This window comes from Chryseobacterium sp. FR054 (genome assembly GCF_056844565.1).
In genome coordinates this window covers 1,231,726-1,347,068 of sequence record NZ_JBXDSA010000001.1, presented here as the reverse complement: position 1 = coordinate 1,347,068, position 115,343 = coordinate 1,231,726, and the positions used below count along the sequence as shown (strand labels likewise).

Genomic DNA, 115,343 nt, shown 5'->3' with positions numbered 1-115,343 from the left:
AATATGAAGGATATCCTGGAAAAGCTCCCTGAAAACCGTTTTATGAGGATTCACAGATCGTATATTATTGCTACGGATAAGATTAAAATAATTGAAGGGAACCGCGTTCAGATGCAGAATCTGGATTTTGTGACCGTAGGAGAGACCTACCGGAAATCTTTTTCTGACTGGATTGAAAGTAATGGAACGTGATCGTTACCCGGATGATTTACAGATGTGTTTACCCACAACCTTATAGGTTTCCAAAACCTATAAGGTTTGAATTTCCAGAAGAACTTTTGTAAACCATACAAGACACAAAATTTTCTAACACTTTTTGATTTTTAAGTTTAAAAAACTTTGCATAAGAGTTTATATAAGTTATTGAAAATCTATGGTTTTTATCAGTTATCGAATGAAAAATCTGCGTAATCGGCAAGATCAGCGAGCGATTAAAAATAAAATGTGTATTGATGATATGTTTTTTTACCACGCAAAAATGAAAACGTTGTATTAGCTTTTACAAACAAATTCAGCAGGACAGAAAATCATAATCAGCAGACATGATCTGTAATCTGCAGAATTTATTCAATAGAGGTGGACTTTGGTCCGCCTGAATAATAAAACATCCGATCCTCTGGCTTTAGCCAGAATTTCTGCAATAAATACGTTATTTGCTCAGTACTAGAGCCTGGAAACTACAAATATTTCAGAAACCATTCATCAATCTCCTGAAAAACTTCTTCTTTGATCTCTTCATTCAGGATTTCATGACGCATTTCCGGGTAAAGTTTGTAGCTGATATGGGTAAATCCGTCCTGCTTCAGATCGTCAACTGTTTTCATGACTCCTTTTCCGAAATCTCCGATCGGATCATTCTGTCCGCTGATCAGCAGAATAGGAAAGGATTTGGAAATGGAATCTGCCCAATGTCTTGCCGTAGCTTTTTGGTAAATGCTGAATAATGCATAGAATGCATTATTGGTAAAAGGAATTCCGCATAGCTTGTCCTCTGTAAAAGCTTTTCTGTTGACCGGATTCAGACTGAGCCAGCTGGTATCGCTGAAATCCCGGTCTTTCTTAAAATGGCTGTTATTAACCTTACTGAAAAGGGTATTGAGATAAGTTGGATGATGCGGGGCTATTTTGTTGGCTAGCGACAGATAGCCCTTTATTAAACTGATTCCCGCCAAAGGGCCGCCGGTTCCGGTGATCACTGCTCCGGTAAATCTGCTGCTTATTCTCTGAAGAAGGCATCTTGTTATAAATGAACCCATAGAATGCCCCAAAACAAAATGCGCAACATCCGGATATTGCCGGTGAAGATAGTCTGCCATTGTTTGTGCATCATCAATCAGTCTTTTATCCGGCCTGTTAAGCTGGAAAAATCCAATATCCTTTTTATCCTTTACCGATCTGCCGTGTCCCAGATGGTCATAGGTGAGAACTGCAAATCCGCGGTCTGCAAAATAGGCTGCTATTTCAGCATATCTTCCGCTGTGTTCCTGCATACCGTGGATGATGAGAAGGGTGGCTTTGGGAGGAATGGCTTCCGGGGTGAAGAGAGTGTGGAAGAGTTGGGGTTCGCTTTGAGTGCTGCCAGATAAATATCCCGTTTTTTGTAATGATTTCATCTGATAAATCTTTTTGTAATGAGTAGTAATAGGAAAATTAGAATTAATTATTCATCTAATCCGGCAGAAATATCCATTTGCTGATGAAGAATTCTTATGATTTCAATTTCTTCGTCTTTCAGATTGATTCTATAAAATATAAAATGTGATTTTACTCTTGAGCGGAAATATCCTTTTCTTACTTTGTTATAATCTTTTCCTAATGTCGGATTACGAGTGAGATATTCAATTTCATTCATTATTAAATTGAAATAATAATCTGCCTGTTCCATTGACCAGTTTTCAAAAGTATAAAACCATATTTTTTCTAAATCATAGAGTGCTTCTTTGCTGATTTTATAATTCATGAATCAGAGCTGTGTTTTTCATGGAGGCTTTTCAGAAAGGCATTTCTGTCAAAATCATCTACAAAACCTGATTCTTCTCCCTTTTTTAATTCGTTAATAAGCTCTGTTTTTTTAGATTCTTCATATTCAAATAATCTAAGAGCGTTGCGTATTATTTCACTTGCAGACGAATATTTTCCGGACTTTATTTGTTCATTAATAAAATTATCAAAATAATCTCCCAATAATATGGATGTATTTTTTGCCATAATATTTTAATTTTAATCAAATATACCAATTTTTGGTATGTTTTCAAAATGATCCGGATATTATCAGAAGGTATTATTAAATCCTTATGGATGAAACCTGTAACCATCATATTTTCCACCCCGCTCAAAAATAAATTTCCCTCATAATTTGCTCACCCTATTTTTTCAGAGTAATTTTGCATGAATCTAAAAACAAAAGTAAAATATGTCAACTTACGTAGTTGTAGGTCTTCAGTACGGAGATGAAGGTAAAGGAAAAATCACGGATGTTTTATCGGCTAAATCGGATTACGTTGTACGTTTCCAGGGCGGTGACAATGCCGGCCACACAGTTTATGTAGGCGATGAAAAATTCGTACTTCACCTTCTTCCTTCAGGGGTACTGCAGTGCAAAGGGAAGTGTATCATTGCGAACGGAGTAGTGGTAAACCCTAAATCTTTTATTAAGGAAGTTAGCCAGATCGAGAGCAAAGGCCTGAGAACTGACCACATTTTTATCAGCAGAAGAGCGCATGTGATCATGCCTTACCACATTCTTTTGGATACGTACCGTGAAGAAGAACATGGCGGAACTCAGATCGGAACTACGAAAAAAGGAATCGGCCCTTGCTATGAAGATAAAATAGCAAGAGTAGGAATCAGAATGGTTGACCTTTTGAATCCAGAGATTTTAAGAGAAAAAATTGAGAAAAACTTAAAAGTTAAGAACTCTCTTTTTGAAAAATATTACGGAAAACCTGTACTGGATGTTGAAGAAATCTACAACGAGTTTCTGGAGATCGGAAAACAGCTTCAGGACAGAATCGTTGATACGGAACTGGAACTGAATGAAGCCATCCACGAAGGAAAGAACGTATTGTTTGAAGGAGCTCAGGCATTAATGCTTGACATTGATTTCGGAACGTATCCGTATGTAACTTCATCTTCTCCGTCTACCGGAGGAGTGTGTACAGGAGCAGGAGTTCCTCCTACATCGCTTCAGAACCTGATCGGGGTAGCTAAAGCATACTGTACAAGAGTAGGAAACGGACCTTTCCCTACTGAATTAGACAATGAACTGGGTGAAAAAATCAGACAGATCGGAGGTGAATTCGGGGCGACAACCGGAAGACCGAGAAGAACAGGATGGCTAGACCTTGTTTCTTTAAAGCATGCCTGTATGATTAACGGAATTAACAATCTTGTGATCACTAAACTTGATGTTCTTACCGGAATTGAAACACTGAAAATCGCTACACATTATAAAACCGAAGACGGAAAAATCATCGATTATTTCACGTCCTCTACTACAAAGCTATACGATTACGAAGCAATTTATGAAGAGCTTCCGGGCTGGAACGAAGATATTACAAAAGCAAGAAGCTATGATGAACTTCCTGATAATGCCCAGAAATATATCGAATTTATAGAAAAGTATTTGGGAATCAACGTATACCTTGTTTCAGTAGGCCCTGAAAGAAGTCAGAATATCATCAGAAAAGAATTATTCTAAAAAGAATATGATCCTATAAATAAAATGCCGTTTCACAACAGTGGAACGGTTTTTTATTTTAAACCTAACAGATCTTTTGAGACCATCCCCTCCATTCCAGATAAAACGAACTTACGTGAACTTTTATGCATGGAGTATTCAGCTTAAAACATAAGGTATCAAAAGCTTTTACTAGCCCATAGATTTTGTTGAAAAAACGAAAGAATGCAAAGGATTAATGTTTTAAAAATTAGTTTTCTTTCTGCTTTTCATATACAGCATCATCAAATAATTTATCAATTTTCACAACCAGGATCTTATCAGCAGAATCTTTAGGGTTGATTTTATAAAACAGATACTGATCATTGTAATACACCATTTTGGCATCTTTATATTCCATTTTCAGATTGTTGGATAAAGTGTCGATATTATCAATATGATTGGCCGAGGATACAGGCATAGGAATAAATACCAGAAATACAAAGATCATAGAATATCCGGTACCTTTATAAGGACTGTCTTTTAATGAGATGACAAGGTTAATAGACAGAAGAATTAGCAGCAGAAATACTGAAAACTGAAAAACAGGCGCATAGGGAAGGTTTCCGGTTACCGTTTTGAAATAAATAACAGTTCCGACGATTCCGGCGAATAAACAGCCTAAGATTATACTGTACTGTTTCAGGGCTTTCATTTCACCGGCATTGGTTTTCTTATCCAGAAAAGATTTGTAAAGCTGTACATAAGACAATAAAACGACCATTTTAAGCACCGTAATGATTCCGTCTATTAAAAGCTGGGTAAAAGAGAAGAAAATAATCAGATCAAACGAAATGGTAAGAAGCCTGAACAGCTGGCGCAGACCTCCGATAATATAAGGAATGGCAATGATGAGGGTAGAGTGGTCTTTGGCGAATTCTACAAAAGCATTTGATTTTAAATTTTCAATCAGATTCATATGTCGGCTATTAATTTCAGTACGATGATACAAAAATTATTCATGATATATGGTATCCGAAGAAATATTCTGTATTTTTTGTCAGAATGATAAATCAGTCTTCTGTTACCACTTCATCGCGGTTTCCGTCTTCTTTTTTTCCTTCCTGTATCATTTCTTCCGCTTCTGCTTTTTCTTCGGAAGTAGCTTCTTCTACAAGTTCCTCCTGTTCATTATTATGATGATCGATGAAAAATTCGCAGTACACCGGAAGATGATCCGAGCCGAAGTTTTCCAGAGTTTTCAATTCTTTGATAAAAATATCTTCGCTATGGAACATCAGGTCTATCGGAAATCTCAGCATACGGTACCGGGCATGAAAAGTAGAAACAAAGGAATGCCCGATTCGCGGATCGATTAAACCGCTGGTTTTTCTGAAAAGAATAGAAGATTTAGACCAGGCTACATTATTGAAATCTCCAACAACAATAACGGGTTGATGGAGGTCTTTCACCCGTTTTGCCGTACTGAGAAGATCTCCGTCCCTTTCTTTTGAGGTTTCTTCTTCCGTAGGGCTTGGCGGCGGCGGATGAACTCCGAAAAATACAAATGAAAACCCATCTCCGGTTTTTAAATGTGCTTCAATGCTAGGAATGTCGTCCGCAACAAAATAATGGGTCTGTGCACTTTGAATTTCAATTTTAGAATAGAAATGCATTCCGTATGTATTTTCAAGGGTTACTTTGTGCTGATACGGATAATCTTTTTCAAGAACTCTCATTGCTTTTTCCCAGTCACCGTTACTTTCCATTGTAAGAAAAACATCCGGGCGGTATTTTTCAATAAGGCTGATAAAACGGTCATATTCTTTATTGAACTGATAAACATTGGCAGACACAAAATGAAGCTTTTCCGAAGACCGGCTGCGCTGTCTGTGTTTTTTTACCGGGTAAAGCGGAGTATATTTGATAAGGGTAACCCCATGATGTACAAACATCAGGATCAGAAGCCCCTGTGAATATAAAAAATACTGTGGCTCCTCCAGCCCGAAACCTAATATAAACGTAAGAACTACAATATAGGTAATCTGAATTTTACCAAATTCCGGAACCCTGAACATCCAGTGTGAATTCTGAATTTTAGGAAGAACCGTAAGCACCGCCAACAGTACGGTTAAAAATAAATAAATACCCCACATATCGATAAATAACAGATAAAAATAAATTATTTCATCTTAAATACCATCTATTTATATTTTAAACTTTGTTAATTTTAATAATTTCTAATATTTTTTTTACTTTTATTGATCAGATTAAACCGACATGAATAAACTGGCCGCCGCAGCATTAGTATTAAGTACGTTCTGTTCTGCACAGAATCAGAACCAGGAGATAGAAAAACCGATCCGGAATCTGTTTCTGGGGATGAAAAATGCAGATGCAGACCTTATACAGTCCGCTTTTACGGAAAATGCTGTTCTTCAGACCATCACCAAAGACGGAACCGTAAAAAATGAAGAAATCAAAGATTTTATCTCATCTGTGGCAAAGCTCCCGAAAGGAAGTATCGATGAACGAATTGAAATTGAGGCTATCCATTCAGATGGCATACTGGCCAGCGTATTTACCCCGTATTCTTTTTATTACAGAGAAAAATTTTCCCATTGCGGGGCCAACAGTTTTCAGCTCGTAAAGCAGAAAGACAACAGCTGGAAAATCCAGTACCTTATTGATACAAGAAGAAAAGATAACTGTAAGGAAATAAAATAATGCGGAATAAAAACCTGATCTTCAATTATGTCTTTTTAGGATGCCTGGCTATCTTATTCCTCAATGACCATTTCTTCAAATACCATTACACCAGCTGGTTTACAGGAAAACTTTCGGATATTGTCGGAATCATCCTGCTGCCGATGCTTTTAACGTACTTATTCCCAAAGCTGAAACAGTATTCCGTATACCCGGCCGGGGTTTTATTTGCCTTTTGGAAATCTCCGTTTTCAGAAAGCTGTATCGGGCTGTACAATAGTTTTTCCTTTATTCCATTGTACAGAGTCGTGGATTATACGGATCTCATCGTACTGTTATTGCTTCCGGTTCCTTATCTGCTGATTAAGAACAGTTCTGCTATTGACCGTTTCAGTCTGAAAAAACTGAGCCCGTCTTTGGTGTTATTGCCAACAATATTAACTCTCATGTCAACTTCTCCCGGAAACCGTTACTTTGATTATGTTCCGTACACCGGGAATCTTTATTTTAATGACTACTCTTTTGATGTTAATCAGTCCAGAGATGAAATACTCTCCGAACTTAAAAAACGGAATATAAGAGTGCAGAAAGACACTGCGAGAATTATTGCAGGAAGCAGAAGCAGACTTCTGAGTACCGGAACTTTTGAGCAGAAGAATCTTTATAACGGTAAAAAAGTTTATCAGGTCTCCGATGATTCTTTAAAAGCGTCGATTTTCAGAATGGTACGCTCAAGCAATGAATATAAAATAGACAGCATTCAGCTGGATGATCAGACGGTCTGGGATATACAGTTTGATATGCACATAATTGGAGAAGAGAAAGGAACCAGAATCTTTGTAAAATCCGCAAGAATAGGAGAAACCATGAAGGCGCAGGAAGTCGACCGGAAACTGAGAAAACTCTACGGAAAGCTCCTGAAAGAAAAATTTAAAACATTCTAATGAATATGAAGATTCACCACATTGCCATAATCTGTTCGGATTATGAAAATTCTAAAAAATTCTATACTGAAGTCTTAGGATTAAACATCATCCGGGAAGTATACCGTGAAGAGAGACGGTCCTATAAACTGGATCTGGCAATAGAAGATCATTATGTGATCGAATTGTTTTCATTTCCGGATCCTCCTCAGAGACCTTCCCGTCCTGAAGCCTGTGGGCTGAGACATCTGGCTTTCTCAGTAGAAAATGTAGCAAACAAAAGACAGGAACTTATGTCAAAAGGCCTTATCTGTGAAGAAATCCGTATTGATGAATATACCGGAAAAGAATTTTTCTTTACCCAGGATCCGGATCTGCTTCCGCTGGAGTTCTATGAAATTTAAAGATCAGTGAGCGTATCCGGTAAAGAAACTCACCGCCATAATGGCCAGTACAATAGAAGAAATGACTACATACACGTAGTCTTTTTCTTTTAAATATCCTATCAGCGCAAAGACGATCCTCATGAGAGGAGTAAAGATCAGCAAAAGGATTCCCAGCTGGATGATGGCCATTCCTTCCCCCTTGCACAGAGAGTTCCAGAAATGTCCCCATACTTTTTCAGATGAGGTTCCTATATCCAGGCAGGTGTATTTTTTCGGCATTTTGAAGCCTTCCAGAAATAATTTGATGAAACCTGCCAGTGAAGTAATCACAGACAGAATAACACCCAGCCTCAGGAGATTTCCTACCGAACGGTTCAGATCCACATCTGTAAAATTCTTTTTCATTATCTGAAGCTTTTATTGATCCCGTTATACATCATATATACTGAAAGCACCGTGATCACGATGGCAAAAAATACTTTTAATTTCTTGGTCTTGGAAACCATCAGGGTTTTTGAACCGATGAAGCTTCCTACCACCACACCTATCAGAACCGGAGCAACAATCACCGGGATGATCTCTCCTCTCTGGAAGTAGATCAGGGCACTGGCAACTGCTGTTACACCGATCATAAAATTACTGGTTGTTGTAGAAACCTTAAACGGCAGTTTCATCATATTGTCCATAGCAAGAACCTTCAGGGCACCGGAACCGATTCCCAGAAGACCGGACATGGCGCCGGCAAACATCATCATCAGAAATCCGGGAACTGTATTTCTTGCAGAGTAGCTTTTCAATACCCCTTTATCAGGAAAAGTTCCGTACAGTTTCAGTTTATCCTCCAGGCTTCCTTTGATTAAAGGTTCCTGATGATCCGGTTTACCTTTTAAATTTAAAATAACCGTTAAAAGAAGAATGCTGGCAAAAATAATCCCAATGGTATTCGGATTAAGCATTCCCGAAACCAGGGCTCCGATAATGGCCCCTGCTGTGGTGGCAATCTCCAGAAACATACCGATCCGCATATTGGTAAAACCTTCTTTCACAAAAGCTACCGCAGCACCGGAAGAGGTTCCGATCACGGAAATCAAAGAAGCACCGATGGCATAGTGCATAGGAACGCCGAAACCCAGCGTCAGTAAAGGGATGATGATAACTCCTCCTCCCAAACCTGTAAGCGAACCTAAAAGCCCCGCAGAAATGGCTCCGAGGAAGAGAATGATGATTTCTGACATGCTACAAATATAAAACTATTGCTGTACTCTGCCAAACGTTTAAAAAAGATAAATTTGACGTATTTTTGTAACCATGAAAACTGAAATGAAATTATTCTATATCATCCTCGGTGCAACGCCTAAAGGCCGGAATATTGAGCAGCATGATGTTTTTTTCGGAATCGCGGAAAACCTTAAGGATCTTGTGCCTGATATGAAAGAATTCTGGAAAGAAGCAGAGGGAAAGATCCACCTGGACTGTTATCAGGAGGTGAAATTTGCAGACGGATATGAAGTGAAAATCGTTGAAAAAAGAGAGAGAACAGCAGAAGACCAGTTGTACTTCCTTAATCTGGGCGGGTATAAAAAAGGTTTCTTCGAAGAATTTCATGAACAGCATCTGATGGTAGGAAAATCAATGGGAGAGATCGTGAAAAGAGCAAAAGCGACGGAATTCTATGCTACGATGGGCTTTGAAGGCGCGGTAAGCCATATTGATGATAAGCACGGCGTTGATATTGATGATATTTTCAATGTCAGTGACATCCTGCCTGAGAAAATGAAAGAAAAATATTCTATTGTCCTTACAAAATCTGAAGCTGAAAATCAGGAAAATCCAATGGGGCTAGGCTATCTTAAAATTGATAAGATCCAATAAGCCGGAAGAAATTTAAATCTAACAGAAAAAATAAAAGTAAAATGAAAATAGGAATTTTAGGAGGCGGCCAACTGGGAAGAATGCTTATCCAGAGCGCATTGAAATATGATGATGAATTTTATACGCTTGATCCGGCTTCTGATGCCCCGTGCCATAATATCTCATATTTTACCCAGGGAAATTTCAATGATTATGAAACGGTACTGAACTTCGGGAAAGATAAAGAGATCGTGACCATCGAAATAGAGCATGTAAACGCTGAAGCCCTTGCAGAACTTGAAAAACAGGGCGTAAAAGTAGTTCCGAATGCCGCCATTATCAAAACCATACAGCAAAAAATCCTTCAGAAGGAATTTTATAAAAACCACGATATTCCAAGCCCTGAATTCCAGACGGTGTGGAACAGTGATGAAAAAATCGTAATGCCCCTGCCGTTTGTTCAGAAGATGAATACCGGTGGCTACGACGGAAAAGGCGTACAAGTCATTAAAACGGAAAATGATCTTCAGAATCTGTGGAAAGAACCTTCCGTGATTGAAAACCTGGTAGATATCGATAAAGAACTTTCTGTAATTGTTGCCCGAAACGAAAGCGGAGAAACCAATATTTTCCCGGTAACGGAAATGGTGGCTGATCCTAAATTAAACCTGCTGGACTTCAACGTCTGTCCGGTGCTCCTGACCGAAGATGTTGTGAACCAGATCGAGGGAATTACAGAAAAATTCCTGAATGCTGTAAATTCACCGGGGCTTTTTGCCATTGAACTGTTCCTGGATAAAGAAGGAAAAGTATGGGTAAATGAAACAGCTCCAAGATTACATAATTCAGGACATCAGAGCCAGGAAGGAAATACAAATTCCCAGTTTGAGCAGATGTACAGAGTGGTGAAAAACCTGCCTTTAGCGGATACTGATGCTATTACTTACAGCGGAATGCTGAACCTGGTAGGAGCAGAAGGACATGCCGGAAAAGCAGTATATCAGGGAATGGAGGATGTTCTCAGACTGCCTGAAACCTACGTTCATCTATACGGCAAAACAGAAACCAAACCGGGCCGGAAAATGGGCCACATCAATGTTCTTGCAGATTCCAGAGAAGAACTGATGGAAAAACTGGTAAAAGTAAAAGGAATGGTAAAAGTAATTGCTGAATAACAATTCATATCAAAAATAAAAGAGCTGTAATGAATCATTGCAGCTCTTTCTATTTTAACGGTTTTTCTTTTTAAAAAGTTTGGGAAAATCAATGCTCCATTCCTTTTCATTGGAATTCCAGATCAGATAAGGCCCGTCAAAACTATCCGGATAAGTAATTTCATAGTCTGTTCCATCAGTATAATAATCCGGCTGAGTTCCCAGGTCAGTAGGTTTGAATCCCAGTTTTTCCAGCGTATTCCAATCGCTGTTGTCTGGCAGTTTGTGATGTGTTTTCCTATAATCTTCTACATTTTTGATCAGGCTGTTTCCGTATTCAATATCAGAATGTCTGGTGACGGATATCGGCAGATTCCAGTAAATGGTAAAGGAAATCACGATCAGTACAATGATGGAGATAAAAATAAGTATGGCCTTCTTCATTGAATTTTATAATGAGCAGTTTGGATAAATAGAATTCGTTTTTAAAGATCAAATTTAAGGTTCCTTCGTTTTCTCCAGAGAATCTTTTTTATAATTATAGGTCATATAGGTGCCCAGTGCAGGTGAATAGACAGAAAACTCCTCCATCTTTGTCAGTGGTGCATACAGCTTAAATGTACAGATATCAGTAGCCGAAATAAACGGACTGGTCCTTAAATGGCTGTGGGTAGCTTTGACAGAAGTAGCTCCGTTTTTCAATTGGGTAATTGCAGGAATTAATCTTGAGTGAAACCTTTGGTGTGAAAGAATTTTACCCTCCCGGTCTGTAATGAATAAATAATCATTTCCAAATGGAATAATCCCATTCTGAGAGGTTCCGGGAATTAAATATACCTTATACTTATCATTCTGCGGAAGAATAATAACATTCAGATTATAACCTTCAGGAACACCTACCTCATATTTGGGATCGGATAGCTGTGGAATGACCGTGTTTCGTACTTTATTGATACCTGCTTCCGTTTCATTAAGATTTCTCTGCCGGAAATTCTCTTTTACAGGTTTTGTTCCATTGTTTTTAAAAGAATATTCCGCAATAACAAGACTTTGATCTCTGTTCAGAAAAACCGATTTTACTGTGTCATGAACTTTATACGTGAGATAAGCGCCCACAGACCCGTGTACTGATCTGTTTTGGCTGATGAGATCCCCGGAATGCCATGATGCATTTTCAAGAGAAAATAAAAGGTTTCCTTCTGTTTTGATGGAATCCAGTTTCTGTTTCATTTCCTGATCAGAATATTTTTTTTCCTGAGCAGAAATAAGTACCGACATTATGATCAGAAGAATTCCGGCGATCTGTTTCATAGGTTATTTTTTGTGGACTAAAATACAAAAATTGATGATAAAAGATAAATTTTCTATGGTAGGGAAGATTCAATGATGGGTGCGTTTAAATGTATTGTTTTATCAATGGTACTTAAATCCCTGCGTGTTGCGGATACAGATTAAATTTTTCAAAGGATCTCAGATTACACAGATTTTCTTGTTGGATTAAAGCTAAAGGCTGCAAGGATTTTAATTATTCTGATGTTTTTAGGGCGCAAGAAAATCGAAGATTTTCAGCAATTTTTTAGAACTGTGATCAATTATTTTAAAAATTAAAACAGCCGAAAGCTAATCCACCGCTTCATCGAATCAACGGAGTTGATTCTGTTCTCTGCCTTCTAAAATCTATGGCATTCATCATCAGACTTTGCGTTTCAAAAATTAAACACAAAGTTTTATGTAAGAGATTTTTTGATTTTGAGAGAGTAAAGAAAGGCGACTTTGTCGCTGATGAAGCTTTTGGCTAAAACGCGCACTTCATCAAATCAACGGAGTTGATTCTGTTCTCTGCCCTCTAAAATCTACGGCATTCATCATCAGACTTTGCGTTTCAAAAATTAAACACAAAGTTTTATGTAAGAGATTTTTTGATTTTGAGAGAGTAAAGAAAGGCGACTTTGTCGTTGATGAAGTTTGTGGCTAAACGTGCGCTTCATCGAATCAACGGAGTTGATTCTGTTCTCTGCCCTCTAAAATCTACGGCATTCATCATCAGACTTTGCGTTTCAAAAAATTAAACACAAAGAATATAAGGTTTTGCGTTTCCAAAAAACAGCAATATTTTAATCCTGGAAACATTCTGTTGATGAAATTTATTTTATTACCCAGCCTGCGGACCCAGCCTATTTAAAATCTTTTTCATCCACCTTTTCAAAAATCTTCTTCTGTTCATTCCATACAAAAGCATGGTAATAGACGCTTTCGGCTTCAGGAGATTCCCGGCAGATACCGGCAATAAAAAGCCTGCTGTCTGCATCAAAAACAGCCCTGTCATCCGCAAACAGGCATGAGGTTTCTTCTCCAAGCGGAAGCCCGTAAATTTTTCCGTCGCGCACATCCATCATCATTCCCATAATACAGCTCGTTCCGCACCCGAAAATAACCGTGATATAATAGCTGGCAAAATCGGGGGTTCCCGCTGCATAAGCTTCCCTGATCCTTGTTCTGAAATTATAAAAACCTTCATCTTCAGAGAAATCCAGTTTTGCTTTTTTGGTGAATTTATAATTAGCTGAAGGGAATTTCTCAAAATGAAAACCAGCAGTTAACGTATCAGCCTCCATTTTCGATTCCTGAAAAGATTTACTTTCAATTTTCTTTATATTGGCCGTATCTGGCATTTCTGCGGGCTGTTCTGTCGCTAAAGTATCTGTTACAGAAGATACGGGACTCCCGTTTTTAACAGGTTCTTTTTTCTCTTTACACGAAAATAAAATAAAAGCGAACAGCGGGATTAATAATTTGATGATTTTCATGGTTTATTTTTTAGAATGGCATAATCACTGTTTTTCCTTTATATTTCCCTTTTTCTATCCGGAAAAGCACCACATATCCTCCGGCTCCGTCCGAATTGACCATGCTGATATACAGCGTTTCATTTTCTGCATCAAAATAGCATTCGGCAAATTCCGTATTGATGTTGAAGAGGTTTTCTGTCTCTGTTGACGGAATTTCAACCGTATGGTTTCCGATTCTGGCGGTAACAGATCGATAACGGGTCTGAGGAATGGTTCCATCGGTACCCCAGGCCGGTTTTCCTTTGTACAGGTCTTCTGTCTGAATTTCCCGGCTGCTCGAAGAAAAATACTTTTTATTCTCCTTATACTTGAAAGGTTCGGCAGTAATCTCCACTTTAATGTTCTCTGATGCAAAAACAGCTTTATGCTGATTCGCGGAAACGCGGGGTACCGGTGTAAAAGATTCTATATACCTTACCCTGGAATGGTAAACATATCCGGAAAGCAGATTTCCGGTTTTATCGGGATAATCTGCCATCAGCCAGTTTTTACTGCTTTCATCGCGGTCATAGACGTAAATAATTTCTCCCGAATTAACCTTTCCCGCAATAGCACTCTTGGCATCTGCACTTTTTCTGATGTTCACATAACCGTCCCGGTCTGCTATTTTAGCGAACTGTGCCAAAGAATACTGAAAGCTTAAAACGGCTGCCAGAAGTATTGTTTTCTTTGTTTTCAATGATTAAATTTAAAATGAAGTATAACTATTTAAAAATTTTCTGAATCACATTTCCTATTTCCACAAAATCACCATGATTTCCTACTGAACGGATTTCCGGGCTGTTTTTGTCAAATTCCGAGAACGGAAAGATCAGAAGATAATTGTTATCATTCAAATACCGGTTCAATAATTCAGGAATAAGTCTCATCTGAGGAATATAAGATTGCATACCTCTTTTTGCCATGAACAGAATCAGGGCTTCATCATCTTTCAGCCGGGTGGCTGTTCTCTCACCGTCCTGCCATGTATTCATAATGATAAATTCGGCTTCTATATTGGCTTTTTTAATGATCTTCTGCAGAATATCCAGGATGTTTTCAGGGGCATAGAAGATCATAGTGGCTCCGGAATTTCTGGCAATATTCCACACCCTCAAAAGAGCATGGAAGAATCCGGCTTCTTTGTGGGCATTTTCAGGGATCATCACGGCATATTTCCTGATGGTGGAAAGAGGCTGGGCTGCATGGTATACCAGAACATTCACATCATCATTCTGAAGATACCCGTTATACAGATTATAAACGAAAGAAGGCGAAAATCCTTTTTCATCTTCCAGCCCGATGATCAGGTCGGTAATATCCTGCTCTTTGATCACATTATTCACACCGTTGATAACGTCATTGTCATAACGTTTTAAAGTCTGCATTTTAACGTCAGCCGCGGCCGCAGCATCAGCGGCCTGGTGGAGTAGTTTTTCGGCATTTTTCACCGAAGATTCATTTTTGTCTTCATTGATGACATTCAGAGCAAAGAGATCTTCCGTATTGGAGTGGGCCTTGATCAGGATTCCCAGATTCACCATTCTATCCACGGTATTTTCATGGTTAACGGCCAGAAGTATATTTTCTTCTTCGTGGGTATTGCCGGAAACCGTATCTTCATTATCGCTTTCTGCTATTTTCTGGGCACTTGCCAGTGAGATAAAGGATGAAATGGTACATGAAACGAGGATCAGAAGAATGCTGCCGTTCAGGACGTGCTCATTCAGCAGTCTTACCGGTTCTCCGGCTTCGGTTTCGGAAAGGATAATATTATAACCCACCATTACAGAGGCCAGCGTTGCCGCAGCAGAGGCGGAACTCAATCCGAAGATCAGTTTTCCCTCTTCTTTGGAAAGCCTGAATGTTTTCTGGGTAGCTACTGCCGAAAGGTATTTCCCCCCGATAGAGGCAACAAGCATGATTCCTGCTGCTTCAAGGGTTTCCCAGCTTTTAAAAAATACTTTAAAATCGATCAGCATTCCCACGCTGATCAGGAAAAACGGGATAAAAATTGCATTTCCTACAAATTCCACCCGGTTCATCAGCGATGAGGTATGAGGAATAAGCCTGTTTAAAGCCAGTCCTGCGAAAAATGCCCCGATAATGGCTTCCACTCCGGCCAGTTCAGCCAGCATGGCGGCCAGATAGATCATCACAAGTACAAAGATATACTGGGAGATCTTGTCGTCCACTTTTTTGAAGAACCACCGTCCGATAATGGGAAATATGATCAGAACAATTAATGCAAATACGATAAAGGAGACAGACAGTCTGAGCCAGAATTCCGTTCCTACGTCTCCCTGTGACATTCCTACAATTACGGCGAGTACCAGAAGCGCAAGAATATCTGTGATCATTGTTCCGCCAACCGTAATATTAACGGCTTTATTCTTTGCAATTCCCAGTTTACTCACCAGCGGATAGGCAATAAGCGTGTGGGAAGAGAAAAGGCTGGCAAAGAGAATGGAGGTCAGCATGGAGAAGTGGAGGATGTAATATCCTCCCAGGTATCCGAGTACAAAAGGAACGGTAAAGGTGTAAATCCCGAAAGTCAGGCTTTTCCATTTGTTCTTTTTGAAATCGCCCATATCAATTTCCAGTCCGGCCAGGAACATGATGTAAAGAAGTCCCGTGGTTCCGGTAACCACAATGCTGCTGTCTCTGGCAAGCACGTTGAAACCGTTAGGCCCGATGACGGCTCCGGCAATAATAAGCCCCAGAAGGTGAGGAACTTTAATTTTATTCAGCAGCAGCGGAGCTGCAAGAATGATAACCAGTACCAACAGGAATTTCAATACCGGATCTTCTATTGGAAAACTCAGATTGTGTATACTCAGTAAAATCATAAGTGTTTTTATTTGGTGGAACGTACGAGCTCTACGGAAAACTTGGCGGTACAGCCGTTGTCGGAAGTAACGGTTCGTGTTCCTTTGATCTTGTTATCGGAAATATCATTGAGAATAACGTTCATTTCCACATATTTTTTGGCCGTAGAATCGGTTTTGAAAGAAAGTCTGATCTCGTTGTTTTCAAATTTCCCGGAATACAGTCTCACAAGGTTATTATTGTTAATAATCTTGGTCACAGGCTGAGTGGGGTCGTTATCGAATTCCCAGAGGTCTGTACGCTGGTCACCCACTACATAATCGCTGCAATTGGATTCTGTACAGATTACTTTTCCGTTCCATGGTCCTGATATTTCTTCCGGCCATACAACCGCTTTTATCTCCGTGGAATCTTTTTTGGAAAAAATACTGTCCTTCATTTTCAGGAGCGCCTGGTATTCAGATTCTTTCTGTGCGAATAATTTTTCTTTTTCAAGCAGTTGCTTTTCTCTTTCCGTAAGGTTTTTTTCCTTTTCCTTGTAATCACAGCTTACCAGAAGAAAGCAAACAGCGGCGAGTAAAAAAAATGTGTTTTTAAGCATATATGTGGATTGGAGTATACAAGATAAGAAAAAATATAAAAACAGGAAAATATTGCTTTCCACAGGAGATAAAATAATTCTGCAGGATTTTCATTCAGTTGCCCGCCGTTAGTGGAATAATGGAAGAGATCATATTTCCGGCTGCCATATCGGTAAGAATTACAGATAAGTATTGGGGGAATTTTTTTTTGATTTTGTCGCGTTTTACTGAAAGTATTTCCGACTGACCCCGCAAATTTCAAGGATTTTTATTGATGTTTTTCCCGCAGATTACGCTGATTGAGCAGATCTTTGAATTTAAATCTAAAGTATAAAAATTATTGCAGTTAAAATACAGGGGGACAGATTTCAGGTGTTGGCTTTCAGGGATTCTGTTTTTGCTTTTCTGAACATTCCGGGTTTGTAATTGATGATAAAAACCCCGCAGATGATCAGGGCAGCAGCGATGATAAATTTAAACGAGATCTGTTCATCCATAATCAGCCAGCCGAGAAATATAGCAATAATGGTGTTGATATAAGCCAGGATGGAAACCTGTACCGGAGAAATCTTGGTGAGCGCATAATGAAATGCAAAAAAAGCAGCTACGGAGCCGAAAACAGCAAGGTAGAGCATCGCCGAAATACTTTTTAAGGTCCAGTTCCCGAAGTTATAGTTTTCTGAAAAAAGAAAAGCGAACCCAATCTGAACAATTCCGGCAAACAGAAACTGATAGAAAAGATTCAGGGTGATATTTCCGCTCTGAATATTGAGTTTTTTTGTAAATATGGTACCTGATGCCCATCCTGAAATAGCACAGAAAAGAAAGATCATTCCCATTCTGTAACCGGGGTTGGCAAGATCCTGTATACCGTCCCAGAAGATGAAAAGGATTCCGCTGAAACACATCAGTACTCCGGCAAAAGCCCGCAGACTGAATTTTTGCAGGCCTACGGCTACACTTCCCAGAAAAACCAGGATAGGAGAGCATGCACTGATAAGTGATGCCAGACTGCTGGAAACGGTTTCTTCCGCTACGGTGGTCATCCCGTTGGCAACAACCAGCATTAACAGGGAAAAAACAACCTGATAGCCCAGGCTTTTCCATCCGATCCATTTGAACTCTTTTTTTGAAAGAAGAACAAAGAGCATTATAACAGCAGCAAGAAACTGCCGGATTCCCGCTACAAACCAGGCAGGAATTGTTTCTACCGCTACACGGATCGCCAAAAATGTAGTTCCCCATACAATAGCAACGGTAAGAACAGCAAAAATGAGTTTGTAATCTTTCAAGATAAACAGGATATAACAGGCAAATTTATCGGTTTTAAAATAAACAGAACGGGTACAGTTGGGATAATTTCCGGTGATACAGATGAGAAGTGAATGAAAGATGATGAGGTGCGGGGATTAATATATAAATATAAAGAGCAGCAAAATGATGTCTTTACTTTCATCTTCAGGTTTCCACCTTCCATCTAAAATTTTAACAGGAGGTTAAAATTCTTTATCTTTGGCCATCTAATAAAAATTGAAAATGGTAGGAATTATTATGGGCAGCCAGAGCGATCTGCCAATCATGGAACAGTCCGCAAATTTTTTAAAAAGTCTGGATATTCCCTATGAACTGACGGTGGTTTCTGCCCACAGAACACCGGAAAGAATGTTCGATTATGCGCAGAAGGCAAAAGAAAGAGGTCTGAAAGTAATTATTGCAGGAGCAGGCGGAGCTGCCCATCTTCCGGGAATGGTCGCCAGCTGTACAACACTTCCTGTGATCGGGGTTCCTATCCTGTCAAGCAATTCCATAGACGGATGGGATTCCGTATTGTCTATTCTTCAGATGCCGGGTGGAATTCCCGTAGCAACGGTTGCGTTAAACGGTGCCCTGAATGCCGGAATTTTAGCGGCCAAAATATTAGGAAGCGCCGATGCCGGAGTAGCTGAAAATCTTCAGAAATACCAGGATTCCCTGAAAGATAAAGTATTGGGAACAGTAGATGATATTAAGGCGAAACATCCCAACCATTACGATCTGTAACCCTTCATTATACAAAAACCGCTTTATTTCTGATAAGGCGGTTTTTTTGTAACGGTATATCTGTACTTTCCGAAGTATCATGGGGTACCGGTTTATTTTGAAATCCTTATAAAAGCAAAACCCCTGCAGTCTCTATGAAGGCAGGGGTTTTCTGATTTATTTTTTGATGAATTTCAGGTTCTGCACCTTATCTTTGGACTGGAGCTGTACCATATAACTTCCCGGAACCAGGGTCTGAATGTTGATCTGCCCGTCTGATAATGCTCCTTTTAACAGGGTTCTGCCGGACATATCGGAAATTGTATAGCTTTTTGCATCCGAATTTTTAATGTATATAATATCTCTGGCAGGATTTGGATAAATCCCTGCTTCCTGACTGATTGTTACATCGGAAACTCCGAGTCTTGGCGAGCATTCTCCATCGTAGGTGTCCCCGGTAATAGTCCAGTTTTTATTGGTAATTAATAAGTTTCTTGCACTTACTGCCCCTGAGCCGGAGTATACGAGGGGAGCAGCTGATGATATATCAATATTACCTGCAATTAAAGGGTTCTGAGCCCAGCCGGAGAGTGTGGCATCATAATTCTGGCAGTTCAGCCCTGAATTTCTCAGCATATTGCCGGCAAACACCAGAGAATTGAGTTCCCATTTTCCTAAGTTCTGGTTAAAGTCTGTGGCATTGTCAAACATACCGCTTATATCTTTTACCAACTTTACATCCCATTTGCCAATATTCTGATTGAATTTTTTAGCATTACTGAACATATTCTGCATATACACTACTTTGGATACATCCCACTCCGAAATATTACTGTTGAAATTTTCTGCGGAATAAAACATACCGTATATCATTTTTACATTGCCTGTGTCCCAGCTGCTCAGATCCTGATTGAAAGCTTTGGCATTAAGAAACATAAAATTCATTTCAATCATTTTTGAAGTATCCCAGTTTCCTATCGGCTGGTTAAATTTTACAGCATTCCCAAACATAAGTTCGGCATCGAGATTGCCGGACATATCCCAGTTCCCGATAGGCTGATTGAAGGCCTGGGCATTTTGAAACATAGCATTGGTTTCCACAACTTTAGAAGTGTTCCAGTTCCCGATAGGCTGATTGAAATTCATTGCCATGAGAAACATGATTCCCATTGAGGTAACATTGGACGTATCCCAATCCCCGATAGGCTGGTTGAAGAGATAACAGCCTGAAAAAGTCCCTGTTAAGCTCGTTACACGGGAAGTATTCCAGCTATTCATCGTGGGATTTCCAATCAGGCCGGAGCAGTTTAAAAACATAAAAGACATGTCGGTTACATTGGAAAAGTCCGGAATATCCGTAGCGGTTACATTTAAAGCCCTGCATTCTGAAAATGCATTTTTCATGGAGGACCAGCTGATATTTCCCCATTGTTCAATTCTCAGGATTTTCTGATTATCCCCGGCAAGACTGTTGACGCCTGAAGAATCAGGAGCTATAAATCCTATCCTGCTGAAACTTCCGTTTCCGTTGCTTATTTTTACGCGGTAGGTAGCCTGGGCGGGATCAGGGTTTAAGGGAGTTCCGAAATCGATCAGAACACGATATTCGGACGTTACATCCGTTAAAGTTGCATTATGGGAAGGGTAGCCTATTTCTTCCCAATAGATGGTATAGTCTGTGCCTGTTCCGGGGAACCAGATCCGGGTATTCCCGGAACTGTCGGGACTTCCGGGGCTGTTAGACGGAAGACTGGGATTCCAGACTGTAATGAATTCGTTTTGAGCTTTGACTGCCTGAAACAGCAGGATGAAAAAGATAAATGGTATTAGTTTTTTGTGCATATCATGGTTTTGTGAGATAAAAATAGTGAAAATGAATTAAATGTTATTTTTTTTAATTGCAAATGAAGATATTACGGTGTTTTTAGAGAATTGGCATAACTGTATAAAAAAACTCCTCAGAGGTCTGAAGAGTTGCTGTATTATTCCTGAAGCATATTGTCTCTTGTATTTTTCTGGACGGCAATAGCGCCAAAAAGGGCAAGGAGAAATGCAAATGCATAAAAACCTTTTTCGCTGGGAAGTATGGTTGCATTCCAGAGTCCGATAGCCAGTAATACGATGGAGGACAGGGTAGCAAACCAGCAGATTCCGTAATAGATATCCGTTACCGGAATATTTTCCAGTCTGTCCCGGACAGCTTTCTGAAGAGAAACAACGGCAAACAGGCCGTATAGCAGGATGGTAAAGTAATATCCTTTCTCATTCAGCTGCATTTCTGCCCGTGCAAGACCTACGATAAAGCCGATCATTCCTGCTCCCAATGCTACCCACGATGCCGCGACGAATGCATTCGATACTCTTTGTTTTTTCATAGTAATATGTTTTTGATGGGTTAAATATATTCATTTTTTTATGAACCTTGCTATAACAGGGAGAAATATAGGAGAAATACGGATAAAATGCCGAAACGGGAATAAAGCTTTTTATTTCTGTGAAAAGAAAATTTTTGACTAAAACCGGGGAATTTCTTTCTGACAGAAGAGCAAATATTTAAATTCCGGCTGTTTCCCTAGCCCTGATAGCAGCGGTTACCCCACAGCAGGAACCGGAACACCGGCGGGAATGGTGTGGGAAGCCGTGGCGCGAGGAGTATGAGCGGATAGCAGGAACAGCTTCTGAAAAAAAACTCCCCGGAAACCGGAGAGCCTGATCAGATATTATTGTACTATATATTCATAGCTGTACTGAACGGAAGGACTTCCGTTGGCTTCTTTCCCGGTAACCTGAACGGGAAATCCCGCATTGTTGTACTGTATGCTGTAAGTGGTGGTCTGGCTTTGGTTCCAGCTGCCGTCACTGTTTTTAAAGCTTACCCTGTCTGTTGTATAGTTGTTTTTACTTAAAGTATAGGCCCTTTCCATCATGATCTTCAGGTACCTGTTGATATGGGTGTACGGATTGGGTCTGTCATCATAGGAAAAATCGCTTTTGTAGCTGTAACTTATTGTTCCTCCGATTACGGAAGTTTCCGTCGAAATATTGTCGCCATTATAGGTATAGGAAACAGTATCCGGGTGAGAGCAGTCTTCTGTCTGGCAAAGGGTAGAAGAGGTAAGCTGGCCGTTGGAATTATAGGTATATTTTGATGTTCTGTTTAGATTAGGATTTGTATAAACGGCTTTGATACCGGTCAGAAGATCTCCGGTATAGCTGAAGACGGTATAGTATTCCAGCTCCTGAGCGGCATTGTAATAATTGGCTTTTACCGGTTTGCCGTTGTTGTATTCGAAAGTGGTGGCTCTTTCTCCGGAATGTGTTTTGATGAGTTCTCCCTGGTTGTTATATTCAAGGGTCTGTACCACAGTTTCAGGCTGAGTAGGATTGTCGTAATAAACGGTGGTTATTTTATGCAACAGTAATTTTTGCTCAGGTGTATTGGTGTCTTCACTGCTGCAGCTGCTGAAAAGTGCCGCAGAGCCCATCAATCCCAGGAATAAGAAGTTCTTCATATTATTTTTTAGGGGCAAAAATAGCAAATGCCACGGCTGCGGGCCATAAAAAATCCCACTATTTCTGAATAGTGGGATAATATCATATTTTGCAGGATCTTAATATCTGTAATATTCCGGTTTGAAAGGTCCTTTTACGTCTACTCCGATGTATTCTGCCTGTTCAGGAGAAAGGGTTTCAAGCTCTACGCTTAATTTTTTAAGGTGTAAAGCCGCTACTTTCTCATCCAGGTGCTTAGGAAGCATGTATACTTCGTTTCCGTAAGCAGCAGAGTTGTTCCATAATTCGATCTGAGCCAGAGTCTGGTTAGAGAAAGAGTTGGACATTACGAAGCTCGGGTGCCCTGTTGCACATCCTAAGTTTACCAGTCTTCCTTCTGCAAGGATGATGATCTCTTTTCCTTCTACATTGTAGATGTCTACCTGAGGTTTCACTTCAGATTTGGTGTGACCGTAGTTTTTGTTTAACCAGGCCATATCGATTTCGTTATCGAAGTGTCCAATGTTACAAACGATAGCCTTATCTTTCATTTTAAGGAAGTGTTCTCCTCTTACGATATTGAAGTTACCGGTTGTTGTGATGATGATATCTGCGTTATCTACCACAGTATCCAGTCTTTTTACTTCATAACCGTCCATAGCAGCCTGAAGTGCACAGATCGGGTCGATTTCCGTAACGGTAACGATAGAACCGGCTCCTCTGAATGATGCAGCGGTACCTTTACCTACATCTCCGTATCCGCAAACTACCACTCTTTTTCCGGCAAGCATTACGTCCGTAGCTCTTCTTACCGCATCTACTGCAGATTCTTTACATCCGTATTTGTTGTCGAATTTAGACTTGGTTACCGAATCGTTTACGTTGATGGCAGGCATTACCAGGGTTCCGTTTTTCATTCTTTCGTACAGCCTGTGTACTCCGGTGGTGGTTTCTTCAGAAAGCCCTTTGATATCTTTTGTGAATTCAGGGTATTTGTCGAAAACCATATTCGTTAAATCTCCACCGTCATCAAGGATCATATTCAGTGGCTTTCTGTCTTCCCCGAAGAATAAAGTCTGCTCAATACACCAGTCAAATTCTTCAGCATTCAGACCTTTCCATGCATAAACAGGGATTCCGGCAGCAGCGATAGCGGCGGCGGCGTGATCCTGAGTAGAGAAAATATTACATGATGACCAGGTAACTTCAGCTCCTAAGGCTACCAGCGTCTCGATAAGCACAGCCGTCTGGATCGTCATGTGAAGACATCCTGCTATTCTTGCTCCTTTAAGCGGCTGAGACGGTCCGTATTCTTCACGGATAGCCATCAGACCCGGCATTTCTGCTTCTGCAAGGGTAATTTCTTTTCTTCCCCATTCTGCAAGGGAGATATCCTTAACTTTATAAGGAACGTATTGTGTTGTAGTACTCATATGTAATGAATAGTTTTTAAATTCAAGTGATAACGAAGTGCAAAATTACAATTAATAATTAAGATATAAAAACACAGATCGGCGACAGATTTTATGAGATTATACAGGGCTTAAAATTATTTAGTCTTAATATAAATAACTATTTTTACCTGATAAATCAATATATTATGGATCATAACAATACACAGAACGATGCACAGAGAAAAGCAAAACCTGTTGCTCCAAAAGTAAAAGAGCTGATCGGCAGGTCGAAGAGCGTTATTTTAGCTACGGCAGATGCGGAAGGAAACCCCAATGCCAGCTATGCTCCTTTTGTACAGGTGGGTAACAGCTTTTATATCCTGGTGTCTTTTATGGCAAAACATACCAGAAATCTGGCGGACGGAAGAACAGCGTCAGTGATGTTTATTGAAGATGAATCGGCAACGAAACAGATCTATGCCCGCGAACGTTTAACGGTTGAAGCAGCCGTTTCCCAGACAGAAAGGGATTCTGAAATATGGAATGAAGTTGTTGCCGGGCTTAAAGAAGCTCACGGTAAAGTAGTGGACGTTATTTCTGAAATGGGAGATTTTATTCTTATCCGGTTGCAGCCGGTAAAAGGTTCTTATGTAAACGGATTCGGAAGCGCCTATTTTGTAGATGAAAACCTGGAAATCCGGGAGCACAGAAACGATGCAAACCATCAGTCTAAATAAATAAGAAAGGGAGCTGGAAGAGAGAAGCAGGGAGTTTATACCTGCTGAGATTGGTAAAAAACCTGTCTCTGAACAGATTTTATGATGAAGCCTGCATTGGTGGTCCGGACAAATGGCACTTTTTCCTCCATCTCCCATCCTTTTTTCGTATTTTTGCAGAATAAAAAAGCAATGCCCCTTTACCGAGATTTTTCAGATGATAATGCCACCATTCTTGTATGGAAATATGATGAGAATGAAGAACTGAATATTCATGAACTTCTGGAGCCGGAAAATGCTGAAAAAGTAAAGGATTACCACCCCAAAAAGCTTCAGGAAGTCCTGATGGTCCGCAAACTTCTGAAAGGTCTGAAGCCTCATTCCAAAATCCTGTACAAAGAAAGGGAACCCTTTTTATCTCCCAAAGATGCCGAAATTTCTATCACACATTCTTTTCCCTTTGCAGCCATTGCTGTTTCCAAAAATAAAATAGGTATTGATATTGAAAAATTCAATCCGAAAATACTGAGGGTCATTGATAAATTCACCTATGAGAATGAAAGGGGATTTATTCCGGCAGATAAAGCAGATACGTTTTATACCATTATCTGGAGTGTAAAGGAAAGCATGTACAAGATCCATCATTCCAAATACTGGTCTCTGAAGAAAAATTATGAAGTGAAACCTTTTGAGCTGAAACACCTTCATAAAATAAGCTGCAGGGTGTACGACGATCAGTTTTCAGATGAATTCAAGGCAAGGGTGGAGTTTTTTGATGATTACTGCTTTACGATTGTAGAGGAATAGCTGATTTTCTTTTGGATCAACTGTCTTATTGAAACTAAATGCCCAAAAGCAATTTACCGGAACAACAAAGGTAGGAAGCCAGTTGAATGGAAAATATAAAATGGCTATGTTGGGTTGATCAAATCCTAATTTCTGTAACGGAGATGGTGCAGATAAGAAAGCTATTATCACTATGTTGATCAGCAATGCCAGACTGATGATATTCCACCATAAAACTAAATTTATACTTATTTTTGATTTACTGATTCCGTAATAAGCAATAAATGGTGCTGTAATACCTGCTATTATATCAAAGTTTATCCCTTCAAAAGTCATCAGTTCCGGAATAACTTTATGTAAGAACAACCAATACAGTACGATTTCTACAAAAAACCTTATTATATTGATATAAGTAATGGATAAAAGCGGAAGGCTGTCAATGAACAATTTACCTTTCTTTGTACTAAAAAGCAGTATAATAACAAAAACCGGTGGAAGAATACCCAATAATACAATTTTTGGAGGAAGAGAATTCAAATGGGTGCTATAAACATGATTCAGGGCTAAGAAGGCCTGGATAACCAACCAAACGATGAGTGCGGGAAAAATAATATGGGTATTTGATTTTACTATTTTTAAATCTGCCTCTTTAATTGCTCTTCGAAACAAGAGTAGAGTAATTAATGTGATGATCCCGAAAATAAACGAAATATATAAAGGTAAGTTTTCCATGATTGATTTTTAACTAAAAATATCATAATCAGTCAAAAAACAAATTACCCTAAGACAAGAAATCTTAAAAAAGAATTATTCAGCTTCATCTCCCTTCTCCGCTTTATATTTTTCAATCACTTTCCGCTGTTCTTTAGCAACATCATAGATCAGCTCCAGAATGTCATGAATATTTTTAAGTTCCGTTAAATGAGATATTTTGTCGGGATCTCTCCGGTCGATAATATCATTTTCCTCAATCTCGGTTTTTCTTTTCATCAGCATATCTTCAATAGAGGAATCTTCCGGTTCAAGGCGGCTTTCCATTTTGAGGGTTTCGGTGATGTCGTTTCCATTGAGCAGGGCAGAGGTCTGCTGCATTTCGGCTTCAATCTTTCTGCTCCAGCTTTCGGAATCTATTTCCGGGTATTGTTCTTTGCTTTTAGCATATTGGGAAAGAGAGGCGGTATAAGCTGTAATCAGATGAGAGGTAGCCACAAACTGATGAACCACTTCCAGTTTTTTCTGCTGGTTTTTAGGATCCGAGATCATCCGCTGAAAATTATCAGAAAGATTGGCCAGTGAAATGATCGCGTTTTTCCTTTTTATTTTATAATCTTCAATATCGAAATCTCCCTGCAGGAATTTGGATATTACACTCTGGAAATAGATGAGGTTATCTGCGGCAGATTTCTTCATCAGATCAAGATTCTGGGTATGCTCCCATACAGGCAGAACAATATAAGACACGGCAAAAGCAATGATTCCGGCAATGGCTGTATCCAGTACCCTGTCTTTGAAGATGATATTTACTTTTCCGGGATTTAAGAAGTTGAAACTCAGAAAAACATAAATGGTCATAAATAATACCGCCCAGAAGTAACGCCCTTTTAAAAAGCTGAAACACATGATCATACTGATCAGCAGGATGGCAAACAGGACCCCGTTAATATGAATGAAATGCAGAATGATATACGCAATGGTGGCCCCTACAACCGTTCCGTAAAGACGGAGAAGATTCCGCTGTTTGGTAATGGAGTAGGCCGGTTTTAAAATAGCGGTTATGGTAATTAATATCCAATAGGTATGTCCCAGTCCCAGAAAATCAAACATAGAGAAAAGGTAACCAAGCAGCAAAGCTGTTGTAATTCTTATCGCATGACGGAAATGGGAGGATGATAATGAAATATTATTCCTTAAAACCTTAGAATTAAGTTTCGGTTCATTCGGCATGAACTTTTTCAGATCCAGTCCCGTAGATAAACTCTTGGCCAGTTTTACATTCTGGGAAAATACTTTGTAGATCTCGCTGATTTCTTTGGTGATCTCGTTGATGCGCATCAGGATCTGCCGCAGAATCATGAAGTTTTCAAGGCTGTCGGGCGATAATTGTTTGTTTCTTAGTTCAAAATAATTAAAATTAAGATTTTTCAATTCAAGCTCCAGATTAAACATGGGCTTTGCTCTTGTTCCGCTCTGAAGGGATATCCCGATATTGGTAATTTCTTCAGCCAGAAGGTTGAGGTAATCATGAATATTAACTAAGATCATGCTGTCTTCAAAACTCAGCTGAAGTTTCTGATAATCGCTTTCAGAGGTCATCAGTTTTTCATGAAGGTCCATTGAATTCAGAAACATCAGCATCAGAAGGCGGCTCGTTGTTGTAGATTCATTAACGATCGTTCTGGTCTTAAAAACAGTTTCTCTTGTTTCTTCCTGAAGATTTTTGATTTCAATCTGTTTGGCAATAACCTGAGTGGTCAGTTTATCAAAATCAGGATTCTTCTGATAATAATTGGCTTTGATCTTTAAAAATTCAGCAAGCTGAAGATAATTTTCACCGATCATCTGACCTGCCAGTTTGTACGGACGGATTGTGGTGACCACAAGAAATATGAGCAGGAACCATATACAGCCACTGGTAAAGATCAGTAAACTTTTAAGGATATCACTTCCTGTAAGGTGTCCGTCTATAAAGATGGCAAGAACCACCAGAGAGAGTGAACCTACCGCAGCCAGCCGCTGCCCGTAAACACCAATCAGGGAGAAAAACATCCCGAAAACAATGATCTCAAGAAGAACCAGAATTTTAATATTCATTACCAGGCTGGCAATCAGCGCTACCAATACAAAGCAGCAGATGGCGAATGCCAGCGCATTCCTTCTTCTGATAAAAGGACCTGGCTGGTCAGTAAGAGCTACGAAACTGGTTCCCAGTGGGAACAGGAAATATTCTTTTAAAATGCCGAAATGAGCGAGAACCAGACAGGGCAGAACGGTGGCCAGTGTAATTCTGATCGCAGAATATACATATTGGCTGGTAACGAATTTTTTAAGTTCTGCTGAATAATTCATACTGCAAAAATAAATATTGGAAAAATAAAAAGCCTTATAAAAATAAGACTTTTATGAACTTATTTCAGGCCGTCTGTCATTATATTTTTATCAATTTTGAATTTTGCTTCACTGTGAGAAGTGAATGAACTGATTTACAAATCGACAGCGCAGCAAAGTGACTGTTCACTATCGACTTTTCTGCATAAAAAAAGCTGTTTCAAAAATGAGACAGCTTTTTTTATGTGGAAAAATATCTTAATAATCTACATTAGATGTTTCTTCACCAATGTTCCAGGTAAGACCGAAACGAAGGGTGTTATCCAAAGCAGTATTGATTTTTGACATATTGATCAGGTAAGAGATATCCAATCCGAAAGAACGGTATTTTAATCCGATACCGGCAGTTGCATACTGTCTTGCTCCCTGCTCTTCACTTTCGTGGAAATAACCGGTTCTTACAGAAAATGCATTGTCATATGAATATTCCAAAGCTCCGCTGTACATGATGCTGTTCTTGTTTTTGAGTGATTTTGTGATTCCGGCAATAGGACCTACGTTGGGAATCTCATATCTCGGCTGTCTTGTGTTAGGATCTATACCTACATATTCTGATCCCGGAACAAGAATTTTTGAACCTTCTACACTTAAACCGATTCTGTTCATATCATCCAGGTACATATCATATCCAACCCCTAATCTTGCCATAGTAGGAAGGTAAGATCTGGATTCTTCATTTCCTGTGTAATCCAGTTTAGGACCTACATTCTGAATGGCCAAACCTGCATTCACTTTACCTTCATAGCCTCCGAAACTTGAGAATTTAGGAGAAGTATAGTATCCGGAAATATCAACGGCAAAAGAGTTGGCCGGTTTAAGGGTGGTATCGGTGTTGAAACCTCCGGCTAAGTCTGAACGGATAAATCTACCGGTAACAGCTCCTGAGAAAGAGTCGGAAAGCTTCAGGGCATAAGCCACATCAATAGAGAATTCGTTTGGTTTTGAGGTACCCATAGATGCTACTTCAGAACCCACTAACTGGGTAAGGTCCACTTCACCCATATTAAAATAATAAATACTGGCCGAGATGGTAGATCTTTCTTCCTGTCCTAGAAATTTATGGAATGCACCATACAGTAAAAATACATCATTGGTAAGTTTCCCCATGTATGGTGTATAGTTAAGACCTATGGAAGAACTTGTTCTGCTAAAAGGATATTTCGCTGCGTTCCAGAATTGTGAGAAGGCATCAGGTGAAGTAGCAACCCCCTGATCTCCCATACCACCAGCTCTTGCATCCGGTGAAATCCTTAGGAAAGGAGCTCCGGTTAATACTGGATTGATCTTGCCTAAATCCTGCGAGTAGCCCAGAAAACCAGCACTTAAACCAAATCCCAAAAGCAGTTTTGTAGTTAAATTCATATGTTGTCTTTTATATATTATCAGTTTTTTATAAATATTGTTATCTATGTATTATCTAAATTATTTCAAAAGTACCATTTTTTCTACAGCTGTGGCACTTCCTTTGCATTTTTCTTGGTTTTGACTTTTTGCAAATATCTTAAAAATATACGTACCTTTTGCAACAGTTGCCCCAAAATCATCTCTTCCGTCCCATTCTATTGCCTGACGTGGCGTTCTAAAGCCCTGTAGGAACGGTTCTGCAACGACCGGCTGAGATAATGTTCTCACTAATTTTCCGGTGATGGTATAAATCTGAACGTTTACATCCAGAATATCGTCGCAGTTATGCTCAAACTGAATATACGTTTTATTGGTAAAAGGATTCGGCCAGTTCAGCGGTCGGTTAATAACCAGATGCTGATCGGATTCATCCTTAACCTCAAAGTTTAACGTAGCAGTTGTCGAATTATTGTTTATATCCCAAACTTTAAATGTTAATTGGTGTTGTCCGATGGCCAGATTTCTGAAAGGATAGGTTACATTTCCTTTCTGATAGTCGGCCAGGCTTGGGTTTACGCATCCGTTACCTTCTCCCGGAGCGTAGAAATCATTCAGGATTACCGTATTGATAATCTGCCCGTCCAGATACACCGTAATATCATGCCCGACTCCTGATCCGGTAGAGTTGATTCCCGTATCATCCGTAACGCAGGCCAGAAGCATCGGGTTCTGGTTGGTAATCCCTCCATCTGCAAAGTTGGTGTTGTTCATATACAGCCTTACTTTCGGAGGTTCATTATCATTGATTCCGTTCGGATTGAGATCTCCCACCTGTACAGCCTGGTTGTTGAATACATCAGATACCTTATTATCGGCGTATCCTAAAATTCTTCCCTGTCCTACGGCATAATTAATGTCTTTCGGAACATAGAATTCTACGGTAAAGACTCCGTTTACAGCTACTCCGGAAGCTTTAACGATAGCACTTCCTTCTTCGGTATATTCCAGTACAGGCGTTAATACACCGGTATTGTTCAGCGTCTTTTTGTTAAGTCTTTTATCAAAAATATTAATATAAACCCTTCCATTAAAAGTATTGTTGAGGGTTCCGTTCGGATTGTTGATGTGTCCTTTTATTTTTACAAAATCAAGACCTCTGATCAGTCCCGGAACCGGGCTTTCAACATTGTCTATTACAAGCAGTCTCTGAGGTCTGCTTAATTTCATGGCCGGATCTCCGAGGAAATTAACCTTCAAGTGGTCAATACCGGCTGTTTTTTCTTTTTTCGCCGTTAAATGAGCGTATCCCAGCGATGTAAAATCATCATTGGTCAGTTTAAAGATATTCTTGGTATAATAATCCGTAAAGCTGCGTCCGTAATCTACCCCGATTGCACGGCTTGAGGTAATCATAGATGCCGGACCTCCATGTTTTAGTTTCATAAACTGTTCTCCGGCCGAGAATGTTCCCGGCTCATCCCATAAAGTAAATTCACAGGTGATCGTAGATACAAACGGGAATCTGCTGTATACGGAAGAATAGTTATTGGAATTCTGAATCTCGGTAGTGGTCAGTACTCTTTCCTGCGCCCATCCGTTGATACCGCCATGCCCGAAATAGAAGATGTACAGGCTGTTTCCGATATCGTTTGAAATGGCCTGGTTTACCTGCGGATATCTTGTTCCTCCCGCTGTACTCTGAGCCTGAAAAGCATCCAGATAGAGTTTTCTTACGTTATATTCTTTCAGCTCCTGCTGTCCCGGCTGTTCAAATACATCAGACAGGGCAGAATTCATTACATTATGGAAAGGATCACCATTGTCTTTGTCATTATCCACCACGAAATCAAGTTTCATACGCCATTCCCCGAACGGGCTGGACTGTCCCGGAAGCGCGTTGTAATAGGCCAGGGTTTTATTCATCATATCTCCTGCTTCACTCACGTTCGCAGCGGGAATTCTTCCTACCGGAAGGTCCGGCAGATTACCGTCAATGATAGATGAGGTCTGCGGCTGGGTCATTACAATATAATCATCCGTTACAAAGGATCCTACAAAATCGGAAGAATGTTCACTCTGGTAGCTGGAAACAATATTGGAATTGTTGGAGATCCTGTTTTTATAATCAAAAGAAGTGTCTCCGAGTATAAATACATATTTAAGGCTTCCGGCCGGAGTGTTTAATTTGGTTACAAAATCTCTTATCGCGGTAAGATCTCTGCTTCCGCTTCCAAATTCATTATATACTTTATTTACGTCTACAATTTCTACTTTATAATTGTTCTTGGTCTGATGATAGCTTGCCAGTCTCTGAGCCTGTCCCATCATTTCAGGAACAGTAAGGATCAGGTAATCTACATTCTGGAGAGCAGAAAGGTTCTGATTGGCAATTCTTTCAACAAACTGAGGGGAGAAGGCTGCATCTGCACGGAAAGCTACAAATTCATTGTTGAAATTGAGATTGGAAGCCACATAACCGAAATTAAAGCTTCCTGTTCCTGCTTTATTTACCCTTCTGTTGGCATTGGTAATATCCGTAACATCCCATACCTGTTCTAAAGCTCCTGCATTATTGATGCCGAATCCGTAATTGGTATTGGACCCGCTTACGAGAGAGAAATCTCTGAAATTCATCTGCGTTCCGTTAAATGCAAGATTTTCTTTATACTGTACCTCTACATAATCGAAATAGAATGCCCCGTTAGGGTTCATCGTGATATTGGGATTGTAGGTGAAAGTAATCTGGTTACCGCTCAGACCGGTTACCGTATCATCATATCTCAGCGGATAAAAGTCATAATTAAAATCAGGCGTATTACTTGGAACCGACTGAGGGAAAGGATTGGTGTTGTTGATCTTGAATTCAATACTGTTTTTCTGTGCTCTGTATCCAATGACACGGCTCCTGAATCTGATGACATCAGATGCCTGGATCGGGGAACTGAGCGGGAATGTAATGGTCTTTTCAGTAATGAACGGTGTTTCCTCCACCCATATTCTTCCTACTTTCAAAAGGTTTTTCTGGTCATTATTGATGACCTGGTAATTATCATATCTTGTAATCAGAGGAGTGGTGGGCAGATTGGCGTCAATGGTCTGAACCCTTTTTCCCGGGCCTTTGTCAAAATTGATATAATAATAAGAAAAATCTTCGTATATGTTTTTAAGGTTATTGCTTCGGTCTGTACGGGTTTCCGTCCTTTTGAAGCCGTTTCCGTTGGAATTGTCGTATAGGTTGTATCCGTTCGGTCCCTGCGCATAGAAAAGAGCATAATCACCCTCATTCCATACATTGTCATCTTCACCTACTACCTGGATCGCATTTTCCTGAAGAGCACTGTATTTTGTATCCCTGTTGAATTCCGGAAGCATAATTCCTCCGTTTCCATAGATTCTGAAATTCTTGGGATTTACAGAAGAGGGGTTGATCCCGTTATCTCTTAAAAACTGTGCAGTGATTTTGAAAATCCCGGAACGGTCTACCTTGATTTTGTAAAAACCTCCGCTGGAAAGAGGATTGTCTGTGGTTCCTACCTTATTGGCCATTCCTGATCTGAAATCATTGGAAACAGCAGTCTCGGTAAGGTTATATGAAGACAGCCTCTGAACACGTCCTTTTACATTTTTAAATAAGGCAACACTGATTTGGGCATACCTTTCCCCGTCCAGATTATAATACGTCACATTGCCCATATCATAATCAGGAAGACTGTTTTTATCCAGCTCATATAGCTCTTTCCCGGTCACATTTTCCCAGGCAAGATCTGAAACTTTAAGCTGCTTTTCTCCTATCTTTTGTTTGGTTATGATAAAAATGTTATTTTGGCCAAATGAAAAACCTTCATTTTTAAAATTCGGAAGATTTAATTTTGTGTCACCAAAGTCCTGGATTTTGGAACCTTCCCACTCTATGGTTTTCCTTTGGGCCCAAAGCATTGATGCAAAAGAGAATAGAAATAAAAGCGTGATTTTTTGTTTCATGTTTATTATTGAAATTTCTGAATTACAAAATAAATGAAAATTTTAGAATTAAATTGTGATACAATAAAATTAATTTGTTAACGTTTTTCAAAAAAATCAAATGTTTACTTGATTTATTGAATAATTTATTTTTTCTTTGTACTTTGAAAATATTTATATCGACTATGAAAAAACTAAAGTTGTTTTCATTAATAGCATTAAGTTCTACACTTGCATTAACCAGCTGTGGCGGGTCAGGAACCAGCAAAGGAGGCGGTACCAAAAAATTTGTCAGCAAGACAGGTTGGAAACCAAACGAAAAACAGGGTTGGTTTTTTGCAGGAAAGCAACAAAAGCAGAAAGGTTGGCCGGGAATGGTATATGTAGAAGGTGGAACTTTTACAATGGGATTAGTGAAAGATGATGTTATGCACGATTGGAACAATACACCACGCAGAATGCAGGTAAGTTCGTTCTTTATCGGAGAAACTGAGATTACTAACTACGAATACCGCGAATACCTTACATGGTTGAAGTATGTATTCCCACCGAGCGATCCTAGCTTTAAGGAAATCTATAACGGTGCCTTGCCGGATACCTTATTGTGGGACAACAAATTAGCTAGAAACGATTATAATGAAACTTATCTGCGTTCCCCGGAATTCGATTACTACCCCGTAGTAGGCGTTAGCTGGACTCAGGCAAACAGATATTGTGAATGGCTTTCAGACAGAGCTAATGAAAAAGCTTTGATGCAGGCCGGTATTATTGCAAAAGATTTGTACATCAACGAATCTAATAACCAGGGTGGAACTGCTTTCAATATGGATAAATTCAAATCGAATGATCCTGAAATGCAGGGGTACATCAATGAGAAAAGAATGCAGCAGAAAAGTGGTATGAAGACTACCAACCAGAGACTTCTTGCTGCCAACAGAGCTCCAAATGCTTCTATGGTTCAGAAATTCAGACTTCCGACAGAAGTTGAATGGGAATATGCAGCATTGGGAATGGCTAAAAACAGAGAATATAACCAATACATGGGCAAAAAACCTCAGATTGAAAGATTAAGAGGAACCAAAGGAAGAGACAGAGGAATGTTCCTTGAAAACTTCAAAATGGGTAAAGGTGACTATTCCGGTCTTCCAGGATGGAAAAACGACGGATCTGCACAGACTTCAGATGTGAGACAATATCCTTCCAACGATTTAGGAATCTATGGAATGTACGGTAACGTTTCCGAATGGACTGCCGATGTTTACAGACCAATTATTGACGAAGACTTCAGCGATTTCAATTATTACAGAGGAAATATGCCTCAGGCTATTGTAAGAAACGGTGACGGAACTTACAAAATGATTGAAGAAGGAACCATCAAGTATGATACCTTAGCTGACGGAAGATTAGTATACAAAGGACTTCCGGGACAGTTTGAAAGAGAAACCATTGCTGATTACAGAAACTTCAGAGACGGAGACAGACAGTCTTCTCTTGAATATTACAGAGCTTCAGACTCAGCCGCTTCATTTGATATGTACAATTCTCCGAAAACAAGATTTATTGTAGATGCCAATGGAAAAGTGAAAATGCAGAAAGACGCCAAAGACAGAACTTCAGCAATTTCTAACGAAGTTAGAGTAGTAAAAGGAGGTTCTTGGATGGATACTGCGTACTGGCTGGATCCGGGACAGAGAAGATATAAGAATCAGGGAAGAGCTTTTGGTTGGATCGGTTTCCGTGTTGCACAGGATGCCAGAGCTAATGATAAAGGTAGAACTAGAAGATAATATTGATCAAAAAATACTTTAAAAAAACCTTCCGGATTTTCGGAAGGTTTTTTATTTTTGGGATATGAATACAGCACAGTTTTATCCTTTACTGCTGAAGGCAGATAAAGTGACAATTGATAGCAGAAAGATAGGAAAGAACGATATTTTTTTTGCATTCTCCGGTGACAATTTTAACGCTGCTACCTTAGCAGAGAAAGCTATTGATGACGGAGCACTGGCTGTCATTGTGGAACAGGCCGGCTTCGAAAATAAATCCCGGAATATATTCTATGTTCCGTCCACCCTGGAATTTCTTCAGGAACTTGCTGTTTATCACAGAAACCGGCTTCAGATTCCGATCATAGGACTCACCGGCAGCAACGGAAAAACAACGACAAAAGAAATCATTCATGCGGTACTTTCAGAAAAATTTAATGTTCAGTATACCTTTGGAAACCTGAATAACCACATCGGAGTTCCGCTGACGATCCTGTCTGTGAAACCGGAACATGAAATGGCTGTCATTGAGATGGGAGCTAACCATCAGAAAGAAATAGAACTTCTGTGCAGTATTTCACAACCTGATTTCGGATATATTACCAACTTCGGGAAAGCCCATTTGGAAGGATTCGGAGGTTTTGAAGGAGTGATCAAAGGAAAGTCTGAACTCTATGATTATCTGAAAAATCATGATAAAACCATTGTAGTTAATGAAAATGATCCTGTTCAAAAAGAAAAAACAGAAAATTATCCGCTTAAAATCACTTTTGGAAGCGAAGATTCAGACTATCAGTTTAACCTGATTTCGGAAGAACATTTCGTAGGACTGGAATACCAGGGAATGAAAGCCGTATCAAAACTTACAGGAGAATATAACTTTACCAATCTGTGTGCGGCAGCAAGTCTGGGACTGCATTTCGGAATCAGTTTTGAAAATATCAGGCATGCCGTTGAAAGCTATACCCCAACCAATATGCGTTCCCAGATTGTAAAAAAAGAGGGGAGAACCCTTGTGCTGGATACTTACAATGCCAATCCGAGTTCGATGACCGCTTCCCTGAATAATTTTATCACTTTTGAAGGCCGTAAAACGATTGTTATAGGAGATATGCTTGAACTGGGTGATGAAAGCATGAAAGAGCATCAGAATATTCTGGAGCTGGCCCGTAAATTGGGATTTGATGAAATTATTACTGTCGGAAAGAACTTTAAGGCCGTTCATTCTTCTGCGACATCGTTTGAAAATACAGCGGAATTGATAGAATATCTGAAACAGCATGCCATACAGTCTGAAAATATCCTGTTAAAAGGATCCAGGGGAATCGCACTGGAAAAATCAATTGATTTTATTTAATACGTACGGTTTGAAGCCGGGAGTTGGAAGTGAAAACGGTATCCGCCAGAGGATAGCCGTTTATCTTTTCAACATGATCTAATTGGATGTCCGGAGATTTTCCGGTTTTTAAACTTATATTCCTTTCGTGCTCAGATTACCGGTCTTTAGAATCCCGGAACTCTTTAACGATAAGCTTAATATTTTTAAATGTGCTTGGAAAAACCTCGTTCTCAATCTGTGACGTATTTTTCCAGGCTACTTCTGTTATGCCTTCTTCTATCTGGGGTTTTGAAGTATCTTCTCCATTGAAATACATTTCAAACCAGTGGGTACATTTCAGTATCTTTTCACCATTCCTTTCAATATAGATGTGATAGGTCGTATTGATGAAGCGGATCAGTTCCACATTCTTAAGGCCGGTTTCTTCTTCAATTTCCCTTACCGCAGACTCTTCGCGGGATTCTCCTTTTTCCATTTTCCCCTTCGGAAGGTCCCATTTGCCCAGCCTTCTGATAAAAAGAATATCTCCCTGCGGATTGTTAACGAGACCGCCGGCTGCTTCTATGATCCTGAAAAGACCCTGAAACTCTTTCCATATTTCTTCTATATTCTCACCGAATACATTAAGTTCAGTGGCAGAAGTGTTCTCCAAAAGATCCAGAGCAATCTCCAAAGTTGTGAAACTTTCATACTTGAGCTCTTTTTCAAGATTCTCAGGATGTCTGGACACTAATAATTTTTTTTCGTTCACAAAAACTTTATACATTTGTAAGAGTTAAGAATTTAAATACAAAAATAAAAAATGAATTTAGAAGGACGAAAAATTATTGTCAATAAATCATCGAAGGAGCTATCGGAATTGTTAAAAACACCTGAGAACTATAAGGATTTTATGCCGGACGGTCTTCAGAAGTTTGAAACAAGAGACAACGGATTTAAATTCGGTCTTCAGGGAATGCCTGAAATTGCTTTAAAAATTGATGAAGTAACGGATCAGAAAGCCGTTTTAAAGTCTGCAAGCTCAAGTTTAGATTTTTCTTTAACGGCAACTTTAAACCCTCTTAATGAAAACCAGACTGAAGTTCAGATGCTTTTTGAAGGAAAATTCAATCCGTTTATCAAAATGATGGTAGAAAAGCCGCTTCAGAATTTTATCAATACCCTGACCGATAAGATCGAAGCTTACAAATAAAAACTAAAACCTTCAGTACTGGAGGTTTTTTTTATGCAATTATTCCTGAACTGTGGTCAGAAGTGCTCCCGGTTGCAGAAGACAGCACATTAATTTCATTATTCATCTTCAAAATGCCCATAAAAGCAAAGATCAGGGCTTCTTTATAATCAATGATCTCCTTTTTGGGAATAATGATCTCTGCATCTGTTTTTTCTTTTATTTTCTCTACAAGAAAAGTGTTATAAGTACCTCCGCCTGTGAACAGAATATTCCTGATCCGGTTCTGAGCGATCACTTCAGAGATCTGCACGGCAGCATGCTCTGTGAAGGTAGCCATTGCATTAGTCGTTTCTATGCTTTCCAGTAATGGGAAAATATACTGCATACACCATTCCAGACCCAGAGATTTCGGATGAGGCAAGCCGTAAAAATCCAGTGAGTTAAGCTTGTCCAGTAATTCAATATCAATCGTACCGGACCGGGCAAGATCTCCGTTTTCATCAAAAGGTTTGCCTGATCGTTGAGCCAGCCTGTTTAAAACGATGTTAACCGGAGCGATATCAAACGCAATTCTTCTCCCGTTCCGGTTTATGGAAATATTGGAAAAACCTCCCAGATTCAGGCAGGCATCATATTCTGAAAACAACAGATGATCCCCGATAGGAACTAAAGGAGCTCCGTTTCCTTTCATGAGCACATCCTGGCTTCTGAAATCATAAATAACCGGGATGCCGGTTTCTATTCTGATGGCTCTTCCATCCCCGATCTGAAGGGTAAACCCCTTTTGAGGCTGATGAAAAACCGTATGTCCGTGTGACGCGATCAGGCTGATATGGTCAAGATGGTTCTTTCTGATAAACTCTTTAACCTGCCTGCCGGTATAAAAACCGTATTCTGAATGAAGCTCAAGAAGATCCTCGGAAGAAAGATGTACTGAGTTTCTGAGCCTTTCTTCCCATTCTGAAGGATAAGGAAGGGTTTCAGCGTTCAGGATATGAAAATTCCATTTACCTTCCTTTTTTTCAAAAGAGGTAAAGCAGATATCAAGCCCGTCCAGACTGGTTCCGGACATTAGTCCGATGGCCTGTGCCTTCATTATTGTGGTACTTTTTTATCTGTGGACAGCCTTTTGGAACTGAAGTTTCCTGAATTTTTGTAGAAAGTATATTCAGAAAAATCATCTTTGGCAGTCATGCCGTTGGCACCTACCAGGGTAGAGCCGTCTTCCATCGTTACGTATACCGTATCTTTGGTATAGATCCTTTTTTTTCTCTGATCCCAGAAGATACTCTGCATGGCAAATTTCTGTCCTTCGTTGGTGGTGATTTTTACATCACCCTTAGCTTCATAGAATTTTTTATATTCAAAGATACGGGCAAATTTTGCAGTGATCTTTCCGGGAACTTTAGGTTTTTTTTTATCGTAAAACTCTATATTGATTCCTTTTCTTGCTACGGTATACGGGCTGTCGATAAGCTCATATTTTTCGATGATCGGTGCTTTGGCCTTTAAGGTGATAAAACCCGAATCGCGCTGGATAATATTGGCGTTGTTAATGATCTGTGACGGGAAATTCTTACTGTCCTTTCCGTTTTGTTTGGTAAGGTCTTCTTCACAGGAGGTCATTATAAAAAATATAGCACAACTAAAAAGGCATGCTATATTTTTATATGATATTTTGTATGAAAAATTCATTTTAATTGTACAGATTCTTTCTGAACCATTTATCAGCAAAATTGAAGCCGACTCTCAGATTGATGTAATTCTGGTTGATCAGGTTATTTTTAAGAGTTCCTCTTTTACCCAGTTCAAGCCCCAGCTCAAGTCCGCTCATTCTGGTAATACTGCTTGTTTTGAACGGAAGTACCACTCCGGCTGAAATCCCGAACTTATTAATGCTGGTTCCTTCCAGTTTAAGATTACCTCTTTCATAGAATGCTCCGTAACGGTAGATGACTCTGGAAAAATAATTTCTGAAGTTGTTATAGTTCGGAAGATACCAGCCTCCTGCAGAAATTCTGTAAGTATCCTGGAAATCAAATGTTTTTCCGAAGTAAGAGATATCTTCTCCTTTTTTATAGTCAAGCTGCCCGGAGAAGAACCAGTGGTTTTCACTTCCGTAACCTACCCCCAAAGATGCCTGCATCGGAAGAAGGTTTTTAGAACTTGTACTCTGCTGGTCAATGATGCTTTCATTAGCTTTTACGGTCTGAGCCAGATCGGAATATCGGTAAGTACTGTTGGTATAATCAGTGACGTTATTACCGGTATTACCAAAGGTAGCGGTTGCCCCGATCGTTAGTTTTCTGTCAGTACGGGTATTCAGGCTCTGGTAACTTCCTCCCAGGGTAAAGTTGAAGTTTTTAATTTTATTTTTGGTCTCGTACCCGTTGATCAGATCAGAACTGGAGGTAGAGTTGTAAGAGGTAAATTCATTCAGATCATAAAGATTTCCAAAATAAAGATTAGCTCTTAAACCTACTGCAAACTGCTGGTTGATTTTGTAAGAAACGGCTGCCTGAGCGGTATTCAGTGTTCCGCTTCCTTTAAAATGATTGGCATAAACGGTTCCGTCGGAAAGAGTCTGGGTATTGATGATATCATAACTCTTGGAGCTGTATGGCTGATAGGATAATCCCATTTTTACCTTTGCCGATAAAGGAAAGGCCAATGCAATATTGGAAAGATACGTAGAATGTTTGGTAGACTTCGTATCGTTATAGTTGGTTTTAAAGTAATTGTTTTCGTTGGTTGCTTCCAGTCTGATGCTTGTAAGCTCGAAATTGGAGTTGTTTGCAGGGTTTGCAAAGTTGAAACTGCTCGTGAAATCACTGATGTAAGCAGTAGAGATACCACCCATAGAGGTAGTTTCAATCGTATTATCATATTTAACATCTCCGATCCCGTAAGTGGCATAAGGTGAGTTGCTTATGCTCTGTGCATTCAGGAAGTATCCAGCTGATATGAATGATACTACAAAGATTTTTTTCATTCTTTATTTTTAAAACAATGCGCAAATATCTTAAATATTAATGAATTGTAAAAATTATATGTGGTTAAAGTTTGTTAAGGGCATTAGAGAAGCCGAAAAGTTGATGAATATTGAATAATTCGTAATGAATGGTAAATTCCCAATTTGCTTTGCCATCAGTTTATTACTGCTGTCAGCTTTAAATTATTCCTGTTTTATCCGAAAAACAAAGAAATTTAAAAAGCAGGTCTGTCTCCGGATTCTCAGGACTGCCGGGTGAAAGCCGTTGCAAAAATTCAATATTCAGTTCTGCTGTAAAATTTATCAATCATATTTTAATTCATATTCTCCTCCGGATTTTTTATCTTTGGAACATGAATTGGGAGAATATTGCCGGACAGCAAAACCTGAAACAGCTTCTTAAAGAAAGTATTGCCGAAAACAGAGTGAGTCACGCCCAGCTTTTTGTAGGAAAAGAAGGGTATGGAACATTGCCTATGGTACTGGCTTATGCCAAAGAGATTTTAAGCAGTGAAAATGAACATGCCGCATCTAAAGTGGAGCATCTGAACCACCTTGACCTGCATTTCAGTTTTCCGGTTTTTACGGATAATAAAAATTCTTTGAGTAAAAATAAATTTGAAGAATTCAGAGAGATGATCATGGCTTCTCCTTATGCCAGCTATGACGACTGGACTGCTTTTCTGGAGTCCGAAAACAAGCAGCTTTTTATTTCCGCCGATGAGATCGATGACCAGAACCAGAAATTCGCCCTAAAAAGTTTTGAAGGCGGAACTAAGATTCTGGTGGTGTGGAGAGCCGATAAAATGAATATAGCAGCTTCCAATAAATTTTTAAAATTTCTGGAAGAACCTCCCGCAAAAACTGTAATTCTCCTTACGGCAGAAAGTACCAATGATATTCTTCCTACCATTCTTTCCAGAACACAGGTTGTAGAAGTTCCCAGAATCAGTGATGAGGACCTTGAACTGTTCCTCGGAAAGAATTTTTCGGTGACGGGTGACAAAGCCCGGGAAATTGTTCATGAAGCTCAGGGAAACCTCAATGATGCAATAAAACTGATGAATTCCGGACACAAGTCTGATGAATTTGAAAAACTGTTTGTACAATGGGTGCGTGATGCATTTATGGTGAAAAAGAAACCTCAGTTTCTTAAAAGCATTATCTTTTGGGCCAGAGAAATTGCCGGCTGGAACAGGGAAAAACAAAAGAACTTTTTAAACTACTGTTCCGAGATCTTCAGACTGGCACTCCTTCAGAATTATCAGTCGGAAGGCCTCGTGTATAAGAAGATCAATGCAGACGGATTCAACTGGGCCGGGTTTTCAAAATTCATTAGTGGGGCCAATATAGAAAGCATTCTTGAGGAAATCAATACCGCAGATCTTCACCTTACCAGAAACGGTAATCCTAAAATTGTGTGGACCGATCTTGGGATAAAACTATCGAGGTATATTCATAAAAGTACATAAAATGAAAACTCCGGAAATTTTCCGGAGTTTTTTATCAAACGTATTTAACCTTTTTGCAGGATAAAATTATAATCTATAAATTTTTTAATGAGTTTTGAAATTCCTGAAGCTCTTTTTCCATAAAATCCGGGTTGTTCAGCTGTTTCCGGAGAGATTTTATATTGCCGATCGTACTTTCGAGAGCGGTTCTGAACCAGGGAAATTCCTGACTTAAAGAAGTAAGCTTTGCCAGGGCTCTTACAGGATTTTCAGTTTGGGATAAATGTACGGCATGCTCATATCTGAAAACAGGACAGTAATAGTATTCTTCTGCAACATAATCCCATGCATTATCATCAGCCTCTGTATTCATCAGGTAAAGCATTGCGAAAATGGAAGAATCGGTATAGCCTTCAGAGAATCTGAAACAACCGAAAACGGATTCCGTATCATTTTGCTGTATTTTTTTGTCCAGTACTTCGTGGAATAGCCGGTGAGAAAGCTCTTTTTCAGAATGATTTCCTAAGATGTGAAGTACAGTGGCATATTCCACTTTTACAGAATGATCTTCAGGGTGCTTCCGGTAGGCTGTTTCAATATATTCCTTTGCCGCAGGATTATCCAGCAATACCCGGTGAAGCTTGGATAACGATACCAGTTCTTCTTTGGCGAAATCTCTTTTATCAGACATTTTTTCCTCAAAATAGGAGAGTGCTTTTTTAGGATAACGGTCTTTTACAAACCTTTCGATTACCTGCCAGTGCTCAAGTTTTTCAAATTGAGACTGATCCCAGAAACGGTAGAATAACGACATTCGGTCCCATTTCGACTGAATGCCCGTCCACTCTCTGAACAGATCTCCGTAAGCCTGGTAAGCAGGGAGAATATTGCCTTTTTCATCTTCAATCTGGATAGTGACTTCAATACCCGGATCAGAATGATACCTTTTGAAGGCTTCTGTAATTTCAAGGTCAAAACGGTTTCCGTCTTCACTGTATACAGACACTGTCTCTTCAGCGATCTGAACAACAGTTTCTTCCGGCCCTATATTGATGTCTTCAGCAGATACGGTAATCGCTTCTTCCGGTTTTACACTGATATCTTCAGTGGGCGGAACAGCTGTTGCTTCTTCCCGGATATCATTTTTAAAGGTTGCTTCATTGGTCTGTTTCTTTTTCTTCCTCTTAAACAGGAAATCAAATAGGCCCATACATTTAGTTTTTTGTAAATATAAATTAAATCTGCATTAAAAAATCAATCAATCGTTTGATTTTATAAAAATCTTATGTACATTTGCGCCTTGAAAAAATGGAAGTGATATGATTTCAAAAGAAGAAAATATATTATTCGCCGCAGAAAAGCTTTTTGCAGAAAAGGGTTTCGACGGAACTTCAACCAGAGAAATTTCAAAAGCAGCCAACGTAAACATCTCTATGATCTCTTACTATTTCGGATCAAAAGAAAAATTATACGAAAAACTTGTTGAATACAGAATGAATGAAGGCCAGTTCTTCTCAAAGGACCTGTTGGAAAGAACAGATATTGATGAGTGGCAGAAAATCGAAAGAATTGTAGATCAGTTTTCCGGAAGAGTAAGACATCACAAATGTTTTTACAGGATTATGCAGAGGGAGCAGCTGCATACCAAAAATCCGCAGATCATAGAATTTCTGAAGCAGACAAAGATGGGATTCCTTTCCATGTATTCCCAGGTGCTTGAAAGTGGACTGAAAAAGGGGATTTTTACCAAAAAACCTCCTATTTATCTGCTTCACTCCACCATAAGCGGAACTTTGTTCTATGCCTCCAATGCTAAGGAAATGTACAAGGAATTCCTGAATGATACGGAAGAAGACGGGATTTTCGACGAAAAATACTATACAGAACTTAATAAACACATTAAATACTTACTAAAAGACCTTTTAGGTTATGAAGAGAATAAATAACTCGGTTATGGCACTCTCCCTGTTAATGGGACTTACCGCCATTCATGCTCAGGAGAAAAAACAGCTCAGCCTTGATGAGGCCGTACAGCTGGGAATCCAGAACAGCAAGAGCTTAAAGATTGATGCCGCTAAAATTGAAGAAGCGACGGCAGATCTTTTGGAAGCAAAAAACAGACAGCTTCCCGAATTGAAAGTTTCAGGCAGCTATATGTATCTTCCGACGAAACCAACGGTTGATCTGAAAATTTCAACAGGTTCAGGAGGTGCCGGAGGGCCCGAAGTACATCAGGTGGCGTATGCATCCGCGAATTTAAGTGTTCCGATTTACAGCGGCGGAAGAATCAAATACGGTATCCAGTCTGCAAAATATCTGGTGGAAGCATCAAAATTAACTACTGAGAACGATAAAACTGCTATTGCTTACAATGTTGCCCAGGCGTATAACAATCTGTTTAAAGCCAACCAGTCTATTAAAGTTTTAGAGGAAAATCTCACTGCTTCCCAAAAAAGAGATGAAACTTTCCTTAAAATGGAAAACAACGGAATCATTGCAAGAAATGACCGCTTAAAAGCAAATCTGCAGACCTCCAATATCGAACTTCAGCTGCTGGAAGCCAAAAATAACTACAATATTGCCAATATCAATATGGATCTGTTATTAGGACTCCCCGAAACTACTGAAATTGAAGTGGACCAGAACTATATTGAAGAAGGAGACGATATTAAACCTGTAAACTTCTACGTGAATGAAGCAAGGGAAAACCGTAAAGACCTTCAGGCCCTGGCACAGCAGAGAAAAGCTGCTGAACTGGGAACGAAAGCAGCCAAAGCGGAGAATCTTCCGTCCATTGCTTTCACAGGAGGTTATGTAGCAGCAGATATCCCGAAATTTCTTACCATATATAATGCGGTGAACGTAGGAATCGGGGTTTCATACAATTTATCCAATATCTGGAAAGAAAATTCATCCCTGAAACAGTCAAAAGCAAGAGAAATGCAGTTGGCTGCCACTGATGAATTACTGAATGACAACATTAAACTTGACGTTAACAGAGAATATCAGAACACCGATTATTCTAAAAAGAGGATTGCTGTTTTTGAAAAATCTGCTGAACAGGCCAACGAAAATTACAGAATCACAAAAAATAAATATGACAACGGTCTTGCAACCATGACGGAGCTTCTGGATGCAGATGCCGCCCAGATTGCCGCCAATGTAGGCGTAATCAATGCTAAAGCAGATGCCGCCCTGGCTTACAGAAAACTATTACAGACAACAGGAACTTTAACAATTAAATAATCAGATCAAACCCAAAATGGAAAATAATAATACACAGGCAGCTGAACCTAAAAAGAAAAAAAGTTTAGTCTTTCCTATCATTTTAGCAGCGGTAGTAATCGGTGGAGGTATCTATGGTTACAGAGCTTATACCTACGGACAGTACCATGAAGAAACGGATGATGCACAGATCACTTCCAATATGGCACCGGTAATTTCCAAAATCTCAGGATATGTTGCTGAGGTAAAAGTAAAAGACAACCAATTCGTAAAAAAAGGAGATACGCTGGTGATCCTGGATAACAGAGATCAGAAAATGGCTTTAGAACAGGCTCAGGCAGCTTTATCAACCGCAAAAAGCAATATATCAACTGCGCAAGCCACCACTACGGCCACCTCTAAAAATATCAACAGCTCACAGGCAGCCGTGGCTACTGCCAACGCACAGATTGAAGCAGCAAAAGTAAATGTATGGAAAACATCACAGGACTTAAAAAGATATGCCAATCTGGTAAAAGATCACTCTATTACAGAACAGCAGTACGAACAGGCTTTAGCGGCAAAACAATCTGCCGATAAGCAGCTTCAGGTACTGGTGGACCAGAGAAATCAGATTGCCCAGCAGACGACAATTGCTTCTTCCCAGACAGCAGCAAGCTCGCAGCAGATCAGTGTGGCAAGCTCTGTGGCAAAACAGAGAGAAGTAGATGTGGAAAATGCCAGACTTAATCTGTCATACACTGTGATTCTGGCTCCGGAGGACGGATATGTCGGAAAAGTTTCTACTCAGGCAGGGCAGTACCTTCAGGCAGGATCCCAGCTTTTTGCTCTGGTTAAAAATGACCAGAAATGGGTAGTGGCCAATTTCAAAGAAACCCAGGTTGATAAAATGGTGGAAGGACAGAAGGTGAAAATTGAAATCGATGCTTTCCCTGATAAAGAATTCGAAGGAGTGGTAAGCTCATTTTCTCCTGCAACAGGAGCCACGTTCTCTATTCTTCCTCCGGATAACGCGAGTGGTAACTTCGTGAAAGTAGTACAGCGTCTCCCTGTAAAGATCGATTTTGTAAATCTTGACAAATCCATTGCAAAACGTTTAAGAACGGGAATGAATGTGAAGGCTGAGGTTTCGCTTAAATAATATCTAAAATTGTAAACAGGTCCGTTAAGTTTTACTGTCAATAGTGATTTTTTTACAGCTTGTATTAAAATTCACCATTCACTTGCGCAGTGAAATTCATCATTGACTTTTTACATTGTAAAAAAACTTATGCAAGAATCATTAGTAGAATATGGAGCACGGAGAGTGATCATTACGGTTACGGCAATCCTCTGTGCTCTGCTTGAAATTGTGGACTCCACGATCGTCAATGTTGCCCTGAACGAGATGAAAGGGAATCTTGGAGCCACACTTTCTGAAGTAGGCTGGGTAATTACAGCCTATGCGATCGGGAACGTGATTATCGTACCGATGACGAGCTGGCTTTCACAGCAGTTCGGACGTAGAAACTACTTTGCCGCTTCCATTATTATATTCACGGTATTTTCATTTTTATGCGGAAATGCCACCAACATATGGGAACTCGTATTTTTCAGACTGATGCAGGGAATAGGAGGGGGAGCTCTTCTGGTAACTTCGCAGACGATTATTACGGAATCCTATCCCATTGAGAAAAGAAGTATGGCACAGGCCATCTACGGATTAGGGGTAATCATAGGTCCCACTTTAGGTCCGCCATTGGGAGGATATATTGTAGATAATTACAGCTGGCCGTATATCTTTTACATCAATATTCCGATCGGGATTGCAGCGACTTTAATGACGCTTCAGTTTGTGAGAAGTCCGAAATATGCAGAGAAACGTAAAGTCTCGGATGTAGACTGGATCGGTATTGCTTTACTGGCAGTAACAGTAGGTTCATTACAGTTCATCCTGGAAAGAGGGCACGAAGAAGACTGGTTTGAAAGCGGAATGATCGTTGCCTTTACCGTAGCAGCTGTTTTAGGATTCATTCTTTTCCTCTGGCGGGAACTTACCTTCAAATATCCGATTGTGGAGCTCAGGGTACTGAAAAACGGGAATCTGAGGATCGGGACGGTGATGTCGTTTGTTCTGGGATTCGGATTATACGGCTCTACCTTTATTGTTCCGTTGTATACCCAGAGTATTCTGGGATGGACGGCTCTCCAGTCGGGTGCACTGATGATTCCGGCAGCTTTAACTACTGCTTTTATGATGCCGATTATCGGACGTCTTCTGACGAAAGGAGCCAAACAGCAGATTCTGGTATCGCTGGGACTGTTTATTTTCTTCATTTACAGTTTCTGGGGATATAAAATCCTGACACCGGATACCAGTAAAGACGCTTTCTTCTGGATGCTGATTGTAAGGGGAGCAGGTTTAGGGCTTTTATTTATCCCGATCACCTCATTGTCACTCAGTACACTGAAAGGGCAGGAAATTGGTCAGGGAGCAGCTTTTACAGGAATGATGAGACAGCTGGGAGGATCTTTCGGGATTGCAGCCATTACTACTTTCATTGCCAATGCAGGTCAGAAATACAGGAATAATCTGATTTCCCATTTGGATGAGAATAGCTTTGAAGTTCAGCAAAGACTGGCCGCATTAAAAGCCAATTTCATGGCAAAAGGAATGACCCCTGATGCCGCGATGAATGCCGCTTATAAAATGCTGGATCTTTCCGTAACCAAGCAGGCTACCGTACTTTCCTATATGGATGTCTTCCTTTATCTGGGGGTGATATTCCTGATCTGTATCCCGTTTATTCTTTTCATTAAAGAAAGAAAAAGCAAAGAGAAAATAGATCTGAGCGAAGCGATGCACTGATTGAAATATATACAAAACCTCCGGAACTGCCGGAGGTTTTTTTATGGGAAACCGTTTTAAATTATTATTGTCCGGATTCTGCGGTCCACTCGGTCCCGCTGATGTCAATCAGTTTTATCTTATGAATTTCTTCTTTTTTCAGATTATCGGTTTTAACCATCAGATCTGCCTTAGCCCCAAGCGGAATGATCATGCTGTGTTTGCCTGGTTTTACTCTGGCTACATAATGGTTCCTGATATTTTCTTCCGGGAACTTTGAAAGATCAGCCTGATCCAGTTCTTTCAATATTTCTCCGTTTTTATTCAGTATCTGGATCCCGATCAGGAAAGATCCGTAAACATCAGCTCCCTGTGTCCGGTATACCTCAAATTTCAGCTCCTGATGATTTAAAGTTATATTGGAGATTTCAACTTCAGGCTTTACCGATTTATTGTGAAGTTTGCCCCAGACCCCTCCGTGAAAATACTGGTTGGTAAACAGCGTCAGTCCGAAGATCATTGCGGAACCGGCCAGGACAAGGATTTTAGGTTTCGATACCGGAAGATTGCCGGAACCTAGCCACAAAAACCATTTTCGATGGGTAAATGCCCTGTTTTTCTTTATAAAATAATAATCGAAGGAATATGAGCTGCTACCGGAAAGAAACAGAACAAATCCACCTGCAATTCCCAGGACTCCGATCTGCCATTCATCAAGACAAGTTGTCCCGATCCAGCCGGAACCGAGAAGGATTCCCAGGGCCAGACTGAAAATTCCGATGCTCATCAGTCTTGTAAAAAGGCCCAGAATGATAAAAAGCCCCACGATGGCTTCAACAATGGTAAAGATCATCATCGATCTTTGTAAAGCGTCGGGATGGGTAACCAGATACTCAATAAGAGGTTTGATTCCTAAAGCATTGGGCAGGAAATGGTTGAACTTTTCACCGATATATCCGTTTTCATCGGGATTTAATTTGTTTTCAAGGATAAGTCTTCTCCAGAATGCCGAGAAGTAAGTCCATCCGATCACAAGCCGGATGGAAAGGGTATATAGACCTGCCAGATCGTAAGACCTGCTGTCTGCTGTATGTTTCATTATATTTTATTGGTTTTAAAGATTGATATTAAATAAGGTTGAAGAATGATCTACCCAGATTTAATTTCAGTCTTTTAAATAAAATATATTTCGGAGGGCTGTTTCCTGAAACTTTTCCCGAGTATGAACTGATCCGGGTAGCATCACAGACAGAAAATGATGGGGTATCCCGCCGAAGATAAGGGATTTCTTTATGCTTTTTCCGGTCCGTTTTGGAAACTGAAGATTCTGATGAGAGATTTTCCGTAGCTCCTTCACAGGAAAGTACGGATCCGGAGGCTATTTTTACTTTATTCAGCCCGCTGATATACTGAATATCAAAAATACTGAGCAGATCCCGTTTCACGGAACACGGAGATAATGAAAACACCAGAACAAGCATCATAAGAAATGCTTTATAAGTTCTCATATGGATTCCGGTAGCTGGCATTTTACAAAACTACACTTTATTTTAAATGAACGCTTATAAATCTCAGAAATTCATTCTGCTGATCCACAAACAGGTAATGGGAGCAATTGTCTATGATGGTAAAGTGATCTTTTCCTGCAATCTTTTTCATATGATTAAGCTGTTTATCTGAAAATATGCCGTCATTTTTACCGTAAACAGCATAAACCGGAATTCCTTTCCTTCTGATCTCTTTTAAAACAGATGTATTATCCAGATTGTTCAGAGGTTCATTCCGGTAAAATTTTAACGGAGATTCCTGATTTCTGAAATTAGCGGCATAAAATTCACCGTTTTCGTAGGCTTTTCTGAGGTTATTGCTTTCCGAAGTAGGAGAGGGCATGGTGAAGAACTTCATTTCACCGGCCAGTTCATAGCATCTTTTTCTGTACGCTGCGGAATTCTTGTTGAGACTTTCTGTTTCTGCAATCTTTTTCAGTTGCAAAGGATCGTTTTTAAACATTTCTTTTCCCTGTTTCAGAATATGATCATAGGTTTCCTGTTGGGTGAACAGGGCACCTGCAAGTATCAGAGAGCTAACTTTTTCCGGATATTGCCGGGTAAATAATGTGCCGATGATTCCTCCGAAACTGTGGGCAAGAATTGCTGCTTTTTTGATATGGTAGGTCTCGTAAACTGTATTAAGGTCCTTAAAACTTTCACTGAAAGTCATTGTTGCGGTACTGTCTTTGGACCGTCCTTCACCGCGTCTGTCATAGACAATCACATAAAATCCTCTGTCGGCAAGCTGCTGTGCCGTTGTACCTTCAAATAAAGTGGCATTTCCGCCCGGACCACCATGAATGAAAATAACTGCCGGATTTTTATTATTTCCATATGCTTTGGAATAAATAGGCTGGGCACAGGAAAATATCGAAAACAAAGAGAAAAGTATAGTGGAGAATAGCTTCATGATCTTAATTTAGTTTCAAAACTACTGAATATTCCAAGAGCCTGCCTAAATTTATTTGAAAAAATGTATATCTGATGTCTAACCTTTGGTGGCTGTTGTTGCTGAAACAATTTTCCACAGATCTCAGATAGCACAGATTTTTTATGGAGATGAACTTGCAGAAAATCTTTGATTTTCTTACGCCTTAAAAGCAGCAGCATAATTGAATCTTGCGTCATTGCGATTCTCTAACAAAAAACTTGCTCAATGAGAGATAATAAAAGGCGCCTACATACAATGTTACACCAATTATTTTAATTAAAAGAGAATGTCAATTTACGACATTCTCTTTTGTTTTGGTATCAAATTTTATTATATTTGTATTCATCTCGCTTGAATTGTCTTAGATACAATTCATTCATAGCATATAACATCTCTATAACTTTAGAATCATTAATCTCGAAATTTAAATGATTCTTCTATAACTTTTTATTTATTCATAAAAAATCAAATTATGAGTACCCAAAAATTTAAGAAGGGTGATATGGTCTATGTAAATACCAACCCAAAAGTTAAAATGTATTTAAATACTGCTAAATCAAATGAACCAATTAGAATTGCGTATTTAAAAACAGGATTAGTTAGAGCTTCTCCTGATTTTATGCTTAAACTATTTGAATTATCCAAAGACTAACTTTAATTACAAACTTTAAGATAAGGAAGAGTATATACTCTTCCTTATCTTTATTTGATACATATTATATATCCGTTTTTTAAAACAGTTATAAAATCGATTTATTTCTCCATTAATTTTGCATTGCTCCAAGCATTTTGAAATTAATATCGTTCATTCTCTTTAATTGTTGAACTGATAAATCCCCACCTCTATCTGCTAATTGTATACTTTTTTCGAACTCTTGTGCTTTACTTAAAAGTTCAGGATATTCGATCATTGCTGATTGGTCACCATTCATGGCCTTTTTATAGACAACTAAATATTGGTCAACGTATTTTTCATAGTCATCTAACATTTTGTCATAATCATTATTTGTAGAAGATTGAATATTATAATCATCTTCATTCAAATTTGGATCACTTGAAAGAACAGTTTCTCCTTCTTGTAATGTATCCTTTTCTGAAGATTTTAAAAAATCTGAAACAGCCTTGTTACCACATTGTTTAATATAAAGTTCTTCTGCTAATTTTTCAAGTTTTTCTTTTTCTTCACCTTCGTACTTAGCTTCTATTTTTTCTATTTCTTCAACGTATTTTAAATTTTCAGATGTATTTGATAAATCTTTTTGTGATTTACACATTAAATCTGCGATGGTTTTAGCATCACTTTCAATTGATTTTCCACATGAAATTAATAGTCCTGTGACCATTAATGAATAGATAATTTTTTTCATAGTTAAAATTGATTTTTTAATGATTTAAACTCCACAAAACTATTTTGTAGAGTGATAATTTCCATACGGAAATCCGTAATCTGGTTGAACATAAAATTGATTTTAATTTCTTCTAGTCCCGAAGAAGATTGTTATTAGAAAAAAAGAAAGCGTGGGACTGCCAACTAATTCTCTAACGGGCTCTGGTAAGCCATGGACGAATAAGCAACAGCCCACGCCATAAAAGTATAGCGCAGGTCAGTTTACTTATTATCGTCCTAAATAATTTACCAGATTCGTTAGAGACAATAAGTTTACACCTTCTTAATGTGTTCGATAAAATGTCTTAGGATACTATATATCCATAATTTTAAGCAAATATAAAGAGTTTTTTATAAGAAACCCAATAAGTTCAAACTTTAGCAAATCTTTAGCGTTACACTTCGTGAAATATCTTATAAAATCTTCATTTTCCGGACTATATGTTCAAATGAGAACATATGGATATTTTCAATCAATCGAAGTTTAAGTCTATTAGAGAATTAATTAATACGTTCAATACTGAACAAAAATGTATCAACTTTTTAGAACAAATATTTTGGCCAAATGGAGAACCTATTTCGCCTTTTGATGAAACTTCAAAAGTGTATAAATGTAAAAATAAATACAAGTGTAAGAATACAGGTAAATATTTCACTATAAGAAATATAGGGTTATTTAAGAACTCAAATCTTAAGCTTCAAGACTGGTTCATTGCTATCTGGTTATTTACAAGTCATAAAGGAGGTTTATCATCTAAACAATTAGAAAGAGATCTTAATTTAACACAGAAAACAACATGGTTTATTCTTAAAAGATTAAGATCATGCTCAAAGTTTGAAAACAACCATTTGTTGTCTGGTAAAGTTGAAATTGACGAAACGTATGTAGGTGGGAAAAATAAAAATCGTCATGCGGATAAGAAAGTAAAAAATTCACAGGGACGAAGTTTCAAAGATAAAGTTCCTGTATTGGGATTAATTCAAAGAGGAGGAAAAGTAGTAGCAAGAGTAGTTCCAACTGTTAGTAGAGAAGATTTAGAGCCATTCATTTTTAGAACAGTTAATTTACATGATACAGTTTTCACTGATGAATGGAAAGCATATGGTGGATTACATAAATTTTATAACCATTCAATTGTTAATCATGGAAAAAAGGAATATGTTAATGGGAATGCAAGCACAAATTGTATTGAAAATTTCTGGACACGCGTAAAAGGTGCTATTATTGGTGTTTATAGAGTTACTTCAAAGAAACACCTACAATTATATATCAATGAATTTGTCTTCAAACATAATACAAGAGAAATGAGCCCAAGTGAAAGATTTATGCATTTGATTTCAAATATTAAAGGTTGTAATTTGACTTATCAGAAATTAACAGCAAAATAAAATAGCTAAAATGAATTTCAAGAATATTTCCATATTTTTGAATAACTAAGCCAAATTAAAATGAGTAAAAATGTAGTCTTTCCGTATGTAACTTTTAATAGATTTATAGATGAATCTGCAATTAAAAAATTATGTTTGTTTTATGATAATATATTTATAAGTGAGGGGAGATTTAGTATTATATCTGATATAGATACTAAAGAAATAACAGAGGAAAATCATTCTTTGCACTATGAAAAGGCTGTATGGGACTTTTTGAGGGATAATGGTGTAGTTAAAGAATATCCTTATCTAAAAGAGAAATTTGATTCACCAAATGAGGATGTGGTTGAATTAACTACCCAATTGAAAAATCTATTTGAAAAAGAAAGATCTAAAAAGAATTGGCCTAAGACCCCAACTGAAGAACAGTTAAAAGAAATGAAAGAAGAATATTTCAATCATCTCTTTTTAAGTCATGACATATCGATAAGATTGGATTCACTCCATTTAAACAAATTGGATAAAACATCAGAATATTATCCAGTTTTAAGAACAGCCGATACATTAAAAAGTGATAGTAAAAAAGAACAAATCATACAATTTATCTTAAATGATATTCCTGATCCAGATTATAATACTTCTTGGGATCACATAATTGAATATCGTTCGGATGAAAGTGTAAGAAATAAATATCTTGCGTTGATGAACTGGGTTAATAAAGCTGCAAATTCAAATTTGAAGTTATCAGAATTAAAAGATGAGTATGATTTTCTATACAGTGATTATATGCAACAATTTAAACTTCATAAAATGAAATATAATAACTCTAAATTAGAAGTAATATTGAGCTCAACTATAAATTTTATAGCAAATGTATCTACTGGCAACTATGTTTCTTCATTAAAAGATTTGTTTCAATTTAATATCAAAAATGCCACATTATTGCAAGATGAGTCTAAAATTCCAGGTAAAGAAATTGCTTACATATATCATACAAAAATGAAATTTGGAAAATAAAAAATATATTTAAGTGATTAATTAAGTGTAACATTGTATGTAGGCGCCTAATAAAAATATTTAAATTTTTTTAAAACTCTACAATTAGAAGTAACAGAATCTGATTTACCGTAAAATTATAAAGATAAAAAAAGACTGCTGACTGACAGTTGTCAATATCCTGTCTTATCTTTATACCCAAAACCGAAAATATATTTCAATGAGTTATTGTTTAGCGATAGAAGGAATGCAGCCTGAAAGCAGAAAAGAGCTGCATAAAAATTATCATGATTATTATTACGGGTTTCCGATTCATGATGACAATGAACTGTTCGGAAGGCTGATCCTGGAAATCAATCAGGCAGGTTTGAGCTGGGAAACCATTCTGAAAAAAGAAGAGGGCTTCAGAAAAGCTTACAGTAATTTTAATATCCGCGAGATTGCGTCCTATACTGAAGAAGACCGTGAAAGGCTTCTGAACGATCCGGGAATTATCAGAAACAGACTGAAAGTAAATGCCGCCATTGAAAATGCCAAGACAATACTGCAGCTTCAGAATGAATTCGGCTCATTTGAAAAATGGCTGGAACATCATCATCCCAAAACCCTTCAGGAATGGATGAAACTGTTTAAGAAAACATTCAAGTTTACCGGTGGAGAGATCGTGAATGAATTCCTGATGAGTACAGGATATCTGAAAGGAGCACATCATGAGACATGTCCTGTACATGCTAAAGTTTTGGAACATAAACCTTTGTGGAAAGAAACGGAAGAGGGGTAAAATGATGAGGTAAAAGTAAGTTTTTGGGGGGGGGGGGGGGGGGGGGGGGGGGCGCGCCCCCCCCCCCCCCCCCCCCCCCCCCCCCCCCCAAACCCAAAAACTTACTGCAGTTTATAAAAAGAGGCTTTTCTATCGTAAGCTTCGTACTGAAACATCAGGTTTTTCACCCTGAGGAACAATAAAAATGGCATTGTCGCTGATGATATCTCCCGGATCGAAATAATAGCTGCCTGTTACCGGAATCATACTGTTTGTCAGTTTACCGGACCTGTCATAAGCAGAATACGTTACATTGATGAGCTGGGCTTTCATTTTCAGTTCAATTTTTTTAGAGGTCAGTTTGGCTCCTGTTGCATTGATGCAGTTCAGCTCTACAAGGCCGGTATTACTTACGATCTGGGGAAAAGCGGAAAGCCGGATATTGTAGGATTTATCTGTTGTATTCTTTACAGATGCGGAAACTTTATAGCGGTCATAAGGTTTTCCTCCTGCTTCCGTACTTTCTTTGTTGAGGATGGAAAAAGTAACACTCATTCCGTTTACTTCTATCGTTTGGCCGTCAGAGATCTTTTGGGCACTGACAAAAGCTCCGCAAAACAGAGCTGCTGCCATACAGGTTAAAAAAGCAGGGTTTTTCATAATATCAGATTAGGTGGATAATGCTGATTAAATTTACAAAAAATGTGTTTAAAATATTCTTATGAAATTCGATTTCGTAGGATTAATTTCAGTTTGGGGTGACAGGATGCATATAAACGCCTGGAAACAGGAAGAGGAAAATCATAAGCCCACCAAAAATTAGCATTTATTTTTAAAATAATCTGATTTACAGAAGTTTTCAGTCTTCATTCAGCTTCAAATCCGTATCAATGAGAAACTCTTAACCCGGACCGGGGCCGAATTATATTCCATTTATTTCCATTCCTTTTAAATTCCGGAATCAGAAGATCACTTTTGAATGGCACGTCTGTGTTCGTTGCCCCATTTTTCAAGTTCAAGAATAATAGTTTTGAGCTGATACCCGATTGCTGTAAGTTCATATTCTACCCGGGGAGGAACTTCAGCGTAAACCGTCCGGGTGATGATCTGATCTTCCTCAAGCCTGCGGAGCTGAAGGGTGAGCATACGTTCGGTGATGTTGGGAAGACATTTCTTCAGTTCCCCGAATCTGAGCTTTCCGTTGATGAGGTAACAGCAGATAGCCAGAGACCACTGCCCTCCGATCAGGTTCGAGGCATACACTTCAGGACATTCGTCAGCCAGAGCTTTTTTATTGGCAAAATTGGTAGAAGTTTCCTTTATTTTAGTCATTACTTACATTTTTTATAGTACCATACAATAGGTAGCTAATGTACAAAATGTAAGTTACATATATTAATTTTGTAGCAGAAATTAGCTTAATAAATGAAAACATTAGTTATTGTCATCCATCCGGATATGGAAAAATCTGTGATTAATAAAAGATGGATCGAAGAATTGAAAAAATATCCTGAAAAGTATACCGTTCATGCATTGTATGAAGAATATCCGGATGAAAAAATAGATGTTGCCCGGGAGCAGAAGCTGATGGAGGCTTATGATAAAATTGTTTTTCAGTTTCCCTTTTACTGGTTCAGCAGCCCGCCGCTTCTGAAAAAATGGCTTGATGAAGTCGTTTTGTATGGCTGGGCTTACGGAAGCAAAAGCGGCTACCGGCTCGGTGGGAAAAAAATGTCGCTGGCAGTGACGGCAGGAATTGATGAAGAAGGCTATACAGCTTCAGGAAAGTATAAATATACAATGAATGAGCTTTTCCGGCCTTATGAACTGACCTTTGATTATATAAAGGCAGATTACAGAGAACCTTTTGTGTACTACGGAATCGAAAATGATCCTTCGGAAGAGTGGATTGAAAGAAGCATTCCGATGTATCTGGAATTTTTGGATTCCCTTATAAATTAATTCGGGTTCCGGGCAAAGAATTTCCTGAGCTGGAAATTATTCATGAATTATCAGCTCGGGAAAATTGTTTTATTAAGAGAAATTTTTCAGCAGCTTTTATATTTTAACCGATATATTTTCTGCTAAAGTCATCTAAATTTATCGCCTGCTCCCGGAAGTAATCTCTGAACTTGTCAGAAAGTCCCTCATCTTTAAATTTTACAACAGTGTACCCACTGTCAAAAGCTGTAATTTCCAGAATGCTTTCACGAATAAAAAAGTGATTGCTTTTCCATACGTCTGGGTCTTCGGCAGACAATCCGGAAATATACTGTGAATCCGTCTGGGTAGCGGGAGGAACGGCAGCTATTATTCCCCAGATCATCTGAGTATTGCTTTTATAGATCTGTTCAAATTTTTGATGATTCAGAATAAAAAAATCATGGTCAAAGTCAATAGGGATCATATCGTCAGACACGAAATCCAGATCGGTGAGGATCCAGTTACAGGTCGTGAGGTCTTCCCAGACAGGCTTCAGAACCTCCTGAAGATTAGTATGAAATTTTACCTTTTTAGTGCTTCTGATGATCCAGTTCATGTATTCTTATTTAAAATTTTTAACTTTTTCCTCAGCCAGCTCATTATAAATAACAGAGGCATTGTAAGCCAGGGCCGGCCATCTTCCCGTAAATGTTTTTATTTATAGTGCTGATAGAATTTATTGTCGAAAACTTCCTGAGGATCGTATTTTCTTTTCAGCTCAAAAAAAGTTGCGGCCTGAGGATATACATTTCTCATTTTTGTCTTACCAATGTGCAGGCGGTAGGGAAGATAGAAAGTTCCTTCATTTTTAATCGTAATATCTACAAGATCATTGGTCAGAAGCTTCATCGCATTTTCCTGTTTATCCGTTTTTTTCTGATTAAAAAGAAAGACAAATCCGAATACATTTTCTCTTGCATAATTCATATAGCTGTCTTCATCTTTGTTTACAGCACGGATGGTGATATTAAGCAGATCCAATTCTGATTTCCGGAGGACCGGCTTGATATCTTTGATAAACTGTTTGAAATTTCTTTCAGGGATAAAATATTCCTGAAGCAGATCAGTAGAATGAGGATCTTTATTCTCAATAAGAGAAACATGATCGTTCAGCAGTTCATTTCGGGAATATACTGCATTTTTAGTCATTTTATTCATTCCTGTTTCCAGATCCCAGCGCAGCCTTTTTCCATATTCACTGTTTACAGAACTTCTGAAAACAAGCCGTTTGGTCTCTTCATTTTTTGCATTTTGTACAGGAAGAGAGTATGGTTTTTCATTCACTTTTTCAAAATAATTGATCGTAGCTTCTTCCAGAAAATGTTTGTCGGAAATTCTCAGTCTTCCGAAAACAAGGTGTACATCAGGATTGTTGGAGATAAATTTTTGATAATAGTCGGGATAATTTTCTGCGTTTAACCGGATGTATTTGTATTGCAAAGCAATATTGTCAACAACCTTTAACTTAACATCAAGGATAATTCCGAAAAGTCCATAACCTCCGATTACCAGTTTAAAAAGTTCAGTGTTTTCTTCTCTGCTGCAGGTAATGATTTTCCCGTCTTCTTTCATTAAAGTAAATGAAATAACGCTTGAAGAAATGGGAGGAAGATTCTTTTGCCATCCGTGGCCGTTTACACTGATTGATCCGCCTACGGAGAATGAACTGAAAGCCTGCATTACAGCAACCGATTTTTCGTATTGGTCAAGGTATTTCAACGCATCTTCCCAAAGAGCTCCGGAACCAATGGTCAGAATATTATTCTTTACATCCAGTTCCATTTGTTTGTAAGTAAGCATATTAAGCAGAATACCTCCCGGATAGATCGTATGACCACCCATGCTGTGTTGTGCACCCGCAATTGATATCTTTAACTTTTTCTCTTTTGCGTATTTCAGAATTTGACGGAGTTGATTCTCAATTTCCGGTTTTGATGACGGAACTTTTATAAGGGTGTCTATCCTGGTTAAATTGAGCTGGCTGGCATCATTGGTATATCCTTTAGGAATATCTTCTCTATGATCTGATTCATTCCATTTTGTTTTTAAAACGTGGATCAGTGGAACAGAAATAAAAATAAGAGCTGCAGCTATTCCGAAAATAAAAAAATATTTCTTCTTCATCTGGTTATTAAAGGGCTTAAAAATAATGAAAATTCCTTACCCCACCGTCGGTGTATCCTCTTCCTTCAGTATTTTTTTATCCTTCATTGATAGTAACATTCTTTCGTATTTGTATTTTTCCCAGTCGAACCGGTTAAGAAAATCCAGAGCAGCCTGAAAGCCTCTGTTAAAGAGATCTTCTTTTTCTTCCTTTTTCATAAAGAAATTCAGCCAGCTGCTGGTTCCGCAGTTGACGGACTGAATACTGAACAGGCGGTAAAAGCTGTGTTTAATCAGGAAAGACTTATCATTGAAGCCTTTTAAGGTACTGATGATATTTCCGGCATAGGAGAAAGGTGTTTTGAGAATCTCTTCGCTGGTTTTTCCTTTTTCTGAAAGAAGATCAGAATCATTGGTAAGCTGCACCCCGAACAGTGGTAACCTGGGATAGAAAACATCTGTGGCATGGAAAATATCAATCGGAAAATTGGAAATACTGCCACCGTCAATGAAAACTCCCACAGGGTAAATGTCTTCGGGCTTTGTGCTCATCCAGAACTTCCATGCGTATTTTACGGAATCGTCATCCCGGTTGATTCTTTTCTGAAATGGCTCAAAAAAGAAAGGTACGGACATGGAAGCCCGCACAAACTCAGCAGGGCTGATGTGTTTCAGCTCTTCTTCAGACCAGTACAGGTTCGCCATCGTAGGAAGCTCCACCTTAATCCTGGCATTGATATCTGTTGCTATGACTACATATTCCGACCGGAGCTGGTAAAACGGATTGTTTTTGTAATAATCATTTTGGGCTGCACTCTCATAGAAAATCTTATAGCGGGTCAGATCAATATGTTCAGCATTTTTATTTTTAATCGCTTCAATATTCTGAAGGGTAAGCTGATAATACTCCTGGTTATTTCCGTAACGGTAGCTAAGATTGAGGTGATGCTCCTTCTGAATAAACTTTTGATTGAGCTGGGCTACCGTTCTGACCCCGAATCCGTCCAATGCTGTTTTCATAGTATCTGAAAAAGTATTTCCAGGATTGAAGCCGCTGTTCTGCTTTCTGAAATCACTATAAAATTTTTTAATACAGAAAAAGGCAATTACCACAGGGATCAGCGGAATCAGGAAAAGGAGTTTGGCGGTGAGTGTCGTTTCCGGACGGGAAGCAAAAGGAATAATAATCAGGATCATCATGACCGCTGCGAGAAGATATGCATTGATCTTAAAAAAATTCTTATTATTCAGAATCGCATGCATGGTGGTTTTTACATAGGTTTTTCCATCCATAAAATCAGCAAAATTCCAGTTGAATAAAATGTCTTTGATAACTTCGCTTTTAGCTTCCTCTTTTGTTTTACAGGCCGCAATTAGCATTGTATTGATGGCTCCTGCACTTGTTCCTGCCACTTTCAGAAAACGGATGCCGAAAATTTCCAGCCCATACAGATAACCGACGAGTGCGCTTCCCCATACACCGCCGCCTTCCTGTACAAATTCTACATACTGGTTTCCGTAAATATCCAGCAGATCTGAAAACTCTTTGGATGAGATGTTCTCATGCAGGGCAATAAGTTTCTCTTTAGAGTCCGCGGAAAGAATATCGTCTTCGAGAATTGTATTCAGCTCTTCGGTTTTCATGGTGGATATTTTAGAGTGGGTGATGTGTATTGGGGGGAACTATTACAGAGTGGCTACCATTGTTTCCTTCTTGCATAAATAAAGGTACAGATCACCACCACAGCCATTACTCCAACGGTTATAAAATAGCCGTATTTATGATGAAGTTCCGGCATATTGTCGAAATTCATTCCATACAGTCCGGCAATAAACGTGATCGGTAAAAAATAAACCGAGTAGATTGCCAGAACTTTCATCACCTGATTGGCTTTCTGGTCGGAAAGGGCCAGGAACATAGAGATGAGGTTGGTAATCTGGATATTCAGATGGTCGAAATCGGCTACAACGTCCTTATGTTTATCTTTTAAATCGACGATCTCGGAATCCTGAAGATCTAATAATTTGAATTTATCCACAGCATCAGTAGAAATAACAAGTACCCGGGAATTAAGCCCTGATTTTCGTTTCAGCTTATAAAGTCTCCGGATCTGGTTCGTATGGTTGGTGTTCTTCAGGAATATTTCATTCTCAATATTATCCATAGTTTCCAGAAGGCTTACCGATTCATCATCAAAACTTTTCATGATCAGAAGAGCAATCATTAAGGCCACTTTGGAAGGAGAAACTTCTGCTTTCATAGCAGAAAGCTGCTTTTTCGTCTCCGAAATGCTTTTCGTTTTCATCCGGTGGATGGTAATGATGGTATTTTCCAGCAGAAAGATTCCGATCTTGGTGCTGATATCGCTGATGGTGTTGAGATTTTTCCGTTCCAGTTCCGTGCTTTCGCGGAGGAGGAAGAACTTTACGTTTCCGTCTTCTTCATATTTGGGGAGGTGATTGGGATCCATGGTATCTTCCAGAAGAAGATTATTGATCTCGTATCTTTCGTGAAGAAACTTCAGGTCTTCCGCGGTAGGAGCCTCTACATCTACCCATTCGCACTGGGAATCTCTGTATATTGTGTCAATTGGCATACAATAAAAATACTAATATTTTGAAATACTATGTGTTAAATAAGTTTTATCTTTGCCAAAATTAAAAAACTATATGATTAAAAGTACAATAAAAGGGATCGGATTTTATGTACCAGATAATGTTGTTACCAATGATGATCTAGCCAAACTAATGACTACCAATGATGAATGGATCACAGAAAGAACAGGAATCAGGGAAAGAAGACACAGAAAAAACAGGAATGATTCTCAGGAAACCAGTGCTTATTTAGGTTTTAAAGCCTCTGAAAAAGCCATTGAAAAAGCGGGACTGACGGCTCAGGATATCGATTATATTATTTTTGCAACCCTTTCACCGGATTATTATTTCCCGGGATGCGGGGTATTGCTTCAGGAAATGCTTGGATGCGGAACAATTGGTGCTTTGGATGTAAGAAATCAATGCTCAGGATTTGTATATGCGATGAGTGTAGCCAATGCGTTCATTAAATCGGGAACTTATAAAAATATATTGGTTGTAGGTGCAGAAATTCATTCTTTCGGACTTGATTTTTCCGATGAAGGAAGAGGTGTTTCCGTGATTTTCGGAGATGGGGCAGGAGCCATTGTACTTTCCGCTACGGAAGATGAAAATGCAGGAGATATTTTAGCCGTGAATATGCATTCTGAAGGAAAATATGCTGATGAATTGTGTACCCAGTTCCCGGGATCTAAATTCGGATGGAGCGACAGAATGAGAAAAGAACCGGAAAACGTGACGAATAAAGAAGTATACCCAATCATGAACGGAAACTTCGTATTCAAACATGCCGTAACAAGATTCCCGGAAACCATGCAGGAAGCCCTAGATAAAGCAGGGAAAAAGATTGAAGATCTGGATATGTTCATTCCGCATCAGGCTAACCTTAGAATTGCCCAGTTTGTACAGCAGAAATTCGGACTTCCGGATGAAAAAATCCACAACAATATTCAGAAATACGGAAATACAACGGCTGCATCTATTCCAATCGCTTTAAGTGAAGCTATTGAAGAAGGAAAAGTCAAAAGAGGAGATCTTGTACTTCTTTCCGCTTTCGGAAGCGGATTTACATGGGGAAGTGTTTTGTTTGAATATTAATAAAGACTGATAGACAGCAGAAATATAAATTAACCTCAATCCGGGATAAAATATAAAACATCTGATCTGGACCGGTTTGATCTGAGAAAGGAAAGTAACTGACCTGTTAAAAATAAAAAAGCCCCGCAGAAAATTTCCTGCGGGGCTTTTATACGGTATTGATTAAAGACTTTTCAGCAGTTTTTCAGTATCTCCGAAATCTTCTCCTGCAGCTTTAGCCAGCTGGATTGCTTTTTCTGCCCAGATCTTTGCATTGCTTTTATCACCTATCTTGTTGTAAAGGTTGGCTAATGTATCTGTATTGGCATAACCTTCTTTTTTCTTCACAGATTCCTGTGCCCATGCTATCGCCAGCTGTAAAGACGGTTTATTGTTTACATTCTCAAAGAAATTCCAGGCAATAGAATTTAATTCATCAGAAGTGGCCTTAGTGGTATCCTGGTAAAGTTCTATGGTCAGCTTTTCATAAGTCGGAATATCCTTATCTTTTAAGGCTCTGGAAGCTTTAGCTCTTTTCAGGATTTTTTCAGCCTCTTCTTTAGTCATGAACTTTTGTGTTTCTGTCATGAAATAGCTGTCATTCCACGTTTTTGTATCTGCATTATATGCTTTTTTAGCAATAGTGTTCAGTTTGACGCTCTTGTCGAATTTCTCGTATCTGTCTTCCGGGAAAATCTTGATAATATCAGCCTTTTTAGACTGGAAAATTTTATATACAGGACTGTCTGTGCTCTGAACACCTGAAAGAAGCATCTGTACATCTTCCTGATCTAAAGTTGTTTTCTGCTGAAAATAACGTTCCAGTACTCTGCCTGCAAACTCTGCATCATTATAGATGGTAAGCCCGGCAAGATTTTTAAGGAATTCAGGATCTTTTTCTCCCTTTTCAAAATTCTGTTTCAGCGATGTCAGCCTTTTGTTCGGATCTTCAGCATCTTTAGCAAACTGGATGAAATCTTTTTCTTCCACATACCCTAACGTTCTGTGTACTTCTTCCCCGTTACCATTGATGAAAAGATAAGTAGGAAATGCTTTTACATTGTATTTTTTTGCAAGGCCTATTCCTTCTCCTTTTTCCATATCAATTTTTGCATTGATAAAGTGGGAGTTATAATAGTCACCTACGGTCTGCAGCGGGAATATATTTTTCACCATCAGTTTGCAGGGTCCGCACCATGATGCATAAGCATCAATAAATACAAGTTTGTTCTCTTTCTTTGCTTTTGCAAGAATTGCAGCGAAATTGCTGTCTTCAAATTTAATTCCCTGTGCCCAGGATAAAACTCCTATAAATAAAGAGGTAAGTATTGCTATTTTTTTCATAAAACTTTTTATTGATTACAAATGTAATAATTATGACAACATATCAGTCGGTACATTTTGAAAATAGTTACGAAAATTTATTTTCAATATCGTTGAAGTTTGTTTAGAAAATTTAACATATATTTCGCCTATATAGTTATTAAAATAAATTTAATTTATGTTTTTAGTTAAAAAATTAAATAATAAGATAATGTTTCATTAAAAAATAAAATATTAGTAGCTTTGTAAAAAACAAAAAGACACCCCATGAAAATGATGAATTATTATAAAGTCTACATAATAATTTGTTTTTTTATGCCCAGAAGTCTGCTTAAATTTTTGTTTTTATTGATTACTGCCATGCCTGTTCTGGCTCAGAAGAAATACAGCTTCGATCAGATCTGTGAAAGAACTTCTGTTCATATTGCTCCCAAAGATATTCCCCAGGCCCTGAGAAAGGCAGATTCCCTGTACATGTCTGCAAATGAACCATTGGAAAAGGTAAAAAGTCTTATGCTTGTAGCAGAACTCCATCATTTTGCCGGAGAATTCAAGAAAGCCATATGCTATGGTGAAAATGCTCATTCTCTGCTGGGGCAGGTTGAAGATGCCGAATGGATCACCAGGGTCAATGAGTTTCTTGCCAAAGAGTACCGGCTGCTGGGGCTGCATGAAAGATCAAAGAAATATACGCTGCTGGGTCTGAAATCAGCAGACCGTATCACTGATCCCGTAAAAAGAAAAGAAGCGGCAGGATTGCTCAATCAGGAACTGGCATATTACGAAATGGAAATGGGAAATTTTCCCAATGCCATTCCCTATATTGAACATTCGCTGAAAGAATTTGAAAAAATTGATAAAGATGATAACGGCAGACCCGCTGCGGCTTCCTATCAGATGCTCGGGTATGTTTATTTCAGACTTGAAGATTATAACCTTTCGGAAACATATTACCATAAGGCGGAATCACTGCTGAAAGAAGAATGCTGTATTCTGGGGCTTGTTTACAACGGACTGGGCGGAATCCGTCTGAAACAGAAAAACTGGAAAGAAGCTGAGGTATACCTTAAAAAAGCAGAAAAAATTGCCGACAATTCCCGGAGTCTTAAGCTGAAAAAAGCGGTTTATGCCAATATCAATGATTATTATGAAGGAACCGGAGATAATTTCAAAGCTTCACTGTATGCGACAAAATACGTCAGGGCTTATGAAGATATGAATGCCAGAAGCCGCGAGATTACGGGCGTAAATATTGAAAATACACCCAAACTTCATAAAAAAAATGTACAGATCAGCATCATTAAAAACGCGGCAATCATTGTGCTGCTTACCTCTTTGGTGGGAATTGTTATTTTCTTCAGGATTAAACAGAAAAAACAACGCTCAAAACTGAGAAACATCATCAGGACGCAGATTCATCAGATCGCCGGTCAGGATAAAACCATACATAAAAGATCCGGAAATCAGGATTTTTCCAATATCTCCGTAGAAGAAGTTGACGATAAAGACAGCAGTCCGGATAAAAAGAAAAATGAACCTCTGATGACCCAGGAAACAGAAACCAAACTTCTTGAACTTCTGGAAGGTTTTGAAAAAGGAGCGCTTTACAACAGTAAAAATATGTCCCTTTCGTTTCTGGCGGCAGAACTCAATACCAATACAAAGTACCTTTCCTACGTTATTAATCAGCATAAAAATGCAGACTTTAAAACCTATGTCAATCGTTTGAGAATTAGCTATATTGTAGATAAACTCATTAATGATGACAAGTACCGGCAATATAAGATCAGTATTCTTGCAGATGAATGCGGATTCTCCTCGCACAGTAAGTTCGCTTCAGTATTTAAGGCGGTTACTGATTTTTCACCCTCAGCTTATATTAAATATCTTGATGCCGAAAATCAACCGGATCATCATACCCATTTTCACGAAAATAATTAAGATATTGCCTGTTTTTCGCATTCTTCCTTTTCATTTTCATGAAAACAGATAACCAATTGTTTTAGGTAAACGCTTCACTGCTATATCTTTGCGCCAGCTTTATACAGGTGGTTTTTTGTTCCTGAAACCAGTCAGAGCTATGTACTTCGTCCGGTTATGGGTAAAGAAAAATAAATTAAATATGCCTGACCCGGAATATATCTTTACAGATCTGTAAAACACAATTATAACTTATATATCATACAATCGGGGTTGATTGCCCGGTTTTTTTCAGTCAAGTTTTTTTAAGTGCAAATCCGCGGCATTGCCGCGGATTTGTTTTTGTATTATTTAGCCTTTGAACTGTCAGTTTTTATTTTTGCAGAATCTTTGGAAATTACGGCCGGTTCAGAATGGGAAACAGCAGTAGATCCCATACTGTTTCTCATAAAGTCTTTATCGTGTGCATCCTTGAATTCCTCTCTTTTTTCTTTATTCTGGGCACAGCTTCCAAGAAAGATTATTCCCAGAACTGCGGTTATCCATAGTTTTTTCATATTTCTTTATTTTGATGTTTAATGTAATCAAATATAGTGAATTAATAAGATTTTTATGTTAATTTATGGTATACTTTGTGGAAAATTAATTTTCATATAATTAAACAAAGCTTTTGCGGCATATGAAGAAGTTTAGAAACAGCCGGATAAGCATTAAACGGTATGGTTTACATTTTTACAATTTTCTGATTCTGAAAGTCATTATTTTTGAGTTGGTAAAAATGCTCAATTATGAAAAACCATATTAATAAAAGCCTGATCCTTCTGTTGATAACAGTAACAGCACTTACTTTTGCCCAGGAAACCTATCTGTGGAAAGTCACTTCAAAAAACGGAAAACATACCTCATATTTCTTCGGAACCATGCATATGGCAGGTGAATCGTTCTATCATCAGTATCCGGTGATTAATAACTCGCTTATGTCTTGCGATATGGTGATTACAGAAACTGAGACAAAAAAGAACAAGGTGATTGATGAATTCAACAGCCGTGAGGACTCTAACGACCTCGATTCCAAACTGTCTGCGGAAGAATATGCAAGACTGAAAAATGTTTTTAAAAATACAGGAATAGATATCAAAAAACTGAAACGGGATGAAATTGTAAAAATGATGCAGCTTAGAATCTGGAAATCAGGCTGTGCAGGCTCAGATAAATATATGCTGGATAACTATATCCAGAAGCAGGGCGAGGACAACGGTAAAGAAATGGCATATCTGGAAACCTCAGCCATGCAGCAGAACTATATAGAGGAATCAGGAATATCAAGATACAAATCCGGGACAGCGGTGATTAAAGGAACTTTAAAGAGATATGAAAAAGCCATGGCAGCCAATGAAAAAAAATGCAGGGGGATGCAGAATGAATATCTTGAACTGAAAGACCGCTATATCTTTAATAAATCCTGCGAAAGTCTCAGTAAGAGCGACCAGATCCTTGTTACTCAAAGAAACAGCAGATGGATGAAGATTCTTCCTGAACTGATCGAAGAAAAAAACGTTTTCCTGGCCGTAGGACTGGGGCATTTCTCGTACAGCTGCGGACTGATAGAGCAGTTTAAAAGTTTAGGATATTCCGTAGAACCCGTTCCTATGAAATCATAAAAAATCCGCAGAACTTTCATCTGCGGACTTTCCATTTTTAAATTGAACGTGTTATATTTATTTAGCCGGAGGAACCGTTGTCGCTGAATCCGTTTTCATCCTGATGGTATCAGGACTGGTCATCTTTGTTGTCATGGTGTCGGTTGCAGAAGGCGGTGGATTTTTCATAGTGCCCACTGCTGCTGAATCAGAACTTTTCGGTGACATCGTGGATTCTTTGGTTCCGCAGCTCACGGCTAATATTCCTGAACCTATGGCTGCTAACAGTAACTTTTTCATATGATTTTATTTTGGGGTGTTGTATATAAAGTCCAACAATTATTCCTAACAGGCACCGGGAACTCGTAAAGTATAGGTAAAGTTTGTTAAAAAATGTTAGGCTCAATTTAATAACAGCATTTTATCATGTGCTACTGTGAGACGGTGATAATTTAGAATAACTTCAGCTTAGGATACGAATTTTTGACTTCCATTTTTCAGTCTTTTATCTTTCAGCTCCTAAATCCGAATTCAGATTAGAATAATAAAAAGCCCCAAAACCGAAGTTCCGGGGCCGTATATGTAAAGAACAGGCAACAATTACTCATTGCCCATTACCCATTACCCATTACCTATTACCCATGATTACCCTAAATATGGATATTTGTAATCTTTTGGAGAAACGAAAGTTTCTTTGATACTTCTTACGGATGTCCATCTCAGTAAGTTCATTTTAGAACCTGCCTTATCGTTGGTACCGGAAGCTCTTCCTCCTCCGAAAGGCTGCTGTCCTACAACCGCACCGGTCGGTTTGTCGTTGATGTAGAAGTTTCCTGATGCATTTTCCAGAGCTTTGAATGCTTCATTGATCGCATAACGGTCCTGTGCAAAAACAGATCCTGTTAACGAATAAGGAGAAGAAGAGTCAACTAATTTTAGCGTCTCTTTCCAGTCCTGATCCTCATACACGAATACAGATAAGATAGGCCCGAAGATTTCCTCAACCATACTTTCATACTGAGGATTAGTGGTTTCAATTACAGTTGGGTGTACAAACCATCCTTTAGCATCATCACATGTTCCGCCGATTGCTACGGCAGCTTCACCGGAAGCATTCGCTCTGTCGATATATCCTTTACATTTTTCGAAAGAATTTTTGTCGATGACAGCGTTCACGAAGTTGGACGGATCCTCAGGAGAACCTATTTTGATCGTACTCATCTGAGCTTCCATTACTTTTTTCACATCAGCCCAAAGAGATTTAGGTACATAAGCTCTTGAAGCCGCGGAACATTTCTGTCCCTGGTATTCGAAAGCTCCTCTTACTAAAGCAGTGGCTACCGCCTCTACGTTGGCAGAAGGATGAGCAATTACAAAGTCTTTACCACCTGTTTCGCCAACAATTCTCGGATACGTTCTGTAATTGTGGATATTGTCTCCGATCATTTTCCACATTCCCTGGAATACTTTCGTAGATCCGGTGAAGTGAAGACCGGCAAAATCAGGGTGTGCCAGTACTTTTTCAGCCGTTTCTTTTCCGTCTGTAAAGATCATGTTGATTACCCCGGCAGGAAGACCCGCCTCAGTTAATACATCCATAATTACTTTTGCAGAATAAACCTGCTTGTCAGAAGGTTTCCAAACTACAACGTTTCCAAGCATAGCCATACACGTAGGAAGGTTTCCTGAAATCGCCGTAAAGTTGAACGGAGTTACTGCAAAGCAGAATCCTTCAAGCGGTCTGTATTCCACACGGTTCCAGATTCCGTTATCAGAAACAGGCTGTTCAGCATACATTTCAGTCATGAACTCCACGTTGAATCTTAAGAAATCGATGAACTCACATGCCGAATCAATCTCAGCCTGGTGTACATTTTTAGACTGTCCGATCATCGTTGCCGCATTGATCACATCTCTGTAAGGGCCTGCAAGAAGATCAGCAGCCTTTAAGAAAATTGCTGCACGCTGTTCCCAGCCCAGTTCGTTCCATTCCTTTTTAGCTGCCAGAGCCGCATTGATCGCGTCATCTACATGCTGCATGGTACCCTTATGGTAAAATCCGAAATCATGGGCATGATCCTGCGGAGACTGAAGCTGTACTTTCTCACCGGTTTTCACTTCTTTTCCGTTGATGATCATTGGAATTTCTGTCTTTTCAGCCCACATCTTTTTGTAAGTGGCGATAAGGCTTTTAACTTCAGGAGATCCCGGTACATAAGAATTTACCGGCTCGTTTACCGCTAATGGTACTTGCGAAATTGCTTTTGACATATTATGTTGTATTATTTTAAATTAAAAATATGTTGGTATACAAATTTACAATAATTATAAGGAAAGAAAAAATACACTTCATTTTTGTAAAATTATAAACAGGAGTGCCTGATCTTTGAAAAATATGATTTTTAAGTATGAAAAAAATGGATATTTATATGTTTTTTAATTAAATTTTTAAATCAAAAGTTCTAATGTCCGGAATTTGAATATTTGTATAATTATAAACACTTCAGAACTTGTCATAGTTGGTAAATGAATCTTATGTGCTGTATTAAAGAGGGTTATCCTGAAATACTGAATTTTCTGTTTTTTAGATTTGTCCCGATTTTGAACATTTTAAAGATTTTTTTTGATAGCTGAAAGATGTGGTATTACCCTAATTTTACACCATCAATGACTGATATGAAAAAAAGGATTCTATTATTCTCTTTTATAATGTTTTTTGCCGCCTTGTGTACAGGTCTCTTTGCAGATCAGGGCAAAACTCAGTCATATGCTGATGCTTCATCAAAAGCACATATTCTGAAACAGTCCGATAACCAGACCCAGGCTGATATCTATAATCTTTCCGACGATCAGGATACCCAGGATTCCGAAGACCCTGAAAAAGTAAAATTTGATTACTCAATCATCACCCAGCAATGGCTTAACTTTTTCTTCAACGGTTATACGTACAATACCAAAGTAGCGGCCGTACAGAACCGCGTTTATATTACAGCACCAAGATACATTCTGTATCAGTCTTTGCAGATTGCAGGCTGCTAATCATCACATCCATTTTTTAATGAATCGCTATAACTGATAGGTATAAAAATACATATCCATAGTGCTCATTACCTCTTATCAGATACTTTGAACCCTTCATTTGCCTTTACAGAAAGGCAGACAGGGAATCGTATACCCAATTTTTAAATTCAATACTATGCATTTAACACCGAGAGAAACGGAAAAGCTTATGCTGTTCCTGGCAGGAGAACTTGCCCTAAAAAGAAAGGCAAGAGGCCTTAAATTAAACTATCCGGAATCCATCGCTTTAATCAGTCACTTTTTGCTGGAAGGCGCCAGAGACGGAAAAAAAGTAGCCGAGCTGATGCAGGAAGGTGCCAATCTGCTTACCAAAGATGATGTAATGCCGGGAGTGGCAGAAATGATTCATGACGTACAGATCGAAGCAACCTTTCCCGACGGAACCAAACTGGTAACCGTGCATAACCCAATCCGTTAATACCTATTTCTATTATGATACCAGGAGAAATTTTTGTAAAAGAAGGTGCCATTATCTGCAACGAAGGCAGAGAAACGGTAAAAATAAAAGTAACCAATACAGGAGACCGTCCCATTCAGGTAGGTTCACACTTCCACTTTTTCGAAGTCAATAAGGCAATGAGCTTTGAGCGTGAAAAAGCATTCGGAAAGAGACTGAATATTGTAGCCAGTACTGCCGTGCGTTTTGAGCCGGGAGAAGAAAAAGTAGTAGAGCTGGTAGAAATAGGAGGAACCAAAAAAGCAATGGGCTTCAATAATCTTGTAGACGGACAGGTAGATTCCGAAGAACAGAAAAAAGCAAGCCTGGCCAAAATTGAAGAGTTAAACTTTAAAAATCATTAAGATGAGCTTAAACGTAGACAGAAAACAATACGCCAATATATTAGGTCCTACGGCTGGAGACAAAATCAGACTGGGAGACACGGAAATCATTATCGAAATCGAAAAAGATTTTACCCACTACGGAGACGAAGCCGTTTTCGGAGGCGGAAAAACCGTACGTGACGGGATGGGGCAGAATGTAACGGCAAAAAGAGACGAAGGCGTGCTTGACCTTTGCATTACAGGAGCCGTAATCATTGACCACTGGGGAATTGTAAAAGGAGATATCGGAATCAAAGACGGTAAGATCGTAGGAATCGGAAAAGCAGGAAACCCGGATACGATGGATGGGGTGTCGCCGGATATGATTATCGGAGCCTCTACGGAAGTTCATGGAGGAAAAGGATATATCGTAACGGCCGGAGGAATTGATACCCACATCCACTACATCTGTCCGCAGCAGATCGAAACCTCCCTGTACAGCGGAATCACCACCATGATAGGAGGTGGAACAGGCCCGAATGACGGAACCAATGCTACAACGGTTACCCCGGGAAGATTCAATATGCAGAAAATGCTGGAAGCCGCAGAAGAATATCCGATGAATTTAGGATTCTTCGGAAAAGGGAACTGTTCAGCAGAAGAACCTATTGAAGAACAGGTGGAAGCAGGTGCTCTGGGAGTAAAGATCCATGAAGACTGGGGAGCAACTCCCGCCACGATTGATGCTGCATTAAAAGTAGCCGATAAATATGACGTACAGGTTGCTATTCACACCGATACCCTAAATGAAGGAGGTTTTCTGGAAGATACCATGAGAGCGATCAACGGAAGAGTCATTCACACCTTCCACACAGAAGGAGCAGGTGGAGGTCACGCTCCGGACATCATTAAAGCAGCCATGTACCCGAATGTACTGCCGGCTTCTACCAACCCTACACGTCCTTATACCGTCAATACGATTGATGAACACCTGGATATGCTGATGGTTTGTCATCACCTGAGCAAAAATATTCCTGAAGATGTGGCATTCGCAGATTCACGTATCCGCCCTGAAACCATTGCCGCAGAAGATATTCTTCACGATATGGGGGTATTCAGCATCATGAGTTCCGATTCCCAGGCAATGGGAAGACCGGGTGAAGTGATTACAAGAACCTGGCAGACGGCAAGCAAAATGAAAGAGCAGAGAGGTGACCTTGATGAAGATAAAGACACAGGAAACGACAACTACCGTGCTAAAAGATATGTGGCTAAATATACAATCAACCCTGCCATTGCACACGGTATTTCAGAATATGTAGGATCGCTTGAAAAAGGAAAATTAGCTGACCTGGTGATCTGGAAACCTGCATTATTTGGAGTAAAGCCGGAAATGATCGTAAAAGGAGGATTTGTAATTGCTGCTAAAATGGGGGATCCTAATGCATCTATCCCGACGCCGCAGCCTATCATTTACAGAAATATGTTCGGAGCTCACGGAAAAGCCAAGTTCGGGACCTGTGCCAATTTCGTTTCCCAGATTTCTATCGATAACGGAACCATCGCTTCCTACAAACTGGAAAAGATGATCCTTCCGGTGAAAAACTGCAGGAATATTTCTAAAAAAGACCTCATCCATAACGATAAGACCCCTTTAATCGAAGTGAATCCTGAAAACTATAAAGTAACGGTAGACGGTGAATACATCACCTGCGAACCGGCAGAAAAACTTCCTTTAACACAGCTGTATTACCTGTTCTAGGATAAATCTTGTTGACCCCAGACCTGACAGGTTTCAAAAATCTGTCAGGTTTATTTAACGGTAAAAAGATATACCAGTCAATATTTTAAAATAATTATAGCACTAAGTTTAGAATGAAATATTTAAATAAAACAGTTTTCGCTCTTGCTATAGCCGGAATGTCTGCCCTTTCAGGAAATCTGAGCGCACAGTTTCTGGGAGGACACCGGTTGAAAAGCGATGAAGACGGGCCGAAAGGACAGTTTATGGTGTATGGTTCACTGGATTACTCCAAAGTAACAACACCCTCAACGAGCAGCAGTACCGTTTCAAGCGCACCGCTTGGAGTAGGGTATTTTATCAATAACAATGACCTTATCGGGGTGAACTACGCCTATTCCCAGAATGCGGTTGATCATCATGTGGCCTATAAGCAGAATGAAGCCGGAATCTGGTACAGTCCATCATTAATGCTCGGAAAATACTTTGTACTGATCGGCCAGGTTGATGTCCATTACGTCTGGGGACAGCAGCAAGCCACAACAGCTGATGAGATGCAGAACTTTAACGGATTCCGTCTCCGTGCGTATCCTCTCATCGGAATATTATTAGGCGGAGGCTGGGCATTGAAATTCAAATTTGCAGAACTTTCAATGCTTCAGACCAAAACAAAACAGGAAGGCTGGACGAAGAGCTATGTGGCAGGAATCAGTGGTTCAACATTCGGAGTAGGCATTTCTAAAAACTTTGACTTCAGAAAAAAATCGGAAAATGATCATTAATCAAACCATAGGCAATCTCACCGAAAAACCTACTGACAAAAATATAGATTATCTGGACCTGGAATGGTTTGAAACCACCAAAAGAATCCAGCGTAAAAAAACCAGACGGGGTACCGATGTAGCCATCAAATTCCTTCGGGAAGGACAGCGTCTGCGTGAAGGTGATATTCTTTTCGAGGATGCGGAAAAAGTGATTGCCGTAAATGTTGTAGAAACAGATGCCATCGTTATGGCTCCGGGCTCTCTGCTGGAAATGGGTACCGTTTGCTATGAAATCGGTAATAAACATATCCCGCTTTTTATCCAGGATGATAAAGTGCTGCTTCCTTTCGAAATGCCTATGTTCAGATGGCTGGAGGCCAGCGGCTTCAAACCGGAAAAACAGTCCGTAAAACTGCTGAACCTTCTCAAATCCAATGTAGAACCTCACGGACACGGAAGCTTAGGATCTACCATCTTTACAAAAATCTTAAAAATGGCTGCCCCGAAAGATGAATAATATGAATCTTAATTTTTTATCAGGATTGCTGCATCTTGCGGATCCTACACTGCCAATCGGAGGGTATACCCATTCCAACGGGCTGGAAACCTATGTGCAGGAGAGAATTGTAAACAATGTACAGACCGCAAAGGAATTTGTACAGAATATGCTTCAGTACAACCTTAAATACAATGACGGAGCTTTTGTAAAACTAGCTTATGAAGCTGCTGAAAATAACGATCTGGAAATGCTTTTAAGCCTGGATAACGAATGCAATGCCATAAAATGTCCCAGAGAAATCCGCCAGGCCAGCCAGAAACTGGGGCTGAGGCTGATTAAGATCTTCAAAAGAAGAGAAAATTTTCCTTTTATGGAAGCTTTTGAAAAGGCTGTTCAGAACCGTGAAGCCAATTCACATTACTCTATCGTATTCGGAGTATATGCTTATCTGATGAAAATTCCTCTTTATGAAGCACTTCTCGGTTTTTACTACACTTCCGTGGCGGGAATGATTACGAATGCGGTAAAGCTGGTTCCGCTGGGACAGCTTGATGGTCAGGACATCCTGTTCTCGCTCTATCCGGTTATGGAAAAAACAGCCCGTGAAACCATAGAACTGGACAGGGATATGGTAGGATTGTGCAATACCGCTTTCGACATCAGATGCATGCAGCACGAAAGACTCTATTCCAGACTGTATATGTCATAATAATCTGAAAAAGACAAAAGGATTGAACAGAAAGATTCCTTACTGAATGAAACGTCCTTGTGTCCGTAAATATTCTCAATCAATTAAAAAATAACGCTCATAGCGTTAAAAAAACAAAAATTTAAAAAATGGAAAACAGAAAATATATAAAAGTAGGAGTGGCAGGACCGGTAGGTTCCGGAAAAACCGCATTATTGGAACGTTTAAGCAGAAAATTATTCGGGACTTATGATCTTGGCGTAATTACCAATGATATTTACACCAAAGAAGACGCTGAATTCATGGCGAAAAACAGCCTTCTTCCCCATGACAGAATTATCGGCGTGGAAACAGGAGGCTGCCCTCACACGGCTATCCGTGAAGATGCAAGTATGAATCTTGAAGCGGTGGATGAGCTGGCCGCACGTTTTCCGGACATTGAGCTGGTGCTCATCGAAAGTGGAGGTGATAACCTTTCCGCAACATTCAGCCCGGATCTTGCTGATGTTACCATCTTTATTATTGATGTGGCAGAAGGTGAAAAAATTCCGAGAAAAGGAGGCCCCGGTATTACCAGGTCAGATCTTTTGATCATCAATAAAATCGACCTTGCCCCTTATGTAGGAGCCAGCCTTGAAGTGATGGAAAATGATGCCAGAAGAATGAGAAAAGGAAATCCTTTCGTTTTCACCAACCTTAAAACAGATGAAGGACTGGATAAAGTAATCGGATGGATAAAAAAATATGCGCTTCTTGAAGAAACTGAAGAACCGAACCTGGTAAGATAAATCAATGGACAGTCGTTTAAATATTATTGCAGGATTCAAGGGAGGAGAATCGTATGTGAAAGACCTTTATGTTTCACTTCCTTTCAGGGTAGTTTCCGTAGGACAGAGGAAAAGCGACAAAAAGCTCTACCAGATGGTGATGAGCTCTTCCCCCGGAATCCTGGACGGAGACCATTATCATCTGGATGTAAGCCTGGAAAAAGGAGCATCCCTTCAGCTGCAGTCACAGTCGTACCAGAGACTGTTCAATATGAAAGATAAAGCAGTGCAGGAACTTTATGTAAAAATGGAAGACAATACTTCTTTTGCTTACGTTCCGCATCCCGTGGTTCCGCATGAAGATTCCAATTTTCAGAGTAAAGCCAATATCCGTGTCGGCAAAAACAGCCAGATTATTATCAGTGAAATCATCACCTGCGGAAGAAAACATTACGGAGAAGTTTTCAAACTGAAACGCTTCCAGAATCTTATGGAAATCTATCATAACGATAAACTCGTGATCAAAGATAATGTGGTGATCCGGCCGGACCTGATCCCCATCAGCTGTATCGGAAATCTGGAGCAGTATACCCATCAGGGAACACTTATTTTTTACAGTACAAAGGATAATGTAGATAAAAACGGACTGATCGAAGCCATTATTGAAGCCTCGGAGCAGCATAAAGAAGACATGGAGGTGGGAGTTTCCGCAATGGAAGACAATGGTTTTGTGGTAAGAGCTTTAGGACATGGAGGAGAACTGATGTATAACTTCTTTCTTCACATCCAGGAAATATTATGGTCTCTTGAATAAATATGAATGGATACAGCGAAACCTTATAGGTTTTCAAAACCTGTAAGGTTTGTAAAGAGATCAAAAGAAGTTAAGAATTAAACTTAGTGATGACGCTGATTATATAGCTTTTTATTAAAATCCAATAAAAGAAATGAATCAAAAATTAATAAGAAAGCTTAAACACAGTCATCCGTGGAATCAGGGGAAAAAATTATTCAATAAAAGTGAGCTTCAGCCCGCTTAAATAAAGAGGGTTTTCCAATGGAATGGGCTATACCCGCTTCAACAAAATTTAAGAAAGAATAAGTAGAATTAGAAAAAATGGATAGTACAGTTTGGGCGCTTCTGTTGAGTGCCGTTTCAATAAGTTTTATACATACCGCTTCGGGGCCGGATCATTACCTGCCGTTTATCGTTATTTCAAAATCTAAAAAGTGGAGCGGAATGAAAACCTCCATACTTACGGTAGTCTGCGGACTGGGGCACGTATTAAGTTCCCTGATCTTGGGCTTTATCGGAGTATTTCTTGGGTGGCAGCTTAATAAGATTTCATGGTTTCAGGATATCAGGGGAAATTTTTCAGGATGGGCGCTGCTGATCTTCGGGGGCGCTTATCTGGTATACGGATTGGTTCAGGCGGTAAGAAACAAACCTCACAAGCATTTTGATGTCATGGGTGATGATGTATATGTTTACGAGCATAACCACACCGAAATGGTAATGCCTCAGAAGAGAATTAAGGTAACGCCGCTTGTCCTTTTCATGATTTTCGTGATGGGGCCGAGTGAACCGTTGATTCCTTTATTATTCTATTCCGGAGTGAAACATTCCATGTCCGAAATTGCGGTTCTTGTGATATCATTTACTGCAACGACGGTTCTTACCATGCTGGGAATGGTCCTTCTGGGAAGGTATGGATATTCAACTTTATTCAATACAGAAAAACTGGAAAGATATATGGGGGTAGTCAGCGGAGCAGTAGTTACCGTATGTGGAGTCGGAATGGTCTTTCTGGGATGGTAACAGCTGGAAGAACAGGTGTGACAGCATTTGAGGGCTTACCATGTTAAAGATATTAATGGCTGAAGCGAACTGATTACATCAAAATTGCATTGCCTTTATAAATGAATACTCTTTCAAACCTCAAACTTCAAACTTCAAATCTCAAATCTCAAACCTCAAATCCCAAACCTCAAATCCCCCTTTTTACATTAATACAAAAAACTATGGACGAATTTTTCAAAAAAATCCCTTTTATAGACAACATCTTAAAAGGCATCGGGCAGATTATGCTTCAGGAAAACCGGTGGACGGGGCTTCTGTTTCTTATCGGTATCTTTATCGGGAGCTGGCAGGGTGGTGTTGCCGTACTTCTGTCAACAGCTGCCGGAACCTTTACCGCAATGAAGCTGAAGTACAACCCGGCTGAAATCAATGCCGGATTGTACGGATTCAGTGCCGCATTGGTAGGAGTGGCATTATCTTTTGTCTTTCAGGCTACGCTTCTCATCTGGATACTGATCATAACAGGAGGTGCTTTGGCAGCGGTCATCCAGCATTTTTTTATCGTGAAAAGAATTCCGGTATTTACCCTTCCGTTTATTCTGATTACCTGGGTGTGCGTATTTGTGCTGCATCATTTTACACAGATTCCTCCCTCAGAAATGATGTCTGCACCGGCCGGACCTGCAGATTATGACGATTTTCTTACCTGCACCAATGCGTTTGGAGAAGTGATTTTCCAGGGAGGAATTCTGTCGGGGGTCATTTTCTTTGTGGCTGTGTTCATCAGTTCTCCGGCAGCTGCGCTGTACGGCTTTGCAGGAGCAATCCTGGGATCTTATATTTCCCATATGAACGGGGAACCGATCGAGAAAATCCATATGGGGCTTTTCGGATTTAATGCGGTACTTTCTGCTATTGTCTTTTCAGGATTTAAAAAGATCAACGGATTATGGGCATTGATTGCAGTAGCCGTTACAGTAGGAATTGATGACCTGCTGGTAGACCACAATACACTGAGCGAAGTGGGAGGGGTACTCACATTCCCTTTCGTGGCCGGAACATGGATCACATTACTCATTCAGAAAATGTTTAAAACCAATAAGTAAAACAATAGAGGATGAAGCCTCATCCTTTAAAAAAAATAAAACAAAAGAACAACAAAACAATCAAAATGAAGATAACTAAAATAGCAGCTGTATTTCTGGTAATGGTTTTCGGTGGAAAAACAATGGCACAGGAAACAGAGAGACAGCTGCTGATTAAAGATGCAGATGATAAATTTCCTGTTGCTGACGTTCTCGTTAAGTATAACCACGGAAACAGCCATACCCATTCCGGGGCGGACGGTACGTTCAGCATACCCACAGCTTCTCTTCCCGATACACTGGTGATCAGCCGCCAGGGATATGATGAGGTAAAATGGGCCGTAGCTCATGATGAAGATAAAAATAAAGTGATCTTTTTACAGCACAAGCCTTTTCAGATCTCTGAAGTGGCCATCAGTCACAGCTCATTTTTATCCGCAATTACCAAAGTGGATCTGAATAAGTTTCCGGTAAATTCCGCACAGGATCTGTTGAGAAAAGTTCCCGGGCTGTTTATTGCCCAGCATGCGGGGGGCGGAAAGGCCGAACAGCTTTTCCTGAGAGGATTTGATGCCGATCACGGAACCGATGTAAGCGTAAATGTAGACGGAATGCCCGTGAATATCGTATCTCATGCCCACGGCCAGGGATATTCCGATCTTCATTTCGTGATTCCGGAGACGGTAAATAATATTGATTTCGGGAAAGGAGCCTATTATATGGACCGTGGAGACTTCAATACTGCGGGATATGTAGATTTTCAGACTTATAACGGGCTGAAAAACAGTATGATCAAACTGGAGGGAGGTTCGTTCAACTCAAAAAGAATCCTGGGAATGTTCAATATCCTGCACGATGATGCCGGCCGGAAAAACGCTTATGTAGTTGCCGAATACAATTATACGGACGGTCCTTTCGATGTAAAGCAGAATTTCAACAGGATCAATATCTTCGGAAAATATAATCAGTGGATCACGGATAATGATTATTTCAACATTCAGTTCTCCACTTTTAATTCTTCCTGGAATGCTTCCGGACAGATCCCCGAACGTGCCGTAGATGAAGGAATCATCAGCCGGTGGGGAAGCATTGATCCTACGGAAGGCGGAAAAACCTCCAGAACCAACCTTCAGATGAATTTTAAGCATATCATTTCATCTTCGGAACAGATCGATGCAATGGCTTTTTATTCAAAATATAATTTCAACCTCTATTCTGATTTTACTTTTTATTTAAAAGATAAAGACCACGGCGACGAGATCCGCCAGACTGATGGAAGAAACATTTACGGAACCGAAATAAAATATACCAAAAGTTTTACACTGCCCAACAGTTCGCTGAACTGGATCTCAGGAGTGGGATTCAGAAATGATGACATTAATACGCTTCAGCTGAATCATGTATACCACAGAGATCTGCTGCTGGACAGAATGGCGGATGTAACGGGAACGGAAACCAATCTTCATGCCTACTCGGGACTGATCTGGAAAACAGGAAAATGGACAATCAACCCGGCGTTAAGAGTAGATCATTTTATATTCAATATGCATAATCTCCTCGATCCCGGACAGCTGCCGTCCGGACAGTCAAAAGAAGCTACCAGGCTGAGTCCTAAGTTAAACTTCTCTTATACTCAAAACGATAATGTGATGTGGTTCCTGAAAACCGGGATGGGCTTTCACTCCAACGATTTAAGAGTGGTTGTTCCGAACGCAGATCAGAAGACCCTTCCATATTCTGTCGGTGCAGATTTCGGGGTAAGGTTACATCCTTTCAAATCCCTTATCATTACGCCAACATTATGGTATATGGATCTGCAGCAGGAATTCGTGTATGTAGGAGACGATGCGGTGGTAGAACCTTCCGGCAAGTCAAGACGTTTAGGGGCTGATCTTGGAGTACGGTTCCAGCCGCTGGAAAATTTTTACCTGAATGCCGATATTAATTATTCCCACGCAAGATTTACTGAAGAAGAAAAAGGAAATGATTATGTTCCGCTGGCTCCTGTTGTAACCAGTACAGGCTCTGTAAACTGGGATTTCCTTAACGGCTTTTCTTTAGGATTACAGTACAGATACCTCGGTGCAAGGCCTGCCGTGGAGGATAACAGCATTAAAACACAATCTTATTTTGTGAACGACCTGATGCTTTCCTACAACCGTCAGAAATGGGGGGCCAGTCTTCAGGTAAATAACCTGTTCAATGTAAAATGGAATGAAGCCCAGTTTGCTACCGAAACCCAGCTGAAAGGGGAAGCAGAACCCGTTACAGACCTTACCTATACTCCGGGAAGCCCGTTTGGAGTAAGAGTAGGAGTGTATTATAAGTTCTAAAGGAACGGAAGACGGAATTTGAAAATGAGAAAGAAATCCCCGCCAATACTTCAGATTTTCAAATTCCTTTATTCCTCCTGAATAAATTTTATTAACTTTAAATAATCATTACACGGATATGGAAGTATTATCCAATTTTCAGTACAAAAAACTTTTTCTCCCGAATATCACAGAGAAAATACTCGCTAATAATGCGGATATACAGCTTTACCGGATAGAAAATTATCTCAAGGGTATCCTGATGCCGGTGATTCCGTACCGGACGACCTTTAATTTCATCATTTTTGTGACCAAAGGCCATATCAGACAGTACCTTGAAAATAAGGAATACCATGCCGGAAAAGGCGGCGTTATTTTTATCAAACAGGGAACCATAACCGCTACCGTGGAACTTTCCGATGATATTGAAGGGTTTTTCCTCGCTTATGAAAATAATATTTTATCTGAACAGGAACTCCCAAAACATAAGAGCAGCATCTTTTTTATGACCCCTTTCCTGAACCTGGACAGTCTTACCTACGGAACCATTACCCAGCTTCTTCCGATCATGGAACAGGAATTATGGCTGAATAATCTCAACATCAATGAAGTAGTGGTTACCATGCTGCATCTTATCCTGGTGAAAATGCTCAGTACAGATTCCGATTCCCATCATAAATCAGCTACCCGCCCGATGGAACTGTCTCTTCAGTTCCGCGATCTTCTCTTTAAATACCATGTGAATGAAAAACGAGTGGCCTTTTATGCCGACAAACTCTCCGTTACTGAAAGCTACCTTAATAAATGTGTGAAAAATGTTACCCAGAAATCCCCGAAACAATGGCTCAACGAAATTGATATCAATTACAGCAAAGCTCTCCTTCATTCCAGTAAAGATATTGCTGAAATAGCCTATGAACTGAATTTTCATACCGCGTCACATTTTACCCAGCTTTTCAAGAAAATTGCGGGAATTACGCCTAAAGAATATAGAACACAGTTTTTAAAGGAAAGGGTTTCCGTTTGATATAAATGTCAATAATGAATTTTGCTGCGCAAGTCAATGGTGAATTATGAAAATGTGGCTAAAGAAACTCATTGCGAAACAGATTGACTGTTCATATTAAGGTAATTCGAAGTGTAAGTTAAGAGTGAACGATAAAAGTGGCACTAAATAAATTCACTGCGAAGCCGATTGACCATTCACTCATCCCGGTCACATCTTCTCGTTTTCCAGAATTTTCAGCACAAGCTTCTCTTCATGTGTCAGACCGGCTTTCCCGTCATTCACTTCAATTTCCTCCAGCTCATCAAGATATTTTTTAATGGTATTGTTTTCATAAAGATTGATGACCAGGGGATGAACGTAGTATTTTCTGCATACGGTACTGGTATTTCCCAAATGTCCGGCAACAATTTCCAGGGCTTCTTTTACCTTCTTTTTATATTGCGTATTGTTTTCCGCATATCCTATTTCTTTAAATGCAATAAGGGCACTCACTGTTCCCGCCCATGTTCTGAAGTCTTTAGCTGTAAAATCCTCACCGCTGATTTCTTTGATATAATCATTCACCATCCCTGAGTCTATCGAATGCCGGGTTCCCTCCTCATCCACATACTGAAAAAGTTCTTTGCCGGGAATATCCTTACATTTCTGAACCAGTTTTGCCAGCCTTCTGCTTTTGAGGTCCACATGATGCATGATCCCTTTTTTCCCTTTAAACTCAAACGTAATTTTCTGACCGTTGATTTTTACATGCCTGCCTTTTAAAGTCGTTAAGCCAAAAGAGCCGTACAGTTTTTCATAGGCATTATTGCCGATCCTGATATTGGTCCGCTGCATAAGGCTGACGATCAGCGCCAGGATTTTTCTTTTTTCAAAATTCCTTAAAGCGAGGTCTTGTTCTACCTGAAGACGGATGTCTGGGAGAGCATATCCGAACCGGAGCATCCTGTAAAACTTGGTGTGATTTCTCAATGCACTCCACAGCGGATGATAGCGGTACTGTTTTCGCTTTTTAACATCAAAACCCGTTGCCTGAAGATGACCGTTTTCCAGGGCACATATCCATACATTTTCCCAGGCGGGAGGGATTACCAGTTTATTGATCCTGCTGATTTCCTCTTTATCCCTGATCTTCTCACCTTCTTTGAAATAGGAATATTTCTTTCCGTTTTTTCTGCGGGTAATTCCGGCGGTCTCTGCATCGGTGGTATATACAAGATGTACCGCCTTTGCAGATGCTTCCGGATCATTCATGATCTTTACAATTTTTGAAGGCTTCAGGTGGGAAATGATCTCCAGGTCTGTATTCTTCTCCATAAAAAAATGGTTAAGAGTTCTTACCCCTCGAAAAGATCAGTAAAAGAATAACTACAACGGCACAGACGAGGATGATTCCCCACCACATTCCGGCCTTAAAAATTGTTTCTACTGCTTCACAGCTCGTCAGTGTCAGCAAGCTGAGTATCGTCATACTGTATAAACTCAGTTTTTTCATGATGTATATATTTTGGAGGTGTTAAATTCTGTGCAGGTCAGGCTTCCAGTTTCTGATCGACCGTTTAATCTCATCACCTGAAATGTCTTCGTGAAGAGCCCGGTTCAGAAGTTCTTTAAACTCGTCATCATAGGCAAATCTCAATGCAGCTATCTGATCAAATCTCAGCTTTTCAGCCACTTCGTCGGATCTCTGTCCGAAGATTTCAAAATACCGCTGTTTAAATTCAAGCCTTACCATGCGGTTTTGAAGGCCTAGCGCATAATGCTGCCTGGTCATGAAAGCCAGATAGAAAAGCAGAAATATCACAACAGCAAACAGTATCCAGATAAGTTTGTTTTCAGGATCATCCCAGATCTTATAGATCCCGAATATTTCAAGAAGGATAAGCAGGGGAAGATATATAAAATGGTGTGGCGGATAAAATTTCCTGTGATTGTTGTAATTCTGTATTTTCATATTGTAGATACAGCAATAATCTTTCCAAAATTTTACATTATCAATAATAAATGTGTTTTTGTGGTATCTTAAAATGTGTAGTATTCCAAAATATGTTTACTCAATATCTTATTCAAACCTTATAGGTTTCCGAAACCTATAAGGTTTATATTGCCGCGAAAATATATAAGCAAATGTCTGTTTATCAGCTTTATACTTTAAAGTAGCTTAAATTTATAATACAAACATACGAGGCACAAAAGATTTGACATCTTAGATAGCTTTAAATTTAAATACTTTGTGCATAAAAGTACATATAAGCATAAAAATCAAAGAATTTTATTGATCACAAAGTAAAAAATCTGCCAGATCTGCAAAATTTGCGGGAGAAAAATAGACAAACATTTTCTATGCAGTAGAATTTATTCAATAGAGGTGGACTTTAGTCCGCCTGAATAATAAAAAACATCATCTTTTTTATGGAAACCCATATTAAACATATTTAGAAACAACCTTCAGTAAACCAGTTTCCGGAATAACGGAAAATTCAGGAAAATACCGTATCCATTTCGTTTTTCAAGCTTAAATTTTTCGTAACTTTCGGTGTTTAAAAAAGAAAAGAATGACTTCAAAGGAAAAAGTTGCTGCACTTCGTCAGGAAATGCAGAAAAATAATGTTGATGCATTTATAGTATATTCTGCAGATCCGCATATGAGCGAATATCTGCCTGAAGAATGGCAGGAAAGAGCATGGCTTTCCGGATTTTTAGGTTCAGCCGGTTTTGTGGTGGTAACAAAAGATAAAGCCGGTCTCTGGACAGACGGAAGATATTTTACCCAGGCTGCCATTGAACTGGACGGTTCCGGAATCGATCTTTTCAAAGACGGAATGGAGGGAACTCCCAATTACATCGACTGGATTATTTCTGAAATTCCGGCTGGCGGTAAAGTAGCGGTAAATGCACAGGCTGCATCCCATGCCAACTGGGAACTGCTTTCACAGAAATTACAGTCTAAAAATCTTATCCTCGAAGATCTTCCGCTTTTAAAGGAGATCTGGAAAGACAGAGGAACTCCTTCGAAGAATCCTGTTTTCGTTCATCCGCTGGAAAGAGCAGGGAAATCTGTTGCCGATAAACTTGGGGCCATCCGTCAGAAAATGGAAGAACAGGAAGCTACCGTTCATGTGATTTCAAGTCTTGATGATGTGGCCTGGACACTGAATTTAAGAGGAAGTGATGTAGAAAGTAATCCTGTATTTTTAGGATATATCGTGATTACCAAGAATGATGCTGTTCTCTTCACAGACCTTGAAAAATTACAGGTAGAAGCCAGAAAACAGATGGATGATTCTTTCGTAAAGATGATGCCTTACGAAGAGTTCTACAACTATCTGAAAGCTTTTAAAAATGAAAAAGTACTGGTTTCACCTAACAGCAACCAGCAGATTTTTGAAACTTTAAAGACAGATAATAAATTTATTAAAGCTCCGGTTCCTGGTAATCTGATGAAAGCTCAAAAGAATGAAGCCGAACTGGAAGGTTTCAGGAAAGTGATGGTAAGAGATGGTGTGGCAATGGTAAAATTCCTTTACTGGCTGACCCATAACGCCGGAAAAGAAGCTATGAACGAATATTCAATCGGTGAAAAACTGAGAGGTTTCCGTGCAGAAGGTGAAAATTTTGTGGGCGAGAGTTTTGGAAGTATCGTGGGATATAAAGATAACGGTGCCATTATGCATTATTCCGCAAAAAAAGAAGGAAGTAAAGAGGTAACGAATGATGCAAGCATCCTGGTAGATTCAGGAGGTCAGTATCTGGAAGGAACTACGGATATTACAAGAACATTGGCTTTGGGTGCCGTTTCTGAAGAATTTAAAAGAAACTCTACGCTGGTACTTCAGGGGATGATCCGCCTGTCGATGGTGAAATTCCCGAAAGGAACAAAAGGAGTTCATCTTGATGCTGTTGCAAGACTTCCGCTATGGATGGAAGGAAAAGACTTCAATCACGGTACAGGTCATGGAGTGGGAAGTTTCATGAACGTTCATGAAGGACCTCAGAACATCAGAAAAGATATGAACCCGCAGGATCTTCTTCCGGGAATGGTATGCTCAAACGAACCGGGATATTACCTGGAGGGAGATTACGGAATCCGTCATGAAAACCTTATTGCCGTAAAAGAAGCTGAGAAAACGATTCACGGAACTTTTTATGAGTTTGAAACCCTGACTTTCTGCCCGTTCTTTAAAGATACGGTTGTAAAAGAAATCCTTTCAGAAAAAGAAATCGCATGGCTGAACGGGTATCACAGAACCTGTGAAGAAAAAATCGGACCTCATCTTGAAGGCGATGTGAAAGAATGGTTCCTGACTTTGGTGAGTCCGCTTTAAAAATGAAAGGAAAATGTGAATAGTTATTGGTGAATTGTATATTGAACCTGAAGCTTTAAACCCATAACTCAAACCCGGAACATTATAATTGTTAGATAAACAACGAAAGTCCTGCAGCTTTTCTGCGGGGCTTTTTTTTATTGTGCAACCGTATTTTTACGGATATAATTTCAGGGATTTTCCTGAGGCAGATTCGTGCGGAGGTATTTATCTTTGCTTCAGTAAAAGAAACATCAATCATTTCATATCTTCATATATAACTCTAGTAAATTCAAAGCAGTAAGCCGTTTCGTCCTGAAATGGCTTTTTTTTATATCCGTTTTTTGAAGTTTTAAAATTACATTTTTTTTAATTTAGCGGAAATTTGAGAGGAATTTTACATTCCGGACCGTAATTAAAAAAATATGATAGAAGAGTACTTCCGGAGTTTTAATATTTTTTCAGCAGCAGAGATAAGAAATTTTTTACAGCTTTTTGAAATACGGAAAGTCAGTAAAAATGATTTTTTTGTAAAAGAAGGTGATCAATGCCGGGAGATTGCATTTATAATTTCCGGAATATTCAGGTCTTTTTATATTTCGGATCAGGGCAAAGATATGACCTACTGTTTCAGGTTTCCCAACCAGATGATGGCAGGATATTCGTCTTTTATCTCAGGATGTCCCAGCCGGGAAAATATGCAGGCCATTACCGATGCCGATCTGATGGTTTTAAAGAAAGAGGCGGTAGACCATCTTGTAAAGGATGACCTTAACTGGACCCGGTTTCTGAAAATGATTGCCGAAGAAGAATACCTGGAACTTGAAAACAGGTTTTTCCAGCTTCAGAGAGACAGTGCAGCACAGCGGTATAAGGCTCTTCTCGGAAATCATCCGGAGTATGTGCAGAAGATCCCGCTGCAGTATCTGTCTTCCTATCTTGGAATTACCCAAAGACACCTCAGCCGTATCCGAAAAGAAATATACTGATGAATTAAGAATCCGGAATCTCATAGAGACTATTTACTTAAAAAGGATCTGGTACCATAATTATAGGATTTCATTTTTAGACATTTGTCCTGTATTCCGGAATAGCGGCTGTGTAATTTTGTGAAAAAATAATATGGAACACAATATTCTGGTCGTTGGAGGAAACGGCCTTGTAGGCAAAACAATCATCCGCATTCTTAAAGAAAGAAATCCACATATCAATATTTTCACCGGCGGAAGAAAAGGTGGAAAAACAGACAGGGATCTGAAAATAGATGTTACCGATCCCGGAACTTTCAAAAACATTCAGGAGCATCATATTGATCTGATTATTCTTTCGGTGAATGACCCTTCTGATCATATTCTTCAGTTTGCGATAGCGAACGGGATTGATTATTTAGACATTACCAAACCGACTCCTGCTCTTGTAAAAGCGTATGATATTGCCGGAAACAGTACAGTCCGAAGCAGAATTGTATTCAGTTCCGGCTGGATGGGAGGCATTGTAAACGGATTGGTGAAAACACTTTCGGATCAGGTAAAAGACATTCAGGAAGTTCAGCTTTTTGTATACTATTCCGTAAAAGACCTTGCGGGGGAAAGCTCTGCGCATTTTATGGCTGAAAATGTAGCTAAACCTTTTGTCCGGTACGAAAATAACAGTCCGGTTTCCATAAAACATTTTCTGGATTCGGAGTATTTTGATTTTTCTTTTGGAATCGGTAAAAGGACCGTTTACAATTTCGATGTTCCGGATTTATATATATTGAACCGGATTGAGAAAATACCGACGGTGAGTGTTAAAATGACGTACAATTCAAAGCCGGTCACATGGCTTTTAGGGGCGTTTCAAAAGATAAGATTTTTTAATATCCTTTCATTAAAGGAAAGAAAGATGATTTTCGGGTCCAGTGGAAACGGTGATTATAGTATCTTTGAAATTAAGGTAAAGACGAAAGGCGGATATAGAAAATTAAGTCTTCAGAGTGTAAAAGGGCAGGCGGAATTAACAGCCTTTTCAACAGTGCTGCATACGGAAGAACTGCTGAAAGGATCCCATGAAAACCGCATCTATTTCAGTCACCAGCTACATCAGCCTTCATCTCTCCTTGAAAAGCTCAATGCCTGTGAAACCATCCATATACAATAGCCATTATGAAAAAAATAGCCATTATCAACGGACATCCCAATAAAGGTTCTTTCAATTACGGAATTTCCGGAGTTTACAGAGATGGTGCAAAACAGTCAGGAGCTGAGGTGAAAGAAATTATGATATCAGATCTGAGTTTTGATCCTGTTCTGCATTTTGGATATCAGAAAAGGATGGAGCTGGAACCCGATCTTCTTAAAGCCTGGGAAATTATTCAGTGGGCAGACCACCTGGTTTGGATCCATCCGGTTTGGTGGGGAGGTATGCCTGCATTGATGAAAGGATTTATCGACCGGCTTTTTTTACCGGGTCTTGCCTATAAATACAGGGAAAACTCAGTCTGGTGGGATAAACTGCTGAAAGGGAAAACCGCCCATATCATTACAACACTGGATCAGCCGGGCTGGTATTACCGTCTTTTTTATGGACGGCCCAGTATTAACCAGCTGAGAAAATCAATACTGGAATTCTGCGGCATCAGACCTGTAAAAGTAACGTACATCGGAATCATAAGGAACTCCACAGAAGCCCGACGGAATAAATGGCTTGAAAAAGTGGAAAAGCTTGGCAGAGACCTGAAATAATTATATATATTATTTTGGAAGTTGTTGCAGACGGCACTGAGTGTTTAAATAATCTTATGGTATGAATGATTTTTAAATACTGGAAGACATAAAATTTAAGAGGTAAAAAGCCAATGAAAACCATAGACAATACAGATAAGTTCCGTCAGCAGAAATTAACGTGAAAAAGCGTAAATTTGCAGTATGAATAACGATACGATTTGCGCGCTGGCCACGGCCAATGGAGTAGGGGCTTTAGGGATTATCAGAGTTTCCGGGAACGATGCTTTACCGGTTGTTCAAAAAAGTTTTCCGGGCAAGAAACTGGAAAAACAGAAGTCCCATACCATCCATTACGGATATTTTATGGATGGCGGGGAAGCAATTGATGAGGTTATGCTGTCTATTTTCCTGGCTCCGAAAAGTTTTACAACAGAAAATTCTGTGGAAATCGCTTTTCACGGCTCTCCGCATATCGGAAAACGTATTCTGGAAACGCTTATCAAAAACGGGGCAAGAATGGCTAAGGCAGGAGAGTTTACCCTTCGGGCGTTTATCAACGGAAGGATAGATCTTTCCCAGGCTGAAGCGATTGCCGATGTAATTGCCTCCGAAAATGAAGCGTCCCGAAAAGTAGCCATCAGCCAGCTGAAAGGTGGAATTACCAATGAAATATCGGTATTGAGAACAGACCTTCTGAATTTTGTTTCCCTGATTGAGCTGGAGCTGGATTTTGCCGAAGAAGACGTGGAATTTGCAGACAGAACAGCCCTGAGCGGATTACTGGATAAAATTGAGGTGAAGTTAAGCTCCCTCATTGAAAGCTTCCAATACGGTAATGCCATCAAAAACGGGACTGCCGTAGCCATCATCGGAAAACCGAATGCCGGAAAATCAACTTTGCTGAACGCTCTGCTGAAAGAGGAAAGAGCGATTGTAAGCAATATTGCCGGAACGACAAGAGACACTATTGAAGAAGTTCTTCACATTAAAGGTCATGCTTTCAGGCTGATTGATACAGCCGGGCTTCGCGAGACTATGGATGAGATTGAAGCCATCGGCGTAAAAAAGGCTAAGGAAAAGGTTGAAAATGCAAACATTCTGGTATACCTTGCCGATGCTGCCACGGAAGATTATTCGGAAGATATTGAAATGATCCGGTCATTATTGAGAGAAGACCTTAAACTGATTATCTGTGCTACCAAGATTGACGAAGTACTGCCTCCGAAATACGAATCGGTGGAAGATATCTTCAGAAATGCCATTTCTCATGAGTTTGATTTTATCAGAATTTCAGCTGTGGAAAATCAGAATATCCAGGATCTTAAAAATGAACTGTCATCTTATGTAGAGCATTTAAAAACCCAGGAAAATAATGTAGTTATCACCAATCAGCGTCATTTTGAAGCTTTACAGAAATCGATGGATGCCGTACATAAAGTAAAAGAAGCTATTTCTTTCAGAATTTCTACGGAATTGTTAGCGTATGAGCTGAGAAATGCTTTGGAGCACCTCGGCGAGATCTCAGGTGAGGTTACGAATGATGAGGTACTGGGGAATATTTTTTCTAAGTTTTGTATCGGCAAATAGATATTTTTTAGATGATATAATTGAGGTTTTTATAAAAATTAGAACGAGTTGTTAACTCGTTTTTTTTTGTTTATATTTTTAAGAAATGATGAGCAGCGGGCATGACGCTTGCGCCAACGAGACCCACGAGGGGAAATTTGGTTTACAACGGTTTTAAGGCATATACCCGAACGAATGTTTTTTTAAAATCAGCAAATTTTCATTTGATAATTCTATTCTTAAATTAAATTCTATATTTACCGGAAATTAATAAAAACAGTTAACCATACCCAATCAAATTTTCAAATAATGGACTCAATTAATCAGGATCTGATGCAAACTGTGGGAGAAGCTTACAGTCCTTATCTTCAGGAAGGCAAAACCTATCATAGAGATGTTGTAAGAGGTAAATATGGCTCTTCTCAAAGCGGAGGCATTTTTTATATAGAAGACGGTGTTAAATACGATTTCATGTCTGCCCATATGCATAAAAATAAAAACGAAATAATAAAGGAACTTCGCAAACTGAACGACAGTATCAATGAGATAAAAACGGTAAACCTGAGCGATTTTTATCCGCACCTGCCCGAACATATCCGTACCCGCTTTACCTTTATAAAAGACCGGCCTGCCACTATGAAGCAATATGGCGTTTCAGATCTGGCAGCCGCAATTAAGGAGGAGTTGGACGAAAGCTTTATAGGTGCAACAGGAATTGGTGCTTTTAAAAAAGCCGAAGGTATTGGCCATTTTACCAATCAGGGAGGTGATATCAAAATAAAAGCTACTAAAACCATCATATTCGAAGAAAAAACGTTCACTTCTGACTCGTTTTACGGTCTGGGCATTGATCTGATAAACCATGCGCTGGACAATCAGTTAAAAAGCATTTGGTTCAGCTATGAAAACGATGTTATAACCATACAAACCGACCCGGCATTTCCTGAACACGGCTTCTCAGCTATTGAAAACAAAGCAGTATCGGTAAATTCTGAATATGCAAAAAGGGAAGCAGCAGCAGCAGAAGCTATCCGCCTGCGCCATGAACTTTACACATCAATAGGCACACTGGATGAGAGACCGATGTACCTGAACGTGGGCGGCTTCAGAAGCTTAAACTGGCCGGGGCATTCTACCGGCACTGTGGCGGCAAAACTGCGTATTATCAATACAGAAAATACGACCATTGTAATAACCGACGGCCTCAGCGATATTTATAACGATAACCAGCAGGACTCTATGCTTACCCATAACGGTATTGGAGTAGAGTTTTACTTCGAGTTTGATAAAAAAGTGTCGTTCTTCAGTATAGAAGAACATTATATGCCGGCATTGCTTAACGGTGTTACCCAAACGGCGCTGCGCCACGGCAATTTTAAAGCGCTTATGGAAAAATTCGGGACCGCAACACTGGAGTTTAAAGACAGCGATATTGAAACATGGGTAATGAGTGGCGATTTTGCAAGTAACGGTCCCGATACATTTTTCAGTAATAGCCAATACAGCGCGGGGAAGCCTTTTGGTACACTGCTCACTATGGGTACAAAGCATGTTCCTCCCACATTTGAACTTAACCTTGAAAAAATAGTATTGATAAGTGTTAAGCCATTTGGCAAAGAGTGGTTTACAAAAGATAAATTTTTACACCGTACTGAAAAAGTGAAAACGGAAGCACGCCTGGAACTCATAAAAAGCTTTGAGGAAGACGGCTCGTTTAATACCATACCATTCTCTTATAAATAATACATATTAAAACTGCAAATAATTTTATTATTAGGAAATCTCAGGTTAAAGAGCGTGAAAATATGCGCTCAGACCTGGATCGGAAAAGACGCAGTTGAAGAACCGGGAAAATTGAAAACAGCAAAACATATTCATCAGGATAACCGGTAGGTGTATCGGAAAGTAGAATTTACAATCATCGGTATATCATCAATTGAATTTTTAATTGTTATTATACGGATCCACAACAGCTTCCAATGGTGGGGGCTGTTTGTGATTTAATCCTAACCGTCAGTTCCCGAAATTGACAAAATGAGGTACTTCCGTAGAAAAGCTGTTCATAGGCAGAAGATTATTCCGGTTGCTGTTAAAATCAAAAACCGAATGATCGTCGAACGGAACATGGGGATAATAGGTGAAAGAGATCTGTATCCTGTTGAAGACCAAAAACGGATTGTTAATTAAAACACCAACGCCTATTTTTGTGTTGGCACGCGTTTTCAGAAGCTTTTCATCAGGCATTCCCAGCCAGCCGGCCGCGAACGTTAAATAGGGGCTGAAATGGAAATTCTTCCATGTCTTATTAATAAACATCTGAAGCTGATATCTTAAAACCATTTTTTTAGTGCCTATATAATCAGGATTGTAAACAGGGAATTCATCTGAAGAAGAAAGATTGATTCTGTCTTTATAGGAATAATTATGTTGAGGATTTCCTAATGCTAAAGTAGGAGAGAAAAAATGTCTTACTCTGGCAAATTTCCAGTCCTGAAGATGAGTGAAATAAGTCCCGTCTAAACGGAAAGATTCACGGTTCCGGCTGTCCTCGTTCAGGAATCTTCCAAACTGGGCTTTCAGGGTGAAATATCCCAGCTTTGTAAAATTGCCGTAAGATACAGAAGCTCCCACATAAGGAACTACCTTTCTGTTTCTTGATAAACCGCCTGTAATAAAACTCACCGAATTTCCATAAGCAATATCCTCAGGAAGATCATATTGGAAAATATTCTTCTGCACGGAAAATTTTCTGTTGATAAGCCCAACAGACATCAGAAAGCTGTTATAGGAACTGAAATATCTGTACTGATCTGTTTCCGGGCTGTCTTTATACTGATAATTCTGGAACCTGCCTATAATGGCAATATTACTGCCTACTTTTTCACCGGGATCAGAGGAAACCGGAATCTGATAACCACCCCATAAATCCTGACTGTATACCTTGATCTGAACTTCCGGAAAAGTGGTATCGGTTTCTGTCGGCAGTGAGACATTCCTCATAAAATATTCAAAAGTAAAACCTCCTGCCCATTTTGTGAGGGGAGAAAAAAAATCTCTCCTCATGTTGAAGCTGATTCTTTCATTTCTGAGAAAATCCCGTTCTCCCAGGATTTGGGCATTCACGTAAGTTCCGAAAAGATTATAGGCGGTGTAACTTCCCAGAAGATAATTTTGTTTTTCTTTAGAGTCGTTTCTGTAAAGAAAATCAAGCGTATGGCCTAAGCCCAGTACATTTTCTTCTGTAATTCCCAGACCGATTTTACTTCCGGAATAATTCAGACTCGGCTTCAGACTCCAGGAATCGAGGATTTTTACCACAACATCAATAGAATCTTTGCTGGAAGTACTGTCGGAAACACTGATATTAACCCTGTTGATAAAGGGCATTGTTCTCAGCAAACGTTCGGATTCGTAGAGTTTCTGAGCGTTATATTCCTCTCCTTTCTTAAAAAGCAGATAATTATTAACCGTAGAGGCTTTTGTCGTGGAATGAAGCTTATCTGCCACCCAATCATACCATTTTAATTTTTCTTTATGATTTTGAGTGCCATATCCAAAGGGATCTATGGTTTCAATACGGACGTTTCTGATGTATCTTTTGTTATAAGTCTCCTGCAGAAGTTTTTCGGTTCTGGATTTTACAGACGCTGAATCGGCCTCCCTGCGGAATATTAAACGGTGGATGAATTTGGTAACTTTTCTTTTATCCGAAAATTCCTCTATTTTATAATAAAGCGAATCTTTTTTCTCCTGTGCATTCAAAAAGAAAAAACCACATAAAAAGAAAATTAAAGTTATAGTCGATCTAGTCATTAGCCATCAGAAATTCAGTGAAATTAACAGTATCAATTAATAAGCCAATGACCAAAAAAATAAAGAAAAATACAGCCGGAATTGCTGTTTTATTAATTTTTTAAATATTGAACGGAACCCGGCTCTCTATGGGTATTTCATTCTTCCTGAGATTCCGGCTTGATTTTTTATGCACAGGTTTATTACGATTTTCTTTTGCAGGTGAAGGCTGGATGATGCTAATGTTTCTGATTCGTTGGGTGGCAGCTGTGGGCCTTCAATTCAGCCGAAGATCAGTAAAAGTATTTCTTCCGATCAACAGGGGGGGCAGGGAGCATTAACAAGTCTGGTAAGCGCAACTTCAATTATCGGGCAGCCTGTTATGATCCATCTCTTTTATTATTTTACCCATGATAACACGCCGTTTAATTATACATTAAAGAAAACAACCGTCAAATAAAATAGAACCAGGAATATAAAAACAGAAGATTAAAAAAATATTTTTCATCATTATCACTAAAATACTTTTGACTACTGACATGATGCTGTCATAAACCGGGCTTAAATTTGTCTCACAGCTATTGATTAAAGTATAAAATATGAGAGACCTATCCGGTATCAGCCAACGCTATGGAGAACAGAATACGTCTTCCAGGTCAGAAAATCTGAAAAACATCGTTCCCAATCCGGATATTGTCAGTTTAGATTATGGTCACCGGATTCAGCAGGAAAAACCGGAGAAAACCATCCTTTCAATTTTAAAATGGTTAGCCCAACAGAATGCATAATAAGGAAACTGAAACATATTGCCCGCAAAGTCAAACAGATTGGAGACAATGGTTGGAAGAAAACCATCAGTCCAGACAATCGGTCTGGCTTGTCTTTTACACAAAAAAGTCGAATATTCCTTCATTAAGCTGGAGTGAAGCCGTTGATGAAGCACTTTGTTTCGGATGGATTGACAGCACAAGGAAAAAGATTAATGACATCTCGTTTATGCAGTTTTTTAGCAAACGTAAACCGAAAAGCAACTGGTCAAAAATCAACAAGGAAAAAGTGCAACAGCTCACTGACAGCAAAAGAATGACAAAACAGGGCTACGAAAGTGTTGAAATCGCAAAACAGAATGGATATTGGACAATCCTGGATGAAATAGAAGAAGTGATCATTCCGGACGACTTAGAAACGGCGTTCAAAAAACATAATGGCTCGAAAGATTATTTTCTGAGTTTGAGCAAATCAACAAGGAAAATAATATTGAGCTGGATTATCCTCGTCAGAAAACAGGAAACCAGACAAAAGCGCATAATGGAAGTCGTGGAAAGTGCAGCACTGAATCTTAAACCAAAACATTTACGATAGAAAAGTCCCAACGGATAAATAGTGATTTTCGAACTCATAGCACTGATAAAGCAAAAGATTTGTAAATAAATCACCTGTACAAAAAAGTTTGTCTTTTATTTATAAGTATAAAATCACTGATTACAGGGAGTGGTTTGTAAGTTTTAAAAGCCTTAATTTGACGATAAAACATCAATAAAATACGTTATGGAGAAGATAAAAGATAAATTAATCCGAATGAACAGATTTGAAGAAGAAAAGGGACTTAGTTTAGAGGACATTCGAGCGTTGAATGAGAATTTGGGAAACCATATTCCTGACTTTTTTATATCATATCTCAGTATTTTTGGCTTTAATGATAATTTATTTGGAGGAGTTTTTAACGAGGAAGCTGATTTTGTGGAGCAAAATGAAATGATTCAGGAACTGGGATATGCAGATTATGTTGCCATAGGTGATGCATACAATGAAAATCTCATTGTTGCACAAATTGAAAATCAGAAGCTGTTTTTAATAGAGGATGATCATTTGATTGATCTGGAAATTACTTTTCCTCAAATGTTAATTCAGGTGGTAGAAGCTTTAGATTCTGAAAAGTTTGAAATCATACAACAGGTCAGTTCCGTTTACGAAAGTTTTCATGATCATAAAACCGCCTTGAAAAATTCTTTTATAAAGAGTTTCAGTCAATTGAATGCAACAGTTGCTAACAATCAGGATACTTTATATGGAGCGGTTATTGTAAAAAACAGAGAGCGTAATTTGTACAGTTTATGGGGAGGAAGTCTTAATGCTTTCAGAACAGAAATTACCAGGCAAAAGATAGATTATAATAAATTGTGGAACCCTGAAACAATGCATTATCATCAAACTATTTCTATTGATGAAATTTTGAAAGATATTAAAACTGAAATTGATTTTAAAGCGCTGGATTTACTGTTTTCGGATGTCTTGCGTGATTTAAAAGAAGAAGGGTATTTTAGAGATCAAATGAATCGTTTTTCAATTTCAGTTCAATCAAATAATGTAAATTTATTTCCTGAGGATTCTTATAATGAGTCCTTAATGAAAGAAAATAATTTAGAAACAAAAATCAGAAGATTTTGGGAATCACCCTATGACCGCACCCGGTTATTAACGGAAATATTATAGCTGTCAGGTTAAGTAAGTATTGACTCATTCATAACGGGCTGTCTCACATCTGAGACAGCCCGTTACGTCTATATTTTTCCCGCTTCCGTCTCTTTTTTCAGGTTTTCAATAAAATCCGAAGGAGTTAAACCGGTTTCATTTTTAAATGCATTCTGAAAGACCCGGGGAGTAGCATATCCGCAAAGTTCTGAAAGAACAGAGATTTTATATTTCCTGTAAATCTCCTCCTCATAAAGCTTTTTGGTAATATATTTAATTCTGAGGCCATTGATGTAGCTGTTAAAGTTTTTGTTTCTGTAATTTTTTATGATCTCGGAAAGGTATTTTGTATTGGTATTCAGATTACTGGCAAGCCCGGCGATGGTAAGATCGCTTTTCAGGTACTTCTCGCTTTTTTCAAACCTTGATAATTTGCTTAATAACTGATTGAGGGTTTCCTCGGCCATCGTTTGCGGGGCTTTTATTGTTTCTTCTTCCTCTTTTTCTTTTTCGGGCTCCGGCATTTCCGCTTCAAGTTTAATGCTTGTGATAAGTTCCTGAAACTTCTGCCGGAGAACCTTATTCCTGTTTTTCCAGTAATACCAGATACCAACTCCTGTTACAATGATAATGACAAGAAAAACATACAGATAGCTTTTGAGCGTGTTGTTTTTTTCAAGTTCTTTCTCTTTTTTTATTGCGTGGGTCACCTTGTTTACCGAATGCTTTTCCGCTGTTTTTATGCTGTCTTTTAACTCGGTAAGAAGAAGGCTGTATTTTTTTCCTTCCGCAGTATTACCCTGCGCTAAATAGCCATTCGTTAAAATCTCATATAGAACCTCTCTGCTGAAAGGAGAGGAAAGGCTTTTCTCCAGTTTTAAACCTTCCATAGCATAATACACAGCTTTATCATTATCTTTCTGATCAATATAAAAGTCACCTGCCGTTCTGTACAGGTTCATTTTATTAAGAGGGTTTACTTTTCCGCTGCTGGCTGTCTCCAGAGATTTTAAAAGATATTTCTCTGCGGTTTTTGGATCAGAGGGCTTCATGATCCATAAATAATAAAGTGTAAGATTAGCCTGTATGGAGAGAATCAGGTCATATTTCTTCTGTAATGGTATTTCTGTACTTTTATCAGAGATTTTTTCTGCCTCACTCAATCCTTTTAAAAGACATAAACGGACAGAATCGGACTGTTTTTTACTCTGATCAAAATAAGATGAATAATTGGAATAAAATATGCTGCTATAATAATAGCGGACATTGCTGTCACGGATTGTTTTCAGGTGTTTTTTTGAAAGCTGATAGGCTTTATGGGAATCTTCCAGAAAACCCAGTTCACCCAGAGATGCGGCCTTAGTCCTGTATATATTGGACACTATCTCTGAAGGACAGCGTTCATTAATATATTTTACAACATCTGTGGAAACTTCAATAACTTTCTCGGCATTGTCCAGCACGGAGTAAGTACGCATCAGTTCAGCACCTATCAGAAAACTGACATCGTATCTGTTTTCTTTTGCTATACGGTAACTTTTTTCGAGTTCCTGAACTGTGGTGTTTACGATTCCTGTCCTGTCAATATCATTCTGTATCTGTTTGAGTTCGTTTTTCAGCTGTTGTTCAGTTATTTTTTGGCATTTTCCCAAAGCAAACATGTGCAGAGCGATAAATAATAAAAAATAGTTACGAAGTTTCATTTACTTTTAATTGGAATTATATTAGTTTTTGTGGAAAACAGAGGTACCACAAATATATAAATATTATTCCTGGAACGGTCATAGTTATGTTGGCATAGCCGGAGTTTAAAAGAAATTTAAACAAAAGATGGAAGCAGCTGAAAGTTCAGACGCGGGTAGGGCAGCTATGAATTATAGCTGATCATTCCTGGAAAATCTGAACTCAGGCGAAAGTCCTTCGGCTTTGAATGTCGTAACCGTTTGAAAATCAATTATGCTTATTTGTAAAAAATACTTATTGCAGCCCTGTTTTTATTCAAAAATCATATCTGATTCCGGTTCATAAAAGAGAATATAACACCCGGTATTCAAATATTAATATTTTGCGGAAATTTTTGTGAACAGAAATTAAAAAGGCCCCGTTAAACCGGCAGAGATCGCCCTCTTTCACGAAAATGACATTGCCGCTGCTAATTTCTACGTACGATATGCAGATACTCCCGGTTGTGCATTGGGCAGCAGATTACCATGCTGTCACCGGAACAGCACCCGAAACCAAAGCAGGTATTACCGCTCTTAGGATAGCTGGAACAGATCATCCGTACTGCCAATAGAATTTCAATGGAAAATATGAGGGTTTTTATTTAAATATTTGATTTTTAGCTTGTTGTATTGTATTTGATTGCCGGATTATATAGGAATATTTCCGAATTATGAGTATATAAATCTTGGATCTGTCCCTTAAATTAAAATATTTTAGTCAGGTGAATTAAAAGAATATGCCAACAAATACTATCTGTTAAATGAAAGCAAATTCAGCCCGTATCCTATCCTGCAAAGATAGAATATATAAAAAAACTGAATAAGATTAATATATACCATGCAAACGTTTCATCAGTAAATCTGTCTCAGATTTTTGATAACGGATTCGCAACCGGTACCTCTGACCTTTCAGCCGATGTTTATCTTGTACAGGTGGATAACGAAACCCTGAGCTTAATATTAATAAAGAAATAAGTACTGATTATATCTTGTGACCGGCAGTTTCCTCAGTTGGGAGCAGTTGATAAATAAAGTCCAGCCATTAACAAAAAAATGAAAATTGAACGAATTTCAACTTTCATTTAAGCTAAACAGGAATTCAATTCTATTGTCCGATAAAATAGCAGGTAAGATGTAAGAATAACCATAAAAACAAGATGTAAATGAATGAAAATAAAAGCAAATTTCCCAGATTCCTGTTTTGTTTTTTACTTATTCTTCCTTATTGCCTGATTTCTGCACAGATTACTGTAACAGGAGATGCAAAAGTCTTTATAGATACCGGAGCCTTTATATATTCTGAAAAAGGGTACTTTTCTGATGTTCCCGCTAATCCCCGTCATGTAGCCAAAAATAGCTCTAAAAAGAAACCCGGAAAAATTGCCCGTAACAATAAAGCAAAACCCGGAAGATCTGCACAGGCTTCCCGATTTTCCAATCCAGCTGCTGATTGTCATTTTAATGTTAATCCATCAGAATCTGCTCTTATTTTTAGCGGCAAGAATAAATATATCAGCGGAACCATACAGACCAACAGTAAACCAAAACTAATTGGAAAGTTTCGATACTATCAGTTTTCTTTCTATCCTGATATTCAGAATAAAAAAATCATAGACTGTTATGATCTGAACTATACACAAAAAGCTTTAAAGTTTTCCTTTTTTATCAGGCCTCCTCCCCAATCTGTTTTGAGTGCATGTATTTAATGATACGGCCAAATATTCTGGACTGATGTTCAGCGTATTCTAATGAAAAAAATCAAAATATTTATGCTTTTAAAAATTTACTGATTTATATGAAATTTGAAATATACAATATAAACAGGCTTTATTTAAAGACAGCAGGTGCCATACTGATTATCTTTTTCAGTATTCAATCTGTTTTAAAAGCCCAAAACCTTCTTACAGAAAGCTTTAATTATTCAGCAGGGACATTGCTCACAGCGAATAACTGGACTGCACTTTCGGGGACCGGAACAAATAATATAGCGGTTTCTTCCGGAAATCTTTCATACGGAGGCTCCATTGGTAATGATATGGGGAATAAAATTCCTTTATCCAATAACGGGCAGGATGTTTACAGAGGGTTCACCAGTAACAGCGGCTCCCTGTATTCATCTCTTATCGTTAATGTATCTGCCGCTAACGCCGTGGGAGATTTCTTTTATTCAATCGGTACCACTACTGCTCCTGCCACAACCGTAGGGGCCAAACTCTTCATCAGATCGAATGGTTCCGGTTTCAGTTTCGGAGTATTGAGAGGTACCGGAGGAACACCGGTATATGAGACCGAAATAAGACCTTTTAACACCAACATTATGGTTGTGTTAAAGTATGAAGTGGTTACAGGTACAACAAACGATGCTGTAAAGTTATACGTTAATCCTCCACTGTCTTCAGAACCGGCAGCAGCAGGTGTACAGTACACAGCTTTAGCCGGAGCAGATGCAAGTGCTTTTTCGGCAATAGCCCTTTTACAGGGAACAGCAGCCAATGCTCCCACATTAGAAGTAGACGGTATTGCTGTTGGAAGCACATGGGATAGTGTGGTTTCTGCAGTATACGACTTTGGTGATGCACCTGCCGCTTATGATTATACTAAAGACGGCGTTTTTGCGCCTGCAAACCATCGGCTTCTTGCAGGATTATCCTTAGGAACTTCAGTCCCTGATCTTGAGATTTCACCATTCAGCGTCGCTTCCGGCTCTGATAATAACGGCAGCAATGGTGACGGAGCAGATGAAGATGCTGTTGTGGCATCAGCCAATACGATAAGAGCAGGCGCCCCGTATAACCTGACCGTTCCGGTGAATAACCCATCCGCTACCGCAAAATACCTGTATGGCTGGATAGATTTTAACGATGACGGAAAATTTCAGGTGGAAGAGCTGGCTAATGCAGTAATCACTATTACAGCAACAGGAAGTACAGTACAGACTTTAACCTGGTCTGCTGCCAAAACAGGAACAATAGTACCCAATGCGGCAAAACTGTATCTTAGGTTAAGGCTTTCAGACCGATCTCTTATAGATTTTACCACCGCAGCTTCAGGAGGAGCTTTACTTGACGAAAGGAGTATTGGAAACGGTGCTTCAGGTACAGCCAGCGCTGCTGATTTTGCAACCTCTTCAAACGGGGAAGTAGAAGATTACCAGATCAGGGTATTGAATACTTTTGATTACGGAGATGTTCCTTCAAGCTACGAAAACGATAAAGACGGCAACCCTCTGCCGGCTTTACATGCACCGCTTTCAGGCTTTAGCCTCGGAGCTCTTCTTGATATAGAAGACAGCCCGGCTTCCGTTACTGCTCCTGATGAAAATAATACAGCTGGAGATAATGCAGCAGGCCAGGCCGATGAAGACGGAATTTCTTCAGTGTCAAGTATAAGCCGCGGTGTTGCTTACAGTATAACAGTTCCTGTAAACATTCCTTCAACGTTGGCCGGTACCAAATATCTGTATGGATGGCTGGACCTGAACGGGGATGGCCGTTTTCAGGTAGGTGAAGCCGCCACAACAAGTACCACTTTAACGGGGGGAAGCTATCAGACCCTTACATGGACAGCTGCCCAAACAGCGGCTATTGTGAACGGAACCACAAAAGTTTATCTCCGTCTCAGACTCTCAAATTTAAGTTTGGCAGACTTTACAACCGCGGCTTCCGGAGGGGCATTAATTGATGAAAGAAGTATCGGGAACGGAGCAACCTCAGCTTCAAGTTCTGTGAACAACCCAACAATAGCCTACGGAGAGGTTGAAGACTATCAGTTGCCGGTAGACTTGTACGATTTTGGTGATGCCCCGGCTTCTTATGAAAACAATAACGCAATGGCTTCAGTTCCGGGAAGGCAGATAGGCAATCCTTTATATTTCATCGGAAGCATAGTTGATAGTGAAGCGGCAGCTCAGAGTGTGGCTTCCGGTAATGATAATAATGGAACCAATGGAGACGGTTTAGACGAAGACGGTCTTACAGGTACATTGCCTGTCATCACAAAAGGAGCTCCGTTCAGCTTTTCTGTACCGGTAAGAGCAGATGCGGCATCCAATATTATTGCCTGGATAGATTTTAATAATAACGGCAGATTTGAAGCCTCAGAAGCAGCATATACTGCCTCAACAGGCAGTACCACGGGGTATCAGTCTTTAGTGGCGGGATCATCGGCAGTAACTTTCTGGTTCAGAGGCAGCCAGACGAATACAATTCCTGCGGGAAGTAATAATCTATATGCAAGGATCCGGCTTACACAAACTGCGGGTTCTGATAATACCACAACAACAGCCATAGACGAGCGTGCTGTTGCAGATGGTGCATCTACCGGAATATACACCCTTCCCGGTTTCGGAGAAATTGAAGACTACCGGTTTGCGGTTGGAAACAGCAATTATGATTTTGGAGATGTTCCTGTAAGTTATGAAATGGATAAAGACGGAAATGTAAATCCAGCCAACTTTAAACCTGCCAGAAATCAGCCGGCAGAGGGATTATATCTTGGAGGCAGCTATACGTTTGAACCTGCACCTTTTTCAGTGGCTTCAGGGAATGATAATAATGGAGCTAACGGGGATGGTGTTTCTGATGACGGTCTTCAGGCTAATCAATTGTATATAAGATCAGGAGCAATTAATACCTATACCGTTGCCGTAAACAATATAACAGGAAATGCAGCCACTTTATATGCCTGGATAGATTTTAATAATAACGGAAGATTTGAATCCGGAGAATTTGCAACAGCGTCTGTTGCTTCAGGGGCCACCTCTGCCACTGTCAGTTTTACGGCAGCACAGGTAAATACGATCTCTGCGGCAGTGGATAAGCTGTACATGAGATTGAGACTGGTACAGCCGGATACAGGAATTACATTAGGGGATTTAACAACAGGTGCCAATAATGCGGTGGTAGATGAAAGAGCAATTGCAGATGGTTTAAGTACCGGGCTTTACGGTTCCGTATCCCAGGGAGAGGTTGAAGATTATCAGCTGACCATTATTAAAGACTATGGAGATGTTCCGGCCAGCTATGAAAACGGTTCTCCTGCATCCCATACGAACAGTATGGTTCCTGAACTCTTTATGGGGGCTACCGTAGATTATGAATTAACCAATGCCGCAGTGGCATCTGGTGCAGACAACAATGGAACCAACGGGGACGGATTGGATGAGGATGGAATTACCCCACAGGTAATCACCAGCGGATCTCCTTTTACCATTAAAATACCGGTAAATACAACCGTTACCGGAACTAAGAATTTATATGCATGGATAGACTTTAATGGTGACGGTATATTTAATGGCAATGAAGCTGCTGTGGCAAGCGCTTCTGTTACAGCCGGGACTACATCAGAGTTTATTTTAACATGGCCGGCAGCAACTGCTACTTTCTCCCCATTGGTATTGGCAGCCGGGAAAACATATGTGAGATTCAGGCTTTCCGGAGCTGCAATGACTAACACAAATAATGGAAATCAGGCCTTAATAGATACCCGTAGCACAGGATTCAGTGCTGCCGCGGGTGAGATTGAAGATTATCAGTTTGCAGTAAGTAATTTATATGATTATGGTGATGCGCCTGCCCTGTATTCAAGAGCGAGGGACGGAGTGACTTCTGTGCCGGCAAGGCAGGCTCCGTCACCGGTATTAAGGCTGGGAAATACAGTAGATACTGAGGGTAGTGAACAGTCGGTAGCTTCTGGTGCCAATAATAATGGAAGTAACGGTGATGGCCTGGATGAGGATGGCATTCCTTCTGTTATGCCGGTTTACAAAGGAACAGCCTATTATTCAAAAGTAAATGTATTTAATAACTCGGGGTCTGCTAAAACATTATATGCCTGGATTGATCTTAATAATAACGGTTATTTTGAAGCGGGAGAAATGGTTTCAGTATCAGTTCCTTCTTCAGGTGCGATGCAAACAGTAAATCTGCCTTCATGGGCTGTTGCAGCAACAAATACGATCCCTGTTGGAGTAACTCAGGTATATATGCGTCTGCGCATTTCTGATGGTACATTAACAGATTTTACAGCGGGAGCACCAGGCTCGGTTGTGGATGAGAGATCTATTGGGGACGGACTTTCTTCCGGTGCCTACGGAACAGCTAACGGAGGTGAAATAGAAGATTATGTTGTACCGGTTGTCACTGCTTATGATTATGGAGATGCTCCGGACAGTTATGATACAAGCCGTAACAGCGTGGTGGCACCTGCCAGACAGGCGGCAAGCCAGGGACTTTATATCGGGGATAATCCTGCAGATTATGAAAATTCAAAACAGATCATTGCAGGGAATGCACTGGGAGATGACAATAACGGAACCGATGATGAAGATGGAGTTTTAGTTTCACCTATTTACTCCGGTGGTGGAAACGGTTACACGCTCAACGTAAAAGTAACCAATAATACAGGTGCCGCAAGAACATTGTATGGCTGGATAGATTTTAATAACAACGGACGTTTTGAACTGTCTGAAGTTAGTACCGCAACGGTATCCAATGCTGTCAATAATGCTAATGTTGTCCTGAACTGGACAGCCGCGGCATCTGCTATTACAGGAACACCCAATCAGCTGTATATGCGTCTGCGTTTATCAGAAGGAACATTAGCTGATTTTGCAACAGGTGCTCCAGGTCTTTTAGTGGATGAAAGAGCTCTTGCAGACGGACTCAATACAGGAGAATATGCAGCAAGCCCTGTAATATTTAACGGAGAAATTGAAGATTATACAATACCGGTAACCACAAATCTTGATTATGGTGATGTCCCGTCTTCTTACGAACAGAATACGTCGGGAGTAATGCTGCCCGCACGCCATAATCCTAACTCCGCTCTTATGATAGGAACCACAGTTGATACGGAACCTGCTCCTCAAAGTGTTGCCGCAGGAGCCAACAATAACGGAACCAATGGAGACGGGCTGGATGAAGACGGAATGACCGATGCTTTACCTACGCTTGTACCGGGATCAGAATACAGCACCCTTATTAATGTAACCAATAATCTTGCAACGGCAGCTACACTGCATGCCTGGATTGATATGGACGGAAACGGGCGTTTTACTTCCAATGAGTATACTTCAGTATCATTGACTGCCAATTCCGGATCTCAGACTGCAAAGCTTTATTGGTATGCAACAACTTATACCGGAGCAGCTTCCGGTACATATATGAGAGTCCGTATTGCAAGTGCGGCACTTGCCGATAACCCTGCAACGGCTAATGTGGATGAACGTTCCATTGGAGACGGTTTAAGCACCGGTATTAATGCCGCTTATCCCATCAGCGGAGAAGTGGAAGATTATTATCTGCCGGTAGATACCACAGCTGCTACGGCTCAGTCTTGTGACAGTGGTGTGGATGACCGTTTAGGTCTTATGGATCCTGTACAGGCTTTATTCCATGCAAGTATTGTCAGGGTTGCCAGTGGAGGATACCTTGTATTTGGTAATTCAGCCAACGGCGATGGGATTACTAATCAGAATACTCCGGCCAAAGTAGAGTCTGGTTTTAACGGATTTAATTTTGCGGGTACTCCGCTAATGATTACCGGTGCATCATATAGTACCACTTACCATCAGTATTTCATGCTGACCACTTCTGGTTTATATGTATGGGGAAGAGCCAATGGAGTATTTACCAATGCAACTACGGCTATGACCCAGGTAGCATTGCCTTCAGGTGTAGGCCCTGCCCAGGTACAAATGATTGATGCCGGACGTAATACAACAATAGGCTCTTTGGTGTTATTAACTAAATCCGGAGAAGTATGGATGTACTCAAATACTATGGGAAGTGATGTACAGGGAGACGGAAACCAGATGACACCAGGATGGCACCAGGTAATGACCAATTCTTCCACACCTCTGTCCGGAATGAAAGATGTACGTTCTGCCGGCGGCGCTGTAATTGCTACCGACGGTAATAATTTCTATACCTGGGGAAGCAGTACTTTATTAGGAGACGGGCAGGCTGCTGCGGACAGAGGCTTTGCTTCCCGAATGACTGTTCCGTCAGGAATCACGCTTCCTGTAAAACAGCAGGATATTAATAATACGACTTCAACATCTTATTATGTAAGAGACGGTGCCGGAAAAGTATTTGTGATGGGAGACAACAGCTCAGGACAGTTAGGCCTCGGAAATACAACAACAGCCCGGTCCTGGCTTCCGATTTCCTACATTAATGAGCAGCCGGATGCAGCAGGTATACAAACAGATATTACCAAACCAATAGGAAAAGCGATTTGGATTTCTGCAAACAATCATGATACTTATGCCCCGTTATCATTTGTAATAACTGAAGATAACAGAGCTTATTCGGCCGGGAATAACGACGGAAGTAAAACAGGACTTCCATCACCTTCCACAAGGTATATTCCTACTGCTGTTACTATTGGCGGAGGCGCACAGATGCTTCCGGGTAAAATGATATATGTAGAAGCGGGAGGGCATATCTCCATTCTGATTAAAGACAGAAATGACAGATATGGTTACGTGGGACATACCATCGACGGAAGTGATGGTTGTGGAGGATGTACAGCCAGCCCGTCTGAATTTAATTTTACAGGTCCGCCATCCACAGGCCCGGTATGCGGAAATACAGCCTTTGATTTTGGAGATCTGGATGACCGTTATAATCCTGGAGATCAGGCCAGTCATCAGATTAAATATGGTCAGGTTGATAACCCGCTTAAGCTGGGTGCTAATGCTGCTGATAGTGATGATGCTCCTCAGTTTACCATTACCGGAAGCGGAAATAATGCAACAGGAGATGATAATGATGGTAAAGGAAGTTTAATAGATGAAGATGCTTTCGTAAGTGGTTCGTTACCTGTAAAAACAGCAGGAGTACCCTATACATTGAATGTACCATTAACCAACAATACCGGTATTGCTGCTTATTTATACGGTTTCATAGACTGGAATGACAATGGCAGTTTTGAAGCGAATGAAGCCGTTGTTCAAACGGTACCGGCATCAGCTTCTCCGCAGACTGTTGCTCTTACATGGGCAGATCCGGGAGCAGTTCAGGGATGCAGTGGAAATCCATTACGTAGCTTTGTACGTTTACGTCTTACGACCACTCAGTTGAATGATATTGTAACCACGCCGGTTGATGAACGGAGTTATTTGAAAGCAAATGACGGAGAGGTAGAAGATTATTATGTAGACTGGGTGTGTGGAATATCGTATTGCTATAAACCAGGAATATTAACGGGGACTGCACTGGATAGCAAAGTGGGAATTACCTCATTAAACAGAGCAGGTTCTGATGATCCGGATAACTGGCCTATGGTTCGTAAAGGAGGCTGGATGGTACTTGAATCCAAGACCAAAGGCTTTGTTGTAAACAGGGTAGCATTTGATGCTTCCGGAAATCCGGCAGGAATCCCGGCTGCTAATTTCGTGGAAGGAATGATGGTATACGATACAACCAACAATTGTATGAAAATTTATACTTCAGCCGACGGCGGAACTACCTTCAGCTGGCAGTGTTTAAATACTCAGACCTGCCCGGATTAATTTAAAGTTCAGGAAAGCAACAGATTTATTCTGTTGCTTTTACCTGAAGTTTTTATTTAAGATTCATTCAACAAAAAAACAAAAGAATTATGTATTTAAAGATTTTGACTTTATGTATTCTACCCATCTTTTCAGGTTCTGTTTACGCCCAGCAGCATATTGAAAAAAAGATGACAGACACTAATCCCGTATATTCCATTGAAGGTACGGGTTACCATGAGCAGGGGACAAAAAACAGGATCAACTTTTCAAAACTGACCTCAGCTAATGATAAAAGTGAGGTTTCCTTAAATAATAATGAAGTAACTGTTCATAAAACGGGAGTTTACAGAATCAACCTTATTTCAGAAACCGGCCGGAATACAAAGCCTGAAAATCAGGTTCCCTATTATGTAAATCTAAATGGGAAAGAAGCTTTCAGAGGATCAGGGAATTCATTGGATGATACCGGTTACTATTTCCAGATTCAGTTAAAGAAAGGAGATATCCTGAGTTTTGACGTTCCGGAAGATGAAAATGCAGGAAAATCAGGAACAAATAAACTAAACATCCGGTTCTCAGATCCTGAGCTGTTTGAGCTTTCAGAGTAATATTAAAGATAATTTATCATTCTGAAGCGTTCCTTATTGTGTTATTAACTAAAATATGAGTAAAATGAAAAAAATAAAATTAGTCATAGTAAGTGTATTGTTTACGGCTGCAGCACAGGCACAGGTCGCAATTGGAAAGAGCAGCGTCAGTAATTCGTCGGTATCATTAGAATTTGCAGATACTGAAAACAGAGGTCTTGTGCTTCCCTATATTGAAAATAATAGTGGAATTTCTCAGAATGGAACTCTGATCTTTGATGCAACGGATAATAAGGTTAAATATTTAAAAAATGGCAGCTGGTTTGATCTGAGTAAGGATACAACCGGGCATGCAGATTTATCTATACAGTCAGGTAAAACGGAAAAAGCAGAAGCCAAAGCCGGTATTGGAACACCGGCTTCTACGGATGGTATCCTTGTTCTGGAAGACAGCACAAAGGCAATGATCCTTCCTAAAGTTGCAAGCCCGCATTTAAATATAATTAATCCTGCAGCAGGAACCATTGCCTATGATACAGTTTCACGGCAAATAGCAGTATATAACGGATCAGTCTGGTCTTTCTGGAAACCTTAATCCTGTTTCCGGACTTATTTCATATCCTTACAAAATGAAACTGAGGCTTAATGAACATCTAACAGATCAGCAATCAGTATATCTGATCGGCCAGCCGGTTTTGATCTTATACGGGTAAACAGCAGGGCTCAAAGTGTAAAATTAATATAGAAATAGCATAGATTATATTGATTGCAGACAGCTTCCGTTTATGGGAGCTGTCTGTCTGTTAAATACTGAACTAAAACCAGAAAAAGAACACAACATCATAAAATGATCTGCCGGGGAAGGGCAATTTTTCGCAGCAAAAAATCCTTACTTTTTGGAAGTAAGGACAATATTGAATAACTGAAAATTATTTTAACCCCTAACTGTCAGATCCGTTTTTAGCTGTTATTTCTAGGCTTTTTCATATTCCAATGCCCTCGGCTCCAGTTCCTTTTTGAGGTTTTCGATAAAGTCTGATGGAGTTAAACCTGTTTCCTTTTTAAACGCATTCTGAAACGCCCGGGGTGTAGTATATCCACATATTTCCGCTAAAGAACTGATCTTATATTTTCTGTATAGTGAGTCTTCATAAAGCTTTTTGGCAATATATTCAATTCTGAGACTGTTGATATATTGGTTGAAATTTTTGTTTTTGTGTTGTTTTATGATTTCTGAAAGGTATTTTGTATTGGTATTAAAACTGCTGGCGAGACCTGCAATCGTAATATCGCTTTTCAGGTATTTTTGTGCTTTCTCAAATTTGGAGATTTTATTCAGCATCTGGCTGACCGTTTCCTCAGCAATAGCCGTCGGAGACTTTACCGTTCTTTCCTTACTTCTTTCTCTTTCATCATTTTGATTTTCAGTTTCCTGTTTTATTTTGGTGATGAGGTCCTGAAATCTTTGCTGCAGAACCTTGTTTCTCTTTCTCCAATAATACCAGATTCCGCTGCATACTATAATTATTACGGCTGAAAAAATATATAGATAGGTTTTAACGGTATTGTTCTTTTCTAATTCTTTTTCTTTTTTTATCGCTGTGGTAACATGGTTTACCGAATGTTTTTCCGCCGTTTTTATGCTGTCTTTTAACCGGGTAAGAAGCTGGCTGTATTTTTTTCCTTCTGCCGGATCGTTTTTCGCCAGATAAGCTTCCGTCAGGATTTCATAAAAAACTTCACGGCTGAAAGGAGATACTATTTTTTGCTCTAATCTTAAACCTACCTGCGCGTAATGGATCGCTTTATCATGATCTTTCCTGTCCAGGTAAAAATCACCTGCAGTTCTGTATAAATTCATTTCATTAAGCGGACTTATTTTTCTGCTTTCGGCAATTTTCAATGACTTTAAAAGATAGTTCTGAGCTGTTGCAGGATCGCCCGGCTTCATGATCCATAAATAATACAGAGCCAGATTGGCCTGTATGGAAACAATTAAATCATATTTCTGTACAGGCAATATTTCAGAACTTTTATCAGCGATTTTTTCAGCTTCACTCAGCCCTTTTATAAGACACAGACGCACAGAGTCCGATTGTTTTTTACTCTGATCAAAATAACTGGAATAATTGGAATAAAATAAGCTGCTGTAATAATAACGTACATCACGATCCCTGATCTTTTCCAGATATGTTCTTGCGGACTGATAGGCTTTATGAGAATCCTCCAGAAAACCCAGATCTCCTAGTGAACGGGCCTTCATCTCATACATGTTGGATACTTCCTGCGGAGAGGTGTTTTCACTGATGTATTTTTCCACATCTTTTGAAATCTCAATCACTTTCTCTGCATTATCCATAGTTGAATAATTTCGCATCAGTTCCGCTCCGATCAGAAAAGAAACCGCATATTTGTTTTCTTTTGCAATCCCGTAGTTTTTTTCCAGTTGCGGTATGGTATTATTTACAATACCTGTTCTGTTGATTCCACCTTGTATCCGGCGCAGCTCGTTCATCAGCTGCTCTTCAGATATTTTCTGGCTTTTTCCTGAAGTAAACAGGTGCAAAATAATGATAAATAAGATAGATGGGTAAGGTCTCATTTACTTTAAGTTTGAGTTAAAAAATGGTTATTTATCAGAGGTATTTTACAAAGATATGTATATTTTATAGCAATTAATATGGGTATATTTGAATTTTTATTTAAAAAAACACATGAATTATTAAGATAATTTTAAAAATTTCATTTTTAGTTTGAAAAAATCACAGAAAGCGGAAAAACATATTTCAGATAGTATCCCGAAAGAATCCTGAAAGCAGTGTAGAGAATATCTTTAATTTTAAATATTAAATTTCCGTTATTAATAGCACAGGATAATTTTTTCGGGAGGACAATGCAAACCTCTAACAAATCAACAGCAGTCTGTACTCTCCGTCATTTTCTAAAGGTGCTCTGTGTATGCATGGAAGGACTTCCTGCTCCGGATGATCTACTGCCAGACGCCATAAATGTCCCCGCTCCAGATTAACAGGCTCTGCACCAGGTTTAGGCTGATAATGTAAATCAAAAAAACAGTCCTTAAGAAAAGCAGTAAATTCAGCTTCCGGACCATCATGAAGTTCTTTAAGTCTTGCCCGGATCTCAGGAATCAGAATTTTCTGTTCCGCCTGGTCATTAGCCAGAATATCACTCGCCGCACCATAATAAGTGCATAAAAAAGTATCTGTACTTACAGGAGAGCGGTCCACATGATAAGAATAAACATCTGTTGAAATAAAATCGAACTCGTCATCCCGTTCATAACACCGAAGCAGATTAAGAGAAGGAGAGGCCCCGAAATCTGTTAACAGCTGTAAATCATTTAAAATAACTTCCCTGGCCATCTGTCCTTCTTCTGAAAGCTGCAGCCCCAAAAGATCCTCAGCAGAAATCTCCGTAATATCCTCTTTCAGCTGAAGTTGAGTTACAATTTCCTTAAAGTCTCCGCTTAAATTCCTGTGCCAGCAGACGGCATTCATGTCTCCCTGAAAACGGGTGTTTATAAGATCGGAGAAAGTGGAAACAATACCTATCTGGTGGCTATCGGAAAATGTATTGGTCATAATTTTAAATCAAGTAGTGGACAGTTTATTTCTTGCAAAAATAAAGAATAAGGACAGTAACCGGACGAATTTATTTATATGCGGGTTAGCAATAAGTGGCAAACAAACGTATAATATACATATACTATCTTTGGTACTATCAAATAATACTATTATTTGAAGCCACCTTTTATAATTACAACAGATATTTTAGTGTGATACCGATTTAATTCTGATTTACAGAGTTTCAGACATATTTCTGCATCCAAAGCAGACCGGGATTTAAAATGGACCGTATACCAGGGAATTCTGTCTAAAACCGGTGAACAAAGAGTAACACTATATCAGTTTAAAATTAATCTTTAATTCAGATTATGTTTCTTGTATTTTTCTTCAAACCTGAGATAAAGTTATTTCCGGAGTTGCAGGTACATCTCTTTTTAAAATTATCTCTCAAAAACCCAAAAAAAATTATCTTTGCTCCTGAACTCATCTCAACAGAGGTAATTGAAAATATTTTACATGAAAAAAAATAGCATTCTGTCTTCAGCAAAAGGAATCTGCATAGCCGCTTTTCTGACTTTCAATACAATCACCTATGCCCAGAAAACGGCAGAAATTCCGTCTGTTTCCGAAAAAGCATTAAGCAGTATCCTGGAAAAGAACAGAGCCTACTATACCCAGGGCAAAGTAGCCGATTATATTCCTGAGCTTGGAAAGATGGATGCTAAAGCGATTGCTTTTTCAGTCGTGGATAAAAATGGGAAAGTGTTGAATGTGGGAGACGTTCGCAAGAAATTTACCATGCAGAGTATTTCCAAAATCATTGCCCTGATGATTGCGGTAAACGAGAGGGGTGAAGCTGATGTGTTCAGTAAAATGGGCTATTTCGGATCCGATAAGCCGTTTAATCACTTTTCCAACCTGGAAACAACCGGGAAACCCCTTAATCCGATGATGAATGCAGGGGCCATCCTTACTGTTTCCCTGATTTCAGGAGATGGAGAAAAGCCCTTCCTTAAAGTCCTGGATATGGTACGTTATATCACGAAAAACTCTTCCATCGATTACAGCAAATCGGTTTATGAATCAGAAAAATCCACTGGTCACCGGAACCGCGGAATGTTTTATCTGATGAAAAATAACGGACTGATCTCAGGAAATGAAGACCAGCTGGATAACTATTTCAAACAGTGTTCCATTGAACTGACCGCGGAAGACCTGGCTAAGATCGGTTATTTCTTTGCCAACCAGTGTACCCGTTTTGATGGAGATTCCACTTATAAAAATGCAGAAACCGCCAGATTAATAGAATCGCAGATGCTGATTGCCGGAATGTATGAGTTCAGCGGAGAATATGCCCGAACGGTTGGGCTTCCAAGTAAATCAGGTGTCGGCGGTGGAATCACTGTGAGTGTTCCCGGGAAAATGGGAATCGGGGTATTCAGCCCTTCATTAGATCAGCATGGAAACTCACTGGCAGGCTATCATATGATCCTGGATCTGGTAAAACAATACAACCTGAGCATATTTTAAGTTGGTTTTCTACTGTATTTTGTTGGCTTAACGCAAGGGCGCAAATGTTTAAATTAACAGGCTGTTTTTAAGGCGCAGGAAAATCGAAGATTTTCAGCAAGTTTTTAGAATTATAATCAATTATTTTAAAGATAAAAACAGCCGAAGGCTAGTCCGTCGCTTCATCGAATCAACAGGGTTGATTCAACACTTTGCCCCCTAAAATATATACAAAGAAGTTAAAGCTTTGCGTTTCAAAAAAATACATATTAGTTACAATACAAACTGAATTTCCCGCAGATCTCCCGGATTACACCAATGTTTATGTAAATTTTTTCAAGACTCGCAGATTTTGCGGATTGAGCAGATTTTTTTTTTGGCTTAACGCAAGGGCGCAAATGTTTAAATTAACAGGCTGCTTTTAAGGCGCAGGAAAATCGAAGATTTTCAGCAAATTTTTCGAATTATAATCTATTATTTTAAAGATAAAAACAGCCGAAGGCTAGTCCGTCGCTTCATCGAATCAACAGGGTTGATTCAACACTTTGCTCCCTAAAGTATATACAATGAAGTTAAAGCTTTGCGTTTCAAAAAAAAAATACATGTTAGTTACAATACAAACTGAATTTCCCGCAGATCTCCCGGATTACACCAATGTTTATGTAAATTTTTTTAAGACTCGCAGATTTTGCGGATTGAGCAGATTTTTTTTTGGCTTAACGCAAGGGCGCAAATGTTTAAATTAACAGGCTGCTTTTAAGGCGCAGGAAAATCGAAGATTTTCAGCAAATTTTTCGAATTATAATCTATTATTTTAAAGATAAAAACAGCCGAAGGCTAGTCCGTCGCTTCATCGAATCAACAGGGTTGATTCAACACTTTGCTCCCTAAAGTATATACAATGAAGTTAAAGCTTTGCGTTTCAAAAAAAAATACATGTTAGTTACAAT

At 39.4% G+C, this 115,343-nt stretch carries 101 protein-coding genes (1 of these 101 running past the window's edge); 53 read left to right on the top strand and 48 right to left on the bottom strand.

What is annotated here, in order from left to right:
* A protein-coding gene (locus AC106S_RS06110; RefSeq protein ID WP_482438197.1) for a LytR/AlgR family response regulator transcription factor crosses the window boundary here: on the top strand, positions 1 to 192 show its 3' portion. The gene continues 513 nt to the left of window position 1, outside the view; only the last 192 of its 705 coding nucleotides appear in the window; its start codon lies beyond the left edge, outside the window; its stop codon occupies positions 190 to 192.
* 485 nt (positions 193 to 677) lie between these two features.
* Here the strand turns inward: AC106S_RS06110 and AC106S_RS06105 are convergent, their stop codons facing one another.
* From AC106S_RS06105 to AC106S_RS06095, 3 genes are read right to left on the bottom strand one after another with little or no spacing between them, the layout of a single operon-like run.
* A complete protein-coding gene (locus tag AC106S_RS06105; protein ID WP_482438196.1) occupies positions 678 to 1,613 on the bottom strand; it encodes an alpha/beta fold hydrolase in 936 nt (311 codons plus the stop codon).
* A 47-nt stretch (positions 1,614 to 1,660) separates the two neighbouring features.
* Positions 1,661 to 1,960: a type II toxin-antitoxin system RelE/ParE family toxin gene (locus AC106S_RS06100; RefSeq protein WP_482438195.1), complete on the bottom strand. Its 300-nt coding sequence runs from the start codon at positions 1,958 to 1,960 to the stop codon at positions 1,661 to 1,663.
* On the bottom strand, positions 1,957 to 2,208 hold the full coding sequence (locus AC106S_RS06095) for a type II toxin-antitoxin system ParD family antitoxin (RefSeq protein ID WP_482438194.1): 252 nt from the start codon (positions 2,206 to 2,208) through the stop codon (positions 1,957 to 1,959). The genes AC106S_RS06100 and AC106S_RS06095 overlap by 4 nt, the downstream gene beginning before the upstream one ends.
* A 205-nt stretch (positions 2,209 to 2,413) precedes the next feature.
* Here AC106S_RS06095 and AC106S_RS06090 point away from each other — a divergent pair, with 205 nt between their 5' ends.
* Positions 2,414 to 3,700, top strand: a complete 1,287-nt coding sequence (locus AC106S_RS06090) for an adenylosuccinate synthase (RefSeq protein ID WP_482438193.1) — start codon at positions 2,414 to 2,416, stop codon at positions 3,698 to 3,700.
* Between the two features lie 229 nt (positions 3,701 to 3,929).
* Here the strand turns inward: AC106S_RS06090 and AC106S_RS06085 are convergent, their stop codons facing one another.
* Together AC106S_RS06085 and AC106S_RS06080 are read right to left on the bottom strand one after the other, a co-directional pair.
* Positions 3,930 to 4,637: a hypothetical protein gene (locus AC106S_RS06085; RefSeq protein ID WP_482438192.1), complete on the bottom strand. Its 708-nt coding sequence runs from the start codon at positions 4,635 to 4,637 to the stop codon at positions 3,930 to 3,932.
* A 94-nt stretch (positions 4,638 to 4,731) separates the two neighbouring features.
* Positions 4,732 to 5,814 carry an endonuclease/exonuclease/phosphatase family protein gene (locus tag AC106S_RS06080; protein WP_482438191.1) on the bottom strand — a complete coding sequence of 361 codons (1,083 nt, stop codon included), beginning with the start codon at positions 5,812 to 5,814 and terminating at the stop codon, positions 4,732 to 4,734.
* Positions 5,815 to 5,938: 124 nt separating this feature from the next.
* Here AC106S_RS06080 and AC106S_RS06075 point away from each other — a divergent pair, with 124 nt between their 5' ends.
* From AC106S_RS06075 to gloA2, 3 genes are read left to right on the top strand one after another with little or no spacing between them, the layout of a single operon-like run.
* Positions 5,939 to 6,385 (top strand): nuclear transport factor 2 family protein, encoded by a 447-nt coding sequence (locus tag AC106S_RS06075; RefSeq protein WP_482438190.1) that lies wholly within the window; start codon positions 5,939 to 5,941, stop codon positions 6,383 to 6,385.
* Positions 6,385 to 7,308, top strand: coding sequence for a hypothetical protein (locus AC106S_RS06070; protein WP_482438189.1), 924 nt, complete (start codon positions 6,385 to 6,387; stop codon positions 7,306 to 7,308). Before AC106S_RS06075 ends, AC106S_RS06070 begins: the two co-directional genes overlap by 1 nt.
* A 5-nt stretch (positions 7,309 to 7,313) precedes the next feature.
* The gene (gene gloA2, locus AC106S_RS06065; RefSeq protein WP_482438188.1) at positions 7,314 to 7,691 is read left to right on the top strand and encodes an SMU1112c/YaeR family gloxylase I-like metalloprotein; all 378 of its coding nucleotides are present in this window, start codon (positions 7,314 to 7,316) and stop codon (positions 7,689 to 7,691) included.
* A 3-nt stretch (positions 7,692 to 7,694) separates the two neighbouring features.
* Here gloA2 and AC106S_RS06060 read toward each other — a convergent pair whose 3' ends face one another.
* Together AC106S_RS06060 and AC106S_RS06055 are read right to left on the bottom strand one after the other, a co-directional pair.
* Complete coding sequence (locus AC106S_RS06060; protein ID WP_482438187.1) at positions 7,695 to 8,078, bottom strand: DUF1634 domain-containing protein; 384 nt, start codon at positions 8,076 to 8,078, stop codon at positions 7,695 to 7,697.
* Positions 8,078 to 8,908 carry a sulfite exporter TauE/SafE family protein gene (locus AC106S_RS06055; RefSeq protein ID WP_482438186.1) on the bottom strand — a complete coding sequence of 277 codons (831 nt, stop codon included), beginning with the start codon at positions 8,906 to 8,908 and terminating at the stop codon, positions 8,078 to 8,080. Before AC106S_RS06055 ends, AC106S_RS06060 begins: the two co-directional genes overlap by 1 nt.
* Positions 8,909 to 8,993: 85 nt before the next feature.
* On the opposite strand from AC106S_RS06055, the gene AC106S_RS06050 reads away from it, so the two are divergent.
* Together AC106S_RS06050 and AC106S_RS06045 are read left to right on the top strand one after the other, a co-directional pair.
* Positions 8,994 to 9,545 carry a DUF1543 domain-containing protein gene (locus tag AC106S_RS06050; RefSeq protein ID WP_482438185.1) on the top strand — a complete coding sequence of 184 codons (552 nt, stop codon included), beginning with the start codon at positions 8,994 to 8,996 and terminating at the stop codon, positions 9,543 to 9,545.
* Between the two features lie 41 nt (positions 9,546 to 9,586).
* Positions 9,587 to 10,699, top strand: coding sequence for a 5-(carboxyamino)imidazole ribonucleotide synthase (locus AC106S_RS06045; protein WP_482438184.1), 1,113 nt, complete (start codon positions 9,587 to 9,589; stop codon positions 10,697 to 10,699).
* Positions 10,700 to 10,753: 54 nt separating this feature from the next.
* Here AC106S_RS06045 and AC106S_RS06040 read toward each other — a convergent pair whose 3' ends face one another.
* The 7 genes from AC106S_RS06040 to AC106S_RS06010 form a co-directional block, all read right to left on the bottom strand.
* Positions 10,754 to 11,122 carry a hypothetical protein gene (locus tag AC106S_RS06040; RefSeq protein ID WP_482438183.1) on the bottom strand — a complete coding sequence of 123 codons (369 nt, stop codon included), beginning with the start codon at positions 11,120 to 11,122 and terminating at the stop codon, positions 10,754 to 10,756.
* Between the two features lie 54 nt (positions 11,123 to 11,176).
* Positions 11,177 to 11,989 carry a hypothetical protein gene (locus AC106S_RS06035; protein ID WP_482438182.1) on the bottom strand — a complete coding sequence of 271 codons (813 nt, stop codon included), beginning with the start codon at positions 11,987 to 11,989 and terminating at the stop codon, positions 11,177 to 11,179.
* An 863-nt stretch (positions 11,990 to 12,852) separates the two neighbouring features.
* Positions 12,853 to 13,485 carry a hypothetical protein gene (locus tag AC106S_RS06030; RefSeq protein WP_482438181.1) on the bottom strand — a complete coding sequence of 211 codons (633 nt, stop codon included), beginning with the start codon at positions 13,483 to 13,485 and terminating at the stop codon, positions 12,853 to 12,855.
* A gap of 10 nt (positions 13,486 to 13,495) precedes the next feature.
* The gene (locus tag AC106S_RS06025; RefSeq protein ID WP_482438180.1) at positions 13,496 to 14,206 is read right to left on the bottom strand and encodes a hypothetical protein; all 711 of its coding nucleotides are present in this window, start codon (positions 14,204 to 14,206) and stop codon (positions 13,496 to 13,498) included.
* Between the two features lie 25 nt (positions 14,207 to 14,231).
* Positions 14,232 to 16,355, bottom strand: a complete 2,124-nt coding sequence (locus AC106S_RS06020; RefSeq protein WP_482438179.1) for a cation:proton antiporter — start codon at positions 16,353 to 16,355, stop codon at positions 14,232 to 14,234.
* Between the two features lie 8 nt (positions 16,356 to 16,363).
* Positions 16,364 to 16,936, bottom strand: coding sequence for a hypothetical protein (locus tag AC106S_RS06015; protein ID WP_482438178.1), 573 nt, complete (start codon positions 16,934 to 16,936; stop codon positions 16,364 to 16,366).
* Positions 16,937 to 17,284: 348 nt separating this feature from the next.
* Entirely contained in the window at positions 17,285 to 18,208 is a 924-nt protein-coding gene (locus tag AC106S_RS06010) for a DMT family transporter (RefSeq protein WP_482438177.1), read from the bottom strand.
* A gap of 244 nt (positions 18,209 to 18,452) precedes the next feature.
* Here AC106S_RS06010 and purE point away from each other — a divergent pair, with 244 nt between their 5' ends.
* Positions 18,453 to 18,956, top strand: a complete 504-nt coding sequence (gene purE / locus AC106S_RS06005) for a 5-(carboxyamino)imidazole ribonucleotide mutase (RefSeq protein WP_482438176.1) — start codon at positions 18,453 to 18,455, stop codon at positions 18,954 to 18,956.
* 156 nt (positions 18,957 to 19,112) lie between these two features.
* On the opposite strand, the gene AC106S_RS06000 is transcribed toward purE, so the two are convergent.
* The 4 genes from AC106S_RS06000 to ahcY all read right to left on the bottom strand — a co-directional run bounded on the left by AC106S_RS06000 (position 19,113) and on the right by ahcY (position 23,860).
* Positions 19,113 to 20,777: a BspA family leucine-rich repeat surface protein gene (locus AC106S_RS06000; protein WP_482438175.1), complete on the bottom strand. Its 1,665-nt coding sequence runs from the start codon at positions 20,775 to 20,777 to the stop codon at positions 19,113 to 19,115.
* A gap of 140 nt (positions 20,778 to 20,917) precedes the next feature.
* On the bottom strand, positions 20,918 to 21,310 hold the full coding sequence (gene yiaA, locus AC106S_RS05995; RefSeq protein WP_062696574.1) for an inner membrane protein YiaA: 393 nt from the start codon (positions 21,308 to 21,310) through the stop codon (positions 20,918 to 20,920).
* A gap of 345 nt (positions 21,311 to 21,655) precedes the next feature.
* The gene (locus AC106S_RS05990) at positions 21,656 to 22,447 is read right to left on the bottom strand and encodes a hypothetical protein (RefSeq protein WP_482438174.1); all 792 of its coding nucleotides are present in this window, start codon (positions 22,445 to 22,447) and stop codon (positions 21,656 to 21,658) included.
* A 99-nt stretch (positions 22,448 to 22,546) separates the two neighbouring features.
* A complete protein-coding gene (gene ahcY, locus AC106S_RS05985; protein WP_482438173.1) occupies positions 22,547 to 23,860 on the bottom strand; it encodes an adenosylhomocysteinase in 1,314 nt (437 codons plus the stop codon).
* A gap of 167 nt (positions 23,861 to 24,027) precedes the next feature.
* Here ahcY and AC106S_RS05980 point away from each other — a divergent pair, with 167 nt between their 5' ends.
* Positions 24,028 to 24,558, top strand: a complete 531-nt coding sequence (locus AC106S_RS05980) for a pyridoxamine 5'-phosphate oxidase family protein (protein ID WP_482438172.1) — start codon at positions 24,028 to 24,030, stop codon at positions 24,556 to 24,558.
* A 171-nt stretch (positions 24,559 to 24,729) separates the two neighbouring features.
* The gene (locus tag AC106S_RS05975) at positions 24,730 to 25,344 is read left to right on the top strand and encodes a 4'-phosphopantetheinyl transferase superfamily protein (protein WP_482438171.1); all 615 of its coding nucleotides are present in this window, start codon (positions 24,730 to 24,732) and stop codon (positions 25,342 to 25,344) included.
* On the opposite strand, the gene AC106S_RS05970 is transcribed toward AC106S_RS05975, so the two are convergent.
* From AC106S_RS05970 to porU, 4 genes are all read right to left on the bottom strand, one after another.
* Complete coding sequence (locus AC106S_RS05970; protein ID WP_482438170.1) at positions 25,279 to 26,055, bottom strand: hypothetical protein; 777 nt, start codon at positions 26,053 to 26,055, stop codon at positions 25,279 to 25,281. The two genes, AC106S_RS05975 and AC106S_RS05970, sit on opposite strands and share 66 nt — an antisense overlap.
* Positions 26,056 to 26,130: 75 nt before the next feature.
* The gene (locus AC106S_RS05965) at positions 26,131 to 28,389 is read right to left on the bottom strand and encodes an FUSC family protein (protein WP_482438169.1); all 2,259 of its coding nucleotides are present in this window, start codon (positions 28,387 to 28,389) and stop codon (positions 26,131 to 26,133) included.
* 237 nt (positions 28,390 to 28,626) lie between these two features.
* Positions 28,627 to 29,790, bottom strand: coding sequence for a type IX secretion system outer membrane channel protein PorV (porV, locus tag AC106S_RS05960; RefSeq protein WP_482438168.1), 1,164 nt, complete (start codon positions 29,788 to 29,790; stop codon positions 28,627 to 28,629).
* 60 nt (positions 29,791 to 29,850) lie between these two features.
* Positions 29,851 to 33,753: a type IX secretion system sortase PorU gene (porU, locus tag AC106S_RS05955; protein WP_482438167.1), complete on the bottom strand. Its 3,903-nt coding sequence runs from the start codon at positions 33,751 to 33,753 to the stop codon at positions 29,851 to 29,853.
* 164 nt (positions 33,754 to 33,917) lie between these two features.
* On the opposite strand from porU, the gene gldJ reads away from it, so the two are divergent.
* Both gldJ and AC106S_RS05945 read left to right on the top strand, forming a co-directional pair.
* Positions 33,918 to 35,519 carry a gliding motility lipoprotein GldJ gene (gene gldJ / locus AC106S_RS05950; protein WP_482438166.1) on the top strand — a complete coding sequence of 534 codons (1,602 nt, stop codon included), beginning with the start codon at positions 33,918 to 33,920 and terminating at the stop codon, positions 35,517 to 35,519.
* 64 nt (positions 35,520 to 35,583) lie between these two features.
* On the top strand, positions 35,584 to 36,855 hold the full coding sequence (locus AC106S_RS05945) for a UDP-N-acetylmuramoyl-tripeptide--D-alanyl-D-alanine ligase (RefSeq protein ID WP_482438165.1): 1,272 nt from the start codon (positions 35,584 to 35,586) through the stop codon (positions 36,853 to 36,855).
* Between the two features lie 136 nt (positions 36,856 to 36,991).
* On the opposite strand, the gene AC106S_RS05940 is transcribed toward AC106S_RS05945, so the two are convergent.
* Entirely contained in the window at positions 36,992 to 37,603 is a 612-nt protein-coding gene (locus tag AC106S_RS05940) for an NUDIX hydrolase (RefSeq protein WP_482438164.1), read from the bottom strand.
* Between the two features lie 36 nt (positions 37,604 to 37,639).
* On the opposite strand from AC106S_RS05940, the gene AC106S_RS05935 reads away from it, so the two are divergent.
* Positions 37,640 to 38,029 carry an SRPBCC family protein gene (locus tag AC106S_RS05935; RefSeq protein ID WP_482438163.1) on the top strand — a complete coding sequence of 130 codons (390 nt, stop codon included), beginning with the start codon at positions 37,640 to 37,642 and terminating at the stop codon, positions 38,027 to 38,029.
* A gap of 31 nt (positions 38,030 to 38,060) precedes the next feature.
* On the opposite strand, the gene AC106S_RS05930 is transcribed toward AC106S_RS05935, so the two are convergent.
* Genes AC106S_RS05930 through bamG form a run of 3 tightly spaced genes read right to left on the bottom strand, consistent with a single transcriptional unit; the run spans position 38,061 to position 41,003 of the window.
* Entirely contained in the window at positions 38,061 to 39,107 is a 1,047-nt protein-coding gene (locus tag AC106S_RS05930) for an anhydro-N-acetylmuramic acid kinase (protein ID WP_482438162.1), read from the bottom strand.
* The gene (gene lptC / locus AC106S_RS05925) at positions 39,107 to 39,706 is read right to left on the bottom strand and encodes an LPS export ABC transporter periplasmic protein LptC (RefSeq protein ID WP_482438161.1); all 600 of its coding nucleotides are present in this window, start codon (positions 39,704 to 39,706) and stop codon (positions 39,107 to 39,109) included. Before lptC ends, AC106S_RS05930 begins: the two co-directional genes overlap by 1 nt.
* 1 nt (position 39,707) lies before the next feature.
* On the bottom strand, positions 39,708 to 41,003 hold the full coding sequence (gene bamG, locus AC106S_RS05920) for a BamG family beta-barrel-assembly machinery protein (protein WP_482438160.1): 1,296 nt from the start codon (positions 41,001 to 41,003) through the stop codon (positions 39,708 to 39,710).
* Positions 41,004 to 41,356: 353 nt separating this feature from the next.
* Between bamG and AC106S_RS05915 the strand changes: the two genes are divergently transcribed.
* The gene (locus AC106S_RS05915; RefSeq protein ID WP_482438159.1) at positions 41,357 to 42,475 is read left to right on the top strand and encodes a DNA polymerase III subunit; all 1,119 of its coding nucleotides are present in this window, start codon (positions 41,357 to 41,359) and stop codon (positions 42,473 to 42,475) included.
* Positions 42,476 to 42,548: 73 nt separating this feature from the next.
* Here AC106S_RS05915 and AC106S_RS05910 read toward each other — a convergent pair whose 3' ends face one another.
* Entirely contained in the window at positions 42,549 to 43,664 is a 1,116-nt protein-coding gene (locus AC106S_RS05910; RefSeq protein WP_482438158.1) for a hypothetical protein, read from the bottom strand.
* 109 nt (positions 43,665 to 43,773) lie between these two features.
* On the opposite strand from AC106S_RS05910, the gene AC106S_RS05905 reads away from it, so the two are divergent.
* The 4 genes from AC106S_RS05905 to AC106S_RS05890 all read left to right on the top strand — a co-directional run bounded on the left by AC106S_RS05905 (position 43,774) and on the right by AC106S_RS05890 (position 48,527).
* The gene (locus tag AC106S_RS05905; protein ID WP_482438157.1) at positions 43,774 to 44,400 is read left to right on the top strand and encodes a TetR/AcrR family transcriptional regulator; all 627 of its coding nucleotides are present in this window, start codon (positions 43,774 to 43,776) and stop codon (positions 44,398 to 44,400) included.
* Complete coding sequence (locus AC106S_RS05900) at positions 44,384 to 45,700, top strand: TolC family protein (RefSeq protein ID WP_482438156.1); 1,317 nt, start codon at positions 44,384 to 44,386, stop codon at positions 45,698 to 45,700. Before AC106S_RS05905 ends, AC106S_RS05900 begins: the two co-directional genes overlap by 17 nt.
* Before the next feature lie 16 nt (positions 45,701 to 45,716).
* Complete coding sequence (locus AC106S_RS05895) at positions 45,717 to 46,820, top strand: HlyD family secretion protein (protein WP_482438155.1); 1,104 nt, start codon at positions 45,717 to 45,719, stop codon at positions 46,818 to 46,820.
* A gap of 129 nt (positions 46,821 to 46,949) precedes the next feature.
* Positions 46,950 to 48,527: a DHA2 family efflux MFS transporter permease subunit gene (locus AC106S_RS05890; protein WP_482438154.1), complete on the top strand. Its 1,578-nt coding sequence runs from the start codon at positions 46,950 to 46,952 to the stop codon at positions 48,525 to 48,527.
* Positions 48,528 to 48,591: 64 nt separating this feature from the next.
* On the opposite strand, the gene AC106S_RS05885 is transcribed toward AC106S_RS05890, so the two are convergent.
* Genes AC106S_RS05885 through AC106S_RS05875 form a run of 3 tightly spaced genes read right to left on the bottom strand, consistent with a single transcriptional unit; the run spans position 48,592 to position 50,966 of the window.
* A complete protein-coding gene (locus AC106S_RS05885; protein ID WP_482438153.1) occupies positions 48,592 to 49,605 on the bottom strand; it encodes a TQO small subunit DoxD in 1,014 nt (337 codons plus the stop codon).
* 28 nt (positions 49,606 to 49,633) lie between these two features.
* Entirely contained in the window at positions 49,634 to 50,035 is a 402-nt protein-coding gene (locus AC106S_RS05880; RefSeq protein ID WP_482438152.1) for a hypothetical protein, read from the bottom strand.
* A 16-nt stretch (positions 50,036 to 50,051) separates the two neighbouring features.
* On the bottom strand, positions 50,052 to 50,966 hold the full coding sequence (locus AC106S_RS05875; RefSeq protein WP_482438151.1) for an alpha/beta fold hydrolase: 915 nt from the start codon (positions 50,964 to 50,966) through the stop codon (positions 50,052 to 50,054).
* A gap of 493 nt (positions 50,967 to 51,459) precedes the next feature.
* Between AC106S_RS05875 and AC106S_RS05870 the strand changes: the two genes are divergently transcribed.
* Entirely contained in the window at positions 51,460 to 51,639 is a 180-nt protein-coding gene (locus AC106S_RS05870; RefSeq protein ID WP_482438150.1) for a hypothetical protein, read from the top strand.
* Between the two features lie 112 nt (positions 51,640 to 51,751).
* On the opposite strand, the gene AC106S_RS05865 is transcribed toward AC106S_RS05870, so the two are convergent.
* A complete protein-coding gene (locus tag AC106S_RS05865) occupies positions 51,752 to 52,354 on the bottom strand; it encodes a hypothetical protein (protein WP_482438149.1) in 603 nt (200 codons plus the stop codon).
* Positions 52,355 to 52,833: 479 nt separating this feature from the next.
* Here AC106S_RS05865 and AC106S_RS05860 point away from each other — a divergent pair, with 479 nt between their 5' ends.
* From AC106S_RS05860 to AC106S_RS05850, 3 genes are all read left to right on the top strand, one after another.
* Positions 52,834 to 53,763 (top strand): IS1595 family transposase, encoded by a 930-nt coding sequence (locus AC106S_RS05860; protein WP_482438148.1) that lies wholly within the window; start codon positions 52,834 to 52,836, stop codon positions 53,761 to 53,763.
* Positions 53,764 to 53,823: 60 nt separating this feature from the next.
* The gene (locus AC106S_RS05855) at positions 53,824 to 54,762 is read left to right on the top strand and encodes a hypothetical protein (RefSeq protein ID WP_482438147.1); all 939 of its coding nucleotides are present in this window, start codon (positions 53,824 to 53,826) and stop codon (positions 54,760 to 54,762) included.
* A gap of 199 nt (positions 54,763 to 54,961) precedes the next feature.
* Positions 54,962 to 55,522 (top strand): DNA-3-methyladenine glycosylase I, encoded by a 561-nt coding sequence (locus AC106S_RS05850; RefSeq protein ID WP_482438146.1) that lies wholly within the window; start codon positions 54,962 to 54,964, stop codon positions 55,520 to 55,522.
* A 129-nt stretch (positions 55,523 to 55,651) separates the two neighbouring features.
* On the opposite strand, the gene AC106S_RS05845 is transcribed toward AC106S_RS05850, so the two are convergent.
* Together AC106S_RS05845 and AC106S_RS05840 are read right to left on the bottom strand one after the other, a co-directional pair.
* Entirely contained in the window at positions 55,652 to 56,161 is a 510-nt protein-coding gene (locus tag AC106S_RS05845; protein WP_482438145.1) for an LptA/OstA family protein, read from the bottom strand.
* 309 nt (positions 56,162 to 56,470) lie between these two features.
* Positions 56,471 to 56,833, bottom strand: a complete 363-nt coding sequence (locus AC106S_RS05840; protein WP_482438144.1) for a winged helix-turn-helix transcriptional regulator — start codon at positions 56,831 to 56,833, stop codon at positions 56,471 to 56,473.
* Between the two features lie 93 nt (positions 56,834 to 56,926).
* On the opposite strand from AC106S_RS05840, the gene AC106S_RS05835 reads away from it, so the two are divergent.
* Positions 56,927 to 57,463, top strand: a complete 537-nt coding sequence (locus AC106S_RS05835) for an NAD(P)H-dependent oxidoreductase (protein ID WP_482438143.1) — start codon at positions 56,927 to 56,929, stop codon at positions 57,461 to 57,463.
* A gap of 103 nt (positions 57,464 to 57,566) precedes the next feature.
* Here AC106S_RS05835 and AC106S_RS05830 read toward each other — a convergent pair whose 3' ends face one another.
* The 4 genes from AC106S_RS05830 to AC106S_RS05815 all read right to left on the bottom strand — a co-directional run bounded on the left by AC106S_RS05830 (position 57,567) and on the right by AC106S_RS05815 (position 62,184).
* Positions 57,567 to 58,040: a hypothetical protein gene (locus tag AC106S_RS05830; protein WP_482438142.1), complete on the bottom strand. Its 474-nt coding sequence runs from the start codon at positions 58,038 to 58,040 to the stop codon at positions 57,567 to 57,569.
* A 98-nt stretch (positions 58,041 to 58,138) separates the two neighbouring features.
* Positions 58,139 to 59,608, bottom strand: a complete 1,470-nt coding sequence (locus tag AC106S_RS05825; protein WP_482438141.1) for an FAD-binding oxidoreductase — start codon at positions 59,606 to 59,608, stop codon at positions 58,139 to 58,141.
* Positions 59,609 to 59,644: 36 nt separating this feature from the next.
* Entirely contained in the window at positions 59,645 to 61,231 is a 1,587-nt protein-coding gene (locus tag AC106S_RS05820) for a patatin-like phospholipase family protein (protein ID WP_482438140.1), read from the bottom strand.
* 53 nt (positions 61,232 to 61,284) lie between these two features.
* Positions 61,285 to 62,184 carry a magnesium transporter CorA family protein gene (locus AC106S_RS05815; protein WP_482438139.1) on the bottom strand — a complete coding sequence of 300 codons (900 nt, stop codon included), beginning with the start codon at positions 62,182 to 62,184 and terminating at the stop codon, positions 61,285 to 61,287.
* 73 nt (positions 62,185 to 62,257) lie between these two features.
* Here AC106S_RS05815 and AC106S_RS05810 point away from each other — a divergent pair, with 73 nt between their 5' ends.
* Entirely contained in the window at positions 62,258 to 63,280 is a 1,023-nt protein-coding gene (locus tag AC106S_RS05810; protein ID WP_482438138.1) for a 3-oxoacyl-ACP synthase III family protein, read from the top strand.
* A 162-nt stretch (positions 63,281 to 63,442) separates the two neighbouring features.
* Here the strand turns inward: AC106S_RS05810 and AC106S_RS05805 are convergent, their stop codons facing one another.
* Complete coding sequence (locus tag AC106S_RS05805; protein WP_482438137.1) at positions 63,443 to 64,603, bottom strand: thioredoxin family protein; 1,161 nt, start codon at positions 64,601 to 64,603, stop codon at positions 63,443 to 63,445.
* A gap of 294 nt (positions 64,604 to 64,897) precedes the next feature.
* Here AC106S_RS05805 and AC106S_RS05800 point away from each other — a divergent pair, with 294 nt between their 5' ends.
* Entirely contained in the window at positions 64,898 to 66,523 is a 1,626-nt protein-coding gene (locus AC106S_RS05800) for a tetratricopeptide repeat protein (protein ID WP_482438136.1), read from the top strand.
* Positions 66,524 to 66,849: 326 nt separating this feature from the next.
* Here the strand turns inward: AC106S_RS05800 and AC106S_RS05795 are convergent, their stop codons facing one another.
* Positions 66,850 to 67,059, bottom strand: a complete 210-nt coding sequence (locus AC106S_RS05795; protein ID WP_482438135.1) for a hypothetical protein — start codon at positions 67,057 to 67,059, stop codon at positions 66,850 to 66,852.
* Between the two features lie 231 nt (positions 67,060 to 67,290).
* Here AC106S_RS05795 and AC106S_RS05790 point away from each other — a divergent pair, with 231 nt between their 5' ends.
* Entirely contained in the window at positions 67,291 to 68,163 is an 873-nt protein-coding gene (locus AC106S_RS05790; protein WP_482438134.1) for a TraB/GumN family protein, read from the top strand.
* Positions 68,164 to 68,220: 57 nt separating this feature from the next.
* On the opposite strand, the gene AC106S_RS05785 is transcribed toward AC106S_RS05790, so the two are convergent.
* Both AC106S_RS05785 and pruA read right to left on the bottom strand, forming a co-directional pair.
* A complete protein-coding gene (locus tag AC106S_RS05785) occupies positions 68,221 to 68,442 on the bottom strand; it encodes a cytochrome C551 (RefSeq protein ID WP_482438133.1) in 222 nt (73 codons plus the stop codon).
* 345 nt (positions 68,443 to 68,787) lie between these two features.
* The gene (gene pruA / locus AC106S_RS05780; protein WP_482438132.1) at positions 68,788 to 70,413 is read right to left on the bottom strand and encodes an L-glutamate gamma-semialdehyde dehydrogenase; all 1,626 of its coding nucleotides are present in this window, start codon (positions 70,411 to 70,413) and stop codon (positions 68,788 to 68,790) included.
* Positions 70,414 to 70,818: 405 nt separating this feature from the next.
* On the opposite strand from pruA, the gene AC106S_RS05775 reads away from it, so the two are divergent.
* From AC106S_RS05775 to AC106S_RS05715, 13 genes are all read left to right on the top strand, one after another.
* Entirely contained in the window at positions 70,819 to 71,181 is a 363-nt protein-coding gene (locus tag AC106S_RS05775) for a hypothetical protein (RefSeq protein ID WP_482438131.1), read from the top strand.
* Between the two features lie 157 nt (positions 71,182 to 71,338).
* Positions 71,339 to 71,641, top strand: coding sequence for an urease subunit gamma (gene ureA, locus AC106S_RS05770; RefSeq protein WP_045499458.1), 303 nt, complete (start codon positions 71,339 to 71,341; stop codon positions 71,639 to 71,641).
* Between the two features lie 14 nt (positions 71,642 to 71,655).
* Positions 71,656 to 72,024 carry an urease subunit beta gene (gene ureB / locus AC106S_RS05765; RefSeq protein WP_482438130.1) on the top strand — a complete coding sequence of 123 codons (369 nt, stop codon included), beginning with the start codon at positions 71,656 to 71,658 and terminating at the stop codon, positions 72,022 to 72,024.
* Between the two features lies 1 nt (position 72,025).
* Positions 72,026 to 73,747, top strand: coding sequence for an urease subunit alpha (gene ureC / locus AC106S_RS05760; RefSeq protein ID WP_482438129.1), 1,722 nt, complete (start codon positions 72,026 to 72,028; stop codon positions 73,745 to 73,747).
* Between the two features lie 113 nt (positions 73,748 to 73,860).
* A complete protein-coding gene (locus tag AC106S_RS05755) occupies positions 73,861 to 74,508 on the top strand; it encodes a hypothetical protein (RefSeq protein WP_482438128.1) in 648 nt (215 codons plus the stop codon).
* A complete protein-coding gene (gene ureE, locus AC106S_RS05750) occupies positions 74,498 to 75,007 on the top strand; it encodes an urease accessory protein UreE (RefSeq protein WP_482438127.1) in 510 nt (169 codons plus the stop codon). Before AC106S_RS05755 ends, ureE begins: the two co-directional genes overlap by 11 nt.
* A 1-nt stretch (position 75,008) precedes the next feature.
* Positions 75,009 to 75,698, top strand: a complete 690-nt coding sequence (locus tag AC106S_RS05745; protein WP_482438420.1) for an urease accessory protein UreF — start codon at positions 75,009 to 75,011, stop codon at positions 75,696 to 75,698.
* Positions 75,699 to 75,826: 128 nt separating this feature from the next.
* Complete coding sequence (gene ureG, locus AC106S_RS05740) at positions 75,827 to 76,465, top strand: urease accessory protein UreG (protein WP_482438126.1); 639 nt, start codon at positions 75,827 to 75,829, stop codon at positions 76,463 to 76,465.
* Positions 76,466 to 76,469: 4 nt separating this feature from the next.
* Positions 76,470 to 77,258, top strand: a complete 789-nt coding sequence (locus tag AC106S_RS05735; RefSeq protein WP_482438125.1) for an urease accessory protein UreD — start codon at positions 76,470 to 76,472, stop codon at positions 77,256 to 77,258.
* A gap of 303 nt (positions 77,259 to 77,561) precedes the next feature.
* Positions 77,562 to 78,263, top strand: a complete 702-nt coding sequence (locus AC106S_RS05730; protein ID WP_482438124.1) for a hypothetical protein — start codon at positions 77,562 to 77,564, stop codon at positions 78,261 to 78,263.
* Between the two features lie 203 nt (positions 78,264 to 78,466).
* Entirely contained in the window at positions 78,467 to 79,351 is an 885-nt protein-coding gene (locus tag AC106S_RS05725) for an urea transporter (protein WP_482438123.1), read from the top strand.
* 65 nt (positions 79,352 to 79,416) lie between these two features.
* Entirely contained in the window at positions 79,417 to 81,663 is a 2,247-nt protein-coding gene (locus AC106S_RS05720) for a TonB-dependent receptor (protein WP_482438122.1), read from the top strand.
* 118 nt (positions 81,664 to 81,781) lie between these two features.
* Positions 81,782 to 82,669 carry a helix-turn-helix domain-containing protein gene (locus AC106S_RS05715; RefSeq protein ID WP_482438121.1) on the top strand — a complete coding sequence of 296 codons (888 nt, stop codon included), beginning with the start codon at positions 81,782 to 81,784 and terminating at the stop codon, positions 82,667 to 82,669.
* A 189-nt stretch (positions 82,670 to 82,858) separates the two neighbouring features.
* Here AC106S_RS05715 and AC106S_RS05710 read toward each other — a convergent pair whose 3' ends face one another.
* From AC106S_RS05710 to AC106S_RS05700, 3 genes are read right to left on the bottom strand one after another with little or no spacing between them, the layout of a single operon-like run.
* The gene (locus AC106S_RS05710; RefSeq protein ID WP_482438120.1) at positions 82,859 to 83,965 is read right to left on the bottom strand and encodes a DNA topoisomerase IB; all 1,107 of its coding nucleotides are present in this window, start codon (positions 83,963 to 83,965) and stop codon (positions 82,859 to 82,861) included.
* 10 nt (positions 83,966 to 83,975) lie between these two features.
* Complete coding sequence (locus tag AC106S_RS05705; protein WP_482438119.1) at positions 83,976 to 84,143, bottom strand: phosphatidate cytidylyltransferase; 168 nt, start codon at positions 84,141 to 84,143, stop codon at positions 83,976 to 83,978.
* A 21-nt stretch (positions 84,144 to 84,164) separates the two neighbouring features.
* On the bottom strand, positions 84,165 to 84,602 hold the full coding sequence (locus AC106S_RS05700) for a DUF6526 family protein (protein WP_482438118.1): 438 nt from the start codon (positions 84,600 to 84,602) through the stop codon (positions 84,165 to 84,167).
* A gap of 601 nt (positions 84,603 to 85,203) precedes the next feature.
* On the opposite strand from AC106S_RS05700, the gene AC106S_RS05695 reads away from it, so the two are divergent.
* From AC106S_RS05695 to AC106S_RS05670, 6 genes are all read left to right on the top strand, one after another.
* Positions 85,204 to 86,973, top strand: coding sequence for an aminopeptidase P family protein (locus AC106S_RS05695; RefSeq protein ID WP_482438117.1), 1,770 nt, complete (start codon positions 85,204 to 85,206; stop codon positions 86,971 to 86,973).
* A gap of 404 nt (positions 86,974 to 87,377) precedes the next feature.
* Entirely contained in the window at positions 87,378 to 87,941 is a 564-nt protein-coding gene (locus AC106S_RS05690; protein ID WP_482438116.1) for a Crp/Fnr family transcriptional regulator, read from the top strand.
* Positions 87,942 to 88,074: 133 nt separating this feature from the next.
* Entirely contained in the window at positions 88,075 to 89,091 is a 1,017-nt protein-coding gene (locus AC106S_RS05685; RefSeq protein WP_482438115.1) for a saccharopine dehydrogenase family protein, read from the top strand.
* A 5-nt stretch (positions 89,092 to 89,096) separates the two neighbouring features.
* Entirely contained in the window at positions 89,097 to 89,675 is a 579-nt protein-coding gene (locus tag AC106S_RS05680) for an NAD(P)H-dependent oxidoreductase (RefSeq protein ID WP_482438114.1), read from the top strand.
* A gap of 183 nt (positions 89,676 to 89,858) precedes the next feature.
* Entirely contained in the window at positions 89,859 to 91,244 is a 1,386-nt protein-coding gene (mnmE, locus tag AC106S_RS05675; RefSeq protein WP_482438113.1) for a tRNA uridine-5-carboxymethylaminomethyl(34) synthesis GTPase MnmE, read from the top strand.
* A 288-nt stretch (positions 91,245 to 91,532) separates the two neighbouring features.
* A complete protein-coding gene (locus AC106S_RS05670; protein WP_482438112.1) occupies positions 91,533 to 92,966 on the top strand; it encodes a hypothetical protein in 1,434 nt (477 codons plus the stop codon).
* Between the two features lie 270 nt (positions 92,967 to 93,236).
* On the opposite strand, the gene AC106S_RS05665 is transcribed toward AC106S_RS05670, so the two are convergent.
* Positions 93,237 to 95,036 carry a hypothetical protein gene (locus AC106S_RS05665; RefSeq protein ID WP_482438111.1) on the bottom strand — a complete coding sequence of 600 codons (1,800 nt, stop codon included), beginning with the start codon at positions 95,034 to 95,036 and terminating at the stop codon, positions 93,237 to 93,239.
* A gap of 578 nt (positions 95,037 to 95,614) precedes the next feature.
* On the opposite strand from AC106S_RS05665, the gene AC106S_RS05660 reads away from it, so the two are divergent.
* The 3 genes from AC106S_RS05660 to AC106S_RS05650 all read left to right on the top strand — a co-directional run bounded on the left by AC106S_RS05660 (position 95,615) and on the right by AC106S_RS05650 (position 97,508).
* Positions 95,615 to 95,803 carry a hypothetical protein gene (locus tag AC106S_RS05660; RefSeq protein ID WP_482438110.1) on the top strand — a complete coding sequence of 63 codons (189 nt, stop codon included), beginning with the start codon at positions 95,615 to 95,617 and terminating at the stop codon, positions 95,801 to 95,803.
* 52 nt (positions 95,804 to 95,855) lie between these two features.
* Positions 95,856 to 96,377 carry a YdeI/OmpD-associated family protein gene (locus AC106S_RS05655; RefSeq protein WP_482438109.1) on the top strand — a complete coding sequence of 174 codons (522 nt, stop codon included), beginning with the start codon at positions 95,856 to 95,858 and terminating at the stop codon, positions 96,375 to 96,377.
* Between the two features lie 186 nt (positions 96,378 to 96,563).
* Complete coding sequence (locus tag AC106S_RS05650) at positions 96,564 to 97,508, top strand: hypothetical protein (protein WP_482438108.1); 945 nt, start codon at positions 96,564 to 96,566, stop codon at positions 97,506 to 97,508.
* Between the two features lie 68 nt (positions 97,509 to 97,576).
* On the opposite strand, the gene AC106S_RS05645 is transcribed toward AC106S_RS05650, so the two are convergent.
* Entirely contained in the window at positions 97,577 to 99,190 is a 1,614-nt protein-coding gene (locus AC106S_RS05645) for a helix-turn-helix domain-containing protein (protein ID WP_482438107.1), read from the bottom strand.
* A gap of 1,184 nt (positions 99,191 to 100,374) precedes the next feature.
* On the opposite strand from AC106S_RS05645, the gene AC106S_RS05640 reads away from it, so the two are divergent.
* The 4 genes from AC106S_RS05640 (at position 100,375) to AC106S_RS05625 (ending at position 109,892) form a co-directional block, all read left to right on the top strand.
* Positions 100,375 to 100,917 (top strand): hypothetical protein, encoded by a 543-nt coding sequence (locus AC106S_RS05640; protein WP_482438106.1) that lies wholly within the window; start codon positions 100,375 to 100,377, stop codon positions 100,915 to 100,917.
* 89 nt (positions 100,918 to 101,006) lie between these two features.
* Entirely contained in the window at positions 101,007 to 108,728 is a 7,722-nt protein-coding gene (locus AC106S_RS05635; RefSeq protein WP_482438105.1) for a GEVED domain-containing protein, read from the top strand.
* Between the two features lie 89 nt (positions 108,729 to 108,817).
* Positions 108,818 to 109,318 carry a hypothetical protein gene (locus AC106S_RS05630; RefSeq protein WP_482438104.1) on the top strand — a complete coding sequence of 167 codons (501 nt, stop codon included), beginning with the start codon at positions 108,818 to 108,820 and terminating at the stop codon, positions 109,316 to 109,318.
* Between the two features lie 64 nt (positions 109,319 to 109,382).
* Positions 109,383 to 109,892 carry a hypothetical protein gene (locus AC106S_RS05625; RefSeq protein ID WP_482438103.1) on the top strand — a complete coding sequence of 170 codons (510 nt, stop codon included), beginning with the start codon at positions 109,383 to 109,385 and terminating at the stop codon, positions 109,890 to 109,892.
* Between the two features lie 378 nt (positions 109,893 to 110,270).
* On the opposite strand, the gene AC106S_RS05620 is transcribed toward AC106S_RS05625, so the two are convergent.
* Together AC106S_RS05620 and AC106S_RS05615 are read right to left on the bottom strand one after the other, a co-directional pair.
* Positions 110,271 to 111,899: a helix-turn-helix domain-containing protein gene (locus tag AC106S_RS05620; protein ID WP_482438102.1), complete on the bottom strand. Its 1,629-nt coding sequence runs from the start codon at positions 111,897 to 111,899 to the stop codon at positions 110,271 to 110,273.
* Positions 111,900 to 112,200: 301 nt separating this feature from the next.
* Positions 112,201 to 112,899, bottom strand: a complete 699-nt coding sequence (locus AC106S_RS05615; protein WP_482438101.1) for a DUF1826 domain-containing protein — start codon at positions 112,897 to 112,899, stop codon at positions 112,201 to 112,203.
* Positions 112,900 to 113,400: 501 nt separating this feature from the next.
* Between AC106S_RS05615 and glsA the strand changes: the two genes are divergently transcribed.
* Positions 113,401 to 114,414 carry a glutaminase A gene (gene glsA / locus AC106S_RS05610; protein ID WP_482438100.1) on the top strand — a complete coding sequence of 338 codons (1,014 nt, stop codon included), beginning with the start codon at positions 113,401 to 113,403 and terminating at the stop codon, positions 114,412 to 114,414.
* Positions 114,415 to 115,343: the final 929 nt, after the last annotated feature.

What these genes read in the sequence shown, in the direction of transcription:
- gloA2 (WP_482438188.1), top strand. Translation starts at nt 7,314, where the DNA reads ATGAAGATTCACCACATTGCCATAATCTGTTCGGATTATGAAAATTCT.
- AC106S_RS05715 (WP_482438121.1), top strand. Translation starts at nt 81,782, where the DNA reads ATGGAAGTATTATCCAATTTTCAGTACAAAAAACTTTTTCTCCCGAAT.
- ureC (WP_482438129.1), top strand. Translation starts at nt 72,026, where the DNA reads ATGAGCTTAAACGTAGACAGAAAACAATACGCCAATATATTAGGTCCT.
- AC106S_RS05620 (WP_482438102.1), bottom strand. Translation starts at nt 111,899, where the DNA reads ATGAGACCTTACCCATCTATCTTATTTATCATTATTTTGCACCTGTTT.
- AC106S_RS05795 (WP_482438135.1), bottom strand. Translation starts at nt 67,059, where the DNA reads ATGAAAAAACTATGGATAACCGCAGTTCTGGGAATAATCTTTCTTGGA.
- AC106S_RS05895 (WP_482438155.1), top strand. Translation starts at nt 45,717, where the DNA reads ATGGAAAATAATAATACACAGGCAGCTGAACCTAAAAAGAAAAAAAGT.
- AC106S_RS05875 (WP_482438151.1), bottom strand. Translation starts at nt 50,966, where the DNA reads ATGAAGCTATTCTCCACTATACTTTTCTCTTTGTTTTCGATATTTTCC.
- AC106S_RS06105 (WP_482438196.1), bottom strand. Translation starts at nt 1,613, where the DNA reads ATGAAATCATTACAAAAAACGGGATATTTATCTGGCAGCACTCAAAGC.
- AC106S_RS05630 (WP_482438104.1), top strand. Translation starts at nt 108,818, where the DNA reads ATGTATTTAAAGATTTTGACTTTATGTATTCTACCCATCTTTTCAGGT.
- AC106S_RS06040 (WP_482438183.1), bottom strand. Translation starts at nt 11,122, where the DNA reads ATGAAGAAGGCCATACTTATTTTTATCTCCATCATTGTACTGATCGTG.
- ahcY (WP_482438173.1), bottom strand. Translation starts at nt 23,860, where the DNA reads ATGAGTACTACAACACAATACGTTCCTTATAAAGTTAAGGATATCTCC.
- AC106S_RS06090 (WP_482438193.1), top strand. Translation starts at nt 2,414, where the DNA reads ATGTCAACTTACGTAGTTGTAGGTCTTCAGTACGGAGATGAAGGTAAA.
- AC106S_RS06075 (WP_482438190.1), top strand. Translation starts at nt 5,939, where the DNA reads ATGAATAAACTGGCCGCCGCAGCATTAGTATTAAGTACGTTCTGTTCT.
- AC106S_RS05840 (WP_482438144.1), bottom strand. Translation starts at nt 56,833, where the DNA reads ATGACTAAAATAAAGGAAACTTCTACCAATTTTGCCAATAAAAAAGCT.
- ureG (WP_482438126.1), top strand. Translation starts at nt 75,827, where the DNA reads ATGGAAAACAGAAAATATATAAAAGTAGGAGTGGCAGGACCGGTAGGT.
- AC106S_RS05710 (WP_482438120.1), bottom strand. Translation starts at nt 83,965, where the DNA reads ATGGAGAAGAATACAGACCTGGAGATCATTTCCCACCTGAAGCCTTCA.
- AC106S_RS05835 (WP_482438143.1), top strand. Translation starts at nt 56,927, where the DNA reads ATGAAAACATTAGTTATTGTCATCCATCCGGATATGGAAAAATCTGTG.
- AC106S_RS05885 (WP_482438153.1), bottom strand. Translation starts at nt 49,605, where the DNA reads ATGAAACATACAGCAGACAGCAGGTCTTACGATCTGGCAGGTCTATAT.
- AC106S_RS05910 (WP_482438158.1), bottom strand. Translation starts at nt 43,664, where the DNA reads ATGGGCCTATTTGATTTCCTGTTTAAGAGGAAGAAAAAGAAACAGACC.
- AC106S_RS06080 (WP_482438191.1), bottom strand. Translation starts at nt 5,814, where the DNA reads ATGTGGGGTATTTATTTATTTTTAACCGTACTGTTGGCGGTGCTTACG.
- AC106S_RS05805 (WP_482438137.1), bottom strand. Translation starts at nt 64,603, where the DNA reads ATGAAAAAAATAGCAATACTTACCTCTTTATTTATAGGAGTTTTATCC.
- AC106S_RS06060 (WP_482438187.1), bottom strand. Translation starts at nt 8,078, where the DNA reads ATGAAAAAGAATTTTACAGATGTGGATCTGAACCGTTCGGTAGGAAAT.
- AC106S_RS06045 (WP_482438184.1), top strand. Translation starts at nt 9,587, where the DNA reads ATGAAAATAGGAATTTTAGGAGGCGGCCAACTGGGAAGAATGCTTATC.
- AC106S_RS05870 (WP_482438150.1), top strand. Translation starts at nt 51,460, where the DNA reads ATGAGTACCCAAAAATTTAAGAAGGGTGATATGGTCTATGTAAATACC.
- AC106S_RS05650 (WP_482438108.1), top strand. Translation starts at nt 96,564, where the DNA reads ATGGAGAAGATAAAAGATAAATTAATCCGAATGAACAGATTTGAAGAA.
- AC106S_RS05645 (WP_482438107.1), bottom strand. Translation starts at nt 99,190, where the DNA reads ATGAAACTTCGTAACTATTTTTTATTATTTATCGCTCTGCACATGTTT.
- AC106S_RS05820 (WP_482438140.1), bottom strand. Translation starts at nt 61,231, where the DNA reads ATGAAAACCGAAGAGCTGAATACAATTCTCGAAGACGATATTCTTTCC.
- AC106S_RS05745 (WP_482438420.1), top strand. Translation starts at nt 75,009, where the DNA reads ATGAATCTTAATTTTTTATCAGGATTGCTGCATCTTGCGGATCCTACA.
- AC106S_RS05880 (WP_482438152.1), bottom strand. Translation starts at nt 50,035, where the DNA reads ATGCCAGCTACCGGAATCCATATGAGAACTTATAAAGCATTTCTTATG.
- AC106S_RS06100 (WP_482438195.1), bottom strand. Translation starts at nt 1,960, where the DNA reads ATGAATTATAAAATCAGCAAAGAAGCACTCTATGATTTAGAAAAAATA.
- AC106S_RS05810 (WP_482438138.1), top strand. Translation starts at nt 62,258, where the DNA reads ATGATTAAAAGTACAATAAAAGGGATCGGATTTTATGTACCAGATAAT.
- AC106S_RS05775 (WP_482438131.1), top strand. Translation starts at nt 70,819, where the DNA reads ATGAAAAAAAGGATTCTATTATTCTCTTTTATAATGTTTTTTGCCGCC.
- AC106S_RS05845 (WP_482438145.1), bottom strand. Translation starts at nt 56,161, where the DNA reads ATGAAAAACCCTGCTTTTTTAACCTGTATGGCAGCAGCTCTGTTTTGC.
- AC106S_RS06030 (WP_482438181.1), bottom strand. Translation starts at nt 13,485, where the DNA reads ATGAAAATCATCAAATTATTAATCCCGCTGTTCGCTTTTATTTTATTT.
- bamG (WP_482438160.1), bottom strand. Translation starts at nt 41,003, where the DNA reads ATGAAAAAAATCTTTGTAGTATCATTCATATCAGCTGGATACTTCCTG.
- AC106S_RS05865 (WP_482438149.1), bottom strand. Translation starts at nt 52,354, where the DNA reads ATGAAAAAAATTATCTATTCATTAATGGTCACAGGACTATTAATTTCA.
- mnmE (WP_482438113.1), top strand. Translation starts at nt 89,859, where the DNA reads ATGAATAACGATACGATTTGCGCGCTGGCCACGGCCAATGGAGTAGGG.
- lptC (WP_482438161.1), bottom strand. Translation starts at nt 39,706, where the DNA reads ATGAATTTTTCATACAAAATATCATATAAAAATATAGCATGCCTTTTT.
- AC106S_RS05635 (WP_482438105.1), top strand. Translation starts at nt 101,007, where the DNA reads ATGAAATTTGAAATATACAATATAAACAGGCTTTATTTAAAGACAGCA.
- AC106S_RS05660 (WP_482438110.1), top strand. Translation starts at nt 95,615, where the DNA reads ATGAGAGACCTATCCGGTATCAGCCAACGCTATGGAGAACAGAATACG.
- AC106S_RS05625 (WP_482438103.1), top strand. Translation starts at nt 109,383, where the DNA reads ATGAAAAAAATAAAATTAGTCATAGTAAGTGTATTGTTTACGGCTGCA.
- AC106S_RS05940 (WP_482438164.1), bottom strand. Translation starts at nt 37,603, where the DNA reads ATGTATAAAGTTTTTGTGAACGAAAAAAAATTATTAGTGTCCAGACAT.
- AC106S_RS05720 (WP_482438122.1), top strand. Translation starts at nt 79,417, where the DNA reads ATGAAGATAACTAAAATAGCAGCTGTATTTCTGGTAATGGTTTTCGGT.
- AC106S_RS06035 (WP_482438182.1), bottom strand. Translation starts at nt 11,989, where the DNA reads ATGAAACAGATCGCCGGAATTCTTCTGATCATAATGTCGGTACTTATT.
- AC106S_RS05695 (WP_482438117.1), top strand. Translation starts at nt 85,204, where the DNA reads ATGACTTCAAAGGAAAAAGTTGCTGCACTTCGTCAGGAAATGCAGAAA.
- AC106S_RS05935 (WP_482438163.1), top strand. Translation starts at nt 37,640, where the DNA reads ATGAATTTAGAAGGACGAAAAATTATTGTCAATAAATCATCGAAGGAG.
- AC106S_RS06055 (WP_482438186.1), bottom strand. Translation starts at nt 8,908, where the DNA reads ATGTCAGAAATCATCATTCTCTTCCTCGGAGCCATTTCTGCGGGGCTT.
- pruA (WP_482438132.1), bottom strand. Translation starts at nt 70,413, where the DNA reads ATGTCAAAAGCAATTTCGCAAGTACCATTAGCGGTAAACGAGCCGGTA.
- purE (WP_482438176.1), top strand. Translation starts at nt 18,453, where the DNA reads ATGGTAGGAATTATTATGGGCAGCCAGAGCGATCTGCCAATCATGGAA.
- AC106S_RS05615 (WP_482438101.1), bottom strand. Translation starts at nt 112,899, where the DNA reads ATGACCAATACATTTTCCGATAGCCACCAGATAGGTATTGTTTCCACT.
- AC106S_RS05700 (WP_482438118.1), bottom strand. Translation starts at nt 84,602, where the DNA reads ATGAAAATACAGAATTACAACAATCACAGGAAATTTTATCCGCCACAC.
- AC106S_RS05800 (WP_482438136.1), top strand. Translation starts at nt 64,898, where the DNA reads ATGCCCAGAAGTCTGCTTAAATTTTTGTTTTTATTGATTACTGCCATG.
- AC106S_RS05755 (WP_482438128.1), top strand. Translation starts at nt 73,861, where the DNA reads ATGAAATATTTAAATAAAACAGTTTTCGCTCTTGCTATAGCCGGAATG.
- AC106S_RS05690 (WP_482438116.1), top strand. Translation starts at nt 87,378, where the DNA reads ATGATAGAAGAGTACTTCCGGAGTTTTAATATTTTTTCAGCAGCAGAG.
- AC106S_RS06000 (WP_482438175.1), bottom strand. Translation starts at nt 20,777, where the DNA reads ATGCACAAAAAACTAATACCATTTATCTTTTTCATCCTGCTGTTTCAG.
- ureA (WP_045499458.1), top strand. Translation starts at nt 71,339, where the DNA reads ATGCATTTAACACCGAGAGAAACGGAAAAGCTTATGCTGTTCCTGGCA.
- AC106S_RS05725 (WP_482438123.1), top strand. Translation starts at nt 78,467, where the DNA reads ATGGACGAATTTTTCAAAAAAATCCCTTTTATAGACAACATCTTAAAA.
- AC106S_RS05730 (WP_482438124.1), top strand. Translation starts at nt 77,562, where the DNA reads ATGGATAGTACAGTTTGGGCGCTTCTGTTGAGTGCCGTTTCAATAAGT.
- AC106S_RS05990 (WP_482438174.1), bottom strand. Translation starts at nt 22,447, where the DNA reads ATGAAGAACTTCTTATTCCTGGGATTGATGGGCTCTGCGGCACTTTTC.
- AC106S_RS05685 (WP_482438115.1), top strand. Translation starts at nt 88,075, where the DNA reads ATGGAACACAATATTCTGGTCGTTGGAGGAAACGGCCTTGTAGGCAAA.
- AC106S_RS05825 (WP_482438141.1), bottom strand. Translation starts at nt 59,608, where the DNA reads ATGAAGAAGAAATATTTTTTTATTTTCGGAATAGCTGCAGCTCTTATT.
- AC106S_RS05830 (WP_482438142.1), bottom strand. Translation starts at nt 58,040, where the DNA reads ATGAACTGGATCATCAGAAGCACTAAAAAGGTAAAATTTCATACTAAT.
- AC106S_RS06085 (WP_482438192.1), bottom strand. Translation starts at nt 4,637, where the DNA reads ATGAATCTGATTGAAAATTTAAAATCAAATGCTTTTGTAGAATTCGCC.
- AC106S_RS05890 (WP_482438154.1), top strand. Translation starts at nt 46,950, where the DNA reads ATGCAAGAATCATTAGTAGAATATGGAGCACGGAGAGTGATCATTACG.
- porU (WP_482438167.1), bottom strand. Translation starts at nt 33,753, where the DNA reads ATGAAACAAAAAATCACGCTTTTATTTCTATTCTCTTTTGCATCAATG.
- glsA (WP_482438100.1), top strand. Translation starts at nt 113,401, where the DNA reads ATGAAAAAAAATAGCATTCTGTCTTCAGCAAAAGGAATCTGCATAGCC.
- ureE (WP_482438127.1), top strand. Translation starts at nt 74,498, where the DNA reads ATGATCATTAATCAAACCATAGGCAATCTCACCGAAAAACCTACTGAC.
- AC106S_RS05790 (WP_482438134.1), top strand. Translation starts at nt 67,291, where the DNA reads ATGAAAAACCATATTAATAAAAGCCTGATCCTTCTGTTGATAACAGTA.
- AC106S_RS05905 (WP_482438157.1), top strand. Translation starts at nt 43,774, where the DNA reads ATGATTTCAAAAGAAGAAAATATATTATTCGCCGCAGAAAAGCTTTTT.
- AC106S_RS06015 (WP_482438178.1), bottom strand. Translation starts at nt 16,936, where the DNA reads ATGCTTAAAAACACATTTTTTTTACTCGCCGCTGTTTGCTTTCTTCTG.
- AC106S_RS05915 (WP_482438159.1), top strand. Translation starts at nt 41,357, where the DNA reads ATGAATTGGGAGAATATTGCCGGACAGCAAAACCTGAAACAGCTTCTT.
- AC106S_RS05670 (WP_482438112.1), top strand. Translation starts at nt 91,533, where the DNA reads ATGGACTCAATTAATCAGGATCTGATGCAAACTGTGGGAGAAGCTTAC.
- AC106S_RS05640 (WP_482438106.1), top strand. Translation starts at nt 100,375, where the DNA reads ATGAATGAAAATAAAAGCAAATTTCCCAGATTCCTGTTTTGTTTTTTA.
- AC106S_RS05965 (WP_482438169.1), bottom strand. Translation starts at nt 28,389, where the DNA reads ATGAATTATTCAGCAGAACTTAAAAAATTCGTTACCAGCCAATATGTA.
- AC106S_RS05735 (WP_482438125.1), top strand. Translation starts at nt 76,470, where the DNA reads ATGGACAGTCGTTTAAATATTATTGCAGGATTCAAGGGAGGAGAATCG.
- yiaA (WP_062696574.1), bottom strand. Translation starts at nt 21,310, where the DNA reads ATGAAAAAACAAAGAGTATCGAATGCATTCGTCGCGGCATCGTGGGTA.
- AC106S_RS05980 (WP_482438172.1), top strand. Translation starts at nt 24,028, where the DNA reads ATGGATCATAACAATACACAGAACGATGCACAGAGAAAAGCAAAACCT.
- porV (WP_482438168.1), bottom strand. Translation starts at nt 29,790, where the DNA reads ATGAATTTAACTACAAAACTGCTTTTGGGATTTGGTTTAAGTGCTGGT.
- AC106S_RS05665 (WP_482438111.1), bottom strand. Translation starts at nt 95,036, where the DNA reads ATGACTAGATCGACTATAACTTTAATTTTCTTTTTATGTGGTTTTTTC.
- AC106S_RS05785 (WP_482438133.1), bottom strand. Translation starts at nt 68,442, where the DNA reads ATGAAAAAGTTACTGTTAGCAGCCATAGGTTCAGGAATATTAGCCGTG.
- AC106S_RS05975 (WP_482438171.1), top strand. Translation starts at nt 24,730, where the DNA reads ATGCCCCTTTACCGAGATTTTTCAGATGATAATGCCACCATTCTTGTA.
- AC106S_RS05680 (WP_482438114.1), top strand. Translation starts at nt 89,097, where the DNA reads ATGAAAAAAATAGCCATTATCAACGGACATCCCAATAAAGGTTCTTTC.
- AC106S_RS06070 (WP_482438189.1), top strand. Translation starts at nt 6,385, where the DNA reads ATGCGGAATAAAAACCTGATCTTCAATTATGTCTTTTTAGGATGCCTG.
- gldJ (WP_482438166.1), top strand. Translation starts at nt 33,918, where the DNA reads ATGAAAAAACTAAAGTTGTTTTCATTAATAGCATTAAGTTCTACACTT.
- AC106S_RS06050 (WP_482438185.1), top strand. Translation starts at nt 8,994, where the DNA reads ATGAAATTATTCTATATCATCCTCGGTGCAACGCCTAAAGGCCGGAAT.
- AC106S_RS06020 (WP_482438179.1), bottom strand. Translation starts at nt 16,355, where the DNA reads ATGATTTTACTGAGTATACACAATCTGAGTTTTCCAATAGAAGATCCG.
- AC106S_RS05900 (WP_482438156.1), top strand. Translation starts at nt 44,384, where the DNA reads ATGAAGAGAATAAATAACTCGGTTATGGCACTCTCCCTGTTAATGGGA.
- AC106S_RS05930 (WP_482438162.1), bottom strand. Translation starts at nt 39,107, where the DNA reads ATGAAGGCACAGGCCATCGGACTAATGTCCGGAACCAGTCTGGACGGG.
- AC106S_RS05850 (WP_482438146.1), top strand. Translation starts at nt 54,962, where the DNA reads ATGAGTTATTGTTTAGCGATAGAAGGAATGCAGCCTGAAAGCAGAAAA.
- AC106S_RS06095 (WP_482438194.1), bottom strand. Translation starts at nt 2,208, where the DNA reads ATGGCAAAAAATACATCCATATTATTGGGAGATTATTTTGATAATTTT.
- ureB (WP_482438130.1), top strand. Translation starts at nt 71,656, where the DNA reads ATGATACCAGGAGAAATTTTTGTAAAAGAAGGTGCCATTATCTGCAAC.
- AC106S_RS05855 (WP_482438147.1), top strand. Translation starts at nt 53,824, where the DNA reads ATGAGTAAAAATGTAGTCTTTCCGTATGTAACTTTTAATAGATTTATA.
- AC106S_RS05945 (WP_482438165.1), top strand. Translation starts at nt 35,584, where the DNA reads ATGAATACAGCACAGTTTTATCCTTTACTGCTGAAGGCAGATAAAGTG.
- AC106S_RS05860 (WP_482438148.1), top strand. Translation starts at nt 52,834, where the DNA reads ATGGATATTTTCAATCAATCGAAGTTTAAGTCTATTAGAGAATTAATT.
- AC106S_RS05705 (WP_482438119.1), bottom strand. Translation starts at nt 84,143, where the DNA reads ATGAAAAAACTGAGTTTATACAGTATGACGATACTCAGCTTGCTGACA.
- AC106S_RS05970 (WP_482438170.1), bottom strand. Translation starts at nt 26,055, where the DNA reads ATGGAAAACTTACCTTTATATATTTCGTTTATTTTCGGGATCATCACA.
- AC106S_RS05815 (WP_482438139.1), bottom strand. Translation starts at nt 62,184, where the DNA reads ATGCCAATTGACACAATATACAGAGATTCCCAGTGCGAATGGGTAGAT.